The organism is Methyloceanibacter caenitepidi (assembly GCF_000828475.1).
In the GTDB taxonomy this organism is placed as follows: Bacteria; Pseudomonadota; Alphaproteobacteria; order Rhizobiales; family Methyloligellaceae; genus Methyloceanibacter; species Methyloceanibacter caenitepidi.
In genome coordinates, this window is the sequence record NZ_AP014648.1 from 2,553,350 (window position 1) to 2,666,277 (window position 112,928).

Sequence of the window (112,928 nt, forward strand, 5' to 3'; positions counted from 1 at the left end):
TTCGGTCTCATAGCGGTATCCCTTCGAAACGGAGCCGGTTCATGTGGCGCTGCAGGTCACGGAACGAGGATCGAGTTTTGATGGACGCCGGATCCGGCTCGGACGCGGCACGGAGCGCCTTGAACGCGAGCGCCTCGCGCAGCGCCTTGGCCAGGAGCGGATAGCGGTCGCCCCTCGTCTTGAGCCAGTGCTCTACGCCTGCCTGACGGTCGGCCTTGGAGACGCGGCCCTTCAACTGTCCGCCTTCCAGACGGAGACGGCGCTCGTCGCCCTGGGCCAAGGCGTCGAGCAGTCCGGCGATGCGTCTGGCGTTGGCGGTTATCATCCCAAGATCTCCAGCACTGCTTTCATCATGTCCTCGGGGACTTCCTGCTCGTGCTCCGGCACGGGCTCAGGCTCCGGCGTTGGCGGAGGAGGCGCGGGGAACTTGCGCTTGAAGTCCACGGGTGACTTCCACCGGGGAATGTCCTGGTCTCGCGGCCACTCAAAGATGCTCGTCAGCGGCATCTGCGCATTCTCACGGCGCATCTTGTTCATCAGTGTAAGGAGTTCATCGTCCGGTAGCTCGTGCAGCTTCCCGGCGTCGTACGTGGGCTGTGGCTCCGGCGCGGCCGCTGCGGGCTCCGCAGGCGCTGCCTTGTCCTGAATGAGATTGAGATCGTTGAAGAGGCGACGCTGATGTCCTGCGATGCGCGCATACTCTTCGGCGTTGATGTCCTCGCCCCGTGCTGCCTGTAGCTCCAGCTTTTCGAGTTGGATCGTGATGGTTGCAAGGCGGCGGACGAGCGACCGTTGCACCTCGCTCAGGGACGCCCAGCCACCAAGCTCAGTGCCGAACGCCTCCACCAGATCCTTGAAGCGCCTGCTGGCCTTGTTATCGCCGACCTGCTCAGCGTGGAGCGCCGTGCCGTTGGTCAGCTTGGAGCGCACGGTCGCAGGACGCTTGCCGTACTTGTTCGGTTTCAGTTGTGGTCGTGCCAAGTCTCGTCACCTCGCTCCCCCTCCCTGTTTCGCGGATAACGGCAAATGGGCCAGCCCGACCAGCCCCTGATTTGCGGAACGTGATGCGGCCCGGAGCACAGCGGAAAGGGGCGCTCCGTGGCCCGGAGGTTGCCCCCGCAAGGGGTGGAGGACCCGCAACCCGTTGTAAATGCTGCGGAGGAGCACTGTTATGAACGCAGTGTCCCTCGCTCTGGGGCCGGATCCATGGTGCGCAGCGGCCACGGCAGGAAAGCGCGGGTTCCGGGAAGGGGCTTTCGAGAGGCGGCTGGCTGGGGATATGGCCCCTTTGCGCCTGACGCGTATAAACGCCCGTACAGCGCGTTTTGCCCTTTTGGGCTGTCCTGCAGCGCTGGAGGACGTTCCGGCCGGTTCTGAGCCATCTGTGCGCGTCACTCCAGCTGAGCGACGCGTCCGGATCCCGGCGGTGCGGCAGCACTGTGGCGCTGGGGACCAGGGGGAGCGTTGTAGGGGGTGGAGACCCTTTTCGCGTTTATCGCGTAACCGCGTGACGCGTACACAAAGGGAGCTTATCTCCTCGAAAGGGGTTTGTTCTCGTTTTACCCCTTCTTTTTTACCCCTATACGCTATACGCGATCACGCGAAATACGCGATAAGGTCTGTGACCTCCTGGACACACTTACCGGGGTTGCCGAGGTCCGCATCTCCCGTCACAACGAAGGCTCCCACGATCGCTGGCTGCCTTCCTGGGTACAAGAAACCCCCGGTACGTCCTCCCTGGCCGTGTCGGGGGTTTCCATGAGGAACGAGGGTCCTACTCCCCGGGCCGCACGTGCCGCCACAGCTCAGCCGTCCTCCCCTGGGTCTCAGCCTCGCTGCTCCGCGCAAGGCCGTGGGCCACGAGCTGCTTCAACGCCTCGGCCACTTCTTCCTTGCGCTTGTTCCGTCCGAAGAGATTGGAGATCTGGGATCTGGTCAGGCCGTCCGGGTGTCTCCTCAGCGCCGTCAAGATGTCGTCGGCCACCGGATCCCCGAGCCTGTCCCCGAACAGGTAGCGCGTGCTCTGCTCGCAGTAATCCCACAGAGCCAGTGCCGCCTTCAGGTGCTCCTCGCCAATCGTCGTGACGCCGTCTGCCACCGCGTATATGAGCGCCAGCCGGATGACGTGCGCCTCAGACCTCGCGACCAGGAAGCCCAGCAGGCCCGGGCGTCCCTCGCTGAGTTCTTCATACATGCCGCACCACATCTTCTCGGCCTCGGGCGAGAGCCCGACGCGTACGGGCGTGTCGGCATCGCGTCCCGACTGCGTGACCTTTTCAATGACATCGAGGAGTTGGCGTCCCAGATACTCGACGTCGCGTTCTTCGAGACTGCCGCCGAGTGGGAGGAGCTTGCTCCTCCTTGCGAGGACGAGCATCACGCGATTGGCGAAGCCGTTCGCGGTCTCGGTCTTGTTCAACCGGCTGCGCAGCTCGTCCACGGTGATGTGTGCGATCATGGAGACGTGCGGCTCCTCGACCCTATACGGGCTGTTCTTGTTCATGTTGCGCAAGGGTTGGCTGTCCCAGGCCTTGCGCATGTTCTGACTGACGATGGAGCCTTGGCGTTCCATGACGGACAGGATGCTGGCGAACTCGGCCTCCATGACCAGGAGGCGCTTGTCCTCGACGCCTGGGTCGGTCGTGACCTCCTCTCCGTCCTTGTTGGTGCCCTTGACCGCGTCCCTGATCGCGTGGATCAGTCCCTCCCCGGACGACAGCCCGGACAGCTCGCAATTCCTTGTCCACTGGTCGTCCACGTACGACAGGACGGCCTTCACGCGATTGTACGACAGGCCCTTTCGAGCCTTGGCCGTATTACCGACGATGGCGATGAACTCGTTCGCGTGATGCCGGTCTGCCTCGACCAGGTAGTAGACCTTGCGTCCGATGATGCTCCCTACGCCGATCATCAGCTGGAAAAGGAGCGCCGCAGGGTCGGCCTCGGAATGAGGTTCGACCGTCCTGACGATGCTGCCGATCAATCCGTAATAGGCGGCATCGTCGAGGGTCGGCCATTCAGGCGTCGGCGTGTCGCTGGCCTCGTTCTTCTCACGCTGCCGTTGCCAGATGCTGTCCACGACGCCGTTGACCTCGGAAGCAGACAGCGGTGGGGAGCACACGCGTTCGTTCCACGCGCCGACGATGCGCTTGGCCTCTTCGGATCCGAGGCCGTGGCCGAGGAGGTGCCCGGTGAGTGACGTGGCCGTGTTGTTCCTGCCGCCCTCGTTCAAAGGGGCGTCCCACAACGCGGCCCAGTCGTTGCCGCTGGTCGACTGGTCCTTGTTCGAGGCAGCGCCAGGCCAGCCGTTGCGGAGGAACTCGGGGCAAGGGGCGATCTCGATGTCGTCCGGGCTGTGTCCCTTCACCCATTCGTAGCGCCGCCCGCTGACGTGCCGGGATCCGGGCACCAGGATGTAGCGCGTCCCGGATATGATCTGCATGTCCCGGTGTGTCTCCACGAAGTCCAGGCGCTTGCTTGGCTGGCGGTAGAGGATATGTCCTCCTCTGCCGCTCACGGTCATCCACGTAGGGGCGAGCGTCCCGTACCGCTCCTCGAGTTCGCGGATGACCTCGTCGGCCTGCGGTCCGTCCTTGTCGAACGCGAAGATCTCCTCGCACATCACGCCCCAGTTACACGGGCCCAGCTCCTTCCACCATGCCCTGATGGTGTCGGCGTCAAACGACGCCTTCTTCTCCCAGCCTTTCAGTATGGGATGCTTGCCCGGCTTGTGCTTGTCCGCGTCGTTCGGTAGCCCGCACGAGCACGTTCCGTCCTCCCTGATCGTATGGACCGGCACCACCCGATAGCGCATCGAGGCAAGCCTCAATGCCCATCTCAGGGCCTCGTCGTCCTGCGAGGCCTCGTTGTCATTCTTCTTCACTTGTTCTTGTCTCCGTCCCCCGGGGGTTGCTCGATAGTCATCGTCTCCATCGCGTGCGCGAGCTTCTCCCGCCAGTCGGGGCACTTGTCATAATAGACGTGATCATGCTTCTTCCCGACGAGGTTCGTGAAACGCGTGTAGCTGTTCAGGCACCCGAAGCTCGGGACGAGGATCTCGGTGTCGATGCCGACGAGCGTCACGTAGTAGACCGGCTCCGCGTAATTGATCTTCCGCATACGCACGATCTCGGGCACGGATCCGGGACCAGCGAACCTACCAAACTCGATGCGCTCGCCTGGGAGCGCGCCTTCTACCTTTATCTGTTTCATCGCTATTCCCCGATCATGTGTCTGGTATTCTCGTACAGGAACCGGAGCGCGGACACGCTCCCCCTGACCTCGTCGTCGCCACAGAACCGGATGGAGATATTCTCAACGTCGCACTTCTCTTCGCCGTTGATAGTTGCCCGGATGATCGTGCCGCCCTTGTTCTCGAAGCCGATCTCCAGGAAGCCGCCGTGTTTCTCGGGGGTTGTGTCGTTCTTGCCGAGACAGGATGTTTCATACCGGACGCCAAGATGGCAGTGGCACGCCCACTCCCCGGCGCCAGCGTACTTGTGGCAGTCCCCGGGTATGAACGGCTCCGGGCCGCGCTGATCCTCATAATAAAAACTGTCCAAGCGAAGACTGGCGTCGGCATCATCGATGCTTACGATGAACTTCGCGATGAGCGGATGGAGTGACCACGGCGATGCGAGGAAGGTCGTCCCGTCGTCGGACTGCTTCCATGCGATCACGTAGTCATCGTACGACCATGGGAGCGCAGAGACGTAGGGGCCAATGTCTGTGTCCCCGTCCCAGCCGCGATGGAGCAGGGCCTTGCGGGCGGCACCAAGTCTGAGATGGAGGGTGTCGATTTTTTCGTCGGTCAATCTGCCATCGGCCAGACTGTCTTTCATCCACTCGTTCAGCGGCTTCCACGCCGACCAGTCGTCTATCGGGGAGCACTCGTAGATATACAGGTTCGACATCACGCAGCCCTCCGCGACTTGCGGGACGCATTGCCCTTCCGGACCATCTTCGTCGCCTGGGACGTGCGGCGTGCGATTTCCTTCTTCTCGGCGGGGCTGTCCCGCTCCTCGATCTTGGACCGGAGCCACGCGTCGATCTCGTCCTCGACGAATGCGACGCGCTGCTCGCCCAGCCGGATGGGCCGGGGGAACTCGTTCTTGCGGATCAGGCGGTAGATGTGGGTTCGCGAAAAGCGGATGCCCTTCTGACCCAATTCTTCTATGGAAAGGACCCTCATGGGGTTGCTCCTCTTGCAGGGAGCACCAGGCGCAAAAAAAGGGTCACCTGGTGCATGGTTTGCACTGGCAACCCCTTCGCCGTACACGGACGCTCTAGGCACTAAGGCCCCGGGTCAGACGTCCGACCGCTTCTCGTGGGAGTGTCTCCACGGATCGCTGGCTGAGGAGGACACTAGCGGAATAGCGGGACCAGCGCAATCGCCGGTGGTAGTGCGGCCCATGAGGTGGCCGCGCGTTACCCGGCGTTACGCCCTGTGAGGCTCAACACGTTGTCCGGGGGCGGCTCCACGATGTCCCGCAGCCGTCCCGCCCATGCCTCCAGCGCCTCGCGCATCTCATCGAGATATTCGTGCTGGTCGTACGTCTGCTCAAGACCGCGCTTGCCGTGCCCCAGCACCAGCTCAGCGATGTTCCCCGGCACCCGCAGGGAGGCCAGCCGCGTGCGCAGCGTCCGGCGCAGGTCATGCGTGACCCAGTGGGGGATGTCGGGGAGCGCCTTGCGCATGATCCCGTCCAGTCGCGCCTTGGCCTCCGCGATCTTCGAAACGGGCCTCGCGCCCAGCGTCGTCGAGAAGACGTACACACCGGCGTCGGTGCGCGGGACGCCTTCAAGCAGCGACAGCGCGTGCCTGCTCAAGGGGATGAGGTGCGTGCGGTCTGACTTGAAGCGCTCCGGTGGGATGACGAGGAGCGCCTTGCCCGTATCAATCTCGCTCCAGCGCGCCTGCAGGATTTCATTCTTGCGTGCGCCGGTCAGCAGGAGCAGGCGGAACATCGTGCCGTACGGGTATCCCATCTCTTCGGTCGCTGCCCAGAACGCCTTGAGCTCGTCGTCGTTCAGGACGCGGTCGCGCTTCCGGCGCTTCCCGATGAGGCGCTCCAGGTTGACGCGGTCGCACGGGGACGCGTCCAGCTCGTAGACCTCGATTGCCCAGTTGAACAGAGCCCGCGCGACGCCGAATACCGCGCGGGCCTGGGCCGGTGCACGGGGAGCGATGTCGCTGACGATGCCGACGACGTCGGCGCGCGTGATGTCGGCCAGCATCATGTCGCCCCACTCCGGCAACAGCACGCCCTCCACGATGCGGCGCACGTCCTTGGCCCTGCGCTGGTTCGACGTGCGCTCTAGGAAGCGCTCTGCAACGAGGGAGAAGCGGCTGGCCTGCTCGCGACGGGCGGCGTCCTTGACCCTGCGCTGCTCGTCCTTCGGATCCACGCCCTTGCGTATGAGCTCGTGCCAGCGGCGCGCGGTGTCCCGCGCCTCGTCGAGCCCGACCTTGCCGTACTCCCCGATGAGCCTGCGGCCGCCCTGGTTGTTCGGGGGCAGGCGTGCGCTCAGGTAGAACGCCTTGTGGCCCCTGTCCGTCACGCGGACCACGAGCCCGGGGACCAGGGCGTCGTGCACGGTGACGCGCTTGCCCGTTGGTGCGGGCTTCAGCGCGTTGATCGCGCGATCAGTAAGGACCTTCTTGTCTGCCATCTTCCTCCTCCGGGTCCACCCGGGGTCCACGGACGCGTGTGCTCCGTTGTTGCCCCAGGTTACTGGACGTTACCGGATGAACAGGATTAAGGAAACCGCCTCAATGGCTTATGGTTACGGGGGGACACTGGTGCATACCTGGTGAAACGGGTCGAGGTACTACTTCAAGTCCAGTACCGCCCACCATTCGACTACTGAAATCGAGCCATAAGTTCCGCAAATGCTGGCGTGGACGCTTGGCAGCCTCCGGCATGTCGTCCCCATATCGGCACGCTGCGGGAACCCGTCCGAGAGCAGCTCTGCCAGGAAGACAGGGAGGCCGGGCTCGCGTCATCCGGCGCTTTCACAGTCCGAGGCGTCAGATACCGGCGTACCACTCGTAGCCGCGGTCTTCCCAATAGCCGCCCTTGCCACGGCCGATGTCTGCAAAGCTGCTCACCGCCTCGATGGCGCGAAGGTATTTAGGCTGCTTGTAGCCGAGTTGCCGCTCGATCCTGACGCGGATCGGCGCCCCGTTGGACACGGGCAGCACCTGATCGTTCAAGCCATAGGCGAGGATGGTCTGAGGATGCCAGGCGTCTGCGAGATCGCAGCTCTCATAATAATGGGCCGGTCCGCCCCGTCCGCTTCCCATCGTGTCGTAGCAATGGAATACGAGGTAGCGCGCGGCAGGCTTCAGCTTCACCTCGTCCAACACGACCGACAGAGGCGTGCCCGTCCACTTGGCAATGCAACTCCAGCCCTCCACGCAGTCGTGCCGCGTAATCTGCGTGCGCGAAGGCATATTCCGGAGTTCCGACAGCGAATAGGATTTCGGCGTTTCCACGAGGCCGGAGACGGACAGCCGGTAACCGGAGAAATCGGCGGCCTTGAGCGCCAAGTACTCCGGCGTCTGCGGATTGGTCGATCCGTTTGGCCTCTGAGGCTGGCGAATTTCGCTTTCCGGATATTCGCGCGCCAGCGCATCGCCAATCAAGAAACGCTGGACGTAATAGGTTAGGTCGTTGGCCTTTTCGACAAAGTTGCGAACGTTGCTGTTCCGAATTCCAAGAAGGTCGAACTGCTCGCACCCACCCAGGGCCAAGGACGAGGCGCCGAGCGCTCCGAAGCGGATCAGTTGCCGACGCGTGAGTATAGATTTCGTCATTGTGTGGGGTCGTCCTTCGACTCTGGGTCCGTGCGATACCAGCCCGTCACCATGGATCGCAGTTCGTTGATCGGGCCCGCGGCAATAACCATCGCGATGTGAACGAGGAAGAACAGGACGAGCAGCGTCATCGCAATGAAGTGGATGGTGCGCGCGGTTTGACGCCCGCCAAAGATATCGAGCAGCCAGGGCCAGGCCGCGTCCATGCCGGGGCTCATCGTAAGGCCCGTGAGAACGATGACGGGGAACAGCACGAAGAAAACGATGCCGTAGCTTAGTTTCTGCAGCACGTTGTACTGCCCGGTGTGATGAAAGCGAAAGCGCGCGTGGTCGGCGATGTCTTGCGGAAGACGGGCGAGATCGCCTCCTGTCGGCGTGATGTCGCGGCGTAGATGGCCGTTCACAAGGCTGGCGACGAACCAGACGAAGAGTGTCGCGACCAGAAGCCACGCGAAGAAGAAGTGGATGACGCGGCCCGTGGCCAGATCGCGGTAGGATGGTATCGTCAGCGCGGCAGGGAAGCCGCGGATCTGTGGCTTCTCGGCCGTGCCGCTCACGCCGAATACGCCCGTGGTGTCGAACTCACGGCCAAAAATCGTGGTGACGCCGCGCGGCCCGTCGGGTGTCCTGACTGCACTCATGGACAGGATGGAATTATCGAAGGCGAACCCGCTCTGCTGACCGATATAAAGGTCGGGCCGGGCGTTGAAGATCTGCAGGCCGGAGAACAACAGAAAAAACAGACAGATGACCCAGGTCCAATGGGTCGCCCGGGTCCACAGCGACTGGCGGTAGACCAGTTCGCCCTCGGACTTGGACCGGTGGCGCCCTTCGGACGGCGCTATTTCGTCCCCTTGATGCATCCCAAGACTGTAGCAGCAAACCTTTTCGGCATTGAATAACGATCGCGCGACCCGGTCGTGTTCAGGCTTGCTGTTTCCATGCCGACCTTGTGCCAACCCTCGCGCAGAGAGAGCGCAGCCTCATCCCTGTGACACAGGCGGCGAAGGCGCTCCAAAGCGGCAGGCCGCGCAGCGCTCTCGCCATATAGGGGATCCACCCTATCGAGCCGGACTGCGCCACGAACTACCTTCCTCTCATCGACGAACACATGACAGCGACCCCGATCACTGACCCTTTCGATGAGGAGATTCCCGATGACCGTTTTCACCAAGACCGCCGCGTTCGCCGCCCTCGCCGTGCCGCTTCTGTTCACAGGCGCCGCCAATGCCGGAGACTGCGGAGAAGACCCCGTCTGCTCCGAGTACGCGCCGCCTTCACTTGAGCAAGTCCTCGTGCACGAAGCCCGCCGTGGCTTGAAGAAGCTGGACCTCTACCTGGAGCAGCGCTACGGCGACGATACCCCGATCGGCCCATTGCTGCGTGGCAAGCGCCATTAGGCGAAGAACTCTCTCCCTCTCCCCCGATGGCGTCCGCCCCCTCCCCGACGCCGCTCTCCAAGCCCGGTTTGCACCCCCGCTGCAAGCCGGGCTCTTTTTTGCCGTACACCTATTTGTTAAGCCTCGGGCCGCTACCGCCTGGCAGCTGCCGCATTTGTCTGCGAGGTTGCTCCTCAAGTCCGAGGTTCAAGTCAAAGGAGTACACCGTGACAAAATTCATGATGGCCTGCGGCATGGCTTGCGGGTTGGTGATGGGCGTCGTGTCGTTTGCCCCGACCCAAGCCAACGCGGGTGTTTATGTCAGAGCGCCCGGCGTCAGGGTCGGCGTCGGAATCGGCCCCCGCTACTATCGGCCCTATCGCTATGTCCGGCGCCCCTATTACCGTCCCCGCTATTATGGCCCGCGCCCGTATAAGCGCCGCTGGCGCCGCCGCGCGCGCCGCGCCTATTACTGGTAGGCGACGCCGGCGCATGTCTGCGCCGGACAGCTTTCAAGCAGCTGGATTACCAAGGTGAAGGCGCGCTTCGGCGCGCCTTTGCTTTGCCGTGCGCCTTCCGCGGCGCCGCGGCCTGTGTCGCAGCTCGTCGTACTTCTCCAATTATGAACGTCACCTGCACGTCCGGTTCAGGACGGGTTCAAGCCGCCGCGCGCAGTCTGCGTGAGGTCAGGCCCTGAACTGGCGAGCGTAAGCCTCTCCTTGGCAATCGGGCGCGGAGCGTCAGGGCGCTCCACGCTCACCCCCTTCGAAGGCGGGCCAAGGCAGCAGCACGAGGTGGCGACATGAGTTCCTTCAAACTACTTGCGACCAGCGTCGTTCTGGTCGCCGCATGGGCCGGCGCGGTGGGTTTGGCCACCGTGTTTTTCGCGACCATCTGAACCTTGTGCCCCACACGCTGGCACAACGACTCGATAAAGTGACCGACACGGCCGCGTGAACGCGCGCGAGGTTCTGCGCACTTCGTTCTGACTGAGCGTGATTGGTAACGCGTCGAGCCCGTATCTACCTTTTGACCATGACGAGCCCGGCAGCAATTCCGCAGCGGGTCACCCACGAAGGAGATACATCATGAAGGCGATCATGCTCGCACTTACGCTTCTCGCAGCCACCAGCGCGCCTGTTCTGGCGGAAGGCTTCCCGAACCCCTACCAGACGAATTTCCAGCGCTAAGCGATCCGCTCGCGCGCAGAGCCCCCGGTCTTCCCTCCCTGGCCAGGGGCTCTGATTTTTTTTCGAGCGACGAGTGATCCGAGGGCTTCGAGCCCACGTAAACTCGGCAACCGACTGGGTTTCGTCTCGCCCCCCTGACGCATCCCCAATTCGGTGCCTCCATTTGCCCCGGTGCCCCCGCGCCGGGGCTCTCTTTTTTTTTGCCGCTCCGCGATGGCCTCCGAACCAATCCGCGGCGCTTCCAGCAAGCCCCCCGTTCCGCTCACGGATTAGTGCGTTGCCAAACTTCCATTCGGCGCTTGGATGGTCGAACGGCGGCGACGAGACCGCTGCGAGAAGCAGTTGCGCTGGGAGGTGCGTCATGAAGTGGACGAGGATAGCGGCGATCGCTTTGTCGGTTGGTGTAGCGTCGGCGGCGAGTGCCGGAGCGATCGGAGCTGAAAGCGGCCGTTCGGACGACGCGACAGAACCAAACGCGTTTTCCATCGAAGAGACCTGGGCCCACGTGGCGCCTGAAATGGGAAAACACCTTCCCATGTCCGTGGACGACGAGACGATGTGGCTTACCGTGTCGAATGAGGGCCGCGTGCTTGTCTCGACCTTTCGAAAGAACTTGCCGAAAGAGGAGATCGTGGCGTCGAAGGACGAGATGGAGCGCTCCGCCATCGAGAACACTTGCCGCGGCACCGAACGCGGCAAGGAATTGCTGGATGCAGGCGGTATCGTGCGGCAAGTGTTCTACGATCGGAACGATCAACTTGCCGTCACGATCGATGTCGACGGAGAATCGTGCCGGCGAAACTAGGAGGAGGACCCAAGGCCCCCCTTCATGACGCTGTGCAGCGGGCGCTTAATTCTGGGATAGCACGTCCATGACAACTGAATGGGGTCTCTTGGCGGTCGCTGCACTGGTGTTTGCCTACGCGCTCTGCGGCAAGCGTTTGGCCGACAGCATCCTCACCGGCCCCATGTTGTTTCTGTTCGCCGGCTGGGGTTTCCACACTCTCGGCCTGATCGAGCTCGGCCACGGAGCGGAAGGTCTCTACGTTCTCGCCGAGATCAGCCTCATCGTGCTGCTGTTTGCAGACGCTGCCGCGATCGATCCGCGGCTCCTGTGGAAAGGCGCATCCATCCCGGCGCGCATGCTCATCCTCGGACTACCGTTCGCAATTCTCTTCGGCTTCGGCTTTGCTGCCGGACTGCTGCCGGCGTGGCCACTGTGGGAACTGGCGCTGGTCGCGGCGATCCTGGCTCCGACCGACGCGGCGCTCAGCCAGCCGATCATCACGGACCCGCGCGTACCTGAGCGGATCGGCCGATCGCTCTCGGCTGAAAGCGGGTTGAACGACGGCTTCGCCCTGCCCTTCATCCTGTTCTTCGGGTGTTTTGCCGTGGGCGGCGTCCACGATCAGGTTCAGGTGCCTTGGTGGGTCTTCGTCGGCGAGCAGGTCGGACTTGGCGCGCTTATTGGCGGCGCCATCGGCTATGGCGGCGGATGGCTCTTGCGCATCGCCCAGGACCGGGGGCTGACGTCGGACGGCTTTGGCGGGATCGCCGTCCTGGCACTCGCGGGACTGGCTTATCTCGCAGCCCAGGCCGGTCACGGAAACGGATTCCTTGCTGCTTTCGCGGCGGGCCTGGCTTTTGGCGAGGTACTGCGCGGCCGAAGCCGTTTCGTCTTCGAGTTTATCGAGACCGAGGGGCAGATCTTGACCGTGCTGTCCTTCTTCGTGATCGGCGCCGTGCTGCTGCCGGAAGGGCTGCCACACGCGACATGGCCCATGGTGGCTCTTGTGTTGGCAAGCCTGTTCGTATTGCGCCCGGCCGCGATCTGGCTCTCGCTTGTCGGCGCCGGCATCGGCACGAAGGAGAAGCTGTTCTACGGCTGGTTCGGCCCGAGGGGCCTGGCGACAGCGCTCTTTGCGCTGTTGGTGCTCGATGCCTTCGACCTCCTGAAGATGCGCGACGAGATCCTGGCCATCGCCGCAATTGCTGTGCTGCTCAGCTGCGTTCTGCATGGGCTGACCGCCGCACCCGCTGCGCGATTGTTCGAGAAAGACGCTGCTGACGAGGAAGGCGAATCCGGGGACACCCTCACAGACACGTGATCGCCCGGCGGTGATCTAAACTGCTTCACCTCTGCGTAGTCGCTCCCATCGGTAACCCGTTCCCCCCATATGGAGGTACACATGAAAGTACTGCGCGTTTTCTCAACCTTGGTTCTGATGCTCTTCACCGTCTCAGCCGCGAATGCGATGTCCAAGGACATCGTTGATACGGCCGCAGGCGCCGGTCAGTTCAAGACCCTCGTCGCAGCGGTCGAGGCCGCGGGTCTGGTCGATACGCTGAAGGGCGATGGCCCATTCACAGTGTTCGCCCCGACGGACGAGGCCTTCGCCAAGCTCCCTGACGGCACGGTGGAGGACCTGCTGAAGCCTGAGAACAAGGACAAGCTTGTTGCGATCCTCACCTATCACGTCGTTCCCGGAAAGATCATGTCCGGCGACATCTCGGGTAAGTCCTCCGAGGTGAAGACGGTGCAGGGTGACACGCTCAATGTCGACGCGACGGATGGTGTGAAGGTCGACGAAGCGAAAGTCGTGAAGGCTGATATCGACGCCTCGAACGGCGTGATCCACGTGATCGATACCGTGGTGATGCCGAACTAGATTCGTTTCATCGCTACTTGTCAAAGCGGGTCCCGGCTCACTGCCGGGGCCCGTTCCCTTTGATCACGAGCGCGCCAAAGCCAACGCAGGGTTGGTAGGGTGAGCACGGAGCAAAGGCGGAAACGATCAATCTGCGCAACCCCTAGCGGGGCACTTGCGCGGCCCGCGCCTTTTTCCGGGGATGCGTTTTGGACGGGAGGAGAATGCGTGCCGGGGACTTGACGATGGTCGTCACGTTGAGCCGTCCGGCCAAGAGATCATCCGGCAATTTCGTCGTGATCCAGAACGCGTTGTCGAACTGCTCCGCACCGGATCCGGGCGAGACCCTTTTGGCCGCGTTGGTTCCGAGCAGACCAGTCACCGTGACAGCCAGGACGGCCATCGTGATATGCCGACATACGCTCATCGCCGCCGAGTGTGATTCGGCGGCGATGAACGGCGAGTTTAGATATCTGCTTAATAATTGGTTTACGCTACGGTCAGACCGTCAGGATTTCTTCCTCAACATCTCATCGACACTCCAAGGTCCGCCGCCCGCGAAGGCGATGTACAGGAAGATGAAGCAGAACAGGATGGCAGCATCGCCGCCGTTCAACAGCGGATAGACGCTCTTCGGCGCATGGGCCAGCCAATAGGCAAACGCCATCAAGCCGGACAGCACGAAAGCTGTCGGCCGCGTGAACAGCCCCACCACGAGCAGCGCGCCGCCGACAATCTCGAGAATGCCGGCGACCCAAGGCAAGCTAAAAGCCTCGGGCGAGAAACCGCCACTCGGAAATCCGAGCAGCTTGGATGTTCCGTGCTCCATGAAGATCAGCGCGGCGACGATGCGCACGATACTCAAAATGCGCGGCGCCCAGTCGGTCTGCAATCGATCGGCCATTTCAGCGTTCCCTCCCAGTTCAGTCGTGAATCGGGGAGGAGCTTAGCCCGGCGAACGAAAACTGTCTTGTTACGAGACCGAAAGGAAATGGCAGATCGGCCACGAAAAAGGGGAGCCTCGAAGGGCTCCCCTTTGCAGTTTCTGATGCACACTGCCCGCGTTGTTTGCGGGACGAACGTCCTTACGCGGCTGCGCTCGCGGCCGTCGGAACGGAAGCGACCGTCTTCAAGATCTGAGAGGCGATCTGGTAGGGGTCGCCTTGCGAGTTCGGGCGACGGTCTTCCAGGTAGCCCTTGTAGCCGTTCTTGATGAAGCTGTGCGGCACGCGTACCGAGGCGCCACGGTCGGCAACGCCATAGGAGAACTTGTTCCACGGCGCCGTCTCGTGCTTGCCGGTCAGACGCATATGGTTGTCCGGGCCGTAAACCGCGATGTGATCCTCGAGGTTCTCTTCGAACGCCTTCATCAGCGCCTCGAAGTAGTCCTGCCCGCCGACGGTGCGCAGGTACTCAGTCGAGAAGTTGGCGTGCATGCCGGAGCCGTTCCAGTCGGTGTCGCCGAGCGGCTTGCAGTGATACTCGATGTCGACGCCGTATTTCTCGGTCAGGCGCTCCAGGAGATAACGGGCCATCCACATTTCGTCGGCCGCCTTCTTGGAGCCCTTGCCGAAGATCTGGAACTCCCACTGGCCCTTGGCCACTTCGGCGTTGATGCCTTCGTGGTTGATCCCGCACTCGAGACACAGGTCGAGATGCTCTTCGACGATCTGGCGCGCGATCGAACCAACCTGCTTGAAGCCAACGCCGGTGTAGTACTTGCCTTGCGGCTCCGGATAGCCGTGCTCCGGGAAGCCCAGCGGGCGGCCGTCCTTGTAGAAGAAATATTCCTGCTCGAAACCGAACCACGTGCCGTCGTCGTCCAGGATCGTCGCGCGCTTGTTCGATGCGTGCGGCGTGCCGTCTGGGTTCATCACTTCGCAGAGAACCAGGGCGCCGTTCTTGCGGGCCGGGTCAACGAAAACACGGATCGGCTTCAGAACGCAGTCGGAGTTGCTGCCGTCGGCCTGCTGCGTCGAGCTTCCATCGAAGCCCCAGTCAGGAAGATCTTCGAGCGTCGGAAAGCTATCGTACTCTTTGATGAGGGTCTTGCCACGCAGGTTCGGCACGGGCGTGTAACCGTCGAGCCAAATGTACTCGAGCTTAAACTTGGTCATTGTGAGTCCTTCTGGGTTTAAACGACTGTACGGATGAATCCCACCAAGGCCGCGAGAGGCTGGCGGCCAATACCTCCTGAAAGCAGTTTTTGTGCCAGTGCGAAGAAATCGGGCGGGCCGGACGCAGATGCAAAGCCAACCCCTCATACCCCGTGGCCGGTATGTACATTTTTCGGTAACAATTTTAGCGGCTTAGGAAAAAAGACGACGGCGCGCCGTTTATGCGATCAATCTGGGCGCGGTTGGTCAATCCGAAGGCAGTCCGATCTTGCCAAGCAATGCAGCAGAAGTATCGCTGCTCAAATGTACGCCATTCAGCGATTTTTTTGTGCAAGCGGCTGCTGCGTTTCTATATAGGTGACTCCAGGTGCGTTGCCGCGATTCTGCTGTAACGCACACATGACAATGGAGGACTACATGACGGCAAACGCACATGAGGAGACGGCGAAAGTCATTCCGTTTCCGAAAGGCGGCCGCTCGGGACTGAGTGGCGGCCAATACGGCTCGCACGCGGCCGATGATCTCCTGACGTCAATGGGCGTAGCCTACGTCGACTACGGGAGCGGCTCGTACCACGATGCCGCCATTCGCGATGCGCGGCGTTCCCGTGAGCATTGACGGCCAAGAGACTACTCAAGGCACCTAGAGGGCCCGCTTACACAAAGAGCGCGGCCCTCTTTTCATAGGCGCCACGTTTCCGTACACCACCTGCAAAAACTAGAGGCTGACAGAGCGCGGATCGTCCAGCGCTTGAAGCTCCGTATCGGCGAACATCGACAGCATGGGCTCGTCGGTCAGCGTGATTTCTTCGAAGTCGCCGAAACCGTTGAACCGGTTCCCCAGGACGCGGCCGTAAGCGCCGACCTGGCCGATTTCCAGATAGTCGCCCTCCCCGATCGCGTCGGGCAAGATAAACGGACCTGGCAGATAGTCGGCGCTGTCGCACGTGGGGCCATAGAGTACATACGCGGTCTCGCCGCCGCCCAGGTCCTCGCGGCCGGGCGTCACGCAGCGTGCCGGGAAGCGAAAACCGGAAAACGCCGCATCGAACAGCGAACCGAAGGCGCCGTCATTGACGTAGAGAGCATTGCCGCGCCGCGCATCGACGCGCACGATCACTGACTCCGACTCCGCAACCAGCGCCCGGCCCGGCTCGCATAGAAGTTCGCAATTGTGTTTGACCGCCAGCGCATCGGCCGCCCGGACGATTTCTTCCATGTAGAGGTCGAGCCCTGGCGGATCCGAATGCGGGTAGCGTGCCGGGAACCCGCCACCGATGTCGATCGCATCCACCAGCACGCCAGATGACACGATCAGCTGCCCAACCTGGGTCAACGCCTCGCCGAAAGCTGCCGGGACCACCGCCTGCGATCCCACATGGAATGTGATCCCGAGGCGCGTCGCGTGCTGCCGGGCCCGCAAGAGCAGTGCCGGCGCCTCTTCGACGCTTGCGCCATACTTCCCTTCAAGGGGAATAAGGCTGTGCGTGTTGGGGCACGCGATCCGCAGGAACAGCGTCAAATCGTCGGCGTCGTCCGTCTCAGCCAGAACCTTGCCCAGCTCGTCATGGGAGTCGAAGGCGAAGCACCGCACGCCAAAGTCGCGATAGGCCCGCGCAATGGCGCCGCGCGACTTGATCGGATTCATGAAAAAGAGTTCGGCCCCGTCGATGGCCCTGACCCGCTCGATCTCGGCCAGAGAGGCGACGTCGAAGCTGCGAACGCCGGCCCCTGCCAGCATGTCGAGAACGGGCCGCATATCGTTGGCCTTGGTCGCGTAGAGAACGCGGCCCGGGAAGTTCGCCACGAACCATTGCGCCGCACGCGCCACGGCGTGGGGCCGCAGGGCCAGGATAGGCCGCTCCGGCCGATGATGGCGGAGATACTCCGCCGCGTTGGGAAAAACGTTCATCCGAAAACTCTCATCCCATGCGACGCCGGCACGAGACTACCGGCCGGACCCGGCGATCCTCACCGACACGCGCGGAATCGGCTTTGTCGGCCGCCGCGCGAAGCAGCCCTCCGTATGGGGTTCGGCGTGTCTTGTAAAGCTGATTCAGCAGCGTCTTGCGTTGCTCGAGCCTAGCCCTGCTGCGCGTCCTTGGACGAGGCCTTCGGCGCCTTCAACACGGCGGTACCGGCACCCGACAATCGGGGGCTCTGAAGCAAGCCAAAAGTCTTGCGCGCGCCGAGGCGAACCATCGCCGCCGTGTAGGCATAGAGCTCGGCGCTATCCACGTTCCCGTCCCCGTTGCCGACCGGTGCAAGGTCCGCGTCGCCAGCCAGGCCTTCGATCAGATAGCGCGTGAAAAGCCCCACATCGTATTCGGGATCCATCAGTGAGCGCTGGCCCCGGTCGGCGGCCACGAGAACCGTCAGCGGCGCTTTTGCCTTCTCAGGCAGCGCGCTCCGCTTCGTCTCGGGAATGTTGGGCGGCAGGATATAGTTGCCGTGATCGCGGCCGAAGGAGCTCTCGAGCATGACCACGACCTGATCCGCGCCCATCCCTGCAAGGTTGGCGTACAGGGTCGACAGCGGATAGCCGCGCCGCTCCTCCCGATAGGGCTCCGCGTCAACCGGCAGCAGATACGTCTCGTCCTGAGCCGCGTTGACCGCGCCGTGACCTGAGAAATAGACGAAGACCTTGGCGTCGGGCCGCGCTTGGACCAGGCGTTTCAACTCCCCGTCGGACTCCGGCACGGGACCGAAGACCCGCTCCAGGTCCGCCCGCGAGGCGTTGCGCAGATCGATCACCTGGTCCTGCCGAACGCCCATATGCTCGGTCAGGAAAAAGTACATGGCGCCCGCATCGTTCCGGGCCGTCCGGGCCTCTGGCAAATTCTCGTAGGCCGTGTTGCCGATGATCACCGCGATCGCGTTTTCGTCCTCAGGGACCGTCGGTGACGCCCGATACAGCTCGCGGATGCGGCTGAACGACTTCACGACATTCCCGTTCGTGCTGCCGGGCCGTGGCATCTGGCGCGGCGGCGTACTGCAAAGCTCGAGATTGCCCGCGTTCTCGATGCTCCGGACATCCTTGAGCGAAAGATGGCCTTCGATCTGCGTGCAGGACCGGCACCACACCACGCCGTAGCGGCCATAGAGGTCGTCCAACTGCGTCTGATCGAGCCCCGAAGGGGCCGGCAAGCAGCCGGGCGCGCACTCCTTCGCCGTTACGCTGGGTCCGTGCGCGGCGCGCAGTTTTTCGAGCAAGTCCTTCGGCAAGCAGTCGAGATCAAGGCGGCGGCGCTTGGCGGGCGCGGTCTCCGCGGTCTCGGCCTCGGACGGTGCGGCGATGTCCTCGTCCGTTGCCGATGAAGGAGCCGTGGCCTCGCCCGGCGCGCCTTCAGCGGCCGGAACCTTGGGGGACTGGGTTTCGTCGGCCACCTCCGCGACGGTCGTAGCCGCTAAGACGATCGCCGCCTGGCGCATGTTTGGCGTCGCCTGCGCGCCCCCAGGCAGCGAGGCCCCGCCCGCTGCGGCGAAGGCAAACCCCAAAATCAGCCGCAAGCGGCTTTGAAAACTCCCCGCCATTGCAATCCTCAAGACCATCGCGCGTGCTCCACGCTAGAGCGCGGGACCGAAGTCTTCAAGGCGTGTTCAAGGAGACGCCGCCGAATCCGGCCTCGGCGGCAGGGTTTTGAGGAAAGCGGCGATGGCCTCCCGATCGCTCGCAGGCAGCCGCGCCATATTTTCCTGAACGGGCACCATGGACTCGCCGACGACGTCGAAATCCGGCGTCGATCCCGTCTCCAGGAAATAGGCGATGTCTTCCTGGCTCCAGTCGCCGATGCCGTCCGGGCTCGGCGTGATGTTCGGTGCATCGCCGCCGCCTTCCGGGCTCTCGGCCCCCGCGAAAGCCTCACGCGCGACAATGCCGCCAAGCGCATTCCTCGGACTGTGGCACTCGGTACAGTGCCCCGGGCCCATGACCAGATAACCCCCGCGATTCACGGCATCGCTCGCGTGCGGATCCGGTGCGAATGTTTTCCCGTCTACGTACAGGCGCTGGAACAGGCCCACACCCCGGCGGATGTTATAGGGAAAGCGCAACTCGTTCGCCGGGACTGTGCTGCGCACCGGCGGCAGCGTATCGAGATAGGCCTTGAGATCGATGAGATCCTCGAAACGCATGCGTTGATACGAGGTGTAGGGAAACGCCGGATACAGATGCACGCCGCCGGGTGCGACGCCGCGCTTCATCGCGTTGACGAAATCGAGCGTCGACCAGCCCCCGATACCGGTCTCCGGATCGGGGGAGATGTTGGGCACGTAAAAGGTCCCCACATCCGTCTTGAGGCAGCGGCCGCCGGCAAGACGCGTCTCGTCCTCGATATCCAGATTGGCGCAACGCTTGACCGGAACGGCGTGGCATTCGGCGCAGCCGCCGGCGATGAACATCGTCCTGCCGTTTGCGATGTCCGGCGCATGATCGGGCAGGTCGTCCGCCGAGAACGTCACAGGCATCGTCAAAAGATAGAACGCGAGGCCGGCCGCCGCGACCAACGCGAGACCGACTAGAAAGACCGTACGCATAGCCCCTCGCCTCCCGCGCGCGCTCCGTTACGGCAGCGGCAACTTGCGCCCCGCGCCGACAACATCCCATCCGCGCTGCACGGCCGGACGCGCCGCGATGGCATGGTACCAGTGCTTGATGTTGGGATGGTCGTCGACATCCACAGGCTGAATGGGGTAACGCGCGATCCACGGCCAGATCGCGATGTCCGCGATAGAATAGTCGCCGGCCACATACTCGACCTCGCCGAGGCGGGTATCGAGGACCTTCCAGAGACGGCGCGCCTCTTTCGTGTAGCGCTCCTCGGCGTAGGCGCTCTTGCCGGGATGGTAGGAGACGAAGTGATGGACCTGCCCGAGAAAGGGGCCCGCCCCGCCCATCTGCCACATCAGCCATTCAATGGTTCGCCATTTCGCCTCGAAGTCCTGAGGCAACAGCATGCCCGTCTTGTCTGCGAGATAAAGAAGGATGGCGCCCGACTCCATCAGGCTCAGCCCCGTATCGTGATCGACAATCGCAGGGATCTTGTTGTTGGGGGAGATTTTGAGGAACGCGGGATCGAACTGCGCATCGTTCTCGATGTCGATGCGGTGCACCCGGTAGGGCAGCCCCGTCTCCTCGAGCATGATCGAGGCCTTCTGTCCGTTCGGAGTCATCCATGTGTAGAGGTCGATCACGCGTCGGGTTCCTTCAAGTCGCTGACACTGTCCGAAAATGGAGACGAGATTCACCAAGTCTTCATGGCTTCGCCGCCCTATCGCCCGAAACCGGTCGCGTCAAGGTCACAGCGCAACGGTAGACAAGGACTTGCAACTCAATGAGGGGGAAACCGGCTTGAGGGAGACGGCAATGCTACATTCGGCACGACACGCGGAACACGGGGAAACGAACTTCGGACCGGTCCCGGCCGCGCCGACACATTTTTCGATTTGCTACACGCCGCGCCCCGGCAGTGCGCTCGCGCAGTTCGGCCGGTCGTGGTTTGGCCGTGCGAACGACGGCACAACGCTGCAGACATTCTCAGCGTCCGGTCTCCGCGGCGGCGGGCCGGGCGGCATCACACCGACACCGGGCCGCTACTTCGGACTGCACGCATCGTTCGTCGCCCCCACGCCCCTGCGGGCAGACGCCCGCCTGGATGAAGTCCGCACGCACCTCGCGCAGTTTGCCGCGAACCGCAAGCCGATCGAGACCGGCCCTCTGAAGCTTACGCGCCTATGCCGGTCGCTCGTGCTTCAGCCGGCAGAACAGCGCCCCGAACTCGATTGGCTCGCGCTGCAGTGCTTCAACGCGTTCGACTCGTATGCCGAGAGGACCGACACGGCCGAAAACGAGTATCCGCATCTGAGCCGCTATCAGCGCCTGCTCCTCAAGAGCTTCGGCCAGCCGAACGTGATGAGTGAGTATCGTTTCGCCCTCAGGCTGACCGGACCGCTCGATCAGCGGCAGCTTGAGCTCGTCTCCGTCGCCCTGCGGCCCCTCATTGCGGATCTGTGCGCCGGCGGCATTTGCGTGGATGGTCTTTCTCTGATCGGAAGCACCCCGGAGGAGGCGAACGGCCATATTTCCGGGCAGACTCAAGGGACGCCAGTCCGGCTCCTCGGCCGCTACAGCCTCGCGGGATGACCTCCCGCGAGCCCCCGCGCCCCGGCCCCAGCCTCAGTTTTGACACAGGCGTCCTCCAATTTCAGAAAATTGGGGGCACAGGGGATTCCAATGCCGAATTACGCAGAAATACTGGCTTTTCTTGCCGAAAACCCTCCGCAGCTCGAAGGTGAGTGCGAACTTCATGCCTCGCTCTTGGAACTGCTGGCCCGGTGCCTGCGGAACGAGCAGGTCGCAACCGACGACGATTTCGCGGACTTTGGGGATATCACCGGTATCTCAATAAACTAGCCCGGACGACCGCGCGCTTCCGCCGCTGGTTTTCTACGGGATTTGAGCCGCATCAACGCCGGCAGGCCGCATTCGCCGGAGTTTCCGGAGCGGCATTCAGGGGCCTTGCGAGCATCGACCAACGCCGACCCGAGGGTCACGAAGGAAATTAGCTCATTTGCACGCATGGGCTTTAGGGTGCTAACTGAGCAGCTGGATGGGATCGCCTGGGCGCTGGAAAAACCAGCATTTTATGTCCCAATCTTTAGGAGTTGACCGACACCATGAGGGAAAGCGCAGCCTTGCAGCAGGCGGATGTCGCCGCGAAGAGTTCGGCAGACGACATCATTCGCACCTTCACCGAAAGCGTGGCGAACGGGGATCATGGCGATACTCCGTATCCGCACTGGGTGCTGAAGAAGTGTTTCCCCGACGATACGATCGAGGACATCCTCGGCCTTCCCTTCCCGGCCCCGTCACTGGACGGCGTGTCCGGCAAGCGCGAGCTCCACAACGCCACGCGTAAGTATTTCGACGTTGAGAACCGGGACAAATTCGCTTCCGTGAACGCCGTGTCTACGGCGTTCCAGGACAAGCGCGTCACCGACATGATCGAGAAAACCTTCGGCACCGACCTCAGCGGCACGTACCTGCGTATCGAATTCGCTCAGGACACGGACGGTTTCTGGCTCGAGCCGCACACCGATCTCGGCGTGAAGTCGTTCACCATGCTGCTCTACCTCTCCGACGAGGAAGGACACGAAAATCTCGGGACCGATGTGTACGACGCGGACAAGAGCCATGTGACGCGCTCGCCCTTCGAGCCGAACCTCGCTTTCGTCTTCGTGCCCGGCGACAACACCTATCACGGCTTCGAAAGGCGCCCGATCAAGGGCGTCCGCAAGTCGCTGATCATCAATTACGTCACTGACGAGTGGCGGGCGCGCGAACAGCTCGCGTTTCCGGAGACGCCGATCGACTGACGGATCCGACGCGCGGGGCCGTCGGCCGCGAAGTTTGAAGAATAAGAGAATGGCCGGGTTCGTCCCGGCCATTTCCTTTATGGTGTCCGCGATACTGACGAAGGCAAAAAAGACGGGGGCTTCATGAGCAAAGTCGCGTGGATCGGTCTTGGCGTGATGGGATACCCGATGGCCGGCCATCTCAAGTCCAGCGGACACGATGTGACCGTGTTCAACCGCACGCGCGAAAAGACTGAGAAATGGGTCGCCGAGCACGGCGGATCGTTCGGGACCACACCGGCGGAAGCGGCGGAGGGTGCCGATATCGTCTTCACCTGTGTCGGCAATGACGACGATCTGCGCGCGGTGACGCTGGGCCCCGACGGCTTCTATCAATGCCTGAAACCCGGCGCGGTCCACGTGGATCACACCACCGCGTCCGCGGAGATCGCACGTGCACTCTATGAGGCTGCGAAGAGCCGCGGCGCCGGCGCGCTCGATGCGCCCGTCTCCGGCGGACAGGCCGGCGCCGAGAACGGCAAACTCACCGTGATGGTGGGCGGCGACGAGAGCGACTTCGCCAAGGCGCAAACCGCGATCGCTTCCTTCGCCCACGCCGTCACGCTCATCGGCCCGTCTGGCGCCGGGCAGCTCACCAAGATGGTCAATCAGATCTGCATTGCCGGGCTCATCCAAGGCCTCGCCGAAGCGCTGAACTTCGGCATGCGCGCTGGGCTCGACATGGAGAAGGTCATTGCCACCATCTCCAAGGGCGCCGCGCAGTCCTGGCAGATGGAAAATCGCTGGAAGACCATGATCGCAGGCGAGTTCGAATTCGGGTTTGCCGTCGATTGGGTCCGCAAGGATTTCGGCATCTGTTTCGACGAAGCCCGCCGCAACGGCGCGAGCCTACCTGTCACCGCGCTCGTCGATCAGTTCTATGCCGATGTCCAGGAGATGGGCGGGCGGCGCTGGGACACATCCAGCCTGATCGCACGGCTCAACCGCGACGAGTCGAAGTCGTCCTAGAGCCGCTTAGGTGCGCTTTTCTTCCGCGGCATAGCCGAGCGGCAAGGACGTCGTGAACTTGATCTGCTCCATGGCGAAGGCCGAGCTCACATCGGAAAGTTCGATCTTGGCGATCAGCCGCTTGTAGAACGCGTCGTAGCGTTCGATGTCAGGAACCACGACGCGCAAGAGATAGTCGATCTGACCGCTCATGCGGTAGAACTCGACAACCTCCGGAAAATCCGCAAGCGCCGCATGGAAACGCTCGAGCCATTCCTTGGTGTGGTTGCTCGTCGTGATGGATACGAACACCGTCACGCCCGCATTGACCTTCTTTGGGTCCAGCAGCGCCACACGCCGCTCGATCACACCTTGCTCTTCCAGCTTTTGGATGCGCCGCCAGCACGGGGTCGTGGACAGCCCGATCCGCTTGCCAATCTCGGCGACCGGCAAGGTGCAATCCTCCTGCAAGATTTCCAGGATCTTGCGGTCCATCCGGTCCAGCATCGAATCCGTCCGAGAAAATAAGCGGGATAATCGAGCCAATTAGAAACTCAGTTCTAATTTCCACCCGATTGGGCCTATAGCGTAGATTAATATTCCACAATCCGCAAGCTGGCTCACACGACCTTGCGGACCGCGCGGCGCAGAACCGGAAGCAGCTCCTCCTCGAACCACGGGTTTTTCTTCAGCCAGGCATTGTTCCGCCAGGACGGATGCGGCAGCGGGAAAACGCGCGGGCTTCGAGGCGCCTTGAGATGGGCCCGCCAATTCACCATCGTTTCCTGCAAGGTCTTTCCCCGCGCCGACCCCAAATGAAACGCTTGTGCGTAAGACCCGACCGCCAGGATCAGCTCGACATTCGGCAGCGCCGCAAAGAGATCGCGATGCCAGCGAGCCGCGCACTCCCGCCGCGGCGGCAGGTCCCCGCCCTTGGCATCGAGTCCCGGAAAGCAGAAGCCCATGGGGACGATCGCGACACGCGTCTCGTCATAGAATGTCTCGGGCGCCATGTTCAGCCAGGACCGCAACCGGTCGCCGGAGGGGTCGGTAAACGGCTTGCCGGACTGGTGCACGCGTGTCCCGGGCGCTTGACCGCAAATGGCCAGGCGCGCCGTCGTGCTGGCCCGCAGGACGGGGCGCGGTTCATGCGGCAGTGGCTTGCCCCGCGGCGCCTCCACACAGATACGGCAGCGCCGGATATCACTCAGTATCGCGTTGAAGTCCGACATCGGGCACCAAGAGGCGTTGTGGGCCGACACACGCACGGCCAAGCGAACTCAGTCGCCGAGCGCTGCAGTCATCAAAGATCGATCACCATGCCGTCTTCGGCAAGCTCGTAGCGCGACCGGTCCACCTCGGCGCGTGCATCCAGCATCTCTTGGCCCATATGGGTCAACAACACTCGCTTGGCCGACAGGCGTTCGTAGTTGGCATCGATGGTCTTGTAGTCGAGATGCATCGCCATTTCGAGGTCGTACTGGAAGCACTCCGAAATGAAGAGGTCGGCGCCCCGGGAGACCTCGGGCAAGACGTCGACCCAGCCCGTGTCGCCAGTGAAGGAGACGACCTTGCCATCGATTTCGAACCGCATCGCGTAAGGCGGTGCGCCGGAGGGGTGATGCACCTCGAACGGCGTAACGGAGACGCCGTTCATTTCGAGAGGGACTTGCTCTCGATGCTCGACGAAAACGAGATCGAAGTTGACGCCGCTGGCCAGCGTGCCGGGATACACAGCCTCGGTCAGGGCGATGAAACGCTCTTCAGTCGTCTTGGGGCCGACGATCACCAGGGGACGGGTCCGCAAGCCGATATACTTGGCATGGATCAGGAGCCACGGGAGTCCGCCGATGTGATCGCCGTGCAGATGTGACACATAAACTGTGTCGATATCGTTCGGCGACAAACCCAGCCTGTTCAAGCCGATAAGAGTCGTCGCGCCACAGTCGATCAGAAAGGTCGCTGTTTCCGAGCGGACGAAATAACAGGTTTGCAGCCGGTTTCCGGCGCCAAACGCATCGCCGCACCCGACCACGGTCAGTTGCATCGTGTTCCCATTTTTCCCCCCTCCCCCAGCGCGGGGTATCGGTTTCATGTGGTCTCTCGATTCTCCACTTCAAGACTGGTGCCAGCCCGGTGCGCGGGTAAACGCCTCATTAGGATTTTCGATAGATACTTCTTGTTAAGCCTAATGTCGGGGGACGGGCTGGATGCAGCCGCGCATCCGCGGGGACCCCGTGTGTGTTCTTGTTTGCGGTCGGGGTGCGGGTTCCTGAAGAAATGTTGAGTGGTGCGTCAGCCGAGGCCCCCGTGGCCGGTCCTAGCTCGTTGAGCGGCCAGAAGCGGCGCGCATTCCGCAGCGTCCAAGAGGCCCGCGAAAAGCTCTCCTACAAATCCGCCGGCAAGCCCGAGTTCGACTACGAACTCCTCATGATGTTCGTCAGGAACGAACTGTCGGCCGCCATCACCACGCCCCTGCTCGCCGTCGTCGTCGCCGTGGGCGCGATGTTCTGGTCTTCTCCGCGCCAGTTGCTGCTATGGCTGTGCTGCATCTTCGTCACCAAAGGCATCCTCGTAGGGATCTGCCGGCAATTCTCCAAGGAACCGCGCGAGGGAGTGAACGTCGCTTCGTGGCGCGCAAAGATCACCGCCGCGGAGTTCTTGTATGGAGTCACTTGGGCGTCGGTCGTCTTCGTCAATCCACTGACGGAAGACGTTGCCGGCTACACCTTCATCTTCGCGGCGGTGCTGGTCGTGATTTCGATGCGCATGCTGTTCGCCTCGACCGTGATGCCCATCGTCTACGCGGGCACCTTGCCTATGACGGCAGCGATCGTCATCCGCTTCGCGCTGCTCAACGATCCGTTCTACTGGGCCATGGCCATGATGGCCGTCGCGGTCCATCTCTACTTCATCTGGCTGATGAACGGCTTCAACGCCACCGTGGTCTCCATGCTCGAGTTCCGCGCCGAAAAAGATGCGTTGATCGGCGAGCTCGAGCAATCGAAGTCGATCTCCGACGAGGCACGCTTGCGGGCGGAAGAAGCCAACCTCGCCAAGTCGCGCTTCCTTGCCACCATGAGCCATGAACTGAGAACGCCCCTTAATGCCATTCTCGGCTTCTCCGAGATCATGCGCGACGAGGCTTTCGGCCCGCATACCAATCCAACGTACAAAGAGTATGCGAACGACATCCACGAGAGCGGCCAGCATCTTCTGACTCTGATCGACGAGATCCTCGACATCAGCCGGATCGAAGCGGGGCGCTACGAACTCCACGAAGCGCCCATCTCGCTCACCGACATTGCCGAAGAATGCCACCGCTTGATGCGCGTCCGCGCCGACAACAAGGGACTGACGATTAAGCAGACCTTCGAAGAAGATTTGCCGAACGTCTGGGCGGACGAACGCGCAATGCGGCAGATCTGCCTCAACCTCCTCTCCAATGCGATCAAATTCACGCCCTCGAAGGGGGCGGTCACGCTGAAAGTGGCGCGGACCAGCGCCGGCGGCGTGGCTCTCACGGTCAAGGACACAGGCCCCGGCATCCCCGACGACGAGATACCCCGCGTCCTGCGCAGTTTCGGGCAAGGCTCCCTGGCGCATCAGACCGCGGAAGGCGGAACCGGTCTCGGTCTTCCCATCACGAAGGGGCTGATCGAACTCCACGGCGGCACTTTCGAGATCAAGAGCAAGCTGCGTTATGGGACCGAAGTCACCGTGTCGCTGCCCCCTAGCCGCGTCATGGAAGCATTGCCGAGGCTCGCCGAGCCGGGCGAAGAGGAGCCGGAACAGACGTCCAAGACCCAGGCCCTTTGGGAGAAACGGGCGAGCTAGCGCTCCGAGGTGCGGCGACCTGCGCCGATTGCCCTCCCACACCCCAGCGACTACATAGAAAGCTCGTGCTTCAAAACAGCGAGGGTCGCTTGGAAACGCCTTGCGTCAATATCTGCATGCTCGAGCCGGAATCGGGCCTTTGTATCGGGTGCGGCCGCAGCGGCGACGAGATTGCCGGCTGGGTCGACATGAGCCCCGACGAGCGGCGCGCCATCATGGCGGCGCTGCCCGAGCGACTGCGGAATCTTGAAGAGGAAACCGCGGCCGGCGAGGCTGCGTCGTGACCACCTGGGTCGCCCTGTTCGTGCTCGCGCTGGGCGGCATGCTGCTCGTGGGCAACGACTCGGGGATGATCGCAGGGGTCGATGAGACGACGTTCGGCTACGGCGTCTTCCTATTAGCGCTGCTGATCTATTTGGGCGGCGGGCTGCTCGGCCGCTATGGCGGCGGTGCGGCCACGGTGGCCCGCGACGCGGTCACCTGGCTTGCCCTCGGCCTCGGTCTCGTGACGCTCTATGCATACAAGGATGACTTAACGCCGATCGCTGCGCGCGTTGTGGGCGAACTTCTGCCCGGAACCGCGATGACCGTCGAGACCAGTACGGGCGGTCTGACCGAGGTCAAACTCAGAAAGCGGTTGAACGGGCATTTCACCGCGAATGTGGAGATCAATGGCGAGCCTGTTTCCATGATCGTGGATACCGGCGCCTCTTCGATCGTCCTGACGCCCGAAGATGCGCGCGCCGCAGGCATCGACGTCGAGGAGATGACCTTCCGGGTGCCCGTGTTGACCGCCAATGGCCGCACCATGGCCGCGCGGGTCTGGCTCGACGATGTCTCGGTCGGCCCGCTGGACCGCACCAGAGTCGAGGCGCTCATCGCCCAGCCGGGGGCGCTTTCGCAGAGCCTGCTCGGTATGAGTTTCTTAAGCCGCCTGCGCTCCTATGAATTCTCCGGGGACTATCTGACCTTGCGCGGCTGACAAGGCCATCTGAAGCAGCCCATAAGCGAGCGCCCCGGACAAGAGATCCGAGACGGCGAGGCGCATTGTGCGGTCGGCCAACAAAAACCTGCTACAAGAGGCGGCGCAATGGCTTCTAGCCGGCGCGGCGCTCTTTCTTGGCATCTACTTCTTCGATGACATCAAGACCCTGGTCGTCACGTCCGACGACGAGATGCCCAGTATGTTCGCCTCGCGATCCGACCCCGGCGAGACGGCCGATCGAGGCTTTTCGGGCGTAGTCCGGCTGAAAGCGGACCGGCGCGGGCACTTTGTTTTCCCGGGCAAGGTGGACGGACGCACCGTGACGTTCATGGCCGATACGGGCGCCTCGATCGTCGCCCTGACCTATGAGGATGCGCGGCGGGCCGGTCTCTCGCCAGCGAACCTCGACTTCAGCGCGCGCGTTTCGACGGCCAACGGCGTCGCCAGGGTGGCGCCGGTTACCCTGTCGCGGGTCCGCGTCGGGAGCATCACGCTCCGCAACGTCCCTGCCGCCGTCGCGGAGAAAGGCGCGCTCGACGTCAACCTGCTCGGCATGAGCTTTCTCGGGCGGCTGGAGAGCTTCAACCTGAGCGGCGACGAGCTGGTTCTGAATCAATAACCCTGCTCCCATAGCGTTGCCCCCCACCGCGCACCAGCCCGTCGGGACTGGTGGATGCAGGGGAAACTCTGCTATTGCGTTTCCGACCGGCCCGGTCCTCGAACCGCGGCCCCTACCCACCATTTGCGAGGAGACAGAATGTTCCCGAAGCCACGCCAGGATCTCGTCCCTAATACCGCCGCGTTCGAACGACTCCCCCTCGTCAAGGCCACGGGATTTCGGGAATACGACGCACGCTGGCTCTTTCCGGATGAGATCAATCTCCTCGGCATGGAAGCGGTTGGACTCGGTCTCACGACGCTGATGCGCAAACGCGGCGTGCCCATGCGCATCGTTGTCGGCCACGACTTCAGGTCCTACTCCTCGGCCATCAAGGCGGCGCTGACGACAGGGCTTCTGGCGGGCGGCGCGGAAGTCCACGATATCGGGCTCGCTCTGTCGCCGATGGCCTATTTCGCCCAGTTCGAGCTCGACGTTGAGGGAGTTGCCATGGTCACCGCCAGCCACAACGACAACGGCTGGACAGGCATCAAGATGGGCATCGACCGCCCTCTGACTTTCTCTCCGGACGACATGACCCGGCTCAAAGAAATCGTGATGAATGCCGACTTCGGCTCCTACGAGGGTGGCGGGCGTTACATCTATGTTCCAGATCTGCCGGAACGCTACATGGCCGATCTGCTGAAGCACCCCAAATACACGCGCAAAATGAAGGTGGTCGTCTCGTGCGGTAACGGCACGGCCGCGGCCTTTGCGCCTCAGGTACTCTCCGAGCTCGGCTGCGAAGTGATCCCGCTCAATTGCGAGCTCGATCACAGCTTCCCGGCGCACAATCCCAATCCCGAAGACCTCGCGATGCTGAACGCCACGCGCGACTCGGTCCTGGAGCACAAGGCCGATCTGGCGCTCATCTTCGACGGCGACGGCGACCGCTGCGGCGTGGTCGACAATACGGGCGAGGCGATCTTCGCCGACAAGGTTGGGGTAATGCTCGCGCGGGATATTTCAGCGCTGCACAAGAACGCTCATTTCGTCGTCGACGTGAAGTCAACCGGGCTGTTCAAGACGGACCCGGTGCTCATCGAGAACGGGGCGCACACGGCCTATTGGAAAACCGGGCATTCCTATATCAAGCGCTATAGCCATGAGAACGGAGCCCTGGTCGGCTTCGAAAAATCGGGGCACTTCTTCTTCAACAAGCCGATCGGACGCGGCTACGACGACGGTCTGGTTTCAGCCATCGCGGTGCTCGACATGCTCGAGCGCAACCCCGGCAAGAGCCTTGCCGAATTGAAGGACGCCCTGCCCCGCACGTGGCAGTCTCCCACCATGTCGCCACACTGCGCCGACGAAACCAAATACGGCGTGGTCGACCAGATCGTGAAGCACTTCGAGGATGTGGCGAAGCACGGCGAAACGCTGGCGGGCCAGAAAATCCGTGAGCTGATTACAGTGAACGGAATCCGCATCGTCCTGGAAGACGGCACCTGGGGACTTGTGCGCGCCTCATCGAACAAGCCGGAGCTCGTGGTCGTGGTCGAAAGCCCCACATCGGAGGCCAACATGCGGGCCATCTTCGCCGAGATCGACAAGGAACTCGCCAATCACCCGGAAGTAGGCGAATATAACCAGAAGATCTAGAAAACGACCGCACGACAACGCAACAAAACCGTTAGCTGACTGTCGCAAATCTGCAATCCGAGTCTGGTCTGGTCCGCGCTTGTCATGATCGATTTCAGTTACACACACGCCGTCTTCGTTGTGGGCCTCATCGTCGGCATCACGCTGAATTTCTTGATGCTGCGGACGCTCTTCTTTCCGCCCTTCCGGATTTGGCCGACGCCGGGTCCGGGGACTTGGCAGAGTGTAACCTTCTGGACGTTGTTCCGCGCCGGCATGGTGCTGACCTTCGTCATGGGTATTCTGGATTGGAATAGCGCTGGCCTGGTCGATCTCAGTCGCCTCATCATTGGCCTTCCGCTGTTCCTTGTTGGCTTCGGCATCACGGTTTTCGGCTATTTCAATCTCGGCCTCGGCAACACGTATTGTGGCGAGGACGGATTGATCAGCCATGGGCTCTACCGTTTCAGCCGCAACCCGCAATATGCTTCATCGATCCTCGGCCTGATCGGGACGGTCATCATGGCCGACTCGTGGCTCACCGTTCCACTCGCGTTCTCGGCAAGCTGCGTGTATGTGCTGATGGCGCTGACCGAGGAGCAATGGCTCGAGGATCGCTACGGCGCGACCTATCTCGAATACAAGAACCGCACGGCGCGCTTCTTCGACCTGCCGGGCTTCATTCAGTACCTCGTCGAGAAGACGCAGCCGTCCCGCCGCACCAGCTAAGACAGCTAGGCAGAGAAGACGGCCGTCCGCTTCCGCGAGCGGCCGCCCTCTCATCTCCCTAGACTTGGTCATGATTCCCCGGGAACGAGAACGCCATCCAGGGCGTGGATCATGCCGTTCGACGCAGGGATGTTCTTTCGCACGATGTACGCTTCTCCCACCAGAAACAGGTTCCCGGTCAGACCATCGACCTCCGCATCGTGTCGCGTCTCCTTAACGGATTGACGTTCACTAATTGCCGTTCCAATCGGCTGGAAATTACATGGGAAGACACCGTCGCCGCGGCCAATTGGAAGCAAGCTGCAGGCTCATCGGAGTTCGCAATGGTGCGCCGTCGCGACCGACATAGGTTCTTCCCAATGGTCGGCGGGTGTCCTTGATAGGAATTTGCGACTAAATCGATAGGAATTTCCTATGATTATTGCATAGGAACCGCGGTACCCTACATGACCGTATGGAAGGGGAAGCCGCCATGCCCACACTGAGACAATTGGAATATTTGGTCGCCGTGGCCGACAACCGCCACTTTGGACGGGCCGCCGAGCGCGTCAATGTCACACAACCGACACTTAGTGAGCAGCTGCGCACTCTAGAGCAGCGACTGGGCGTCGAGCTCGTCGAAAGGTCGCGCTCGAATGTGGTCGTCACCCCCCTCGGTTTCGAAGTCGTCGAGATTGCGCGCCGCATGCTTCAGGACGCCCAGCGCATTGTCGACATCACGGGGAATGTGGGCTCAGGCTTCGCCGGCGTCGTACGCCTAGGGCTGCCGCCCACGATCGGTCCCTATCTTCTCCCGCGCGTCGACCCCACCCTTCACGCGACCTACCCCAAGCTCAAGCTCTACGCCCGCGAGGAGCTGCCTCACGCCCTTCCCCGGGAATTGGCCGAGGGCATTCACGACGTGATCATCGCCCCCCTCCCTGTCAACCAAAGCGGCCTGAGGGAGGCTGTCCTTTTTGAGGAGCCGCTGTATCTCACCGTCCCGATCGACCACGAGCTGGCGAGCCGGTCCAGCATCAAGCCGACCGACCTGGAAGGGGCCGACCTCCTGGCCCTTGGGCCGGGACACCAGCTCCGCGAACTGGTGGTGAACCTGGCGGCGGAGTGCGGCGCCAATCTCCGCTACGACTACGAGGGCACGAGCCTGGATACGCTGCGCGAAATGATGGCCACCGGCCTCGGCGTGAGCCTCATGCCGGGACTCTATGTCCGCAGCGTCGTCAGCAAGGACCCCCGTTTCAAGACCTTCGACATCGGCAGTCGCGGGCTGAGCCGTACCATCGGTATGCTCTGGCGCAAATCAAAGAACCCACAACATAATTTCGACAATCTCGCCGTATTGATCCGGAACATCGTAAGAGATGAATTCGGCCCCAACCGTGTTAAGACACGGGCGGAGTCAGTCGCCTAGCGGCGCAATCGCCACGATTTTCCGGAGTTTTTTTTAATGGAGTTCATCGACACCCTGGTCATGGGCAAGCCCGCTTGGATGTGGGCAATCTTCATGACCATCGTGGTCATTCTGCTTGCGGTCGACCTTGGATTGTTTCACCGCAAGGCCCGGGAAATCGGCGTCCGCGAAAGCCTGCTTCTCAGCGCTTTCTACATCACGATCGGCCTCGCCTTTGGCGTATGGGTCTGGATCAACATAGGTCCCACCAGCGGCAAGGAATATCTCACCGGATTCCTCGTGGAGAAGACGTTGTCCATGGACAACATCTTCGTGATGTCGCTGATTTTCACGTACTTCGGAATTCCCCGGATCTATCAGCACCGAGTGCTGTTCTACGGCATTCTCGGCGTGATCCTGCTGCGCGGCATCGTCATTGCGCTAGGCGCCTGGCTCGTCGCGAGCTTCCACTGGGTCCTATACATCTTCGCGCTTCTGCTGATCTTCACCGGCATCAAGATGCTGCTTCCAGGAGACGATGAGCCGGACATCGAAGACAACTTCGCACTGAGAATCATGCGGCGGTTCTTGCGCATCACGCCCAAGCTGCATGGACAGCGCTTCTTCATCCGCCAGCCGGACGACAAGACCGGCAAGATTCTCACATGGGTCACGCCTCTCTTCGTCGCGATGATCCTCATCGAGATCGTCGATGTGATCTTCGCACTCGACAGCATTCCCGCCATCTTCGCGATTACCACGGACACGTTCGTGGTCTACACGTCCAATATCTTCGCGATCCTCGGCTTGCGCGCACTCTATTTCGCGCTCGCAGCCGTCATAGATCGCTTTGCCTACTTGAAGCCCGCCCTGGCCATGATCTTGGTGTTCATCGGCTCGAAGATCTTCGTCGCCGACCTCGCAGGCTGGGAGAAGTTCCCCTCATCGGTATCGCTCAGCGTGACGGTCGCGCTGATTGCCGGCGGCATTCTCTATTCGCTCTGGCGCACACAACGCGATGACGAGCCGCCGAGCACGAACGACAAGGTCCATAACGCAAAACCAGGGGATGTCTAGGAGCGCCGGTTCTCGGCGCGACGAGCAGCTGACGGACGCCTAGGCGGCGGATCTGTTCTCCGCCGTCCGCGTTTCCGGCGCGGCGCCGCTGACGATATCGCGGGCCTGCTCAAGCACCTCTATGCCCGCGCCAGGCAAATGCGCATTCTCGGCGATATGACGCCGGAAGGCGCGCGCCCGCGGCTGCCCATGAAACAGACCGAGGACATGCCGTGTCATCGCGTTCAACCGCACACCGCGGTCGAGCTCACCCCCGACATAGTCGATAAAGCGGTCGAGCACTTCGAGGCGCGTCAGGGGCGCCTCCGCCTCGCCGTAAAGCGTCTGGTCCACGGCGGCCAGGAGATACGGGTCCGCGTAGGCCGCGCGCCCCAGCATCACACCGTCCACGTGAACGAGATGCGGCGCCGCATGCGGCAACGAGCCAAGGCCGCCATTGATGACGATGGCAAGATCGCTGCGCCGGGTTTTCAGGCGATGCACCCGGTCGTAGTCCAAAGGCGGAACGTCACGGTTCTCCTTCGGGCTCAGTCCGTCGAGCCAGGCCTTGCGGGCATGAACGATGAACATCATGCAGCCGGCATCCGCCACCGTATCGACAAACCGGTCGAGGCTTTCTTCCGTGTCTTGATCGTCGATACCGATACGGCATTTGACCGTCACCGGAACCTCGACCGCATCCGCCATCGCTTTGACGCAGTCCGCGACCAGTTTCGGCTCCGCCATGAGACAGGCGCCAAACCGGCCGGACTGCACCCGGTCGGACGGACACCCGATATTGAGATTGATTTCGTCGTAGCCCCATTCGGCGCCGATCCGCGCGGCCTCTGCGAGACGCGCCGGATCGCTGCCGCCGAGCTGCAGCCCGACGGGATGTTCGGCGGCATTGAAACCCAACACGCGAACGCGATCGCCATGGAGCACCGCATCGGCGGTCACCATCTCCGTGTATAGAAAGGCGCGCGCCGAAATCAGCCGCAAAAAGGTGCGGCAGTGGCGATCGGTCCATTCCATCATGGGCGCGACGCAGAAACGGTGAGAATCTGGCTTCAAAGACATTTGCTCAACTTTGGGATTGGACCCTAGTAAGTGGTGGCATAGTACGGCAATCGCAAGGCGGCAATGAGCCACCGCACCGGCATATGTGCAAGCCCCTGCAAAGAACGCGTTAAATACTGCGCTGATTGACCCGTTTTGACAGCTCTTCCGCGCTCTCGACGCGTTCCGAATAGCGATCGACGAGAGGCGCCGCACGGCTGCGCACCATATAGGTGAACTTCACGAGTTCCTCGATCACATCCACGACCCGGTTGTAATAGGCCGATGGCTTCATGCGATCATTGTCATCGAACTCGAGAAAAGCCTTCGCCACGGACGACTGGTTCGGGATCGTCACCATCCGCATCCAGCGCCCGAGCACGCGCATCTGGTTGACCGTATTGAAGCTCTGCGAACCGCCGCAGACTTGCATCACGGCGAGCGTCTTGCCTTGCGTTGGACGCACGGCGCCGAGCGCCAGCGGAATCCAATCGATCTGCGCTTTCATGATGCCGGTCATCGCGCCGTGCCGCTCCGGCGAGACCCAGACCATTCCTTCGGACCACGCCGCAAGCTCCCGCAACTCCTGAACCTTGGGATGATCGATCTCCTCCGCGTCCGGCAAGGGCAATCCACGCGGGTCGAAGATGCGGGTTTCGCACCCGTGCCATTTCAACAGGCGCTCCGCCTCCAGCGCCAAAAGCCTCGAGAAGGAACGCGCCCGCAACGAACCGTAGAGGATGAGAATGCGCGGCTTGTGGCCCGGATCGTCGGGACCGGCATAGTAGGCCGCATCGACAGGCTGCATGCACGCGAAGTCGATGTTTGGCAGGTCAGCGCCATTTCGGTGTTCCGCCAAGGCTTACGCCCTCCCCGTGTCGATCTGCTCGCCGTCTTCCTTCGTGAAGACGCCGAAATGCGGATTCTCGAGGAGATCAAGAACAAGCTCGCTTGGGCGGCACAGGCGGATACCCTTGGGCGTCACGACGATCGGCCGATTGACCAGGATCGGATGCTCGAGCATCGCATCGAGGATCGCGTCGTCGGAAACGGACGGGTCCGTCAGTCCCAGCTCTTCGGCGGGCGATTTGCTGACCCGCAACGCCGTGCGCGGCGTGAGCGATGCACCAGCAAACAGTGCAATCAGCTGCGGCCGCGTCCATCCCGTTTCGAGATACTCGATGACACGAACATCCTCACCGGACGCTTCGATCATCTTGAGGGTGTTGCGGGACGTTCCGCAGTTCGGATTGTGGTGGATAACGGCAGTCACGATACTCTCCCTCCGCACTCGCAGGCGATCTCGTCCAGAACGGTCTTGCACAGCTCGGCATTGCCGCCGCAGCAGTCCTCCATCAGGAACCCGAGCAGACCCCGTATGCCGTCGATATTCGCGTAATACCGGATGGTCCGGCCCTCGCGGACATTGCGGATCAAGCCTGCGCGCACGAGCACACTCAGATTGGCCGACATCGTGTTCTGCCGGACATCCAAGGCGTCGCTGATTTCTCCGGCTTGCATGCCGCGCTCGCCGGCCCGGATCAGAAGCCGAAAGACTTCCAGCCGCGTCTCCTGGCCAAGCGCCGAGAGCGCGATGAGGCTCTGATTAAAATCCATATATCAAGAATAATGGAACTAATCGCGCGTGCAAGGCTCTGACCTGGTGCGCAAGCCGCGACATCCCGCCGCTTTCCTAATACCAGACATGAACAGCCGAGCCGCGCAACGCCTACAGACGCGAAGGCTAGGGCGCACGGGGCGGCGGGGGCGGGGCAGTGAGATCGGGAACGAGTTCCTGCCCTGACACTTCCGCCTCGGCCTCCGGCGGTGCTGGAATGGGGAGTTCTTCGATGATCATCGGCGCGACGGGCTGCCGCGCCGGCGCGACCGGCCGCGGGTGCACGATCATGTAGGCCGCCACGTCCCAGGCGTCCTGGACGCTCAGGACCGGGTTTTCATGGTCCACCCCGATGGGCATGTTCGCGCGAATATACGAGGCGGCGTAGGCGATCTGGCCCATGCCTGCCCCGCCATTGAAGCTGTCCTCGCCCCAAAGCGGCGGGACGTAATAGCCCACCTCGGGTGGCAGCCGCGGCGCGCCCTGCCCATCCTGGCCGTGACAACTCAAACAGTGCTGCGCGTAGACGGTCTCGCCGCGACGGGCGCTCGGCACATCGCGAGGGACGGCGATCGGCATCAAGCCGGATCCCGGCAGGCGCACGCCCTCCGGCGTGTCCTTGCCCACAAATTCCAGATACGCGATCAAAGCCTGCATCTCGCGGCTGTCTTCCGGCAGCGGCTTGCCGTTCAGCCCGAGCGTCATGCACGAATTGATGCGATCGGGCAGGGTAATGACCTTGTTGTCCACAAGCATCGGGAATGTCGCTGCGGTCGATACGAAAGGCGCGGCGAAGGGCTTGAGCCCGCCGTTCAAATGGCAGTTCTGACAGGACAGGTTATTGCCGCCATAGGCCATTCCAGGGTTTTGCGCGCCTTTGCCGATGAAACGCGGCGTGTCTTCGACAAGCTCCTGGCCATATCGGATCAGATCGGTCTTGGGGCCCGGGTCGAGCGCGGCGATCTTCTCGGGCACGCCCGACGGATAAGGAACCGTGGTGCCGCTTTCCGTAAGCAGATACCCTGCGCCGACCCCTGCTACCGCCGCCAGGGCGATGCACAACTCCCATGCAACTGTTTTCAAGCCGAACGGTCCCTTCTCACCCCGAATGACCAGCGTGTCGCATACTCTCTTCGGCGTAGCAGATGCGACGCAGCGCGTGAATGAGTATATGAGCCTAACGCGATCACGATCCTGAAAGCATGACAGACCAAAAGCCCCAGCCTTCCGAAACCGCCGTAGACCCTGTTTGCGGCATGACCGTCGACCTTCAGGCCGGAAAGCCGACCACGGAGCACGACGGCGAACACTATCACTTCTGCTCGAAGGGCTGCCTCAAGAAGTTCACCGCCGATCCCGAGCGCTATCTCGGCGGGGCACCCGAACCGGAGCCCGCACCGCCCGGCACGCTCTACACGTGCCCCATGCACCCAGAGATTGTTCAAGAGGGCCCGGGTGCGTGCCCGATCTGCGGCATGGCATTGGAGCCCATGGGGGTCCCGGCTGAGGACGCGCCCAACGAGGAGCTCATCGATTTCACGCGGCGCCTCTGGGTCGCGGCCCCGCTCGCGTTCATCGTCGCGGCCATCGAGATGAGCGCTCATGCGTTCGGGCTCGACCTACTGCCGTTCTTGGAGCCGCACGCCAAACAATGGCTCCTGTTCGCGCTGGCAACGCCCGTCGTTCTGTGGTGTGGCTGGCCGTTCTTCGTGCGGGGCGTTCAGTCCCTGCGCACCGGCCATCTGAACATGTTCACCCTGATCGGCCTCGGCACGGGCGCGGCCTATCTCTACAGCGTCGTCGGGACGTTCGCGCCGCACTTATTCCCGGAATCCATGCGCGGCGCGCACGGACTGGTCCCGGTCTATTTCGAGGCGGCGGCTGTCATCGTCGCGCTGGTGCTGCTGGGACAAGTCCTCGAACTGCGTGCCCGTGAAAAAACCGGCGGCGCCATCCGCGCCCTGCTCGACCTCGCGCCCAAGACGGCGTTGCGCGTCCTCAAGAGTGGCGACACCGAAACCATCCCGCTTGCCGAGGTACAGGTCGGCGATATCCTGCGCGTTCGTCCGGGCGACCAGGTTCCCATCGACGGCACCGTCATCGATGGGCGCAGCCAAGTCGATGAGTCCATGCTCACCGGCGAACCCGTGCCCGTTGCCAAAGGGCAGAACGACACGGTCACGGGCGGCACGCTCAACGGCACCGGCTCGTTCGACATGCGCGTGGACCGGACGGGCGCTGAGACGACACTGTCCCAGGTCGTGCACATGGTCGCCGAGGCGCAGCGCTCCCGCGCGCCGATCCAGGGGCTTGCCGATGCCGTCGCGGGCTACTTCGTTCCGGGCGTCATTGCCATCGCCGTCATCGCTTTCATCGTTTGGCTGCTCGTCGGCCCGCCACCTCAGCTCGCCTACGCCCTCGTGGCCGCGGTCAGCGTTCTGATCATCGCTTGCCCCTGCGCGCTGGGTCTTGCAACGCCGATCTCGATCATGGTCGCGACTGGCCGCGGCGCACAGGCCGGCGTCCTCATTCGCAATGCAGCCGGGCTGGAGCGCCTGGCCAAGGTCGATACGCTCGTGGTGGACAAGACGGGCACGCTCACCGAGGGCAAACCCGCCCTCACCGACATTGCGGCCGTGAACGGCTACACCGAGTCCAAAGTCCTCAGCATCGCCGCTGCGCTCGAGAGTGGCAGCGAACACCCGCTCGCCGTCGCCATCCTGAAAGGCGCGTCCGACAAAGGCGTGAAGGTCGAGAAGGCACGGGACTTCGAGGCGGTAACCGGACAAGGCGTTATCGGCCGAGTCGGCGGGAACATCGGCGGGCACGCGGCGCGGCTGGGCAACAGCCAGTTGATGGACGAGCATCGGATCAACATTCTCGACGTCAAGGATAGCGTGACGCGGCTCCGCAAGGAGGGCAAGACCGTCGTCTATCTTGCCGTCGACAACCGGCTCGCAGGCATTGTCGCCGTCGCCGATCCCATCCGGGAAAGTGCCAAAGACTCCATCGCCACCCTCCACGGCTTGGGCTTGCGCATCGTGATGGCGACGGGAGACAACATCACGACCGCCCGATCGGTCGCCGAGCAGCTTGGAGTCGACGAGGTTCACGCCGGACTGACGCCGGGCGAAAAGCTGGAACTCGTGGAAGAGTTGCAGAAACAGGGCGCGGTCGTGGCTATGGCCGGCGACGGCATCAACGATGCGCCCGCGCTGGCCAAAGCCGATGTAGGTATCGCCATGGGTACGGGCGCGGACGTCGCCGTCGAGAGCGCGGACATGACTTTGCTCAAGAGCGATCTGCGCGGCGTCGCGCGCGGCGTGAAACTGGCGCGCGCCACAATGCGCAACATCAAGCAGAACCTGTTCTTCGCGTTCTGCTACAACGTGATTGGCGTCCCTATCGCGGCCGGGGTGCTCTACCCTGTGGCCGGGATCGTGCTGTCGCCCATGATTGCGGCCGCGGCCATGAGCCTGTCGTCCGTTTCCGTCGTCGGGAACGCGCTACGCCTGCGCCGTGTTGACTTGTAATCGGAGGCCAAAAAAATGAACGACCAGAGCCGCACCACGAAGTTCCTCAAGGACTATGCGCCGCCGGAATATCTGATCAAGGATGTCGCGCTCGATGTAAGCCTGGCGCCGAAGGGCGCACGCGTCTCCTCGCGGCTCACCATCGAACCCAGCGCGGGAACCGTCGCCGGAACGCCGTTAGTGCTCGACGGCGAGGCGCTGACGCTCGAAAGTATCGCGCTCAACGGCCAAGAACTCGAGGCCGGACGCTACACGCTGTCGCCCGGTAAGCTCACGATCGCCAACCCGCCCGTCGGATCCTTCACCCTCGACATCGTCACGCGGTGCGACCCGGAAGCAAACTTGGAACTGTCGGGGCTATACCTATCCAACGGCACCTATTGCACGCAGTGCGAACCGGAAGGCTTCCGCCGCATCACCTATTTCATCGACCGGCCCGATGTGCTCGCGACGTATACCGTGCGTATCGAGGCCGACCGCAAGACCGTTCCCGTGCTGCTGTCGAACGGCAACCCCGTGGACGCAGGGGAGATCGAAGGCACGGGGCGGCACTACGCCATTTGGCATGATCCCCATCCCAAGCCGTCCTATCTCTTCGCGCTTGTCGGCGGGAACCTCGCCTCGATCCACGACACGTTCACCACCGCCTCGGGCCGCGAGGTCGCGCTCGGCATCTATGTCGAGCCCGGCAAGGAGGATCGCTGCGAATGGGCGATGGAGTCGTTGAAGCGCGCCATGCGCTGGGACGAGGAACGGTTCGGTCTCGAATACGATCTCGACGTGTTCAACATCGTCGCCGTATCCGACTTCAACATGGGCGCGATGGAAAACAAGGGTCTCAACATCTTCAACGACAAGCTCGTTCTCGCCCGGCCCGATACGGCGAGCGACGCGGACTACACCTCGATCGAGAGCGTCATCGCCCACGAATATTTCCACAACTGGACGGGTAACCGGGTCACCTGCCGGGACTGGTTCCAGCTCTGTCTGAAGGAGGGCCTGACGGTCTTCCGCGATCAGGAGTTCACGGACGATGTCCGTATGGGACCGGTGATGCGAATTCTCACCGCGCGTCTGCTCAAGGCTCGTCAGTTCCCGGAGGATGCCGGCCCCCTCGCCCATCCGGTGCGCCCCGCCTCCTATATTGAGATCAATAATTTCTACACGGCGACAGTCTACGAGAAGGGCGCGGAACTCTGCCGCATGCTGCAGACACTCATCGGCAAAGACGCCTTCCGCCAGGGTATCGCGCTGTACTTCGAACGCAACGATGGCACTGCCGCCACCGTGGAGGATTTTGTCTCGGCCATGGCCGATGCCTCCGGCCGCGATCTCACGCAATTCATGCGCTGGTACACCCAGAGTGGAACGCCGGAGATCGCGTGCAGCCTCGACTACGATCCGCACGCCAAGAAGGCGCGGCTGAAAGTGAGCCAGGTCGTCCCGCCGACGCCGGGTCAAACCAGCAAGGAGCCGATGCATATCCCGCTCAAGGTGGGTCTGATCGGCGCCAATGGCGACGAGTTGCCGCTCAAGCTCAACGGTGAAGCGGTCCCCGGCGGCCTGCTGGAAGTCACCGAACGCGAGCAGGTGTTCGAGTTCGAGAACATCCCCGCCCCTCCCACACCCTCGATCTTGCGGGATTTCTCCGCGCCCGTACGTGTGACCTCGAGCCTCAAGCCGGAGCAGATCGAATTCCTGATGATCCACGATGCCGATCCGTTCAACCGCTGGCAGGCCGCCCAGACTTACGCCACGGATCTGATTGCGTCGGCGGCTCGTGACGGGCTCGACCTCGGCCCCGTCAGCGGCCATCAGGCCGGACGGCTTGCGCAGGCGCTGGAACCGACCCTGCGCGACGAGACACTGGCGCCGACGTATCGCGCAGAAACGCTGAAACTTCCGAGCGAGTCGGACATCGCCCGCGAGCTGGGGCGCAATGTCGACACGGACGCGATCCTCGCGGCCCGCGAAACGCTGCGAAAGACACTCAGCGAAGCCATGGCGGCAACGTTGTCTGAAATCTACGAGGCCACCGCGACGGACGAAGACTTCTCACCCGACCCGGACAGCGCCGGACGGCGCGCGCTCCGCAATGCCGCGCTCGATCTGATGACGGCAACGGGCACACAAGAGGCCATAGACCGCGCCATGCGGCACTATCGCAATGCGACCAACATGACCGACTCCATCATGGCGCTGTCGGTCCTGTCGCATATCCCTTCGGACGAGTGCGACGAAGCCCTCGACGACTTCTACACGCGCTGGCAGGACGATCCGCTCGTGCTCGACAAATGGTTTGCGGTACAGGCGCGTGCAGGCAGGCCGGACTCGGTGGCCACCGTGAACCGCCTCCTCGGCCATTCGAAGTTCTCGCTCAAGAATCCGAACCGCGTTCGAGCGCTGATCGGCTCCTTCGCGATGGGCAATCCGTCCGGTTTCAATCGGGCCGATGGCGCCGGCTACAAATTTCTCGCCGAGCAAGCCCTAAAAATCGATGGGTTCAACCCGCATGTCGCCGCGCGTCTACTCGGCGCATTCGAAAGCTGGAAAACGCTCGAGCCCAGGCGTCAAGCCCATGCCAAGAAGGCCCTCGAGGGTCTTGCGAGCGCAGAGCTTTCTACCGACGCCTACGAGATCGTCACCAAGACGTTGGGCGGCGCGTAGAATCGGTCTTCTCCTGTCAACGACTTGTTAACGTAATTTCCACAGGTTTTTACTAGACAGAAGCTTCAGTCAACGATTCCATGGACTGAAGCGATTCGGAGATGCGGCAACTTCTCCGGGACGGTGACAGGAGAAGAAGGGGGACCGAATGGCGCGGGCTCGTCCTGCGCGAGGTGCGGGGATCTATTCCATCGCGGGGCCACGATGGCAGGACATCCGCTCGCTCGTTGACCAATACCTCCCATCGCCGGAGAGGTTGAGGCAGCTTGTCCCGATTTTCCTCGTCGGTTTCGTGATCGTCGCCGCCCTCGGCTTCTACTATCAGATCAGCGCTGGAAAAGAGTCGGACCTGACCTCGGCCCGGCGGCAACTGGCCCTGAACGCCGACGTCGCATCGCTGAAGCTCAGCGCCGACGTGCTGGCCTCCAGCGCGGACTGGCAAGGTGAGCTTGCACGCAGCCTGCCCCTCAGCGCCACGCGCGAGGGTCGCGTCGTGCTGCTGTCCGATGCCGAAGGCGGCATACAGGCCCGCGTGCCCATCGGCAGCGACTACCAAGGAAATCTCCTGACGGTTCTCGGCCCCGGCCAGCCCCTGACCATTATGGGCGCCGACGCCGGCGTCATGCGCGTCACTCTGAACGACGGCACCGATGCATTGGTGACCGTGCGAAACGTGCCGCGGACTGACGCCCAGCTGACACTCATTCAACCTGTCGCCAGCGCGCTCGCCGGCTGGCGCAGCAGCGCCGCGATCGAAGTGGTGCTCCTAATCTGTGGCGGACTGGTCCTCGCGCTGTTCGCGGGCGCGTTCTGGTATCTGACCCCGTTTGGGAAAACGCGGGACAACGACACGCTCACACGCGAGCTGACCCAAGCTCTCCCCGGCTGCGGCGTCTGGCGCTGGAATCTCGCGCGCGGCCACGTGGAATGGTCTCCGCCGATGTACGCGCTCCTGGGGCTGGAGCCCTCTTCCGAGATCGTGTCCTACGGGATGCTCGCCAATCGGCTGCATCGGGAGGACGACCTGCGCGCCGAGCTTGACCGGCACATGCGCGAGGGAATTAACCTGTTCGACCAGTGCTTCCGGCTCCGTCACGCGGACGGTCACTGGGCGACGATCCGCCTGCGCGGCCACATCACCCGCGACACGGTCAACGGCGAGCCGTACCTCACGGGCATGGCCGTGCTGGCCGATCCGAACGCCGTCCCGGGTGCCGCCGATGCGAACGCGCGCCTGCGCGACGCCGTCGAGACTATCTCCGAAGCCTTCGTGCTCTGGGACAACCACAACAAACTGGTCATGTGCAATACGAAGTACCAGCAGTTCCATGGCCTCGCCGACGACATGGTGCAGCCGGGCAGTGCCTACGACGAAGTCATCGCCGCGGCGTCCGAGCCCATCGTCTCCAAACGCTATGCCGTGGCAGGCAGAAACGACCGCCAGTCGCGCACCTACGAAGCTCAGCTCGAAGACGGCCGTTGGCTACGCATCAATGAGCGCCGCACCCGCGATGGGGGCTACGTCTCCGTCGGTACGGACATCACCGACCTCAAGCAAAGCCAGACCAAGAATGCGGAGAGCGAGCAGCAGCTCCGCGCCTCCGTCGCCGAACTGCGCCTGTCGCGGCGTGAACTCGAGCATCAGAAGCAGCAGCTTGTGGACCTGGCCGAGAAATACGCGCTGGAGAAGAACCGCGCCGAAGCCGCGAACCGGGCGAAGTCCGAGTTCCTCGCCAATATCAGCCACGAATTGCGCACGCCGCTGAACGCGATCATCGGCTTCTCGGAGGTCATGCAGCAATCGCTGTTCGGTCCGCTCGGACACGAGAAGTATCAGGAATACGCGCGGGATATCTATTCGAGCGGCGCCTACCTGCTGGAGGTCATCAACGACATCCTCGACATGTCGAAGATCGAGGCAGGCCGGATGACCCTCGACCTCGGCGAGGTGGACGTCGCCGAGATCGTCGACGACAGCATGAAGGTCGTGAGTCAGGCCGCAGCCGAGCGCAACATCGCGCTCGAACGTCACGGGCCGGAGCATTTCCCCCTCCAAGCCGACCGGCGCTACCTGAAACAAGTCTTCCTCAATCTATTATCAAACGCCGTGAAGTTTTCGCGCGACGGCGGCCGCGTCGACGTCAAGCTGGCGCGCAGCAATGGTCAGCTGAGGATCGCCATCAAGGATACGGGGATCGGCATCGCCGAGGCCCACATCACGAAACTCGGGACGCCCTTCGAGCAGGTCGAGAACCAGTTCTCCAAGAGCCATCAGGGCAGCGGCCTTGGCCTTGCCATCTCCCGCGCGTTGGTGGAACTGCACGGCGGTACGCTCGAAATCAAGAGTCGCGAAGGCTACGGCACGACGGTGACATGCTCATTGCCCATTCGCACACCCCGTTCGGCCGATGTTGAGGAACCGCTGGCGCAGAGCGCCTGAGCTGACCTCACGACACGAGCCGATTGAAAGCGCCGTGCACGTGCGCCAGCGTTTCTTTCAACGTCGCTTCCAACGTCGAGAAATCCGGCATATCGGCGGACCGCGCCAACAAATCCCGCAAAGCCTGTGGCGCGTCGCGGGCAACAAAGCCCTCATCAAGACACAGCCGCAGAACCTGCGTGAGCGATTGATACAGACGCGCCGCCGGAATGAGCAGGTCCGCGTCCGCAGGCTGAAGAACCCCAGCGGCCGCGAGCTTGGACAAAGCCCCTTCCGTGTTCTTGTCCAACACGCCGGGATGTTCGGCCGCGTTCACGAGCTGCAGAAACTGCGTGGTGAATTCCAGATCGACGATCCCGCCCCGGACCTGCTTCAGATCCCAGATATCCGTCGTCCCCTTTTCGGCAGCGATTTTCCGGCGCATCTCGTGCACTTCGCCGGCAACGGCGGCGCGGTCGCGCGGTCTCGTCAGCACATCGCGGATCGTTGTGTCGATCGTCTCGCGCATTGTCTCGGGGCCCGACACGACGCGTTCGCGGGTGAGAGCCAAATGCTCCCAAACCCAAGCGGACCGCTCTTGATAGTCGATGAAGCCGGATAGCTTGGTGGCGACCGGCCCCTGACTGCCGGAGGGCCGCAAGCGCATATCGACTTCGTAGAGGGCTCCCTCCGCCGTCTGCGCCGAGAGCGCGGCGATCAGCCGTTGCGTGAACCGCGTATAGTACTGTGGACCGGGAAGGCCACGCGCGCCGTCGGACTTCGCATCCTCGCCCGCATAATCGTAGACGATGATGAGATCGAGGTCCGACGCGGCGGTCATCTCCTTGCCCCCCAGCTTCCCCATTGCCAGTACGGCAACCATGCCACCAGGCAGACGGCCGTGCTGCGCCACGAGTTCCTCACCGACTCGATCCGACAGCGCTTCGATCAGTGTATCGGCAAGAGCGGCATAGGCCTCGCCTGCCTGCTCCGCGGAAATCGTGCCGGAAATCACGCGTACGCCGATGAGAAAGCTCTGTTCCCGGCCCACGATCCGCGCGCGGTCTAGCGCGTCCTCATAGTCGGTCGCGAGCGCCAATGTGCTGCTCACCACATCCTTCAGCTGCGCTGCGGTGGGCACGTCACCGAAGAAGCCGGGATCCAGCACGGCATCCAGGAGCCGGGGGCGCCGTCCCAGAATCTTCGCAAGCCGCGGCGCCGTTCCCATGATATCGGCGACGAGACGCAACAGGCTGGGATTGGCGGCGAGAAGCGAGAACAGCTGCAAGCCCGCCGGCATATTGGCCATCACCTTGTCGAAGGTCGACAAGGCGAGATCGGGCTGAGCCGTACGGCTGAAGGCTTCCAAAAGGTTGGGAAGGAATTCGGTCAACCGCTCGCGCGCCTTGGCGCTGCGCGTGGCCGGATAGCGGCCGGCCTGCCAAGCCTTGATCGCTTCGACGGCAGCGCCGGGATTCTCGAAGCCAAGTTCCTGAAGCGCGGAGACGGATTCCGGCTCGGCCTCGTCTCCAACGAGAAGTCCGGACACCGACGATGGCGGCTCGGGAAGCTTTTCGAACAACGCGCCGTAGTGACCCTCCACGCACTCGAACCGCGCGGTCAGGGCATCGCCGAAGGCATCCGTGTCGGCGAAGCCGCACAGCCGTGCGAGCCGGTCGAGTTCCTGCGGGTCGGCGGGAATGATATGCGTCTGCTGATCGCCTATCATCTGAATACGGTTTTCCACCCGGCGCAGGAACAGATAGGCCTCGGAGAGTTCCCGCGCCGCCTCAGGTTCGATCCATGCGCCCTCGGCGAGCCTGGCAAGCGTCTGCAGCGTCCCCCGGGTCCGCAATTCCGGATGGCGTCCGCCAGCGATCAACTGCTGCGTCTGTGTGAAAAACTCTATGTCCCTGATGCCCCCCCGCCCCAGCTTGATGTCGTGACCGCGTACGGCGATGGCGCCGTGCCCTTTGAAGGCATGCACGCGGCGCTTCATGGCGTGGATGTCGGCCACGGCGGCGAAATCCAGGTACTTCCGCCAAATGAAGGGGGACAGCTGCTCGAGAAAATCCCGGCCGAGCGCTTCATCGCCGGCGGCGACGCGCGCCTTGATCAGGGCCGCCCGTTCCCAGTTCTGGCCGAAGCTCTCGTAGTAGGTTAGCCCTGCGTCGATTGAGAGCGCGATCTGTGTCGCGCCGGGATCGGGCCGGAGCCGCAGATCCGTCCGGTACACGTAGCCATCCTTGGTCTGGTCCTGCAGAAGTCGCACCAGATCGCGCGTCAGCTTCACAAAAAAAGCCGACGGCTCCTCCGTCTCGGACAGCCGAGCCCGCTCGGGATCGTAGAACACGATAAAGTCGACGTCGGACGAGTAGTTCAGCTCCATGGCCCCGAGCTTCCCCATGGCGATGACAAAATATCCGTCCGGCTCGGGCGACGTCAGCTTTCCGGCCTCCTGGGCTTTTCTGAATAAATAGCTGACAGCGGTCTGAACCGAGATGTCGGCGGCATCACTCAAGCCGGTCAGCGTTTCGGCGGTGGTCCAAACGCCGCCGAGATCGGCGAGCGCCGTCAGCAATGCGCTCCGCTTCTTGAAGTCCCGCAGCAGGGCCAACGTATCCGCCTCGGATGCGGCGTCCGCCAGACCGGCTTTGAGCGCCGCACCCGCCCGGGACAGATGGCCATCAGGGTCTTCCGTCAGACATGCCGCAAGGAGACCGGGGTTGCGTTCCGACAGCGCGGCAAGAAAGGGCGAGCCCGAGAATACGGCTTTAAGAAACGCGGCGATGCGTGGCGTGTCCAGAAGCTCAACCGCATGCGCAGCGCTTAGGTCTTCGTCCGAGGCGTTCTCGTTCAAGGCGTTCCGCACGGACGCTAGAACATCGGCACCGCGCTCGGCATCGAAGACTTCAGGGCTTTCGCAAATCCGCTCGGCGAACGCCGTCACGTCGGCCTCAGCTCTCCTCCTGGCGACGGTCTATCGGCCGTCTTCGCTCCCTGCGCGCCGCTTTCCAGCGGAAGGCTGAGAATGACGCGGAGGCCGGGTTCGTTGTCCTCGAGCCTCAAGGTCCCACCATGCAGCCTCGCCACCGCCGCGACAAGGCTCAATCCGAGACCGCTGCCGGGCTCCGAACGGCTGGCCTCGAGGCGCACGAAGCGGCTCAACACGCGCTCCCTTTCGGATTCCGGAACGCCCGGCCCGCGGTCGCACACGGCGATCTCCGCAAAGCCATCATGGCTCGACGTGCGGACGACGACTTCCGAAGCATGGCCGTTGGCTTGGGCGGCGGGCACCCCGCCGTATTTCAACGCGTTGTCGATGAGATTGGCGATGGCTTGTCCCAGAAGCTGCCGGTTTCCGCGCACGGGGACGTGGCGCGCCAGATCCACCTTGAGGGCGATACCCCGCTCCTCCGCGACGGGCTCGTAGAGCTCGGCCGCGTCGCTTACCACCGCGGATAGATCGAGGCTGTCGCGATCGTCGCCCCCGGCGCCGGCTTCGAGCCGCGCAATGGAGAGCAGCGCATTGAACGTCTTCATCAGGCCGTCAGCTTCTTCGATCGTGCGTTCCAACGCGGCGCGATAAGCGGTTTCGTCGGGCGGCTCGCGCAGCGCCTCTTCCACGCGATTGCGCAATCGGTTGAGCGGCGTCTTCAAATCGTGCGCGATGTTGTCGGAAACTTCGCGCATCCCGGCCATGAGCTGCTCGATACGTCCGAGCATCAAGTTGAGACTTTGCGCCAAGCGGTCCAGCTCGTCGCCCGATCCGCTCACGGGCAGCCGCCTGGACAGATCGCCCGCCATGATCGTGCGCGTGGTAGCGGAGAGATTGTCGACACGCGCAAGCAATCGACGGCTCACCCAATAGCCGCCGCCGAGGCCCACCAGCGCCATGACGCCGAGCCCCCACAACATCGTGGAGCGGATCAGCCGTGACAGTTCCCGGCGGTCTTCGATGTCACGGCCCACGATCAGGCGATCACCCCCGGGGAGCCGAAAGACATTCGCAAAGGCGAGCCGCTGTTCCATGCCGCCTGGCGCGGGCCTGCTGTAGAAGAACTCGACAGGCCCGACGCTGTCCCAAAGCTGTGGCGAGACGGCGCTTAAGTTTCCCGCGAGCTGCTTCTCGTTACGGTCGGCGACGAGATAGAGGCTATTGCCCGGTGTCCGGCTGCGCTGTGCGACGATCCTGACGAGCTGATCGCGCCCGCCTGCCCGATACTGCTCGGCAAGGCCCTTGAGTTCCGCGTCGATCGTCTGGTTAAGCTGACGCGACAGCAGGACCGTCGTGTTCCAATACAGATAGACGATGGCGATGATGGCGGCCGCGCTGAACAGCGCGAAGTAGGTCAGCGACAGCCGGAATGTCGTCGTGCGGAAGAGTTTAGTGAGCGCTGTCACGGATCGTGTAACCGGCGCCGCGAACCGTATGGAGAAGCGGCTGTTCGAAGTTCTTATCGATCTTCGACCGGAGCCTCGAAATGTGGACGTCAATGACATTGGTCTGTGGGTCGAAATGATAGTCCCACACGTTCTCAAGCAGCATGGTGCGCGTGACGACCTGCCCTGCGTGCTTCATCAAATATTCCAACAGGCGAAACTCCCGCGGCTGAAGCAGGATTGCCTCGCCCGCGCGGGTCACCTTGTGAGACAAACGGTCGAGCACCAGATCGCCGACCGAAAGCCGCGTCGACCCTTCTTCCGGCGACGTGCGCCGAGCTAGCACTTCGATACGCGCCAGCAACTCGCTGAACGCATAGGGTTTGGTGAGATAGTCGTCGCCGCCGGCCCGCAATCCCTTGACCCGGTCGTCGACCTCTCCCAGCGCCGACAGGATCAGAGCCGGTGTATGGATCTCGTCCGTACGCAGCGCCTTGATGACATCGAGGCCATCCAGTTTCGGCAACATGCGGTCGACGATGAGCACGTCGTAGGCATTGGCTCTGGCGAACTCGAGGCCGGCCTCGCCATCGGCGGCGTGCTCGGCCATATGTCCCGACTCTTTGAGAGCGCGCTTGAGAAACGCTGCCGTTTCTTGGTCGTCCTCAATTACCAGGACCCGCATATCGCCTCAGCTCGTTGTTCGCCGCGGAAAGTCTAGAAAGAGACTACTCAAAAAAAGGCGGGCGGCGCAGTTTGGGGGGGAAAACCGCACCGCCCTCCGACAGAAGAAGGAGAGTTTATCCCTTCTTCTGGGTAAGCGCGACAAAGCGGGACTGATCGCCGGTCTTGACCTGCATCAGGACCTTGACCTTGTCCTTGTCTCCCTTAGCGGACTCGGTCGCCTTGGCGAGACCCTTCGCGACATCGCTCGGCGTCGAGACGTCAACGCCCGCCACCTGAAGAATGATATCGCCCGGCTTCAAGCCCTTGTCCGCGGCGTCGCTGTCGGAGTCGACGTCAACGATGACGACACCCTCCTCACCGGCGCCCGGAATTTTCGCGGCCGGTGCCAGCGACAGGCCGAGCTTCTCCATCTGCTCGCTCTGATCTGCAGGCTCTTCCTTCTGGAGCGACGCCAGCTTCTTGGCGCTCGGGAACGAGCCCAGGGTCATGTCGACTTCACGCTTGTCGCCGTAACGGACGATCGCGAGCTTCACGCTGGTGTCGGGCTCGAGTTCGGCGATCTTGCGGGCAAGGTCGCGCGAGTCCTCGACCTCGTCGCCATTCACTTCGACAATGACGTCGCCGGCCTTGATGTCCTCCTTGGAGGCAGGACCGTCCTCGGTCACCTTGGTAATCATCGCGCCCTTGGGCTCAGACAACCCGACCGAGTCGGCGATATCGTCGTTCACGTTCTGGATAACGACACCGAGCCAGCCGCGATCGACGCTGCCATCGTCCTTCAGATCCTGGACCACCTGCTTCACGAGGGCGGCCGGAACGGCAAACGCAATACCGACATTGCCGCCGGACGGCGAGAAGATCGCCGTGTTCACGCCGATCACATTGCCGTCGAGGTCGAAGCTCGGGCCTCCGGAATTGCCGCGGTTCACGGCGGCATCGATCTGGAGGTAGTCATACGGCCCCGAACCGATGTCGCGGTTGTGCGCCGAGATAATGCCGGCCGTCACGGTGCCGCCGAGGCCAAACGGATTACCGACCGCGAGCACCCAATCGCCAACGCGCGGATCCTTTTCCGACAGATTGACGTACGGGAACTTCTTGTCCGTATCCTCCGTCACCTTGACGAGGGCCAGGTCCGTGCGTGGATCGGTGCCGATCAGCTTCGCATCGAACTTCGCGCCGTCTTCCATGGTGACGGTGATGTCGTCCGCGTCTTCGACAACGTGATTGTTGGTGACGATATAGCCATCGTCGGAGATGAAGAAGCCGGACCCTTGAGCAAGGCTCGGGTTATGCTTCGACGGCGGCTTCGGCATGCCCTTGCGGAACTGATTGAAGAAGTCGTGCAACGGATTGTCTTCCGGCACGTCCGGAAGGCCGGGGATGGGAGACTCGTCGTTCTCCGCGGTGTTGAGCTCGCCCTTCACGTTGATGCTGACAACGGCGGGCTTTACCTTCTGCACGAGATCGGCAAAGGAGAGCGGCGCGCGGCCATAGGGCGTCTCGACCGTCTGCTGCGTCTGAGCGGTTTCTGCGACCGCCAGCGGCACACTCGGGTTGAACGAAAGGCCGATCGCCCCTGCGGCGACCAGCGCGGTTGCGGCGAGGAGCACAGGCCTCCGAGCGAGTTTCCGCGGCCGCTTGCTCTCGTTCGCTGCTGGGTTCGTATCAGGTGTCATTCGTTTCCCCTCTCTTGGGACGGCAAAAATATTCGGGCGATGCTCGGACGAGCCGGAGCAATCATGTGAGAGTCGCAATATAGGGAGCCGCCAATTACGCCGCGGTTTCGACGGCATTAATTTTCCGTAAGGTACGGGCCTGCCGGCAGGCGTTGAAAACCAACGCGGTTACGGCTTGTCGGCGGCTTTCGGTGCGTCCGCATCCAGGAGCCGGTCCAGTTGCTGCTGCTCGCTCTTGGTGAGGGCCGGCGGCGCGACCGACGTGGTCGCCCGGCGGATGTAACCGTAGAGGATACCGAGGATCGCGAGGAGCAACACCAACGGCGTTGCCAGCCACAACAGCCAGGTGTGCGGCGTGAACCGGGGTTTCAGCAGCACGAACTCGCCATAGCGCGAAACCACGAAAGACATGATCTCCTCGTCGCTGTCTCCCGCCTTGAGCCGTTCACGCACAAGCACGCGCAGATCCTTGGCCAGGGGCGCATCGGAATCGTCGATGGACTGATTCTGACAGACTAGGCAGCGCAAGCCCGCGGACAGCGCCCGCGCCCGCGCTTCCAGCGCCGGATCGTCCAGCACTTCGTCCGGCTGCACCGCATGGACGCTCGGCATACCCAGCGCAAAAACGGCGAAAAACGCGGCGAGCAAAGTGGTCGGGAAGCGCATCGTCACTTGCCCGCCGCCACGGCCGGTTCCGTCTTGGGTTTGGCGCGCTTGGGCGCCCCGACCCTCAATCGCCGGTCCGACAGCGAAACGCCGCCGCCGAAGAACATCAGCAAGGCGCCGAGCCAGATCAGCCGGACCATCGGGTTGAAATAGACGCGCACACTGAAGCCGCCATCCTTCAGCTGATCGCCAAGCACCAGGTAGAGGTCCCCGCGCCAGCTATTGTGGATTCCGGCCTCCGTCGTCGCGCTCTTCTCGACCGCATAGGCCCGCTTGGAAGGGATCAGCGTAGTAACGGGCTCGCCGTCCCGCGTCACCTGAAACACGCCGACGAGCTCCGAATAGTTCGGCCCCTGCCGTTCCTTCACGCCCTCGAAAGTGAGCGAATAGCCCGCGATCTCGATCGTGTCGCCGGGCGCCAGCGCCTCGATCCGTTCGCTGCGCCACGCCGTCGTCGCGACAAGCCCAAGCACCATCACGCCAACGCCGGCATGGGCGAGTGCCGTACCGTAGGCGGCGCGCGGCAGATTGCGCATGCGCCGCCAGCTTTCAGACGAGCCCGCCTCGAACAGCTTTGAACGTGTGGCGATCTCGGTCGCGGCGCCAACGATCAGCCAGAGGCCGAGGCCGATCCCGAGCGGCGCGAGCCACGGCCCGCTTTGGTTCATGGCAAGCACGATGATGATCGCTGCCAGGCTGACGATCGCCGCGACCATGAGCCGTTGCGCGGCGGCCAGCAGGTCCCCGCGTTTCCAGGCAAGCAGCGGCCCGAAGGGTACGGCGATGAGCAGCGGCACGATCAGCGGCACGAAGGTCAGGTTGAAGAACGGCGCGCCCACCGAAATCTTCTCGCCTGTGACCGACTCAAGCGCGAGCGGATAGAGGGTGCCGACAAACACCGCCGCGCAAGCCACGGTCAGTAGAAGATTGTTGAGGACCAGGGCCCCCTCGCGGCTGATCGGCGCGAACAATCCGCCTTGCGACAGAAGCGGCGCGCGCCAGGCGAACAGCGCGAAAGAGCCGCCGATGAAGATCGCCATGATGCCAAGGATGAAGACGCCCCGCGCGGGGTCCACCGCGAAGGCATGAACAGACGTCAGCACGCCCGAGCGCACCAGGAACGTCCCCATGAGGCTCAAAGAGAAGGTGATGATGGCCAGCAGGACCGTCCAGACTTTCAGCGCGTCCCGCTTTTCCATCACCAGCGCGGAGTGCAGCAGCGCGGTGCCGGCTAGCCACGGCATGAAGGATGCGTTCTCGACCGGGTCCCAAAACCAGAACCCGCCCCAGCCCAGTTCGTAATAGGCCCACCACGAGCCCATCGCGATCCCGAGCGTCAGGCACATCCAAGCCGCCAGCGTCCACGGACGTACCCAGCGCGCCCAGGCCGCATCGATGCGCCCGTCGATGAGCGCGGCGACGGCAAAGGAGAATGCCATCGAGAAGCCAACATAGCCCGCGTAGAGGAACGGCGGATGGAAGGCCAGCGCGGGATCCTGCAGGACGGGGTTGAGCCCCTGCCCGTCGAACGGCGGGGAATCAACCCGCAAGAACGGGTTCGACGTCGTGACGATGAAAAGCAGGAAGGCGACGGCGATCGAGCCCTGGACCGCGAGCACGTTTGCCTGCAACCGGCGGGGCAGGTTCGAACCGAAGGTGGCGACCGCGGCGCCGAACAGGGCCAGGATCAGGACCCACAGAACCATCGACCCTTCGTGGTTCCCCCATACGCCCGAGATCTTGTAGAGCATCGGCTTGGCCGAATGCGAGTTCTGCCACACGTTGAGGACCGAGAAGTCGGACGTGACATATGCGGCCGTCAACGCCGCGAAGGCGATGCAAACGAGAAGGAACTGGATCTGGGCCGCAGGCACGGACACGGCCGCGAGGCGGGGATCGTTGAAGCGCGTGCCGACGATCGGCAACACCATCTGAACGATGGCGACGCCGAGCGCGAGGATAAGGGCGTAATGTCCGGTCTCCGCGATCATTGTGTCGTGACCTTTCCGCCGGCGGTGCCGGCATCGCCCTCCCGCCAGACACCTTGTTCTTTCAGCTTCGCGGCGACCTCGGGCGGCATGTAGTTTTCGTCATGCTTGGCGAGCACGTTGTCGGCCTTGAAGGTTCCATCCGGCTGAACCGCGCCTTCGGTCACGACACCCTGGCCTTCGCGAAACAGGTCCGGCAGCACGCCCGTATAGGTCACGGGCATGACCTTGGCGCCGTCCGTCACGGAGAAATGGACCGTCGTGCCCTGGTCCCGTTTCACGCTCCCCGTTTCCACGAGACCGCCGAGCCGGATACGCTGGCCCGGTGCGATCTCCATCTTTGCGATGTCGCTCGGGCTGTAGAAGAACACGATCGAGTCCCGCATGGCGTACAGCACGAGCCCCACGGCGACGCCGAGGACCACAAGGCACGTTCCGATCAAAACACCTCTGCGCTGTTTCCGCGTCATGACGTCAATCCTAGATCCGATGCGAGCGCGTCGAGTTTCTCGATCGCTTGCTCATTACCCGCGAATTGTTTCTTGGCCCGGGCCAAGGCTTCCTTCGCGTCATCGCTTCGCCCGAGGACCGTATACGCCCGAACCAGACGGAGCCAGCCGGGCAAATCGTCTCCGTTCTCCTCGAGACGCGCCGCCAGCCGCGTGACCATTTGATCGACCATGGCTTGGCGCTCTTCGGGGCTCATGCTCTGCGCGGCGGCGATATCGGCCGCCGACGGTCCCGCCTGCGGCACAGGCGCGGCCTCGGCGACAGGCGCCTCACCGGACAGTTTGGCTTGGGCGCTCGCGATCCGGTCCTCGATCATGGAGGTCCAGCGCGTGTCGTCTTTTCTGGCCTCGAGAAGCCCCTGCCAGTCGGCAAGCGCGCCTTCGAAATTGCCGTCCTGCTCCTTCGCGATCGCCAGGAGAATGCGCGGCTCCACCAGCGTTCCATCTCGCTTCAGCGCGCCCTCGAGGGCCATGCGCGCCGGCTCGGTGACGAGCCCCCGCTGCTCGAGGACAAGCGCCTGCCCAAGACCCGAAAGACGTTTCGCGGACGGCCCCAGGAGCCGAATGGCCTGACGATAGGCCTCCGCCGCATCCGCGTAGCGCTGGCCGCCCAGATAGATCGGCGCGATCGCGTCCCACCCTGCGCCCTCCTCGGGATGAGCGCGCAGCCGCGCTTCGACGCGGGCGACGAGAACGCCGACATCCTTTTCCTTGGCGGGATCGGTGAGCCGCGCGGCCAAAGGCTGGTCGGGCAGGCGCGGTGATCCATAGAAGAGATAGGCGCCCAGCACGGCCAGAGGGAGGCAGGCAGCGACCACGATAAGCGCGGCGCGCGGCAACGCATTGCGCGACTGCGACCCGGACGCGTCCGCAGCTTTCTCGTCGGCGGCAATCAAGCGCCGAGCAACTTCGAGCCGGGCGGCCTCCGCCTCCGCCTCGCCGATCAACCCGCGCGCGCGATCCGCCTCGATCTCGTCGAGCTGATCCCGGTAGACCGCGGCGTCGAACGCGTCGCGCTCGTCCACGGCCTCGCCGCCGCCAACGAGCGGATACAGCAGGAAGGACAAGACGACGGCGGTGAGAGTCGCCAGGATGACCCAGAGCAGCACGAACAGGTCCCTAACCTTCAGAATTCAAACGGTGGCTAGGCATAGGACAAGGGTGCTTGCCAGAGCAAGGCGAAGGCGCGGCGGAAAGATGAAATCGCGGCAATGTTTGGCCGGCGGGGTCTAGCCCACCTGGTTCCAGCGCCCGTCGGGCTGGCGGCAGGCCGTTCCGTTGGTCGTCTGAGGCGCGCCGTTGATGAACATGGTGTGGGTGAACGGCCGGCAGAAGGACGAGCCCTTCTTGTAGGGCGTACCGGGCACGATCTGCCCGTTGTGCTGGTTTGCAGGATTGCTCCACGACGTCGCTTGGCCGGCCTGTCCGAATTCCAAGGCCTTTTGCTGCGCTTCCGCGGCAAGCTGCTGGTCCTGCTGATCGAGCGCCGGACCGGTATTACCCGTCATCGAGCCCCAAAGGGCATCGGTGCCAAGGTTTCCTCCCGTTCCGCAGGCTGCAAGCCCAAGCGGCAACAAGGCAATTGCAAGAATGGATCTCATCGGTCCTTTCCCAGCTCAGAAGGACCCCACCGTCCCCCTGCGAGAGGCTGATACATAAGTGTAACCTCTCATCGGAGTGTTAAGAATAGAAAATCGGGCCAAATTAGGTTGCCCGTCCGTCCGGCGAAAAACTCAAGCCGCCGGGAGAGTTAGCCTCGCGCTGAGCCCGCCGTCACGCGCATCCTCCAGCACGAAGTGGCCTTTGTAGAGATGGGCCAAGTCCGCGACGATGGACAGGCCAAGGCCCGACCCCGGCTTGCTCTCGTCGAGGCGCTGACCCCGTTTTACGGCCTTCTCGCGCTCGGCGCGCGTCAGACCCGGCCCGTCGTCATCGACCATGACGGAGAGCGTGTCGTCGCCCAGGCGCCTGGCTGTGACCGTCACGGAAGTCTTGGCCCATTTGCAGGCATTGTCGATCAGATTGCCGGCCATTTCCTCGAAATCCTGCTTCTCGCCCTGAAATTTGAGGCCAGGATCGATCGAGACGGTCAGGGATATCCCCTTTTCGCCGTAAATCCGGTCCAGCGCCCGTTTCAAGGCCATCAGCGTCGGCTCGACCTCCGTCACGCCGCCGATGACCCCGGAGCGCGCCGCCACCCGCGCGCGGTCGAGATGGTGCGTGATCTGGGTCCGCATGAGCTCAGCCTGCTCGATCACCTTGCCGGAGAGCGGCCCATCGTGGGAGCGGGCTTCGTTGCTGATGACGCTGAGCGGCGTCTTCAACGCGTGCGCCAGATTGCCCACATGGGTTCTGGCCCGCTCCACCACGTCGCGATTGGATTGAATGAGGGCGTTGAGCTCGGTCTGCAGCGGCTTGATCTCGTCGGGGAGTTCCCCCTCCAGCTTCTCCGCATCGCCCGAGCGGATGGCCGCCAGGTCGTGGCGGATGGCGCGCAGCGGCAGAAGCCCGAACCGGACCTGGAAGAATGTCGCGACGGTGAGGCCAACGCCGAGAATGACCAGCGCCAATACAAGCATCGTCGTGAACTGCGCGAGATCGTCGTCGATCTCCGCCGCATTGCCGCCGACGGCGTAGGAATAGACCGTGTCACCCTCATGACCCGGCCTGATCTCGCGTTCCTCAATGCGCAGGTTCTCGTCGTCCGGACCGGTCACGTAGCTGCGTCGGGTCAGCGTCTCGTCGGCCGGGACATCGTCCTTGCTCGGGAGATCCAGTTGTTGATCGAGCAGGGAGCCGGAGACGAAGAGTGGACGTTCCTCGCCGCCGTCCAAGGCCTTGATCTGCCAGTACCAGCCCGAGAACGGGATATCGAAAATCGGGGCCCCCAGACTGTCGGGCGATTCCGGCGTATCTCCGCCTGCGGCCGTGCTCGCGGCGATCAGGCTCGTCATGTACACGTTGAGCCGCGCATCGAAATTGCGCTCGATACTCTGGCGGTAAAGCGACGTCAGCAAAATCGCGGCGATCGGAATCACCACGAGCACCCACGCGGCGGCGGAGACGAAAAGTCGAAAGGCAAGTGATTTCGGCCCCATCGGGCTAGGCCCCGTCGGGATTATCCGTGAGACGATAGCCGAGGCCGCGCACGGTCTTGATCAGATCCACGGGCAGCTTCTTGCGCAAGCGCCCGATGAAGACTTCGACGGTGTTCGAGTCCCGGTCGAAGTCCTGCTCATACAGGTGCTCGACCAATTCGGTTCGGGACACGACCCGGTCGCGGTGCATCATCAGATAATGCAGCACGCGATATTCGTGCGACGTGAGCTTGATTGCTTGCCCATCGACCGTAACCCGCGCCGCTTTCGTATCGAGAACGAGCGGTCCGCAAATGAGGTCGTTGCTCGCATGTCCCGCCGAGCGGCGCAGGAGAGCCCTCAAGCGCGCGAGCACCTCCTCCATGTGGAAGGGTTTGGCGACGTAGTCGTCGGCGCCGGCATCCATGCCCGCCACCTTGTCGCTCCAGCGCTCGCGGGCGGTCAGGATCAGCACAGGCATCTTGCGGTCGTCGCGCCGCCATTCTTCGAGCACGGACAACCCGTCCTTCTTCGGCAGGCCAATGTCCAGGACGACGGCGTCGTAAGGCTCCGTGTCACCCAGGAAGTGGCCTTCCTCACCATCGAACGCGGTGTCGACCGCGTAGCCCGCTTCGCCGAGCGCGGTCGCGAGCTGCCGGTTTAGATCTGGATCGTCCTCGACGACGAGAAGCCTCAAAGAACTGCCCTCCCTTGGCATCTTCGTTGCAGCAATGTCAGTAACGTGTGCAACCGAGTCGTGGCGATTCTTGGAACGGCTGCATCCCTGCCCTCTGGACGAAGGGCCTACTGCCCCGTCTTGGCATTCACCGAGACGTTCTTGACGTCACCCTTGTTGCTGAGGACGGTGGCCTGATAGACGAAACTGTTGCCGTTCTGGCAAAGCACAATCTTGATCACCTTGCCCCCGCCCTTGGACTGAGCCTTGTTGACCGCGGCTTTGCCTGGAATGAGCCCGTTCTTCGAAATCAGCCCGCCGGCCGAGCCCAACGGCATGCATCCCGCGTGCGCCGGCGCCACCGCCGCCAAGCTGGCGAACGCGGCAATCGCAACGGCCGCGAACATTTTGAACCCACGACAGCTCATGTCAGCCCCACAGTTCTCATCATGGACGCCACCCTACGGCAGCGCCCATGAACGGCGCCTGAACGCTGCCTAGGCCGGCCCGCGCGTTTCGCGATCGTCCGGGTGCGGCGCGCTCTTCGCGGTAGCATCGTCCACCTTGGCACCGAGCGCCGCAAGCCCCAAGCCGCCCAGAATCACCGGAATCTCGCTGAGAAGCTGAGCCAACGTCAAATCTCCGACGGCCCAGAGCCCCACGGCCGAGAGGGCAGCCGTGATCCCCAGAATCTGCGTGCGGTAGCCTTTGGCGAATCCGCCCGTAAGCAGCCAAGCGAAAGTGGTCATGCATAATCTCCTTTGGTCAGGGTTAAGCGTTTGGGTCTGGTGAGATGAGAGGCGCGGGTACAGGGCCCGCGCTCAGAAGGGCCGCGACGGGGCAGAACGCAGAGCCTCCTTGGTGGGACGCTGCTCCAGCTTGGCTTCGATGCGCTGAAGGATACGGCGCACCTCGCGCATCTCGGCCTCGAGGCTGATGACCCGGTCGCCGGCGTCGATGGCCCTGACGGCTTTCGTCTCCAATTCGGAGACGCGGCTGGTCAGCGCGCCGACCCACATGAAGAGCCCCGCGGACTGGAGCACGATGGACAGAATGAGGGCCACCGGGACGCGCCGGTCCAAGGTCCAATGAGCGCTGCTGTCTCCTGCGGCCATGTCCGTCACCGTACCTTTTCGATTTCGGCGCATGACAGGAAGGATGCGTCGACGTCGGATCCTCTCAGGCCAATTGCGGCTGCGAGCGCAGCTATCGGCTGGTCTCGTTCGACAACCGCCATCGTCGCCCAAGTAGAGACCACCACGACCCGCTCGGCTTCTGTTCAATTGGATTTGGCATTACCCGGCCCATGCCTTAGAACCTGCCGCGGCCACTTGAACCCGAAAGGATCGAGCAATGCGGTTGAGCGACCGCTTCAAGTTCGTATTTATCTCCAACCCGCGCTGCGGCAGCACGTCTGCCCGGCAGATGCTCGACCCTTTTGCCGATGTGAGATCGACTACGAATCCGCCACCCGTGCCGTGGCAACACCACCACGCGGACGCTGCGCTGATTGAAGAAGGCATGAGAGAGTCCGGGCGCAACCCCGACGACTACGTGTTTTTCACAACGATCCGTAACCCCTGGGCGCGTGTCTTTTCGGCCTACAAGTTTGGGCTCAAGAGACCTCATTCGACATGGCATGCTCCAGCCGTCTCATCGGGGTCCGTAAATGGCTTCATCCAGCACCCGCATGTCATAGACAAAATGAGCCGACACACGCTCGAATGCAAAACCACAAGTAGAGTCCAAACTTTTCGCATAGAGGACCAAACGGGTGACCTTCTAAGACTGGCATCCTCAATTGTCGGAGAACCCCTTACGCTCCCCCACGTCAACACAACCGAGAGCGCCAGTTACATCGAGGCATTCAGTGACCAGAACGCCATTGACCTTGTGGCCGATATCTTCTCGTCCGACATAGCCGCAATGGGCTATCGCTTTGGTGGCTAGATCGCCTCGGCCAACCTTCCGCGCGGGCAAACATAGCCGACGACATACATTCCGAAAGCATCCACTGACACGTCCGCGTCGGCGGTTATCTGCCCGGTCGTGTTGGTCGTAACCCATATTCTGGCATTGCCCGCCGCAGAGTCCGAGCCCGAGGAAGCGCTTCTGTCACCCAGTGTTCCGTGCCCGGCCACATTGCTGGCGATGCCCGCCGTCGCAGGCGCATCTGGCGGAGTTGATCCTGTCGCATATACCGTGATCGCAAATGCTTGCCCGGAATTTCCGCTCGCAAAATCACCTTCGACCCTGCAGCGAAACCCCTCAGGTACGGGCAGCTTGAAGTTCGTGCCGGAAGTCCCTAGCGGACCTGCATCAAAAGCCTCAACTGCCGGATTGTATTCGAAGCGATCCTGCGTCTGAACAAACGGACGAATGTTCGACGAGGCGTCTAAGGGCGTTGAGCCGATATATTGCTTGTACAGATATCCGCTTGGCAGCGTTGGGCTCAGTCCTGAGGTATCGTGGTCGCTGCATCCAACGTCAACCGTTGCACCCGTCGAAATCAGCCACCAGTGAACGGTTCCATTCGCCGTGAGTGCACCGCTGTCGAGACTCGCGCCGCTCCCATTTCCCGGCGCCCATGCCGTATCTGCTCGCTTGGTTAGTGCCGATGTGAGTCTCATGAGTGCCGGAGTTGTGTCATCCGATGCCGCCTCGCCGACTGCAACGTCTATATCGTGACCAGCGTCCGTCGCGTTGTTGGAAAGGATGAGACCATAGAGATGGCCCCGTGGCGGCACCTCCATTCGGGAAAAGGTAATCGCGGTCGATCCAAGCGTCCCGCCCTGGATTGACGTGCAAAGCCAGCGCGTGTCTGCGTTGACCGCCCCCTCCTGCACCGTCACAAGCGCGCCCGGGTGCTGATCGTAGGCCGACAACCCGAATACCCGCGTGGGCGATGGGCCCACGATATAAATGCCGTTCTGAGCGGGCGCCGCCTGGTCCTTGACCAGGACAAGCTCTCCTGCGACGAGCGTGACGCCATCGATGACGTCGCCGCCGTTGAGCCCGCTCGCGATGGCGATGTCGGCGGTCGTCGCCGTGCGCACGGTGAACGCGGGCCCCGCAGTCTGCGGCAGCCAGGTAATCCCGGCCGACCAATCGGCGCTTCCTGCCGAGAGCTTGAAATAGAGCGTCGGCTGCCCGGCGTTGCCGCTGTCCGAAACGACGAGGACGGAGAAAGCCGTCACCTCGTCGTCATAGGCGGCACGGCCGGCGATGGCATCCACCGCCGCATCCGGCTGATACGCCGGCCCTTGGGGCCCCTGCGGTCCCTCGATCCCCGCGAGCGTCCAATCGGACCCGTCGAAACGATACATCGCGTCTTCGTCGTGGACCCACGCGATCCAGCCCGACCCGGCGCCTTCCCCTGGCAGGTATGAGCGCCACTCGCCGTCGATATAGCGGGCGACGCGCTTTTCCCATCCGATCCAGGCGCCGGTGGCCGGACCGCCGCCTCCCGCCACGATATAGCAATCTCCTTCGGCAGGACTTGCCGGCGGTTCCAACAGGTCCTTGTCGAGTACGCTGAGCTGGACCAACGTGTCGAGCAGCGTCATCGCCTCGTTATGCGTGACATGCTTCTGCGCTTGCGCAGCCGCGATATAGGGAATGCGCAGCTTCGCGCTTTCTTCGGTCATGTTTTCTTTCCGGATTTGACGAGAACCAAGACCACACAGCGCGCTCAAGCAGGCCGCTAGGCCGGTAGCGCAAAGATCAGTGCTGATAGTCCCAGATCAGTTGCTCTGACGCGGGTCCGGGCCCATAGACGGGCGAGACCTGCGCGACGCGCACATGCACGTTCCATTGCGGCGCACCGAAATCGTCCGCCTGCATCGCCGCCGTGTACGAAATGGATGGCGTGTCGCTCTCCACGCTTCGCAAGACGGAGCCGTCCGGCCCGTCGAGAATGTCGAGCCGGTACAGCTCGACGTCCTCGCCGAGCGGCACTTCAAGGCCTTCCCAGCTGTCGCCGCCAAAGCGCGTGCGCCGGATCCACGCGATAGACCAATCGCCGTTTGCCGGATCGCGCTTGCCTTGGACGTGCACAGGCGCATAGGGCCGTAAGCCCAACCCTTGCACGGCGTAAGACGCACTGCCGTAGGTATCGGACTCGAGGCCCTCGCTCACGGGCCCGTATTTGTAGTTCAGCGCGAGGCCGACATCGTCGGGGCGCAGATTGAGCGCGGTCACCGCGCTGTTGATCAGCACGAAGAGTGCGCCCGCCGGCACGGGGTTGCGCATGGCGCCTTCGGTTCCGTTCAGCCCGCGCAACAACATGGACAGATCGTAGGTGCCAGTCTCAATCAGCGTCGCGAGCTGAAACTGGATCAACTCGAACGTGCCGTCCGCGTTCTGGATGGCGGCGAAGTTGGCGCCGTTCAGCAACGCCTCCTCGGTGACGGACTCGAGTTCGCCGTAGTCGAGAGCGACGCGCAGGATATTGCTCTTGTCGTAGCGGTGCAGCGGGCCGGAATAGGTATCGAACACGGTGCGGCCCATGGTGGCGCGCGCCGGCACGATGGCGTTCAACTCATAGCCGCTGGTAGACGGAGAACGGTACACGGCGACACCCCCCGGCCAGGGATCGGCGTTGGCGGCAACATAGCCCGCATACGGCGCTTCATCGCCGCGCAGCAGCGGCAAATCCATGAACACGGCATCGGTCGGTCCGTACACGGTGACGGGATCGAACTCGCGCTCCTTTTCCGGCGCCACGACGGAATCGAGATTGAACGGCTCGACCGACCGCGCGTCGATATCCTTGAACGTCGCATCGCGCGTCTCCGTCAGACGCCAGAGCGTGTCGCGGGCGCCCGAGGACAGTGTGACCACATCGCCGGGCTCGAGCGCGAGCCGGCTCGGCGGCAGCGCGAATGCGCCCCGCTCGCGCGCGGCCCAGGCATCGCGCAGCCATCCTTCGGCGATGGCGAGCGCCTTGCCCTGCCCCATCACGATCGGCAGTTCCGCGGCCGCCGCCCGATCGCTGCGGCTGCCGAGCCGCCGCGCGTCGACCGCGCCTTGGGCATAATCGTGATTGCCGTCGATATAGGTGATCTTCGCCGAGAGCGGCAGCTCCGTCTCCTGGCCGCGCGTCAGCGTATAGAGCGGCGCGTCCGGATCGGTCTCCACAAGCGCATCTGGAGTGACGCTTGCGACCGACCCGAGAAACCCGCGATGGGCGAACTGAATGAGCCCGCCGGATTCCGAGGCATCGAACAGGAACCCGAGACCCAGCGGCTGCAGCGCCTCGCGCACCGACATGATGCGGTCGATGACGAACCCGTCGAGGAAGCCATAGAGCTTCGTCACGTCGTAGCGGAAGAAGCCGTAGTCCTCGAGGATCGCCCGCACGACAGCCGCCAGCGCGCCGCCGCCCACGCGCCCGGTCAGCCAGTGCCCCAGTTCCCAATTGCCGCCATCGGCCCAGACCGACGACGCATAGGGAAAAGCGGGAAACGGCCGCGCGTCCCAGGTGTAGACGAAGATGCGCGAGGCATCGACCATGCGCCCGCCATAGACGCCCGAGACCGGGTTCTGCCCGGACACATAGTCTTCGTGGCTCGGATCGAAAAAGCTCTGGATCGCCTGGATGTAGCGGCGCTGCACGAGATCGTCGCGCACGCCGCGCGAGAAATACGGCGCGAAGGATTCCGAGCTTTTCGGATCGATGAACACGTTCGGCTGGTTCGGCCCCTTGTCCACGGCCGGACACCCGACCTCGGTGAACCAGATGGGTTTGCCTTGCGGCACCCAGCCCGTATGCGCGCCGCTCTCGACGCCGCCCGGCCGGTCGTAGTGGAGGTTCTGCCACCACTCTTTGATGGCTTTGGTCTTGTAGATCCACGGCTTGCCGTAGGCGCCGTCGGTGATGGGCAGCCGCGTTTGGGTAAGACGTTCCGCGCTCGCCTCGTTGCCGGTCGCCCCCGCCGCCGGGTAGTACCAGTCGAAGCCCTCGCCGCCGCGGATATTGCTGCGCAGGTAATCCAGATCGTAGATCGACTCCCAGCCCGCCTGACGGTCGAGATGGGCGTCGCCGTCGCGCCAGTCCGACAGCGGCCAATAGACGTCGATGCCGACCGCATCGATATGGGGCGAGCTCCATAGCGGATCGAGATGGAAATAGACGTCGCCCGTGCCGTCGTCCGGCTGGTGACCGCGATACTCGGTCCAGTCCGCGCCATAGGTGATCGCGGTAGCCCCGCCGAGCACGCCGCTGACATCGGCGGCGAGATCGACTAATGCGTCCACGAAGGGAAAGCTGCCTGCACTCTCCCTTAAAGATGTCGCCCCGCGCATCTCCGAACCGATCAGAAACGCGTCCACGCCGCCCGCCGCTTTGCACAGATGCGCATAGTGCAGAATGAAGCGGCGGAAGGACCATTCGTCCGGCCCCGCATACGTCACGCTCTCGCCGTCAATGGCGAAGTCGGCGGCCTCCGCCGCACCCACGAAGGCCGCGACTTGGCTCCCGCATGCGGCCGTCTTGTCCACCGTACCGCCGAGGCCCGGCGCCGGGTCGCAGGTGATGCGTCCGCGCCAAGGATACGCCGGCTGGCTGGCAGCGTCCGAATACGGGTCCGCCAACGCATTGTCGGTCGGCACATCCATCGAGATGAACGGATAGAACGTCACCTTCAGCCCGCGCGCCTTGAGATCCTTGATGGCCGCGACCACCGCCGCGTCCGCCGGCGTACCGCCATAGGCCGGACGTCCGTCTTCTTCGGAGACCACATGCGCTTGCGTCCGCGATGCTCCGCCGACGGACCACTCATACGGCCAGGACTCCTTGGCCGCGACCTCGACGCCGGGCTTCACCTCGCACACACCGATACGTAAGTCCGTGCCGAACCAGCTCACCACGATCGACACGTCGGCGACGTTTGGCAGCTGTGCCTCGAGCTGATCCAGAGCCACGTCCCAATCCGTGCCGCCAAGGGCCGTATGCAGATTTTCGGCGACGGAGGCGCCGTTCTCGATCCGCATCACGCGGTCGGTGTCGTAGACGAACTCGCCGGCGCTCGGGATCAGATTGACCGCCCGCACCTCCTTCTCGAATGTGTCCACCGCGCGAAACACTTCGAAATTGAGCTGCGGCAGCCGGTTGCCGAAGCGCTCCAGGGGCATGTTCTCGAACACGACGTAAGCAGTGCCGCGATAGGCGGGCACGCGGGTAGCGCCCCCCTGCTTCGAGGCGATCAGCCCGTCACGGCCTTGGCCCTCACCGCCGAGATGGACGCGGATGGTGAAGTCCGACTGGCGCAGCTCCTTGCCGTCGGCCCAGATGCGCCCGATCCGCGTGATCGGCCCTTCGCACACCGCATAGGCCGCGTTGGCGTAATAGCTGTACTCGACCGTCTTCACGGTCTGCTGCGCGCTGGCCTGGCTCCCCTGCCCCGAGCCGCCGCCGCCGAACACGTTCTTGCCGCCGCCCGTCTGCTGCCCGCCGCCCGTCGTCTGGGTGGTGACGGTCACCTGCTCCTTGAAGCGCGTGGCCCAGATGAGATGGCCGGGCAGACGCGCGCGCCCATAGACGCGCGGCAGCGGCGTGCCCTCGCTGGACGCGCCCACGGCCACGTCCGACAGGCGCGGGCCCTCGAGCACTTGCGTCTCGCCGGAGCTCGCGGCGAGCGGCGCCATCAGCGACCGGTCGAGCAGCGCCCCGCCGACAGAGCCCACCGCGCCGCCGATGGTGGCGCCGGTCAAGGCCGTGCCGAGCACGCTGCCGGGAAAGATCGCGCCGCCAATAGCCGATCCCACGGCACCGAGAACCAGTGTCGCCACGTTGCTGCTCCGAATGGATGAGAAGTTTAAGTCAAACTCGACGCGCTCAAGTAGGCCGCTAGGCGATAGGGCGAATGAAAATGCGCTCAAGCAGGCCGCTAGGCCGGTAGCGCAAGAAAGAGAGCCCGATAGCGCAAAAAAGAAGCCGCGCGATCCAGTCTGTGGCTGTCATGCCCGCGAAAGCGGGCATCCAGTAATGAACGCCCTATCGCATCACGAAGACCGGTGGCTACTGGATGCCCCGATCAAGTCGGGGCATGACACCATCACTTGTCGTCCGGAAATCTAAAGGCGGCCACGGCGCGCCGCCGCCACCAAACGCCTAAGGGCACCTCGACGACGCCGAGACCTTCCTGAGCGTGGATCATGTGATCGCCGTCGGCGAGAATCCCCGCATGCTTGGCAACGCCCTTGTCGCGCATGCGGAACACGAGCACGTCGCCCGCCAGCGCGTCGGACACGCTGCCGAGCGGCACCAAATGCCGGCAGGCGGCGGCGATCAGCGTCTCCGAGCCGGTCGCATTGCCCCAGTCGCGGCTATACGGCGGCATGGCCTCGGGCTCCGGCCCGTACAGCGCACGCCACACCCCGCGGATGAGGCCGAGGCAGTCGCAGCCGGCCCCGCGCACGCTCCCCTGATGGTGATAGGGCGTGCCGAGCCAGCCGCGCGCGCACTGAACGATGGCATCGGGTTGGGGCATATGCTTTCTCGAATCCGTGCGCACTCGGCGCTCATCATGCCGCCATCGGCGCGGCTTCATTTCGGCGCAATCCGGGCGGCATGCTCATGATGGACCCCGGCGATCCCCGCCGGGGTTGTCCTTGAGACAGACAGTCATGAACGCGGAAGACCCGAAGAGCAGACTTCCTTACGTCTACACTTGGCTTGGGACGGCGGCCGTCATCGCCGCACTCATCTACCTGTTTCACTTCATATAGAGCCCGCAACGATGACCGAGGCCTCGTGACCTGCGGCGACGCACTCAGGCAGGACCGCGTCCTGCATCGGAACGGCGCCGGAAACCTGTCGGCGGGGCCCCTCACCGCACCCGGCCCCCGTCGTTCTTGTCTGAGCGGCTGACGACGCGGAGCATGAAGTCGTTGCCGGGCACGTGGGGGAAGCCGCGGAAGTTAGCCGTGTTCGAAAACTTGGCGCGGCAGGTGCCGAATTGCTTGTCGCAGCCGGCCTGCACCTTGAAGCCGTCCCCGGCCGCAATCGCTTCCGACGGCCGCTGCCACAGCTCGATCGTGACGCCGCTTGAGGCCTTGGCATGTAGCTTCACTTCGCTCGTGCGCCCGTCGTTGGCGCCCGATTCCCACGTCAGCAGACCGCGCGTGAACCAGTTCGACGCGTGAGCCTCCAAACCGCTCGCCGTGAAACGCCGGGGCGAGGCATCGAGGCTCGCCACCGTGCCGTCCGCCGAAAATGCCGCCTGGTCCAGATCGATCTTGCAGCGCGCATCGCCGAGATCCGCATCACAGCCATATTGGATGATACGGCCCTTCGGCTGCTGCAGCGCGTGGGCGAGCCCGCGCACCTCGCAGCGGAAATGATGCGCCCCGCGCGACACCTCGCCGAGATTGCCGGTGCGCATGAGCACACGATGGTCCGGGTCCGCCCAGTTCACGCGGTAGATCTCGATGGCCGCGTTGTCGAACAGGCCCGCGGCGAGATCCGCCTCGTTCAACCGGTCCGATTTGAGGGCGCCGTCCACGTCGAGCGTGTCCACGTTGAGCCCCACGGCGCTGGCGATCTCCGAGCCGGTGAAGCCGCTCGCGGCTTCATAGAGGGTGCCGCCGAATTCGAGATCGCGGTCGTGGTCCGTGAAGCCGAACGAGACCGCATCGTTGCGCGTGATGCGCCAGCACCAGCACAGCGTCGTGGCGCCGCTGTCGAGATGATCCTGCAGCGCGGACGAGATCGCTCTCATAGGCGCACCTCCATAATGGGAATTTGCGGGATCGAGCCTGCGTCGAAATCGCTGAGATCGATCTCGAGGCGGTCCGTGTCGAAGCGCACGGCCACGTCGAATTCGAAGCCCGCCGTGACGGGCGCGTCTAGGGGCGGCACCGCGCCGGGCAGGAACGTCACGAGCCCGGTATTGGTGCCGAGCGCGTAAGTCTCCGGGTCCTGCACCACGCCATCGACCGCGACGGAGACCGTGCCCGGCACGGGAAGCAGAACCGTGCGCGACCAGGGGGCGTATCCGCTGCCATAGGTCTTGACGAGCTGGAACGCCGCCGTCGCGCCGTCGCCTATGCCGATCGCCTGATCTGTGGCGGCGGGCGTCTCGGACGGCGCGCAGGATTTGTAGTCGCTCCAATCCTTCCAACGGAAAGCATGCAGCCGCCCGCGCCGCTCTTCGAAAAAGGCGAGCACGGCGTGCAGATCGTCGAGGCTCTTGATGCCGTAGCCAGCATCGTAACGCCGCTTGGAGTCGGCCCAGCGGCTGTTGCGTTCCTCGTAGCCGGAGCCGAGCACCACGATCTCGGTGCGCCGTTCCGGCCCGCCCCGGCTGCCGCGTGTCACAGCGGTCGGAAAGCGCACATCGTGAAAGGCCATTGGTCCGTGCTCCGCCTAATGATTGCGCTGCTAAAGGTTTCGTTGCCCGCGCCCGACAGTGCGGGAAAGCATGGCCGCGAGTTGCCCTTCGGACCGGCGGAAGCTCTCCGCGTCCGGCGTAGTCACGTTGAAGGTGACGTTGACCGCGCGCCCTGCTCCGTCCGCCTGCACGCCGAGCCGGCCGTCTTTTGCGCGCGCGAGCGGCAGCACCGCCTCCGGCCCCGCCTCACCCGCGAGCCCGCGCGGAGCCCCCTGCCCGAGCGGAAACGTCATGGGCGAGGAGATCACCCCGCCCTTGGCAAACGGCACGGGCAGCGCGCTGCCGAGGCCCGCACCGGTGACGAGCCCGGACAGCGCATCGCCGAAGGTCTTGCTGATGGGCGCGAGCGCGGCCTCCAGCGTATTCTGCGACAGGTTCAGCGCGAGCTGGCGGACAACGTCCGACAGTTCGCGGCCCTTGAGCGTTGCGTCCGTGAAGGCGTTCGTCAGATTGCCGGCGAAGCTCGCACTCAGCCGGCTCGCGTCCGCGAGCGCGGCGCGCAACGGCGCGATATCGCCGCCAATGACGACGTAAAGCCCGTCGCGATCATCCGGCATGCGTCTCTCCATCGGGGTAGCGTTGCATCAGCGCCGCCAGGTCGTCGCGCGAGGGCGGCGCTTGGGCTATTCGAGAACCGAACGCGCCGCGCAGGGCCGCGTCCAGCTCGCGCGGAGTCATGGCCCAGAAGTCGCGGGGACAGAGGCGAAGGCTCCCGAGCCCTGCTTCCATGGCGGCCGCCCAAGGAAACGGCTCGCGGCTTGTTACGCCGCGTCTATGTCCAAAGGGACGTTCGCCTCGCTGTGCTCGGGCAGGCTGCCGTCCCGCGCGGCGGTGAACGTCGCCGCCAGCAGCCGCGCGACGATATCGACAAAGCCCGCCGCGCCGCCGGGCGCACGCATGGCGCCGACGGCATCGTCAGCAATCTCGTAGCCCGCGCCGCGCAAACCGGCGCCAATCATCTTGATGGCGTCGCCCGCCGCGATACGCCCGGCCTCGAAGCGCTCGGCGACGGCCAGCATGTCGTCCTCGCCGAAGGCGTGCTCAAGCTCCGCCAACGCGCCCAGCGTCAGACACAGCCGGTAGGTCTTGCCGTCCAGAACCGCTTCGATCTCGCCGCGATGCGTGTTGACCATGCCTGCCCCCTACGCGGCGGTGAAGGCGAGAGCGCCGGCGGATTCGAGGCCGAGTTCGAAGCTCAGCTCGCCGTCGTGGCGTCCGCCGTATTCCAGCGTCACGATCTGGAACGGCCCCTCGACCGTGCCGAAATCGGGCACGATCACCTGCCAGTCGCGCACGGTGCCGTCGAAGAAATATTGCCGCAGCGTCTCGTCCGAGGTGGCGTCCTTGAAGATGCCGCTGCCGGAAAGCCGCGCGGTCTTGAGGCCGGCGCCGGCCAGAAGCTCGCGCCAGCGCCCGGCGCTCTCCTGATCGGTCGCGTCCACCGTGGCGGCATTGAAGGCGAGCGATCGCGCCCGCAAGCCGCCCACGGTCACGAATGTGCCGCCGCCGTCCGAGTCCACTTTCAAGAGGAGGTCCTTGCCCTTTTGCGCCGTCATGCTTCTTCCTCGCGTTGAGACAAACAAAAAGAGCGGCCCCGAAGGACCGCTCTCGAAAATCTTCGTGCCGGTGCTAGCGATCTGCGCTAGTTCGCCAAACGCGCCTCGACCATCTTGCGTAGGATCACCCGGTCGCGGGTGGAGACGCCGATGAGTTCGGCCACGCGCCAGACGAGGTTGGATTCGAACTCGTCCACGACGCCGTCGGCCATGACCACTTCCCACAGCATTTCGACAATGCGCTTGCGCCCGTCCTGATCGAGCTCGCGGCACAGCACTTTGGTGAACCGGTAGAGATCGACCGCGTCGCGCTCCTCGGCGCTCGCATCCTGAAACAGGCGCTTCAGCTCATCGGATGAAAGGTCGAACCGGCGCTGCAGCAGCGCCTTCACCTTATGCTTTTCGTTTGGGTCGAAATTGCCGTCGATGCTGCCGGCGTTGATCAGCAGCGCGGCCGAGGCGATGCGCAGTTCCTCCTCGTGGAGGTCCTTGAGTTGCGTCTCCTCGTCGACGCCCTCGACGAAATTCACCAGCTTGGTCCAAAGCGACATACAGATCCCTTCCGGCCAGTTGTCATCCGGCCCCCGTCGGGGCGCAATTCAGTCGGGCACACCCCTATAAAACAACGAAAGCCGGGACAAGCCCGGCGATCTCGGAATTCATGTATTTGACTGGCTTACGCGGCGGCCTGCTGCTGCGGCTCCGTCACCGCGCGATAGCGCACGATGCCGTGCATGGTCTCGCCGTCCGGATCGATCCGCGCCTCGGCGAATTCGTGGCGCAGATTGACCAGATAATGATCGTCGAGGGTGAGCGGCTGGTCGTGGAGCAGCGTCTTCACCGCCTCCATGATCTCGTGAACTTCTTCGGCGCTGTCCGCACGCGTCCACACATGGAGCGTCAAATCGTGCTCGGTGCCGAGCTCGGTGCCGGTGCTCCAGTCGAGCGTTACGGTCTGACCGAGCGTGATGTAGGGCAGCGGTTGACCTTGCGGGGCCTTGCTGTAGATCCGGTCTCCGCCGAGCCGGTCCGTCAGTGCAGGCGCGCTGGAAAGGGTCTGATAAATGCTGCGTTGGAGATCCCAACTCGCGGCGGCCATGCTGTCCTCCACCAATGTCGTTACCAGGCATTTAGGAACGCCGGCGCCGAATGCAATGGAATGCCTCAGTGCTTGGCCCAACGCGCCCGTAAAGTATTTGTGAGTTCTTGCTTAACGCGAGGTAAACGCGCGCGGAAAACCGGCCAAAGAAAAGGCCTTGCGCGCATTTTCCGTGTCCCGAACTCGAGGAACCGCGCAGCCCTGTGCCGCGTCCCGACGGCGAAGACCGGCCTGTCGCGCACGCTTACGTCAATTGTTTCAATCGTTTCGCCAACTTGCCCAGGCGCGCCCAGCGCCGCCTCGGCCCTGATCGCCTCCGCCTGACCGGCCAGGGTCTCGCGAACGTCGCGCTCGAGGCCCCGCGCCGCCAGGCGCCGCTGCAGCGCTTCGAGGCCTTTGACGCTAGCGGTGATCACAGGTCCCGCTCCTCGCACAGACAGCGCAGCCAGCGGCGGCGCTCGCCCACATCCGCGGCGGTCAGGATTTCGAAGACGCGGGTCCCGAACACAAAGCGCATGGCCGGACGCACGCCGTCGCGGTAGCGAAGCACGACCTCATAGGCAAGCTTGCCCGCGAGCCGTCCGGCCTCGACCCCTTCGGACCCACCAGCCGGCGTCAGCTGCGCCCACACCTCGGCCACATCGGTCCAGCTCGTGGTCGCCCCGCCTGCCCCGTCGCTGACGCGCTGCACTTCCTGCAACGTCAGCCGATGGCGAAGTTCGCTTAGGCGCGTCACAGGCGCACCCGGCGAAAAGGCTGCAGCAGCCCCGCCGCGATGGCCGGCACGCCTTGGGGACCCGGACCCAGCTCCACCGGCTCGCGCCGCTCGAACCAATGGGCAACGAGCAAGAGAAGCGCCTGGCGGATCGGCTGCGGCACATCCGTAGGCGCATCGCCGAAACCGGCGACGAACGCCACTTCGAAACCGTTGAACGGCCGCAGGCCCACGGACGGGACCAGTGCGGTCAGCACCAGGCGGGCCGGATCTGACAACACGTCGATGTCGTACCCGCCCGCATCGACGGCGGACGTACCCCCGTCGCCGTCATGCAGCCTCACCGCGCTCACCGACTGCACGGGGCCGAGCGGCAGGGCCACGCACCCTCGCTGCGGCACCGCATCGAGAAAGTGCGACCAGCTCTGCGTGATCAGCGCGAGCCCCCGCGAGCGCTCGATAAGCATCCGCGCGGCCACGATGAGCGATGAGATCAGCGTGTCCTCGTCGTCCGTATCGACGCGCAAATGCGCCTTGGCCTCGGCCAAGCTGATGGGCTCGGCGGCGGGCGCCGCCGTCAACACATGCACCATGACACACCTCTCTAAATTTTGTTGACAGGAAGATTTATAGTTTTATATATTTTATGAAATTTAATTATCTATAGAAGGTACATGGAAGATGGCTAAGAAAAGTAATGGTTTAGGGGATCGCATTCGTAGGATCAGGGAGGCACGCGCTTTTAGCCAGTCTGACCTGGCGAAAATGGCCAACGTTACTCCTACGGCCGTGTGGAATTGGGAGACAAACGGTGTCGTGCCCAGAGCTGAAACGCTTCTGGTTGTTGCCCAACGGCTTGGTGTGACTAAAGAATATCTCCTGACGGGACAATCGGGCGTTCAGGATCCGGCGACAAGCGCTTCGACTGAAGAGCTGTCTCTCGAAGATCTCATCCGAGCGATTGCTGCGAAGGGATTCGAAGTTTCGATACGGCCAAAATCTCCCTCGTAAAATTAGTGGCGGCCGCTCACGCGAGGGAGGGGGTGGGCGCGCGAAGCGGCCGCCGGCCTGGCCAGGCACAACTGGGATCAACGACGACGGCAGGCACGCCGCACGGCGTTCGTTAACGCGGGCCTTCAAAACCACAACATGTCGTAGGGAACAGCGCGCGAAGATTTACGAACCCCTGATTCGTCGCCGCTCTGTTCACGGTGTGGGCTTGCGCGAAGCGCCTAAGGCGCGGCCTCCAACACAAGATGTGGGAGGCCGCGCCAATCGCTGGCGGTGCCTAGGACGTTCCGAACTTCAGAAGCTTGATGGCATCGAAGTCCTGCACGCCGCCGCCCACGCGCTTGGTCGTGTAGAACAGCACGTAGGGCTTGGCCGAGAACGGATCGCGCAGCACGCGGATGCCCGCCCGGTCGACCACGAGATAGCCCCGGCCGAAGTCGCCAAAGGCGATCGCGAACGTGTCGGTGTCGATGTCCGGCATGTCCTCGCTCTCGACGATCGGATAGGTCATCAGCGTAGGCGACAGGTCCGCGCGCTCCGGCGGCTGCCAGAGGTAGTTGCCGTCCGCATCCTTGAACTTGCGGATCGTTGCCTGCGTCGCCCGGTTCATGACCCAGTGCGCGTTGGCGCGATAGTCGGACTTCAGCGTGTAGATGAAGTCGATGAGATCGTCGCTCGGGTGCGATGAATCGAACGCACCGTCATTGCCGGTCGCCACATAGCCGATCTTGTCCCAGGCCCAGGAGCCGTTCTCGACCTTGGTATAGTCGAGAAAGCCGCGCGGCTTGTTGTTGCCGTCGCCGGAAATGAAGGCCGCGCCTTCCTGTTGCGCGAAAGCGACCTGGATTTCCTCCGCCAGCCACTCGTCGATATTGACGGCGGAGTCGTCCAGCAGGCTCTGCGTGGCCGACGGCATGGCGTAGATCTCCATGGTCGGGAAGGTCAGCTCGGCCAGCGTCGGCGAGTTGGTCTCGTCCCGCGTCGTGGTCTCGGCGACCCAACCGGTCGCGGGGCCCGTGACGGAGAAAGGCTTCTTGTAGACGGACGCGCTCACCGTGCGGTTGCCGGCGATGGCGCGGATGGGCGAGATCTCCTTCACGCCGCGCAGCACTGCCGCCTCGACCTCCGGCGGCACCAGATAGCCGCCGTCCGCGCCGTCATTGGTGCTGATCGCCAGCGCCTTCTGCTCCAGCGACAAAAGCCCGGACGTCTCGCCCCGGCGTATATAGCCGTCGAACGCGGCTTTGTGCTGCAGGTGCGCGCCGGAGGCAAAGCGCGCCGAAGAAGACAGGCGCGGCCGCGCGCCCTTGAGGGTCAGGCGGTCCAGATACGCCTTCTGCTCGTCCAGCGCCTGGTTGATGCGGTCGATCTTGTCCGTGGTCACCACGTCGGCGGGCATGCCCCGCTGGAGCGCCCGGATCTTGTCGTCGTTCTCCTGCTTGAAGAGCTCGAAGTTCTGCAGGAATTGCTCGAAGGCGAGCGCCACGTCGTCGCCGGTCCCGCCGGGCGTCGTGGTCACCACGGTGGTGGCCGGCACGCCGGGGTCCATCACATCCATTTTGCCGTAGCGGGCCTTTGTCTCGAGGTCGTCGAGAGCAGTCGTATCGTGCTGTTCGTCCATCGTCAGTCCTCTGTTTTAGGGGCGGGAATGCGCCCCATGCGGCAACGCCGCGGCGCGCGATGCGCACCACGGGCAAAACCGTCAGGGGCTGGTGGAAAAATTCAATCGCGCTTAAGTGGCGCGAAGCGCGAAGGCGCCAGAAAAAAGCCCGGCTCAAGAGCCGGGCACAACTAGGTTGAACTCTTGTCGGCCCCCAACGCTAGGCAGGCTCTTAGGGCGATCAATCCTGCCGAAAGTGCTGCCCGCTGGCGTAGTGCCAGCTTGCAGGATGACTGCACGCCAAAGTTGCGCACGGCACCTTTCACCGCCAGGATGTCATCTAATCAGAATCGGTCCTGCATGAAAGGTGTGACATGGTCCGGATGGAAGTCTTCAAGGAATGGTTTGCCGTCAGGATGAACCACAGCGACGATGAAACCTGGCCCGGCCGACTCTCGTATGATCCGAATGATGGAATCTATCTCAATGCAATCAACTTCGCGGAGTGGGAACTTGGAGGAGAGGGCAATCCCTATTTTGAGGGAGAGACCATTACTGGTTATCTCGACTACCAAACTCCGACGACACTCGTCCGACCGTTCATACAGAACTTCAATCCAGGCAGCATAGGAAGAGATTTCGCGCTCACTCGTGCACGGTACCGAGTCGTTGCCAACGGCATCCTGAAGAAACTGCACCTAGAGACTCTAGGCGATCGATGTTTTGAGGGCTTCAATTGCGAGCTGCCCTCTTTTCATGCCTGGATCGCTCCGCAGCTGGTACAAAGCAGCTATTCTGCCGTTGGAAGCCTACCGTTGCCCAACATCGTGATTGGGGAACCTTCGAAGATTGAACTTTCGCTCTCTTCAGCTACAGCCGAGGTGGTCAAATACACATCTGCAGGCGAAGACGCTCCAATTAGGCAGCACACAGTGCTTTCGCTGGTTCTGAGCGAACCCGCCGACTACGAAGCAGTGATGCGATTGGTGTCGGCAATCGAAATCATGTTCAGCTTTTTGATTGGTGCACGCCTAGAGACGTCGGTCCTCAATCTCCCCACTACGCGCTACAACGAGGACGCTTACAAGATCACAGCGGAATGTTGGATTGTTCCGGCATGGAAACGCGCCGCTGCCGCGCCTCATCCGCAACATCGCCTCTTCACAGAAGGCGTCTCTCCCGTGGATACACAAGCTCTCTTAGATCGATGTCTATCCAATCCGGTCGAGCTGATTTCAATAATGAACGTAGTGCTCTGCGTAGAATCGAATGATGGTCGGATTGATGACAGCTTCGGGGAACTGCTAGGAGCACTAGAAGCCTTTGACAAAAAGCAGTTCGGAAGCGGCGCCGATCCAAACATCAATCACATTCGCAAGCAGTTAAAGGAGCTGGTCGAGAAGCACGGAACTGAAGAGCAGAAGGCAGTCTGCGTTCAAATTGGAGATTCATTTCGTAACGAGTACTCACTGCGAAAGCGACTAAAGCGTCTCTATGACATGTGGAAGGCTGATGGCTTCAAAGGAGACCCCGATCTCGGGAGGATTGTGGACATCCGAAATCTCAAACCTCATGGCAGAGGCCATCGCTTATCGCCTGATGTTGTAGGTGAGATCATAGTGTTCATGCCGTTCCTGTGCGCTCTGGCTCGTTATCATATTCTCAAAGTACTGGGATTTAGTGCGTACGACATTGGTCAGGGCTTCAGACGCATGTCTCGCTATCAGGACTTCGTCTAAGTGAACCCTCCGAGTGGCCCAACAATTCCATTGTGTCTGACTCATATCTTCAGGCCCATGTCCCCCAAGACCTGGCGAACCGCCATCCAAAGTCACAACCGAGCCACGAACATCGCGAGCGGGCAGGTCTCGAAACGGGGATTGCCCCGGCGGTTGGGCATGGCATGCCACGCGTAGACCTCCCCGAGTTGCAAACCATTGGCGTCTTGTGCGGGTCCGTGTTTGACCCGATTGGCCCGTTGCGTTAGCGAAGGCGGCAGCGCCGCCCCCAACCCGTTCAGCCGACATGCCCAAGATGAAGTTCGTAGCCAAGCTCGCGCTCGCGAGCATCGCCGTTGGGCTCCTCGTCCTCGGGCTGAAATGGGCCGCCTACCTTGTGACCGGCAGCGTCGCGCTTTATTCCGACGCGCTGGAAAGCGTGATCAATGTCGCCACGGCGATCGCGGCGTTCCTGGCCGTCCGCCTCAGCGCCGTGCCGCCGGATGCCAACCATCCTTACGGCCACCAAAAGGTCGAGTACCTGTCCGCCGTCGTCGAGGGCGTCCTGATCGTCGTCGCGGCGCTGGCCATCCTGCGGAAGGCCTATTTCGGCCTGATGGACCCGCATCCGTTCACCGCGCCGGTGCCGGGCCTTGCGCTGAACATCGTCGCGAGCCTGATCAACGCCGCCTGGTGCTTCGTGCTCCTGCGCTATGGCCGCCGGCATCGCTCGCCCGCGCTCGTGGCCGACGCCAAGCACCTGCTCTCCGACGTGATCACCTCGGTCGGCGTCGTCGCCGGCGTCGTTCTCGTCGTCCTGACCGGCTGGACCCCGCTCGATTCCATCGTCGCGGCCCTCGTCGCCCTCAACATCCTATGGTGGGGCTGGTCGCTCATGCGCGAGTCCGTCGGCGGCTTGATGGACGAAGCCGTGTCGAACGAGATCCTGTCCGACATTCGCCTCGTGATCTCGCGCGAAGCCGAAGGCGCGATTGAAGCCCACGACCTCCGCACGCGAACCGCGGGCCCCACGGTGTTCATCGACTTCCACCTTGTCGTCCCCGGCGCGATGAGCGTGGAGGAGGCTCACGACATCTGCGACCGCATCGAGGCCGCGCTTAAAGAAGAGATGAGCCACGCAGTCATCACGATCCACGTCGAGCCCGAAGACAAGGCCAAGATGGGCGCGGGCGTGCCGGTCCTTTAGGAATGGCGTTCCGAAGCGCGACCGCCACGCCTGTCTTTGAAATCGGACATTCCGTGCCCGCCCTCCTCAGGTCGGCTTGAAGATGCCTTCTTCCAAGGTCCAAAGCGTCATTCCGGCGTGACCGGCATACGGCTGTAACTTAGAAGCCTCAATGGCCTGAAGCACCCGGAGTGCTTGGTCGGGAGCAAGAGCTAGCGTGTTCTTGGCAGCATTCATTCGAACCCACTGGCTATCGTGGTTATAGAGCGTCGTAAGTACTCGTCGTGCGTCTTGAGGCCGACTCCGGAGTTCCCCCACAACGGCCTGCTCCTTCCGGAACAGTTGGTTGTAGTAGTCCGACGAGTCGCCATAGAGCACCGCATCCTCTTCAGCCAAACTAAGTGCCACGAATCGCTCAACAAGCTCTTCCAGCGTTAGCTTCTTTAGATCGATACGTGTCATGGCTTGAGAACCCCAAATTGAATCAGCACCTTAATCCCAACTCGGTAGCGGGTTTCCCAATCCTCGCTTCGAAGCACGTCCCTCGGCTTCTGGTTCCCAAATTCAAGCTGTTCGTTTTTGAAGTAGTCCGAGATTCGCTGATGCTTGAACTTGGGAATTCGCACAAGATTCTCAGGAGAGTTGATCCGAGCCTTCTCCTCTTCCGTCGCCGAGTTTTGCTCAACAATATGATGGATTTCGTAGCCTGGGGATCTGCCCTCTTGTGCGGCGTCCTGAAGCTCTTCCAATGACTTTGGCGGATCATGATAGCTTACCATTGACGGCAGATGCTCTTCGGAAATCCAGCGAGCTATATTGCTTACGAGGAGCGCGCGACGGACATTGCGGACGACTAGTTCGCGGTGCGCGCGGCGAGCAGCGCCTCGGAGAGCGGCACGCACTGCGGCAATCTCAATCATACGGTAAGTCACGAACTTTATGAGAGCATTCTTCGTTCTCGAGCGGGTTGGCTTCTCAGCTGGAACATCCGACAGCTCCTGAACCCGCTTTGGCAGATAGTACGGCCGTGGCGAGACATCCGTAAGCGTATTCGGGTCGTCGTTCTGCGCGACGCGAACGAGGCGCTCATCGCTTGACCGGCCGCTGGCACTGCCGCCGCCGTCCGTCCACTGCCCGCCGTGCGGGTTGCCGGCCGGGACGCGCGGCTGGTTGGGGTCGTAGCCATACTTCCGTTCGACCGAGTCGCGCAGGTCCAGAAGCGCCTTCTCCACGCGATACGCGCAATAGAACCAATAGGCGCGGCGAAGCGCGTGCAAGGCCTCGCGGCCCGCGACAGATGCAGTCATGCCACGCCCTCAAGAAAACTGTTCGATTGTCGTGCTAGTCGTCTGTGTCCGGACTAAGCGCCGCGCATGATCTGCGCGCCGCGCCGCAAGGCCCGGGCGAAGCCGGGCAGATTGTCGGGCGCCCGCAAACGCGGACGCGCATCACGCGGCGGCGGCGCTTGCCGCTTCACCGCGCTCACCCGCGCGTCGGGCAGCATGGGAAATGTCACCACGGAGATTTCCCAAAGGTCGATTTTGTCGAGACGGCGCACACCGCTCGCCGGGTCCGTGCGCCCTTGTACGGTGCGGAAGCCGATGGAAAGCCCGTCGAGCGCGCCGGCACGCATCAACGACAGCACCTCGCGGGCGCGGGTCACCTCGGGCATCAAGCGCCCTTTTGCGAAGAGCCCGCGCGCGTCCTCGGCCAGCTCCAGCCACACGCCGATGGGCTCGTTGGGATCATGCTGAAACAGCAGCTTCACGCCGCGGGCCCCGCGCGCGGCGAGGCTCTCCCGAAAAGCCCCGGGCATGACGAGGTCCTGGCCGAGGTCCACCTGGCCGAAGACGCTCGCGTAGCCGGAGAACGTGCCGTCCGCTTCGACGGTCTGCAGATTGACGGGCGCGAACTTGACCTCGCGCTCCGGCGCGAGCTCGCCAAAGCGTTGCAGCATCGTGATGGTCTTTCCCGTTGGGCGCGCCCGCCCAAGGAAGTCACTCCAATGGGGTCACGCTATGTGAAGCGTCAAACGCCCTTCATCGCGACGCCCGCGGTCAGCAGGCCCCAACCGAGCACCGCAGCCCAGAAGGCGAAATGCGAAACGGACGCGAAGCCGCCGTCGATCACACCGAGCACGCCGAGCAGATAGAGCACGACCGCGACGACGATGCAGACGATGGATAGATAGAAGACGTTCTTGGTCGGTGGTGTCAGACGGATTGCCATAGCCCCTCTCCTTGCCGATTCTCTTCATGTGAGTCCCGGCGAAAGGCTAGCATGCGCCCTGGCGTCCGCCCAGCTTAGGGCGGCGGCGCGCCGGACAACGTATCGCCACCGTCGATGGCGCCGTAGCCGACGGCCGCCCGCTTCTCGTTGACGGTCAAAAAGTCAGAGGCTTGCACACGCGCCCACAGGGCCTCGCGCTCGGTGGAGAGCGCTTCCACCGCGTCGAGGTCGGGCTTCAGCTCCAGCGCCGGCGTGTCCGGTCCGTTCCCGAGGTCGAAGCCCGGCGCAAGCCAGGCGGACAGCGCCTTGGCGGTGCGGGCCACGAGCGGCAACACGGTCTGCCGCCAGAAGGAGCGGTTCGCCTCCGCGTAGTTCGCATAGGTATTGTCGCCGGGAATGCCGAGCAGCATGGGCGGGACGCCCAGCGCCAGGGCCACTTCTCTTGCTGCCACGTGCTTCGCCGAGATGAAATCCATATCGCGGGGGCTGAGCCCCATGGCCTTCCAGTCGAGTCCGCCTTCCAGCAGCAGCGGGCGCCCCGCATTCGCCGCGCCGGCGAAGCCGTCCTCGAGTTCGGTCTTCAAGCGCTCGTATTGTTCGGCCGAGAGCTGCCCGTCCTTCGCGGTGTAGACCAGCGCGCCGGAAGGACAGGCGGAGTTGTCGAGCAGCGCCTTGTTCCAGATGCCGGCCGCATTGTGCAGATCCAGCCCCACGGCGGCGGGCTCCAGCGGGCTCAGGCCGTAATGGTCGTTGAGCGGATGGAACAGCGCCATGTGCAGGATGGGCCGCACGCGGGGGCCCTCTTGATCGAACCGCATGGTCTGCCCCGAGACGGCATATTCATACGCCTCCGGCCAGCCGTCCGGTCCCGGCACCACTTTCATGCGGTCGGGACGCAGCGCGTGGAGCTCGCGCACCGTACCGTCCACCGCCACGGCCTCCAGGTAGGCATTCCCCGCCACAATCAGATGGCCGAAGAAGGACTCCAGCAGGTCCGGCCCGCACTCCATCGGATTCGGCCGCTTGAGAAGTGCGAGCAGCGGATGCTCGTCGATCTCCTTGGCGCCGTCGAACAGGTAGAGCGGCACGGAGGCCGCGGCTTCGGCGATCATGCGCACAGAGCGATAGACGATCGGGTTCTTGGTGAAACCTTCGCGCGCCAGGCTGGCGTAGTCGCGCGGGGTCCAAACGGGATGCCCGCCCGTGGCCCAAGCGATCAGCTTCGCCGTCTGGCTCGCCTTGGCTTCGAGGCCGAGCAATCGCCTCAACTGAGTCCGTAAACCCGTTGTCATGAATCACCTTTTACGAGTCGCAGAAGAGCCAAAGAATTCGCGCTCAAGTAGCGCGGAGCGCGGTAGCGCCATAACGAGTTCACACCCGCCACGCCACTCTTGTCATCGCCCGGCTCGACCGGGCGATCCAGTACAGGCCGGACGTCATGATCGCGAGGACCGGTGGTTACTGGATGCCCCGATCAAGTCGGGGCATGACAAAGGAGCGCATTCAAACAAACCGCACTCTCGGCTCCGCACCACCGCGCAAACACAGATCCGTCAGGGCCCAGACCAACGCATCTACGCGGTCGGGGCTGCCCCCGCCGGAGAGGCCATCGAGGCCGAAGTCGCACATCTCGTCTTCGAGTGCCGGTAGCGCGCCCACGTGAGACACGCATGCGCGTTCGTAAAGGGCCGCCACGGGCTCGGCCCGCAGCACCTTGCCCCGCATGGCGCGCACGCTCCGCACCGGCACGGACCCGTCCACCTGCCGCAACACGGTCTCGACCAGCTCGCCGCCTTGGTTCACCTCGGCGACGATGCGGTCCGCCTCGAAGCGGCGGCACGCGGCGATGGCGGCGCGCGCCCAATCGAGAGGCCGCACGCCCTGCACGGTCGCATCCGCCAGCACATAGGCGCGCCCGTCGTCTCCGAGACCGGCGACGACAATCCCGCAGGCATCGGCGCGGGGGCCGGAACTTGCCGGCGGATCCACCGCGACGACGACGCGGACCAGCGGCGGCGGCGCGTCGACTCGGTGCCGCTCGATGATCTCGCGCGGCCACAGCGCGTCCGGCCGGTCTTCCAGCAGTTCCGCCTCGAGCTCTTGCCGCCCGAGCCGCGTGCCGCGATAGCGCCCGACCACCGCCTCCAAAAACGATGGCGCCAGGTTCGCCGCGTTGGCGGCGGTTGCAACACGCGTGACGACGGTGCGCGCATCCACGAGCAGCGCCTTGATCAGCGGGATCGGCCGCGGCGTGGTGGTCACCACCTGCCGGGGCGCTTCTCCGAGCCGCAAACCGAACTGCAGCATGTCCCAGGTCTCCTGCGGCCGCCGCCACTTGGCGAGTTCGTCGCACCAGGCGGCGGTGAATTGCGGCCCGCGCAAACTTTCCGGATCCTCCGCCGAGAACAGTTGCGCCACGGCGCCACTCTCCCAGCGCAATTGCCGCTTCGACGGCTCGAACAAAGGCCGCGCTCCCGGCGGGTGCACCGCCAGCAAACCGGACACGCCTTCGACCATCACGGCACGCACGTCCGACAGCGTTTCGCCGACCAGCGCGATGCGCGCATCGGATGAGTGACGGGCCTCAGCGCGCACCCATTCGGCACCCGCGCGGGTCTTGCCGGCCCCGCGCCCGCCCAGCATCAGCCAGGTGGTCCAGGCCGGCGCCTCGCCGGTTGCTCCGTCGGTAGACGATAGGGGCGGGAGTTGGTCGTCCCGCGCCCAGACCTCGAAATCGTAGTGCAGCGCCGTGAGCTCATCCGGCGAAAGCCTTGAAACGAATCGCTCAATCGTCTCCGGGCTGGAGGCGCGCAAGGCGGCCCGCAAGGTCGCGGCGGAGTCTGTCCGCATCGGCACCGTCCTGTGTCTTCTTCCGGTCTTTGCCGCCGCGCGCGGCCTTGTCGTGGGCTGCTTTGGCCTCGTCCATCTCGACGAGCTTGGCGTAGAGCCGCGCCAGGGAATTGAGGTTGCGGGCATCGCGCTCGGCTTCGGCGGCGCTTTGCGGTCGGCCCTCATTCTCGGCCATGCGCGTCTCGATCTCGCTCATCTTGGCATCCAGCAAGTTGTAGAGGCGTTTTACGATCCGCCTGCGCCGCCTCTCGGTGGGTGTGGGCGGCCGGCCCTCGCTGGGTGGCGGCGGCCGCCGTGTCGGCAGACGCACGAGCGGGGCCACCCGCTCCCAGCCGCCGGCATGCTTGCGCCGCCGTATCGTCTCCTCGGAGGTACCGTGCTTCCAGGCGATGCGCGCCTCCGACATCCCGCTATGGAGATAGTCGTAGTGTACCGCCTCCCAGTCGATCGTAGCGTTCACGCGGTCATCGCGGACCGAGGGCGCGCGCGCCTCTCCCCGTTCAGCGCGCGCGGTCTCGCCGCGCCCGTCCGTGTCGGGTTGCGTCATGGGTACCTTGTTGTTGTCTGGATTTGGAGACCAACAGTCTCCGACTGCGTCATGCCGGGAACCCGCGCTCAAGCAGGCCGCTAGGCCGGTAGCGCATTGAGAAAACTCCCCCTGAAACCAACAACGCCGCCCCATTTCTGGAAGCGGCGTTCTTAACGCGATCAGCGACGCAGGAACTAGGAGGGTACGCCCCCTCAAGGGGCCGTGCCCCTCGCCCAACTGTCGCGTTGTAGGGAAAATCTAGCCCATGAGCGTCACGCTGTCAAGGACTTTTTTCCTAAATTTTCGTCTTTGAGGCTCGACCGTCCTACTCCGTGCAGGTCGGGTGCCCTACTCCGGCTTGGACTTGCAGGGAATGCCGTCGGCGAAGCACTTCGAGTACAGCCCCTGCACGGCGCAGCTGAGATTGGAGTCCTTGGCGAGATCGAAATCCAGTTCCGTGTCGGGAAAGACCTTAGCGGCCTTTTCCATCCAATTCTCGATCGCCACGGTCTCGGCCTCGTCGCGATCGGCCGTGAAGCCCGGACCGCTGCCGGTGATCATCTCGGTGCCGCATTCCAGATCCGCGGCCATATCGGCGTCGGCTCCGGCGTCCGGTTTCGGCACGGACAGATCGAACGCATCGTCTTGAGCGAACGCGAGGCTGCCCAGCGTCAGCAGCCCTATCGCGGCGATCGCCCCAATCGTCTTCACGGCAAAGCTCTGCATGGCCGGCACACTCCCTCCCGGTAACCCATTGTTCTGTTGGATGTCTCTTCTGCGCAGGACTGGCTCGTTTTAGATGGTTCGTTGTCCCTCGAATGAAAGAGGCTTGCGTCGGATTGAAGAGACCCGCAGTCGGCGTCGCCATTCTTTCCGTCCTTTCGGGGAGATTCAAGATCGCGGGACCCATCGCGCACCTCACGCACCTGTGATGGGCGAAGCGGGCAACTGCCCGAACCTGAGGCATTCGGACGCGCATATGTTCTTGATAACGCCTTTCTTTGCCGCGACTGTTGGCGGATAGGGGCCGTTCGGGGGGACTCGCCTCACACCAGATTGCTATGGGCTCAAGCCAAAGGGCGGCTTTCCAGCCGTGCCGGCATTAAGGTTGCGGGCCTTGAGAGACTTGCCGCCCACGGGGTCGTTCGGGCACCTTGGCAAACGAATTTGTAGTTGCGTTAGGCGTGCGGCGTGTGCCGTGCGGAACGCCGAAGAGGGAACGTAGGATCGTGACGAGGCTATGCGGGGCATTGTTGGTCACTGCCGTCGTGGCGCTGGCGCTCGGCGCCTGCAGCCGCAAGGGCCCGGCCCCGGACGTGTCCTTCCTGCCGACCGCCGCGGTCGAGGACGCGGACAAGAAGGCGGCCTTCGAGGCCGCCAAGGCCGTCTGCCTCGAACAGGCGCAGCGCAAGGGGATATCCTCGGTCACCCGCATTCTTCTGTTCAAGGGCAAGGTCTCCGAATCCGACTACGTGGATTGCATGGAGGCAAAGGGCTTCGCGGAGCTCGAATAGACCCGGACACGCCTTGAGGGCCTGACGCCGGGCCTCGCGCAAGCCGCGCGGGATTTTCTGCCGTACATCCCGCCAAACCTCTATAAATGGCCGTATTCGGTGTATACTTAAGAATTCGGGTCGTCTCCCTTGGGACGGCCGGCTTTTGTGTGGGCGGATCGCACTCTCTCAAGAGGTCCAAAGTCGTTGCGGGATATTCAGGGCAATAATCGCGGCAAGCTGATCGATTGGCTAAAGATCGATTCGTGGATCGATTCGGGCCTTTATTCCGCGCTGACCGGCTTCCGCGATTGGTGGGGCGCTTACTCGTCCTTCTTCGGCCGCTTCGAGATCAAAGGATTCTGGCGGGTTTGCAACGAGCTGGTCTGCGATGGCCTCACGCTGAGCGTGGGCGGCCTGCTCGTGGTTCTCGCCTTCGCGCTGCCCTCGTTCGAGATCGCCCAGGGCAAGATCAACCTGTCGGACGAGTTCAGCGTCACCTTCCTCGACCGCTACGGCAACGAGATCGGCAAGCGCGGTCTCCTGCGTGACGACTCCGTGCCGCTCGAGGAAATCCCCGATCACATGATCAAGGCGACCCTCGCCACCGAGGATCGGCGCTTCTTCGATCATTTCGGCATCGACATCATGGGTACGACGCGCGCGCTGGTGCAGAACGCCCGCGCGGACACGGTCGTCCAAGGCGGTAGCTCGCTGACGCAGCAGCTCGCCAAAAACATGTTCCTGTCGCCCGAGCGCGCCATCACGAGAAAGATCAAAGAGGCGTTCATCGCCATCTATCTCGAAAACCACTACACCAAACCGGAACTTCTCAAGCTCTACTTCGACCGGGCTTATCTCGGCGGCGGCTCCTATGGCGTCGAGGCTGCGGCGCAGTACTACTTCAACAAGTCGATCCGCGACGTCACGTTGGCGGAGTCGGCCATGCTGGCGGGCATGTTCAAGGCGCCCACCCGCTATGCACCTCACGTCAATCTCGCCGCTTCGCGCGCGCGCGCCAACGAAGTGCTGAGCAACATGGTCGAAGCCGGCTATCTCAGCGAGGGCCAGGTCTACGGCGCCCGGCTCAACCCGGCGCGCATCGTCGAGCGCGGCGACTCGAACACGCCGGACTACTTCCTCGACTGGGCCTTCGAAGAGGTCCAGCGCATTATGGCCGGACGGCCCAACCGTATCGTCGTGGCCCGTACGACGGTCGACCTGGGGCTGCAGAAAACGGCCGAGACAGCTGTCGAAGATACGATCTCGCAATTCGGCCGCTCCCGGAACTTCAACGCCGGCGCCCTCGTCTCAATAGAGACTAACGGTGCCGTGCGCGCCATGGTCGGCGGCAAGGACTATGGCGTCAGCCAATTCAACCGCGCGGCCCATGCCTATCGGCAGCCGGGCTCGTCGTTCAAACCCTATGTGTATTTGAGCGCGATCGAGCATCTCGGCTACACGCCCGACAGGCGGGTGGTGGACGGTTATGTGAGCTGCGGCCGCTGGTCCCCGAAGAACTATTCGGGCGGTTACCGCGGCGCCATGACCTTGCGAACGGCGCTTGCGAAGTCGATCAACACGGTCGCCGTGAAGCTCTCGCTGGAAGTGGACCGCCAGACAGTGCTGGACGACCTGGAAAAGATGGGCGTCAAGCATTTGAAGAAGACCTGCTCGATGGCGCTCGGCGATAACGGCATGACGCCGCTCGAGCATGTGGGCGCCTGGGGCGTCTTCGCATCCGGCGGCCTGTCCATCCGCCCCTACGGAATCGAGGAAATCAGCACGATCGCCGGTCAGCTGCTTTACAACCATGACCGTGACGAGCCGAAGCCGAAGCAGATCTTCAAGCGTGAGGCAGTCGAAACGCTCAACAACATGCTGCAAACCGTCGTCGACGCGGGAACCGGGCGCCGCGCGCAGCTCGACTACACCAATGCCGCCGGCAAGACAGGGACGAGCTCCAACTATCGCGATGCGTGGTTCATGGGTTTCACCGGCAAATACGTCACCGGCGTTTGGTACGGCAACGACAACTTCTCGCCCATGGGCCGCGTGACGGGCGGCAGCTTCCCGGCACAGACCTGGAAAACCTTCATGGACGCCGCCTATGACGGCGACAACATTCCAACCGCGCCGGGCGTCACGCCGCATCCGCGGCAGATTGCCGAACGGCAGCGGCTCGCAGCGGTCATGTCGCAGAACACCTCCGCCGACTTGCCGGTGCCGCCGCCCGTCGACACATCCAAAGACATGTCCAAGGCGACCCGCCAGGTTCTCGGCAATATCGCGACGCTGTTGCAGAAAGCGCCCGCCGTAACGCCGAACAGCGCCGATCGCCAGAGCCGGGCGACCCCGCCGGCCGGCAACAAGCCCAAATCGAATGTGGCGTCGGCCGAGGGTACAGTCATCCCGCAAGCGGTCTCGAATCGTAATGCGGAGCGGGCGGCGCGCACAGCCAGCACCGACCGTCAGTAAGTCGCCCGCGTTGCGCCTAGATCGAAAGACGATGCTCGCGTGACAGCACTTCCCGACATGCCGCTCTCCGGCGCGCAGACCCATAACAGCCTTTGGCGTGACGAAGGCGGCACGTCCATGCGTGCGCTCGGCTACTTCATTGGCGCTTTTGCCGTCGCGCTGCTCCTGGGGATTGGATCGGCGTGGTACATGATCGAGCGTGGCTCCATGCTCACCACCACCCGCGTCGGACCGTGGACGAGTTGGCTCAGCGAGGGAAATCCCAACGCGGATCCTTATACGCGGGCCCATCTTGCCAGGAGCGGCCGCTTGCCGCTGACGTCGACGGCGGCCCGGTATTTCATGGCCACCACAGACTCCGCTGGCAGCCACTTGAGTCCCCAATGCGAGTACCTCATCGCGGGCGGTCCCTTGAACGCTCGCTGGTGGTCTCTTGCTCTGTACGACTCGCAAGGGTCCATCATTCCTAATCCCTCCAACCGTTACAGCTTCAACAGTGAGGAAGCGATCCGCCGGTCGGACGGGAGCTACGAAATCCATCTTTCGAAGAGCGCGCGGCCCGGCAACTGGCTGCCGAGCGGAACCGATCCATACAGGGACCTCAGACTCTTGCTGCGCGTCTACGGCCCCCGCGAAACTGATGCCGCCGGCATCGGCCAGATCCCCGACGAGAGCCTTCCAACAATCGAGCGTGTGCGATGCGAGTAAGATTGCCGGGACTATACATTGCCCTGGCCGTCGTGCTCGCCGGGCTCATTCACGTGGTCGCCGTGCTGACCTTGCCGGTGCTCGCGCCGCGCGATGCCCACGCCCGGCTTGCTGCCCTCGGTCCCACCAACACGATCATTCAGCTTCCGCCCCTGAAGCCCGGACAACAGGTCATGCCGAACATGGCGCCGGACGTGCGCTACGCCATGTGCCTGTTCGATCTCTCCGAAGGCCCGGTGCATCTGCGTGCGAATATTCCCGATGAACTCTGGCTCATCGCGTTCTACACCCCGATCGGCGAGAATTTTTACACGGTGGTCGGCGCGGACATGAAGCGCGGCAATGTGGACCTTGTCGTCACGACCGGCGATCAGTCCGTGGCGGATGCGACGGGCGATTCTCCCGAAGCCCTCGAGAACCTGCTGGTGGTCAATTCGCCCGCGAACAAGGGCATAGCCTTGATCCGGGCTCCCCTGGCCGGTCCGAGCCGCAGCTTCGAAGCCCAGCGCGCCCTTGAAGCCGCCTATTGCGGACAGCAGCGGGCCACGGTGGCGCCCCCCGCAGCGGCAACGCCCCTACCCGCACCGGCGCCTTCAGGCTTGTGACTTCGTCAGGGCCTCCGCCCTGTGCTCTACATCGGCGCTAGACGATGTCCGTTCCTGAGGGCCATGGCGCTCGATACGCACGCCCGGAAAGATGATGATCTCACCGAGCGCCCCCTCAGACGGCGCTTCCTTTCGGGCGCCGTCGTGCTCCGTCATGCGGAATTCCAATATGGTCGCCATCTCAGGTCTCCACGGATTGCCTCACGCGATGCGCAAACAGATCACCCACACAACGCGTCTTTCCCGAATTAGGACCCCGTTAAGGTTAACGAACCCCTAACGGATCCGCGCAGCTTAGGCTGCGATCAACGCATCGCCGAGAAAGTGCCGCCCCTCTTTGTCCTCGACCGCGATCACCCAGAGGTCGGGGTCGAACTCCTCCTGCCGCGCGAGATATTCGGCCACGGCCTGTGCGTTTGCGGCTTCACCGCCGAAGCAAGCCACCCAGAAGCGTTCGGCCTCGGTCGCGGACAGTCCGGCTGGTGCGGGCGCGTAAAGATTGAGCGTGCCATCCAGCCTGTCGACTTCGATGAAGATCGCGCCCGCGTCCTCGTGGCCGCGCTTGACTACGACCGCGGGAACATTCTCGACGGCGCATCGGCGCAAGTAGGCGCTGACCCAGATCCCGCTCTTCAGACGCATGAGACGGCCTTCTTCATCGGGTCGAGGATACGGTAATCGGCCTAGCGGTTGCTAGCCGCGGTCCTGGTGAGGTCGCGTCCTGTCACGCGCTGCAGCTCGGCAAGAAGTTCCGGCGTGATCGTGCCGGTGACAGCCATGTTGCGGTCTTGCTGAAACGCGCGGACGGCGTCGGCTGTGTTCTCGCCCCATTGACCGTCAATGACCCCGGGGGCGTAACCGAGTTCTGCGAGCACCTGCTGCACGCGCAGGACCGTACCGTCGCCGGCCGCCTGCGCGGCAATGCTGTCGGCCGGCGGAACCGAGCCGGTCGCGTCCGAGTTGGCGATTGTATCGCCGAGCAGAATCTGGCGCAGCACGTCGTCGCTCGGAAGTCCGGTGATGGCGAGCCCTTCGCGCATTTGAAACGCGGAGATGGCTTTGCGCGTCTTGTCCGACAATTGGCCGTCGACGGTTCCCACGTCGTAGCCGCGCAACGAAAGCTCCCGCTGGATAGCCCGGACAACCAGCAGCGATTCCCCATTTCCAGGGGCTTGCGCAGGCAGATCCGTCACGGCCGGCGCCACGGCCCCACCGGACTCCGGCGCCTTTTCATAGGTGCTGGCCGTGCTGCCGTTACGCGCGCCTGCGCGCGGCGGCTCGACACCGATCACACGAGTGGTGCCGTTGCCCGCGGACATTGCATCCGCCATGCCGTGCGGCGCGTGCTCCTGCAGGTAGAGAGCGTTGTAAATGATCGTCGCGGTCATGCCCAAAAAGGCCAAAAACAAAAGCCGCGCTGTGACTACGCCCATTAGTCCCACAAATCGGTTGTTGAGGTCTCGCCCACCCGAATCGAGAGGGACGCCATGCCCCTCCCCCTAACGCATCTTGGCGGCGGAAGCTAAAGAGTTGCTAAACGCCTGTCCGCGCCTAGGCAGCTACTACCGAAGCCGCGTGCTCTTCCTTCGCCGGGGATTCTGCCTCAACTTCAAGCGGCAGAACGATACGCACGGTCGTGCCCTTGCCCAGCGTGCTTTCGAGGCCCAGCGATCCTCCATGAAGCTGCGCGAGCCCCCGTACGACGGACAGGCCGAGGCCCGCGCCCTCGTAGCTGCGGTCATAAGAACTCGCCGCCTGGACGAACGGGTCGCCAAGGCGCGGTAGGTCCTTCTCGGCAATGCCGATGCCGTTGTCGGTCACGGCGAACACCATGTTTTCGCCCTCGACCGAGGCGGCAACTCTCACCCAGCCGCCTTTCTCGGTGAACTTGATGGCGTTCGAGATCACATTAAGCAGCATTTGCTTGCAAGCGCGCTTGTCCGCCGCAAGTTCCGGCAAGCTATCCGCAACCCGGGTCGTAAGAGTCAGCCCCTTCGTCTCGGCCGTATGGCGCAGAACATCGCAGCACGACTTCACCAAGTCGCCCACGCAGAAGGGCTCCCGCACGATGGAGAACTTGCCCGCTTCGATCTTCGACATGTCGAGGATGCCGTTCACGACGCCCAGCAGATGCTCGCCGCTCTCATGGATCAGCCGCGCGTAATCGCGATAGCGCTCCTCGCCAAGCTTGCCGAACAGTTCCCGCTCCAGGATCTCGGAGAAACCGATGATGGCGTTGAGCGGCGTCCGCAGCTCATGGCTCATGCTGGCGAGGAATTGGCTCTTGGCACGGCTGGCGCCTTCGGCCTCGCCGCGGGCGCGCAGGAGATTCGCCTCGTATTCCTTGTGCTGCGAGATGTCGCGCGTGACGGCAACGACGGCGGACTGGTCGAGGCCGTCGGTCTGCGGCATCGGCCGGCAGCGCATTTCGACCCAGGCGTAATAGGCATTGTCGCTGGAACCGCCCCGGCGCAGGCGAAATTCCACCGATATCGGTTCGTTGTTCGCACGGCACCGGTTAAGCGCCGAGAGATAAGCCGGGCGATCGCCGACATGGACATGTTCGAAGAGGCCGTCGCCAAGCACTGCGGGCGCCGTGGCGCCCAGAAGCTGCCGCGCGGCTTGCGAGGCGAACATCACACGTCCGCGGTGATCGTGCAGCGTGATCATGTCGTTCACGTTCTCGGCGAGCAGACGATAACGTTCCTCGCTGGCTTCGATGGCGTATTCGGATTGCCGGTGAACGAGTTGAAGAGTCACCACCAGACCGGCCGCATAGGCGATGGCGCTCAAGGCCACGATAAAGGCAAAGGCTGCGGGCGGGATCGGCAGGGTGAACGGCGTCGGGTCGATGCCTCCGGCGCCCAGCAGGGCGAGCACGACAAGTCCCGTTCCCGCGGCGCCGACGGCCCACGCAACGCTGCGCCGGTCGGTACTCAGGCCCGCCTCGAGCGGCACGGCGACGAGCCACGGCAGCAGCGCCGAGGCAAGCCCGCCGGTCAACCAGGCGCAATAGGTGACGAGGCCGGCAAAGTTCATCGCGGAGATCCGATGCGCGACGGCAAAACGGCCGGTTCGCGACAGATAGATCGCAATCGCGATCGGCGACATCAGCCACAGGAAAGCGAAGGCGCTCAACAAAGATGGCTTGCCCCCGACAACCAAATAGATGGGGAACACGCACAGCGCCAAGGCGCCGCCAAGGAGCCGCGAGGCAATAAAGGTCTGGTGCCGCGCCAAGGTCAGTGCGTCGCCACGCGCCGACTCATGGACAAGCGACCGGAAATAGGCTGACAGGCCGCGGATACTTTCTTGACTCAACACTCGCAACTCGGAGCGGCACGGGACCGCTTCGTCCTAGGAACCTCAGTTAGCGGTCCATTATTCCCGAGCCTCACTTAAAGAAAGCATAAGGCCGCGCGACTTGCCGCCGCCCCGGTGGCGTCCCGCTCCGCTTGGCGAGCCAAACTCCTTGCCGATTTGATTAAAATTTTAGGCAAGTTTATTTCAAATGCATTTACGGACTTAAACATTGCGTTTACTCGGCACCATGGGAAAAACTGATAGAGGAAGTTGAGAGTTCGAGTAAAAATTTACGGGGTTTCGGGAAGGGACGTTATTTTCTTGCGCGTATAGTTCCCTCATCTGCAAAAAAGCAGAGCAAAGAGCGGCGAAAAAAACGGGGCCGCCATCGACAGAGAGGGCAGACAAATGATGTTCCTGATCAGATCGGCCTTTTGGCTGGTAGTGCTCATCCTCCTGATTCCAACGGACGGCGAGCAACAAAAGAAGATTTACGGTATGGCGCAGACGGCTGTGGCCGACATTCGCAGTTTCTGCGTGCGCAACCCCGAAACCTGTGATTCGGGCCAGTTCGCGATCAATGTGCTGGTGCAGAAGGCGCAGTATGGCGCCCACATGGTTCAGAGTCTGGTCAATGATCAGACGGGTACCTTCGCGCCGGCCCGTTATCCTCGTGACAGCCAACAGGCCGCTGCAAATCGGCCGTCGGCCCACCAAGGACCCGTCGATAACTCTGTGATGCCGGTACCGTCGGCGGTGCCCATCGAGCCGACACCCTGGATAAACAGCGGGTCGCAGAACACGCTGAGCCCGGAAGACCTCGAGACGGAGTGGAGCGGCCCGAACGTCTAGCCGTCCGGCCGCTTGCCACGACAAAGAGCACCAAGAACATCCTGAAGCACGGAAGTTTCCCCGGCAGCCCCCCGCCTGCCACCAGACGCGCAAGCGGCCGGTCCCTCCCCTCGGGACCGTCCCTTGCGCGTTCCTTTGCCGCTTCTTGCCCCCAAGCGCTCGCAGTGAGCGGCGAGCAGGCCTATATTCAAGCCATGGACACCGCAACGACCATTGACCGCCCCTCTTTCGAGGAAATCCTCGCCGACTTCGAGCTGCTCGACGATTGGGAGGACCGCTACCGCTACGTCATCGAGCTCGGCAAGAAACTGGAACCGCTGCCGGACGAGCTCCGCAACGCCGACACCAAGGTCCAGGGCTGCGTCAGCCAGGTCTGGCTTTCCACAACGGTCCATCGGAACGGCGTACCGCGCCTCGCATTCATCGGCGACAGCGATGCGCACATCGTCCGTGGGCTCGTCGCGATCCTGTTTGCCATCTACTCCGGCAAAACCGCGGACGAGATTCTCGACATCGACGCCGTCAAGACCTTGGGCGAACTCCACCTCAACGAGCACCTCACCCCGCAGCGCTCCAACGGGCTGATGGCCATGGTGACGCGCATCCGCACCGACGCGGAGAAGGCGCGCACCGGCGCGGCTTAGGGGACGACTCCAACATCAGGACTGGTCGGTCCCGTCCGCGATTCCGTCGATGCGCGGCCGGTAGCCGGGTTGCCCCCATTTCCGGAATTTGCGTTTGCGATCGTCGTCATTGGCGATGAGCCCATAGTGTTTCGCCAGCCGTGTGAGGGCGATCTGGAGCACCACCTTGCCGGCGCGCTGCGGCCAGCCGTTCTCCTTCTCGGCCTCCTCGAGCCCTTTCAGTTCACAACAAATATCGACGAGAACGCCCGAGATCTCGGGCCCCACCGCAGCCAGCGCGCGCATGACTCGGTCCTTTGCCGCCAGGACCTCATCGCGAAGCGCCGCCGGGTCGGTCGGTGCCTCGCGCCGCGACCGGCTCGCCGGCTCGGCCACGGACCAGTTGGCCGTCACGCGCGGGTTCATCTGGGCGAACCAATAATCCGCGCGCAAGCGCTCCCCAGCCTCGAACTGTTCCTGCCCAATGAGCGGCCGTCCCGACCGGTCCTTCCGACTACGAAGCCAGCCAAGCGGACTCTCGCCGTCGTTAAGGAGCACTGACTGCCGGGTGCCGTCGACCTCGCGCATGTCCCGAGACCGGCGCTGATGCTGTGCGCGGAACGGTTCGAAACCTTCGGCGCCGTTTCGGCGAACCCGTGCGTGACCCTCGTCGCTCAGAACCATGCCACGATTGGTACGTTCCAGGAGGTCGGCCGCTATGCACGCCTTCACCAAATCCCGGTCCACGGATTTGACGACGATGCGGCCTGCATCCGAAAGACGGAAGCCGCCCTTGTCGTCTTCGACGAGCACCGCGCCGCCCGCGAGCCGATGCAGGAGCCGCCGATGTGGCGTCGCGGGCGTTGTGTCCAACCGGCGCGCGTGCCGCGCGCTCACTTGCACCTCCCGCGCCAGGAAAGCGCCCCAATCACCGCCGCGACCGCGCATTCCAGCCGTTCCACGCGGCTGTCCAGATCGGGGTCGTCGCGCCGGTCTTCGACTACCTCGCAGGCATGGGCGACAGTGGTCCGGTCGCGCGCAAACAGAGCGCCTACTTCGGTCATGCTCAACCCACAGACAACATGGGTGAGATACATGGCGACCTGGCGGGCGAAGGCAGCCCGGGGAGAGCGTCGCGTGGCCGCGCCGAGCTCCGATGGGTCGACCTCGAACACCAGCGCCACCGCAGGATCGATGATCTGGCGTAGCGTGCCGCGCACGCCATTGCGCGGTTCGATCCCCTCCCGCATGTCCCGATGTCGCTCACTCCCCAACGCACTCATGAACTCGCTCCTCTCAACTCATTATAGGAATAACTTCCTATATACTCTACGAGCGAACGCAATGGGCGGGGATAGAGAAGCGACTCGGGAATCTTCGTAATGCGCGTCTCTTCCCGCGCAAATCTCGGCGTTGGCTAGCGTGCTGCGCTAAAGCACAGTGGCCTATGCGCGGAGGACCTCGGGTCCTCGCTGCCCGGCGCAATACGCCGTGAATTCGGAGATTTGCTCGACATCGGTCTCGGAAGCGCCGGTGTCGTGGCAGAGGATGCGATCGACCCGGATGCCATCGTCCGACAGCGGCAGGCGCAGCCAGTAGAGCACCACATGCTCCCGCCCCTCGGCAGGCCCGTGCGCGATGCCCTGGGCGCACACGGCATCAGTCGCGATCCGCGAGTGAATAGTGTGCCACGGCGTGGCGCGGCGGCCCGAGAACACCTCCGTCAGGGTCAGCCCCGTGATCTCGCGTCCGTAAATCTCCCGCAATCGCGTTCCCGCTAGGCGAAAATGACTGCGTTCGAATCCATCGCGCAGGTCGATGACCGCAAAGTGCGGCAGGAGGTCCGGAAACTTGAGGGGATCGAAATCCGCGCGGGCCGGCATCGCACGCCCGCGAGCGATGCCGCACCAATAGTCGAAAAGCACACGCTGTTCCGGCAGCACCAACTGTGCCCTGAAGGCGCAATCGGACAGCATTTTACCCCCTCGCAAAATCGAATCGGCCCGCACCCCGACTATGGGGGTTTCAAGCCGTCACATTCAAGAGAGGTGCGAAATTTTGCCTGATATCACAATAGGTTGTGTCGATGCGGCAAGGGCACACCGGATATTGCGCTTCAAGCCGAGCAGGGCGGTGTCACCGCCTGATGCCCGCGCTAAGGATGGTGGTGAACATGACGAACAGGCGGCCGACAGGTGATGGCCGTGACCAGGCGCTTGCCAGAGCGCGCTCGCGTTAGCGGCGGCGCTGTCCGAGACCCATCCGCTTCGCGAGATCCGACCGGGCCGCAGCGTAATTCGGCGCAACCATCGGGTAATCGTGCGGCAAGCCCCATTTCTCCCGGTACTCTTCCGGCGACAAATCGTAGTGGGTCCGCAGGTGGCGCTTGAGCGACTTGAACTTTTTGCCGTCTTCCAAGCAGATGATGTATTCCGACGTCACGGACTTCTTGATAGGGACCGCAGGCCGAAGCTCTTCCTTGGCCGGCTGTGCACCCGTACTGGAGGCCTTCTTTAGCGCGTCGAATACGTTGTTGATCAGGGCTGGCAGATCCGTGGCCACAACAGTGTTGTTGCTGACATAGGCCGAAACGATCTCGGCCGTCAGTTCAACAAGCTCGTCCTTTTCCACCACTGCGTCCATGATTTGGCTCCTTTAACCGCGAGCGTTCCTATTCGAACGCTGGAAACGGCGATTCTGCGACTCAATTCGCATTCCACATAATCAAGCGCCCTTGAAAGTCATCAAATTGCGCCGTTTTTGTGGCTTGAAACTATCGAACTTATGAAACTAACAGCCTTTGAGCACGTTTAGTTCCATCTAATTGCTTCGTATAGCATCCTCCGGTGGAATCGCAACGAACTTTAGCTCGCGAAGACTGTGGAAAAAGCCCGCTGGCGCCACGGGCTCTCGTTTTTCTCTACGTTCAGCCCTCGCTGATTTTGTTTGCATTGGCGGAAGTCTCTTGTTTACCGGGGAAGAGCGAGATCACGGGTAATCGTTGCTGGATCAAGCTTGTGTGACACCGCCTAGGGACCTGCGCGGGCCACCCTATATTCTGTACCGGACACCAGGACGACCGATAAGAAGGCAAGTCATGAGCACCACGCATAAGAAGACAGGCGCCCCGATCCCCACCACGAAGGACGATTGGCGCGAGCAGCTCACACCGGAGCAGTTCCATGTGATGCATGAGCATGGGACCGAGCGGGCTTTCAGCCATCCCTACCACCAGGAAAAGCGCGCCGGTATGTATCGCTGTGCCGGTTGCGGCGCGGCCCTGTTCAGTTCGGACACGAAGTTCGATTCCGGCACGGGCTGGCCGAGCTTCACCGATGTTGCCGCCGCCGATACGGTGACGAAACACGAGGACAACAGCTACGGCATGCGGCGCGTCGAGGTCCGCTGTGCCAATTGCGAGGCCCATCTCGGGCATGTTTTTCCGGACGGACCCGGGGACACCGGCCTGCGCTATTGCATCAACGGTTGCGCTCTCGACCTTGACACCGGCGGCGCGGACGGCAACACGTCGGGCTAGCTTCGGAGCGTGGTGTGCGCCTTCTCAGCGAGAACGCACACCATACTCAACCATGGCCCTTTTACGTCTCGATTAGACCTATCCAATGAACAAGCCCGATCTTCCGCCGCGCGGCCCCGTAGCCCCGCGCCGCCCCTCCCAGTCGCACCATCACGGCATCGATCGCGAAGACGACTATGCGTGGCTGCGCGCCGACAATTGGCAGGCCGTCATGCGCGACCCCGCCGTTCTCCCCCCGGATATCCGCGCGCATTTGGAGGCGGAAAACGCCTACACGGCGGCTGCGATGGGGGATACGGAGGCGCTGCAGGAGACGCTGTTCGCCGAAATGAAGGGCCGGATCAAGGAAGACGATTCATCGGTGCCCGCGCCGGACGGTCCCTTCGACTACTACACGCGCTACATCACGGGCGGGCAGCAGCCGCTGTTCTGCCGGCGCCCCCGTGGCGGGGGCGAGGAGACGATCCTGATCGACGGCAACGCGCTGGCCGAAGGCCACGCCTATTTCCGCATTTCGCAGGTCGCTCACAGCCCCGACCACAAGCGCATCGCCTACGCGGTCGACACCAAGGGCTCGGAATATTTCACGGCCAAGGTGATCGATGCCGAGACCGGCGCGGTCGTCGAAGAGGCGGTCACGGATGCTTGCGGCGGCCTCGAATGGGCCATGGACAGCCAAACGCTGCTTTATGTCTGGCTCGATGAGGAGCACCGGCCGCGCAAACTCTTCGCGCACAAGATCGGCGACAAGGCTGAACACCGCTTGATCCACAACCAAACCGACCCCGGCCTCTTCCTCGACATCAGCCTGACCCAGGACGGCAAGTATCTCTTGCTCGGCACCCACGATCACGAGACGACCGAAGTCAGCCTGATCGATGCCGCCGATCCATACGCCAAGCCCCGTCTCGTTGCGCCAAGACAAGCCGAGCACGAATACTCGGTGTGCCACCACGAGGGCCGACTGATCATCCTCACCAACTCGGATAGCGCCGAAGATTTCCGCATCGTCGAAGCGCCCGCCGACGACCCCTCGCCCGCCAACTGGACTGAAATCGAACCGCACCGGCCCGGGCGGCTGATTCTCGACATCATCGCGTTCAAGGATTTTCTCGTGCGGCTCGAACGCGAGAACGGTTTGCCCCGCATCGTCATCCGCCGTTTCGCCGACGGCGAAGAGCACGAAATCGCCTTCGACGAAGAGGCCTACGCGCTCGGCATGAGTGCGGGTTACGAATACGACACCACGACCTTGCGTTTCACCTATTCGTCGATGACGACGCCGTCGCAAGTCTACGACTACGACATGGCGACGCGGGAGCGGACCTTGCGCAAGACGCAAGAGATCCCAAGCGGCCACGACCCGAGCCAATACGTCACGCGCCGCGTCTTCGCCCCGGCGAAGGACGGCGAGACCGTGCCCGTGACCCTGCTCTACCGCAAGGACACGAAGCTCGACGGCACCGCGCCGCTCCTGCTCTACGGTTACGGCTCCTACGGCATCACCATTCCGGCCAGCTTCTCGACGAACGCATTGAGCCTCGTCGACCGCGGCTTCGTCTACGCCATCGCCCATGTGCGCGGCGGCAAGGACAAGGGCTTCGCCTGGTACAAGAACGGCAAGCGCGCCAAGAAGACGAACACCTTCACCGATTTCATCGCCGCGGGCGAATATCTCGCGAAGGAGAAATTCACGTCGCGCGGGCGCATAGTGGCCCAAGGCGGCAGCGCGGGCGGCATGCTCATGGGGGCTATCGCCAACATGGCCCCGGATCTGTTTCTCGGCATCATCGCCGAAGTGCCCTTCGTCGACGTGCTGACGACGATGCTCGATGCGAGCCTGCCCCTCACCCCGCCCGAATGGCCCGAATGGGGCAACCCGATCGAGAGCGCCGAGGACTACAAGACCATCGCGGCCTACTCGCCCTACGACAATGTGAGGGCGCAAGGCTATCCCAACATCCTGGCGCTCGCGGGCCTCACCGATCCGCGCGTGACCTATTGGGAACCCGCGAAATGGATCGCCAGGCTGCGCGAGACCGGCACGGGGAACAATCTCATTCTCCTGAAGACGAACATGGAGGCGGGTCACGCCGGAGCTTCGGGGCGCTTTGACCGGCTGAAGGAAGTCGCGCTGTCGTATGCCTTCGCGCTGAAGCTGGCGGATCGCGCCTGAGCTTACCTATCTGAATCCTTGGATCGTCATGCCCGGACTTGATCCGGGCATCCACGAGGTACCATCTGGATCGGCCCGATGCCTTGACAACAAGGCTTGCGGCCCTCCGCCTCGTGATCCCAAGATGGACGAACTTCAGTCGACGGATCGGCGCTGAACAATGAGCCTTCTCGACATCTTGGCCTTCGCCTGGTTTTGCCTGTGTTACTTCGGCTATGCCTGGGCCGTGCGCTATGGCCCGCTGAAATCGCGCCGCGGGCTCGTTGCCGCCGTCAACGACCGCCGTGTGCAGTGGATGGAAACGGCCCTGAGGCGCGACATCCGCATCATGGACGCCCAACTCCTCACCTCGCTGTCGAGTGGGAACGCCTTCTTTGCGTCCACGTCCGTGCTCGTGCTCGGCGGACTGACCGCGATGCTCGGAGCTGCGGACAATGTGAAGAACCGCCTCGAGCAACTACCCTTCATCGCGGACGCACCAATCGTCATGTGGGAGTTCAAGATCCTGTTCCTCATGTTGCTGATGATCGTGGCCTTCTTCGCCTTCGCCTGGGCGTTCCGGCTGACACACTATGTGGGCACCATGTTCGGAGCCTTGCCGCTGCAATCCGAGGCGAACACGGCCGAGGCGCGCGCCCACGCGCGCAAGACCGCCCAGCTCGTTGGGCTGTCGGGGCGTCATCTCAACGCGGGTCTCAGGACCATCTATTTCGCGATCGCCGGGCTCGCCTGGTTTGTGAGCCCCATCCTCTTTGTGCTTGCCTGCGCCCTGGTGACGTTCATCGTGTACCGCCGCGAATACGCCTCGGAAGCCTTCACCGTCATCGACCGTTAGGCCGCCTGGAACGGGCAAATAGCCGGAGACGGCCCTAGTCGAAGCCGCGCCACCTATGCCAGAGTGCCGCTCATGCTGCTCTCACGCGAAAAATCCCAAGTCCTCATCGTCGACGTCCAGGACAAGCTCCTGAATGCCATCAAAGGCGCGGATCGTGTCATCGACCGCTGCGTGCGCCTCGTCATCGCCGCCCGCAAGCTCGGCATCCCCATCACCATGTCGGAGCAATATCCACAAGGGCTGGGGCCGACCCACGATTCCGTGCGCGACGCCTTCGCCAACGACGGCTTCGTCGCCGACAAGACCGAGTTTTCCTGCATGCGCAACGAGATGTTGCGGGACCGGCTCCACAACCTACGCCGCGAAGGCCGCTCACAGGTCGTGATCGGCGGCATCGAGGCCCATGTCTGCGTGGCGCAGACCGCCATGGACCTCGAAACGCAAGGCTTCGAGGCCTTTGTGGTCGCCGACGCCGTCGGCTCGCGCTCGAAGAGCAGCCTCAAGCTGGCCCTGTCGCGCCTGCAGAAATCCAGCGTCGACATCGTGGACAGCGAGATGGTTCTGTTCGAATGGATGGAACGCGCCGGAACCCCGGAATTCAAGGCGCTGCAGGCCCTCATCAAGTAGGTTCTTGGGGCTTGCCCGACCGTGTCATACCCGCGAACGCGGGTATCCAGTAAACACCGCCCGTCGTGATCCGGAACGGCACTGGTTACTGGATCACCCGGACCATCAAGCTTGTGCTCGGGCCGGCGCAGCCGGACCCGGGTGCCGGGTGATGACAAGGGGGAGACAAATCGCCCTTGCGATGGTCTCCAACCACCCCTCCACATCGCCAAGCGCAGCCACTAAGGCTCCGAATACGTGAACCGACCCTGCAGGATCGGTTCATGTTGGGTTCAGGTGGAAAATCGCACTCTCCAAAGCGTCAGATCCCTGTACTGATTGTAGCGAACCTTCCTCGGCACCGGGCGTGGAGTTCAGGGGCTCCACGCCCACCCCGATTTCTCCGGAACAATTGAGACGCTTGGGGTATTGTCTTCGATACCCCGCATGGCAACCTGGCCCCTTTGACGCGGCCCCGGTTGCTTCGGCATGGCCGACGCTTTAGCTTCGCGCCGTCCGGTATTCTTTTCACTCTAAGTTCGCGGAGACCCAAAGTGGCATTCGAACTCGTACCCCTCCCCTACGCATACGATTCCCTGCAGCCCTATATGTCGGCCGAAACGCTGGAGTATCACCACGACAAGCACCACAAGGCTTACGTGGACAAGCTGAACGACCTGATCAAAGGCACCGACTACGAGGGCAAGGAACTCGAGACCATCATCAAGGAAAGCTTCGGCAAGGACGCCGGCGTGTTCAACAACGCCGCGCAGAACTTCAATCATATTCATTTCTGGCCCTGGATGACCAAGGACGGCGGCGGCAAGAAAGTGCCGGGCGCGGTCCTGGCGCTGATCGACCGGGACCTTGGCGGCTTCGACAAGTTCCGCGAGGACTTCCTGGCCGCCGGTGCGGGCCAGTTCGGATCGGGCTGGGCCTGGCTGACGCTGAAAGACGGCAAGCTGGAAGTAACTAAGACGCCGAACGGCGAGAACCCGCTCGTCCATGGCGGCTGGCCGCTGCTCGGCTGCGATGTGTGGGAGCATTCCTATTACATCGACTACCGCAACGCGCGGCCGAAATACCTGGAAGCGTGGTTCGACAATCTCATCAACTGGGAGCATGTCGAGGAAATGTACGCTCAGGCGCCGTCTTCCTAAGGCGCTTCGCGCCGTACAGCGATAGGCACAGAGTTTTAGAAACGGGCGTCCTTCGGGGCGCCCGTTTTGCTTTGGAGCGTCGGCCTTAGGCGTCGACTTCCGCCATGGCCGTCTCGACCGCTTCGCTCGCTTCCAGCCAGCGGGCTTCGGCTTCCTCGATCTCGCGGGTGAGCTGTCCACGCTGCTTCATGAGCTCGCTCGCTTGCGCCGGCGACGCATCGATCAGCTTGGCATCCACCACCTCGCGCTTCTTGGTCAGCGTCTTCATATCGGCTTCGGCATCGGCAATGGCTTTGCGCAAGGGTTTGGTGCGCTCGCGCGCGTCGGCGGCTGCTTTGCGCTTCTCCTTGCGCTCGGCCTTCGACAACGTGTCCTTCGGCGCTTCGGTTTGGGACATTCCATTGCCGGACTTGCCTTTGCCCGCGCGCGCTGCGCTCAGCACGCTGTCGCGGTAATCCTCGAGCGTGCCGTCGAACTCCTGCGCCCGGCCGCCATCCACCAGCAACAGCCGGTCGGCGATGAGGCCCAAAAGATGCCGATCGTGGCTGACCACGATGACGGCGCCGCCGAAACCGGCGAGCGCCTGCACCAAAGCCTCGCGCGCATCCACGTCGAGATGGTTCGTCGGCTCGTCGAGGATGAGGATGTGGGGGGCATCGCGCGTCACCAGCGCAAGCGACAGCCGCGCCCGCTCCCCGCCGGACAGCGCGCTGACCTTCACGCCGACCTTGTCGCCGGAGAAACCGAACCGGGCGAGATGGGCCCGCACCTCGCCGGGCTTCGCCTCCGGCATCATGCGCTCCATGTGCTGCAGCGGCGTGTCCTCCGACACAAGCTCTTCGATCTGGTGCTGGGCGAAATAGCCGACGGAAAGTTTGCCGCTCGCCTTGATCTGGCCATCCATGGGCGACAGTTGGCCTGCGAGCGCCCGCGCCAAGGTGGTCTTGCCGTTGCCGTTGCGGCCCACGAGGGCAATGCGATCGTCCGGGTCGATGCGCAAGTCGATATGCGACAGCACCGGCTTACCCGGCACATAGCCGACGGCGACATCCTCCAGCATCATCAGCGGCGGCTTCACCTCTTTGGGCGAAGGGAAGTCGAAAACGAGCGAAGCGTCGTCGAAGACTTCAGCCTCAGGCGCCATGCGTTGCAGCGCCTTCAGGCGGCTCTGCGCCTGACGGGCCGTATGCGCCTTGTAGCGCCAGCGGTCCACATAGGCCTGCAGCTTCTGGCGCTTTGCCTCTAGCTTGGCGCGCATCGCCGCGTCCTGCGCCTGGCGCTCATGCCGCTGCCGCTCGAACTGATCGTAATTGCCCACGTAGAGCGTGGTCTTGCCGTGGTCCACATGCACGATGTGGCTGACGACGTTGTTCAGCATGTCGCGCTCGTGGCTCACCACGATCAGGCTGGCGGGATAGGCGCGCAGGAAGGACTCGAGCCACAGCGCCGCCTCGAGATCGAGATGGTTCGAGGGCTCGTCGAGCAGCAGCAGATCGGGCTCGGAGAAGAGCAGCGCTGCGAGCGCCACGCGCATGCGCCAGCCGCCCGAGAACTCCGTCAGCGGGCGGTGCTGGTCGTCCTCGGAGAAGCCGAGCCCCGCGAGGATACGTGCAGCCCGCGACGGCGCCCCATGGGCGTCGATCGCGTTCAGGCGCTCGTGAATTTCAGCGATGCGATGCGCGTCCGTCGCGGTGTCGGCCTCATCCAGAAGCGCGGCCCGCTCCTCGGCCGCCGCGAGCACGGTTTCGAACGGCGTCGCAAGCCCGCCGGGCGCATCCTGCTTGAGATAGCCGATCCTGGTCCCGCTGGGCGCTTCGATGCGCCCCTCGTCGGCCTCGTAGATGCCGGCGATCATCTTGAGCAGCGAGGACTTGCCCGCGCCATTGCGGCCCACGAGCCCCACACGGGCTTTCGGCGGCATGGCGACGGAGGCGCGGTCCAGAATGACGTGACCGCCGAGGCGCAAGGTTATGGAGTCGAGCGTGAACATGGCGCCCGTGTAGCACAGGGTACGCGAATGCCACTAGCGGCCGCGCACGCGTCCCAATGCCACGAGCGCTAACGCCGGCGCTGGCCTCCGAGCGCGTTCCGCCTAATCGCGTCTTCCAGCACGCGCGTCGCCATGGGCACCACCGCGCGCACCACGGACTTGCCGAGCGCCGTCCAGAAGCCGTCGCCGCGCGATCCGCCGGACGATTTCGTGGTGGTCTTGGACTTCTCCTCCGCAGCTTCCGCCTCGGCCGCGGCCTTGGCCCGCTCCTCTGTCCGCTTCTGAAGGATTTCGTGAGCGGATTCCCGGTCGATCGACTCATCGTATTTGCCGGCGACCGGGTCCTTCTCCATGAGCGCTTTACGCTCGTCCTTCGTGATCGGCCCCACTTGCGAGGACGGCGGCTTGACGTAGGTGTGCTGGACGATGCTCGGCTGGCCCTTCTCGTCGAGCGTCGAGACCAGCGCCTCGCCGATGCCCATGGACATGATCATCTGCTCGGTATCGAGATCTGGGTTCGGACGGAAAGTCTCGGCCGCGGACTTCACCGCTTTTTGCTCGGCGGGCGTAAAGGCGCGCAAGGCATGCTGCACGCGATTGCCGAGCTGGCGCGAGACCGTGTCGGGCACGTCGCGCGGGTTCTGCGTCACGAAATAAACGCCGACGCCCTTCGAGCGGATCAGGCGCACCACCTGCTCGACCTTCTCGAGCAGCGCCTTCGGCGCGTCGCGGAACAGCAGATGAGCCTCGTCGAAGAAGAAGACGAGCTTCGGTTTCTCGGGGTCGCCGATTTCGGGGAGTTCCTCGAACAGTTCCGACAGCAGGAACAGCAGGAAGGTCGCGTAGAGCCGCGGGCTCTGCATCAGCTTGTCGGCAGCCAGCACACCGATATAGCCGCGCCCCTCGTCGTCGGTCCGCATCAGATCCTTGCCCACGTCGAGCGCGGGCTCGCCGAAGAAGTGATTGCCGCCCTGCTGTTCCAGCACGAGCAGCTGCCGCTGAATGGCGCCGATCGAGCGCTTGCCCACATTGCCATAGCGCGTGGTGAGCTCGTTCGCCCGCGCCGCGAGGTCCTCCAGGAGCGATTGCAGATCCTTGAGGTCGAGCAGCGGCAGCTTTTCCTCGTCGGCGATGCGGAAGGCGATGTTCAAAACGCCTTCCTGCGCATCGCTGAGATCCATCAGCCGCGACAGCATCAGCGGGCCGAGTTCCGACACGGTCGTGCGCACCGGATGCCCCTGTTCGCCGAACAGATCCCAGAAGATCACGGGATGGGCGGTGAACTTCACGTCGTAGCCGATCATGGCCGCGCGTTCCTTGATCCAGCCCTTCTCCTTGCCCATGGCCGCGACGCCGGACAGATCGCCCTTCACGTCGGCGCAGAACACCGGCACGCCCGCGTCGGAGAAGCTCTCCGCGAGCCCCTGCAGGGTGACGGTCTTACCTGTGCCGGTGGCGCCAGTGATGAGGCCGTGCCGGTTGGCGAGTTTCAGGAGAATGTATTCGGGCTTGGTGCTCTTGCCGATGAACACCCAATCGTCGGGGATCTCGATCGGCTCCACGACGGCAGTCTCGGTCTCCGCCGCCTCTGCCGTCTTGCCGTCCTCGGTCGCTGCGTCCTTCACGGAAGCTTTCGTCCGCCTCGCCATCCCCCGAACTCCTTCAATCGCCCAAATCTGCCGTTGCGGCACTCTAGCCGCCGCGCGCGCCCGACGCCAACAGGAGCGCGCGCCGCCGGACCAAGTTCGCCACCCCCACTGGTTGCTCGTCCGTGGGTTTCTTGCCGCGCTGGCTTCTGCTAGGAGAAAATCCAGAACCAATCTAGGCTTACACGCATGTCAGACCTGTCACTCGTATCCGCCTTTCCGAAGGCCGAAGATTCCGCATGGAAAGAGCTCGTTGAGAAAGCGCTGAAGGGCGCTCCGTTTTCCATTCTGGAATCAAAGACCTACGATGGCTCCGTTATCGAGCCGCTCTATCCGCCTGCCGAAGACGGGGCGGTCGTTCCGGGCCGCGATCCGGGCACGCCCTGGGAAATCACCCAGCGCATCGACATCACGGATCCCGGCACCGCGAACGGCCAGATTCTCGAGGATCTTAACAACGGAGCTTCGGGCATCGCGCTCGTGTTTCAGGGTGCCGTCGGCGAATGCGGCTATGCGCTGCCGGCGGAGGCTGACGCGATCGGCGCCGCGCTCGAAGGCGTGCACCTGGAATGGGGCGTCCCGCTCGAACTTCAGCTCGGCACCAATGCGGCGGCGGTGGCCAACATGGTCGCCGATCTGGTCGACTCCCGCGGCCTGCCCGCGAACCACACCAATATTCGCTTCGGCTTCGATCCCATCGGCGTACTCGCCGCCAAGGGCGCGACGGACGCCACCCCTGAGGATGTCGCCGCTCTCGCCAAAGATTTGTCCGCGCGCGGTTTCAAAGGCCGCTTCGCCGCCGCCGACGGCCGTCCCGTCCATGAGGCCGGCGGCACCGAGGCGCAGGAGCTGGCCTTCGCGCTGGCGTCTGCGATTTGCTACCTGCGCGCCTTCGAGGCGGCGGGCATTCCGTTGGATGAGGCGCGGCGGATGATCTTCTTCCGCCTGGCTGCCGACCAGAACCAGTTCCTGACCACCGCCAAGTTCCGCGCCTTGCGCAAGCTGTGGTCGCGCGTCGAGGAAGCCTGCGGGCTGACGCCCGAGCCCGCTTTCGTCACCGGCGAAACCGCGTGGCGCATGATGACCAAGCGCCACGCGCAAGGAAACATCGTGCGCGGGACCATCGCCACGCTGGCCGCCGCCGTGGGCGGGGCCAACGCCGTGACCGTGCTGCCCTACACCGCAGCCCTCGGCCTGCCGGAGGCCTTCGGCCGCCGCGTGGCCCGCAATACGCAGAGTGTGCTGCTGGAAGAGTCGAACCTCTATCGCGTGGCCGATCCTGCCGCCGGTTCCGGCGCGCTGGAAGCGCTGACGAGCGAGCTGTGTGCCAAGGCCTGGCGCCTGTTCCAGAAGTTCGACGAAGCCGGCGGCGTGCTCGCGGTCCTCGAAAGCGGTCTCTTCCAAGAGGCCGTCGCCGAGACCCGCGACGCCCGCGAGAAGGCCATGGCGCAACGCAAAGACTCGCTGATCGGCACGTCTGAGTTCCCCGATCTCGGCGAGGACGATCTGGCCGTCATGGATGTCGCACCGGCCCCGGCCGAGACCGGCGCGCAAGAAGTGACGCCGCTCAAGCCCATGCGTCTCGGCGAGCCGTTCGAAGCCTTGCGTGACCGCAGCGACGCCGTGCTGGCGAAGACCGGCGCGCGCCCGAAGATCTTCCTGGCCTGTCTTGGGCGTCCGGCCGATTTCAACACGCGCGCGTCCTTCGCCAAGAGCCTGTTCGAAGCAGGCGGCATCGAGGCCATCGCCGCGTCGTCCGAGAAGACGCTTCCCGAGACGATCGAAGGCTTCCGGGAATCGGGCGCCTCGCTCGCCTGCCTGTGCTCCTCGGACAAGGTCTATGCGGAGCACGGCGCCGAAGCCGCGAAGGCGCTGAAAGACGCCGGCGCCGCCCATGTCTATCTCGCCGGGAAGCCCGGCGATATCGAAGCCGCGCTGCGGGACGCAGGCGTCGAAAGCTTCGTCGCGGCAGGCGGCAACGCGCTGGAAACACTGACTGGCGCCTACGAACATTTGGGGGCTTAAGTGACAGGCATTCCGAAGTTTTCCGACATCGAGTATCGCGAGCCGCAAGAGCCCGCGCTTGGCCCTGCCGCCGAGCCTTGGGAAACGCCCGAAGGCATCGCCGTGAAGCCGGTCTACGGCAAGGAAGACCGCGAGGGTCTCGACTTCATCGACGGGCTGCCGGGCCTGCCGCCTTACCTGCGCGGCCCCTACCCCACCATGTACGTGCAGCGCCCCTGGACCGTGCGCCAGTATTCCGGCTTCTCCACGGCCGAGGATTCCAACGCCTTCTACCGGCGCAATCTCGCCGCCGGTCAGCAAGGCGTCTCCATCGCTTTCGATCTCGCCACGCACCGCGGCTACGACTCCGACCACGAGCGCGTGACGGGCGACGTGGGCATGGCGGGCGTCGCCATCGACTCCATCTACGACATGCGCGTGCTGTTCGACGGCATTCCGCTGGATCAGGTCTCCGTGTCCATGACCATGAACGGCGCGGTGCTGCCCGTGCTCGCGCTCTTCATCGTCGCGGGCGAGGAGCAAGGCGTCGGCCACGACCAGCTGTCCGGCACGATCCAGAACGACATCCTCAAAGAGTTCATGGTGCGGAACACCTACATCTATCCGCCCGAACCTTCGATGCGCATCGTCTCCGACATCATCGGCTACACGTCGCGGGAGATGCCGCGCTTCAACTCGATTTCGATCTCCGGCTACCACATGCAGGAAGCCGGCGCGACGGCGGACCTGGAGCTCGGCTACACGCTTGCCGACGGCGTCGAATACGTGCGCGCGGCGATCGCTTCCGGCCTCGATGTGGACTCGTTCGCCCCGCGCCTGTCCTTCTTCTGGGCCATCGGCATGAACTACTACATGGAGATCGCCAAGATGCGCGCGGGCCGCATCCTCTGGGCGAAGCTGATGCAAGAAGAGTTCGCGCCGAAGAACGCCAAGTCGCTGGCCTTGCGCACCCACTGCCAGACCAGCGGCTGGAGCCTGTCGGCGCAGGACGTCTACAACAACGTGATCCGCACCTGCGTCGAGGCCATGGCCGCCACCCAAGGCCATACCCAGTCGCTGCACACGAACGGTCTCGACGAAGCGCTTGCGCTGCCCACGGACTTTTCCGCACGCATCGCGCGCAACACGCAGCTGATGCTGCAGAAGGAAAGCGGCACGACGCGCATCATCGATCCGTGGAGCGGCAGCTACTACGTGGAGCGCCTCACCCACGACCTCGCCGCCAAAGCGATGGAACATATCAAGGAGATCAGTGACTTCGGCGGCATGGCCAAGGCCATCGAGGCGGGCATTCCCAAACGCATGATCGAGCAGGCGGCCACGGCCACGCAGGGGCGCATCGATTCCGGCCGTCAAACGATCGTCGGCGTGAACAAATATCGCTCCGAGACCGATGCGGACATTCGTCTCCTCAAGGTCGACAATCGCTCGGTGCGCGAACAGCAGCTCGCCAAGCTCGAACGCCTCAGAGGCGAGCGCGACGAAGCCGCGGTCACCGAAGCGCTCGCCGCGCTCACGCAGTACGCCGAGAGCGGCAAGGGCAACCTGCTCGAAGGCGCCGTGAACGCCGCGCGCGCGATGGCCACCGTGGGCGAGATTTCCTACGCGCTCGAGAAAGTGTACGGTCGGCACCAAGCCAGCATCACGGCGATCACCGGCGTGTACAAATCCGAGATGAAGAAGGACGGGAACATGGACCGCGTGGCCGACATGATCGACGCCTTCGAGGCCGAGCACGGCCGACGGCCGCGTATCCTCGTGGCCAAGATGGGCCAGGACGGCCACGACCGCGGCCAGAAGGTTATCTCGTCCGCATTTGCCGATCTCGGCTTCGACGTGGATATCGGTCCCCTCTTCCAAACGCCGGAAGAAGCCGCGCGCCAGGCCATCGAAAACGACGTGCACATCCTGGGCGTCTCCTCGCTGACCGCCGGCCACCTGACGCTGGTTCCGGCCTTGCGTCAGGCGCTGGAGGATCAGGGGCGTGGCGACATCATGATCGTCGTGGGCGGCGTGATTCCGCCGCAGGACTATCCCGAGCTCTTCGAGGCGGGCGCGAAGGCCATTTTCGGACCCGGCACGCCCATCGCCAACGCCGCCATCGACATTCTCGGCAAGCTCGGCGTGGCGCCCAAAGCCGCCGCAGAGTAGATGACGGCCAAAGCTTCAAGCAGCCCGGGCGCCGTGACCGCCAAACCCCAGCAAAGCGTTGACGAGATCGCAGATGCTGTCCGCAAAGGCGACAGGGTGGCGCTGGGCCGCGCCATTACGCTGATCGAGAGCACGCGGCCCGAGGATCAGGTCCGCGCGCGGGAACTGCTGAAGACCCTGATGGCCGACACTGGCAGAGCAATCCGTATCGGCATCAGCGGGCCACCCGGCGCAGGAAAGTCCACGCTCATCGATCAGTTCGGCCTCAACCTGATTGCAGCAGGTCATAAGGTGGCCGTGCTCGCGGTCGATCCCACCTCGTCGCGCACAGGCGGCTCCATTCTTGGCGACAAGACCCGCATGGGACGGCTCGCCTCGGAGACGAATGCCTTCATTCGCCCCTCCCCGGCCGGCACCAGCCTCGGCGGCGTGACAAAGACGACCCGCGAGACCATCGCCATCGCCGAGGCGGCCGGCTTCGACGTGGTTCTGGTCGAGACGGTCGGCGTCGGCCAGTCGGAGACCGCGGTGTCCAACATGGTCGACGTGTTCGTGGTCGTGGCCATTCCGGGCGCGGGCGACGAACTGCAAGGCATCAAGCGCGGCCTCCTGGAGCTCGCCGACATCATCGCCGTCAACAAAGCCGACAGCGACAACGTGGAGCGCGCGAACCGCGCGGCCACGGAGTATCGCGCGGCGCTGCACATCCTTGCCTCCGGCAACACCGCCTGGCAGCCGGCCGTGCTCACCATGTCCGCGCGGGACAACACCGGCCTCGATACGCTGTGGGAGAAGATCGGAGAGTGCCGCCGCTCCTTGTCGGAAGCCGGGGTCCTCGACGACCGGCGCGCCGAACAAGCCGCCACCTGGATGCGCGAGATCTTCGAACAGCGCCTCCTCGCCGCCTTCAAGGGCGGACGCCGCGCCGCGCGCGAATATCAGGACATCGAGGACCAGGTGCGCGCGGGCACGATGAGCCCGGCCGACGGGGCCGATGCGCTCGCCAAGCTTGTCGGGCTCAAGGATCCCGAGTAGCCGCAGACGGGCCTTCCGCTCGGGTCAACCACAAGTCCGATAAGCCCTTCCCTCTTTCGCAAAGCGGGGCTAAGCCAGAGCTATGGCAGACGTTTCGTCCGACCCCATGGCACACGATTCGGCCAGACCACGCGTCCTCGTCACGGGCTTTGGCCCGTTTCCCGGCGTCGCCGAAAACCCGTCCGGCTGGATCGCCGAACGGGTCGCCGCAACCGCACCCCCCACCGACTGCATGCTCTATCGCGCGGTTTTGCCGACCGAATGGACGGCCGTCGCCAGCCGCGCCGCTTATTTCCACCAGGCCATCCGGCCGCGCCTCATGATCCATTTCGGCGTCCAGACCGAGGCGACGGAAATTCAGCTGGAGTGCAAGGCCCATAACCAGACCGAGCAGCGCCCGGACGCCGCCGGCGCCCATCCCGGGCGCTCTGACGTGATTACCGGGTGCAGCGACACGCTCGAGACTTGGCTGCCCGTCGATGCGCTCGCCGCGCGGCTGCAAGCCGAGAACTTCCCGGCATCCGTCTCTCAGTCCTGCGGCCGCTATCTCTGCAACGATCTCTATTTCCGGTCGCTCCATTGGGCGGAGCAGAACGGCAGCGACGCGCTCTTCGTGCACATCCCGCAACCCCATGTCCTCAGCCTACACTCCCTGCTGCAGGCAGCGGAGATGATCCTGCAGGAGGCGCTGCAAGCGGTGCAGCTGCAGAGCAAGTTCGAGGCGGGGCCGCTGGGCACGCCACCCCCGACGGACATGCCATGACCAAGTCCGGCAAGCCCGCCGCCCCCGGCGGCGCACCTCAGATCGGACGGCGGGACGCGCTGCTGGCGGGCCTCGGCACGGGTGTTGGCGCCGGACTCGGCATGATGGGCCCGCACACGGCGCTGGCATTCGACGGCACCAGCAGCCGCGGCATCGTCCCGGCGGGCGGCGCGGTCTCGCAAACCGCGACGCTGCAACAAGCCCTCAACGAGGCGGCCGCCAACGGCGAACCGCTGTTCCTGCCCGCGGGCACCTACAAGACCGGCACGTTGACGCTGAAGGCCGGCACCCATGTGCAGGGCGTTCCGGGACGGACGATCCTGAAATCGGACGGCGTGCCGATCTTCGTCGTCGAGGACGCGGACAATGTGCGCCTGTCGGGCCTGGTGCTCGATGGCGGCGGCGCACCGCTCGCCGACGACGGCGCGCTGATGACGGCCACAGGTGCGACCGCGCTCGACGTCTCAGCCTGCCGCTTCCTCAACAGCGGTGCCGGCGGCATGACCCTGCGCAAATCCTCGGGCCGCATCTCGAACTGCACGTTCGGCAACATCACGAGCGCTGCCCTCTTCAGCGAAGACGCGGGCGGTCTCGAGATCAGCAGCAATCACATCCACGATTGCGGCGACAACGGCATCCTGGTCTGGCGCTCGGAAAAGGGCGAGGACGGCACGCTCGTCACCGACAACCGCATCGAACGCATCGCGGCCAAGAGCGGCGGCAGCGGCCAGAACGGCAACGGCGTCAACGTGTTCCGGGCCGGGTCCGTGCTCGTAACGCAGAACCGTATCTCCGATTGCGCCTATTCGGCCATCCGCAGCAATGCGGGATCGAATTGCCAGATGGTCGCCAATTCCTGCTCGCGGCTCGGCGAAGTCGCGCTTTACGCCGAATTCGGATTCGAAGGCGCGCTGATCGCCAACAACATCGTGGATACCGCCGCCACCGGCATCTCCGTGACCAATTTCAACGAGGGCGGCCGGCTCGCCGTGGTCCAAGGCAACATCGTCCGTAATCTGTTCTTCCGGAAGACGGGCGAAGCCCGCGGCAGCGGCATCGCCGTCGAAGCCGACACGACGGTCACCGCGAACGTCGTGGAAGGCGCGCCGGCCTACGGCATCATTGTCGGCTGGGGCGACTACATGCGCGACGTGACCGTGACCGGGAACGTGGTGCGCAAGAGCCATATCGGGATCGGCGTCGCGGCGAGCGCCGGCGCGGGCGCGGCCCTCATCACCGACAACCTCATCGACGGCGCCCAGGACGGCGCCATCCGGGCGATGAAAGGTCCGACGCCGATCGGGCCGGACCTCGCCTTGGAAAGCGGGGTCGCCTACCCGAACC

General features: G+C 63.5%; 114 protein-coding genes (2 of these 114 running past the window's edge). 41 read left to right on the forward strand and 73 right to left on the reverse strand.

The features are described from left to right. The 10 genes from GL4_RS12075 to GL4_RS12125 all read right to left on the reverse strand — a co-directional run. Nucleotides 1-11, reverse strand: partial view of a hypothetical protein gene (locus tag GL4_RS12075; protein ID WP_045367910.1) — the 5' end (the start) only. It extends 283 nt beyond the left edge of the window; only the first 11 of its 294 coding nucleotides appear in the window; it begins with the start codon at nt 9-11; its stop codon lies off the left edge, out of view. Further along, nucleotides 8-325 (reverse strand): hAT transposon family protein, encoded by a 318-nt coding sequence (locus GL4_RS12080; RefSeq protein WP_045367913.1) that lies wholly within the window; start codon nt 323-325, stop codon nt 8-10. Before GL4_RS12080 ends, GL4_RS12075 begins: the two co-directional genes overlap by 4 nt. Then, complete coding sequence (locus GL4_RS16830) at nt 322-981, reverse strand: hypothetical protein (protein WP_052464445.1); 660 nt, start codon at nt 979-981, stop codon at nt 322-324. Before GL4_RS16830 ends, GL4_RS12080 begins: the two co-directional genes overlap by 4 nt. Before the next feature lie 793 nt (nt 982-1,774). Beyond that, nucleotides 1,775-3,883, reverse strand: coding sequence for a bifunctional DNA primase/polymerase (locus GL4_RS16835; protein WP_052464447.1), 2,109 nt, complete (start codon nt 3,881-3,883; stop codon nt 1,775-1,777). Next, on the reverse strand, nt 3,880-4,212 hold the full coding sequence (locus GL4_RS12095; RefSeq protein WP_045367915.1) for a hypothetical protein: 333 nt from the start codon (nt 4,210-4,212) through the stop codon (nt 3,880-3,882). The genes GL4_RS16835 and GL4_RS12095 overlap by 4 nt, the downstream gene beginning before the upstream one ends. Nucleotides 4,213-4,214: 2 nt before the next feature. Next, nucleotides 4,215-4,913, reverse strand: coding sequence for a hypothetical protein (locus GL4_RS12100; RefSeq protein ID WP_052464449.1), 699 nt, complete (start codon nt 4,911-4,913; stop codon nt 4,215-4,217). After that, nucleotides 4,913-5,191, reverse strand: a complete 279-nt coding sequence (locus tag GL4_RS16840; RefSeq protein WP_052464452.1) for a helix-turn-helix transcriptional regulator — start codon at nt 5,189-5,191, stop codon at nt 4,913-4,915. The genes GL4_RS12100 and GL4_RS16840 overlap by 1 nt, the downstream gene beginning before the upstream one ends. 236 nt (nt 5,192-5,427) lie before the next feature. Beyond that, a complete protein-coding gene (locus GL4_RS12115) occupies nt 5,428-6,672 on the reverse strand; it encodes a tyrosine-type recombinase/integrase (protein WP_045367919.1) in 1,245 nt (414 codons plus the stop codon). Nucleotides 6,673-7,030: 358 nt separating this feature from the next. After that, nucleotides 7,031-7,819 carry a molybdopterin-binding protein gene (locus GL4_RS12120; protein WP_045367921.1) on the reverse strand — a complete coding sequence of 263 codons (789 nt, stop codon included), beginning with the start codon at nt 7,817-7,819 and terminating at the stop codon, nt 7,031-7,033. Next, nucleotides 7,816-8,682 (reverse strand): cytochrome b/b6 domain-containing protein, encoded by an 867-nt coding sequence (locus GL4_RS12125; RefSeq protein ID WP_045367923.1) that lies wholly within the window; start codon nt 8,680-8,682, stop codon nt 7,816-7,818. The genes GL4_RS12120 and GL4_RS12125 overlap by 4 nt, the downstream gene beginning before the upstream one ends. Nucleotides 8,683-8,976: 294 nt before the next feature. Between GL4_RS12125 and GL4_RS12130 the strand changes: the two genes are divergently transcribed. From GL4_RS12130 to GL4_RS12150, 5 genes are all read left to right on the forward strand, one after another. Continuing rightward, the gene (locus GL4_RS12130) at nt 8,977-9,219 is read left to right on the forward strand and encodes a hypothetical protein (RefSeq protein ID WP_045367926.1); all 243 of its coding nucleotides are present in this window, start codon (nt 8,977-8,979) and stop codon (nt 9,217-9,219) included. 206 nt (nt 9,220-9,425) lie between these two features. After that, nucleotides 9,426-9,677: a hypothetical protein gene (locus GL4_RS12135; RefSeq protein WP_156137572.1), complete on the forward strand. Its 252-nt coding sequence runs from the start codon at nt 9,426-9,428 to the stop codon at nt 9,675-9,677. 1,072 nt (nt 9,678-10,749) lie between these two features. After that, nucleotides 10,750-11,193 (forward strand): hypothetical protein, encoded by a 444-nt coding sequence (locus GL4_RS17550; RefSeq protein ID WP_156137574.1) that lies wholly within the window; start codon nt 10,750-10,752, stop codon nt 11,191-11,193. A 67-nt stretch (nt 11,194-11,260) separates the two neighbouring features. Further along, on the forward strand, nt 11,261-12,496 hold the full coding sequence (locus tag GL4_RS12145) for a cation:proton antiporter domain-containing protein (RefSeq protein ID WP_045367935.1): 1,236 nt from the start codon (nt 11,261-11,263) through the stop codon (nt 12,494-12,496). A 117-nt stretch (nt 12,497-12,613) separates the two neighbouring features. Next, nucleotides 12,614-13,057: a fasciclin domain-containing protein gene (locus GL4_RS12150; protein ID WP_045370055.1), complete on the forward strand. Its 444-nt coding sequence runs from the start codon at nt 12,614-12,616 to the stop codon at nt 13,055-13,057. A gap of 142 nt (nt 13,058-13,199) precedes the next feature. Here GL4_RS12150 and GL4_RS12155 read toward each other — a convergent pair whose 3' ends face one another. The 3 genes from GL4_RS12155 to GL4_RS12165 form a co-directional block, all read right to left on the reverse strand. Continuing rightward, complete coding sequence (locus GL4_RS12155) at nt 13,200-13,439, reverse strand: hypothetical protein (RefSeq protein ID WP_045367937.1); 240 nt, start codon at nt 13,437-13,439, stop codon at nt 13,200-13,202. A 105-nt stretch (nt 13,440-13,544) separates the two neighbouring features. Beyond that, a complete protein-coding gene (locus GL4_RS12160; RefSeq protein ID WP_045367940.1) occupies nt 13,545-13,940 on the reverse strand; it encodes a DoxX family protein in 396 nt (131 codons plus the stop codon). A 181-nt stretch (nt 13,941-14,121) separates the two neighbouring features. Then, complete coding sequence (locus GL4_RS12165) at nt 14,122-15,153, reverse strand: glutamine synthetase beta-grasp domain-containing protein (protein ID WP_045367942.1); 1,032 nt, start codon at nt 15,151-15,153, stop codon at nt 14,122-14,124. A gap of 417 nt (nt 15,154-15,570) precedes the next feature. Here GL4_RS12165 and GL4_RS12170 point away from each other — a divergent pair, with 417 nt between their 5' ends. Next, complete coding sequence (locus tag GL4_RS12170) at nt 15,571-15,771, forward strand: DUF2735 domain-containing protein (RefSeq protein WP_172653350.1); 201 nt, start codon at nt 15,571-15,573, stop codon at nt 15,769-15,771. Between the two features lie 99 nt (nt 15,772-15,870). On the opposite strand, the gene GL4_RS12175 is transcribed toward GL4_RS12170, so the two are convergent. From GL4_RS12175 to GL4_RS12190, 4 genes are all read right to left on the reverse strand, one after another. Next, nucleotides 15,871-17,064: a type III PLP-dependent enzyme domain-containing protein gene (locus GL4_RS12175; RefSeq protein ID WP_045367946.1), complete on the reverse strand. Its 1,194-nt coding sequence runs from the start codon at nt 17,062-17,064 to the stop codon at nt 15,871-15,873. Between the two features lie 170 nt (nt 17,065-17,234). Beyond that, on the reverse strand, nt 17,235-18,686 hold the full coding sequence (locus GL4_RS12180; RefSeq protein ID WP_045367947.1) for a caspase family protein: 1,452 nt from the start codon (nt 18,684-18,686) through the stop codon (nt 17,235-17,237). Between the two features lie 66 nt (nt 18,687-18,752). Further along, nucleotides 18,753-19,688: a c-type cytochrome gene (locus GL4_RS12185; protein WP_045367949.1), complete on the reverse strand. Its 936-nt coding sequence runs from the start codon at nt 19,686-19,688 to the stop codon at nt 18,753-18,755. A 27-nt stretch (nt 19,689-19,715) separates the two neighbouring features. Next, nucleotides 19,716-20,345, reverse strand: a complete 630-nt coding sequence (locus tag GL4_RS12190) for a glutathione S-transferase N-terminal domain-containing protein (RefSeq protein WP_045367952.1) — start codon at nt 20,343-20,345, stop codon at nt 19,716-19,718. 172 nt (nt 20,346-20,517) lie between these two features. Here GL4_RS12190 and GL4_RS12195 point away from each other — a divergent pair, with 172 nt between their 5' ends. The 4 genes from GL4_RS12195 (at nt 20,518) to GL4_RS12210 (ending at nt 23,534) form a co-directional block, all read left to right on the forward strand. Continuing rightward, entirely contained in the window at nt 20,518-21,294 is a 777-nt protein-coding gene (locus GL4_RS12195; RefSeq protein ID WP_045367954.1) for a DUF1045 domain-containing protein, read from the forward strand. Nucleotides 21,295-21,384: 90 nt separating this feature from the next. Next, a complete protein-coding gene (locus tag GL4_RS12200) occupies nt 21,385-21,564 on the forward strand; it encodes a hypothetical protein (RefSeq protein WP_045367957.1) in 180 nt (59 codons plus the stop codon). Between the two features lie 263 nt (nt 21,565-21,827). Beyond that, a complete protein-coding gene (locus GL4_RS12205; protein ID WP_052464815.1) occupies nt 21,828-22,526 on the forward strand; it encodes a 2OG-Fe(II) oxygenase family protein in 699 nt (232 codons plus the stop codon). A gap of 123 nt (nt 22,527-22,649) precedes the next feature. Beyond that, nucleotides 22,650-23,534 (forward strand): NAD(P)-dependent oxidoreductase, encoded by an 885-nt coding sequence (locus tag GL4_RS12210; RefSeq protein WP_045367959.1) that lies wholly within the window; start codon nt 22,650-22,652, stop codon nt 23,532-23,534. A gap of 6 nt (nt 23,535-23,540) precedes the next feature. Here GL4_RS12210 and GL4_RS12215 read toward each other — a convergent pair whose 3' ends face one another. From GL4_RS12215 to GL4_RS12225, 3 genes are all read right to left on the reverse strand, one after another. Continuing rightward, the gene (locus tag GL4_RS12215; RefSeq protein ID WP_483127761.1) at nt 23,541-24,017 is read right to left on the reverse strand and encodes an Lrp/AsnC family transcriptional regulator; all 477 of its coding nucleotides are present in this window, start codon (nt 24,015-24,017) and stop codon (nt 23,541-23,543) included. A 116-nt stretch (nt 24,018-24,133) separates the two neighbouring features. Beyond that, nucleotides 24,134-24,745 (reverse strand): uracil-DNA glycosylase family protein, encoded by a 612-nt coding sequence (locus GL4_RS12220; protein ID WP_045367964.1) that lies wholly within the window; start codon nt 24,743-24,745, stop codon nt 24,134-24,136. A 71-nt stretch (nt 24,746-24,816) separates the two neighbouring features. Continuing rightward, nucleotides 24,817-25,560: an MBL fold metallo-hydrolase gene (locus tag GL4_RS12225; RefSeq protein ID WP_045367965.1), complete on the reverse strand. Its 744-nt coding sequence runs from the start codon at nt 25,558-25,560 to the stop codon at nt 24,817-24,819. Nucleotides 25,561-25,823: 263 nt separating this feature from the next. On the opposite strand from GL4_RS12225, the gene GL4_RS12230 reads away from it, so the two are divergent. The 6 genes from GL4_RS12230 to GL4_RS16845 all read left to right on the forward strand — a co-directional run bounded on the left by GL4_RS12230 (nt 25,824) and on the right by GL4_RS16845 (nt 31,303). After that, nucleotides 25,824-27,350 carry a sensor histidine kinase gene (locus tag GL4_RS12230; RefSeq protein ID WP_244462613.1) on the forward strand — a complete coding sequence of 509 codons (1,527 nt, stop codon included), beginning with the start codon at nt 25,824-25,826 and terminating at the stop codon, nt 27,348-27,350. An 89-nt stretch (nt 27,351-27,439) separates the two neighbouring features. After that, on the forward strand, nt 27,440-27,634 hold the full coding sequence (locus GL4_RS12235; RefSeq protein ID WP_045370059.1) for a DUF1289 domain-containing protein: 195 nt from the start codon (nt 27,440-27,442) through the stop codon (nt 27,632-27,634). Beyond that, a complete protein-coding gene (locus tag GL4_RS12240) occupies nt 27,631-28,332 on the forward strand; it encodes a retropepsin-like aspartic protease family protein (protein ID WP_052464454.1) in 702 nt (233 codons plus the stop codon). Before GL4_RS12235 ends, GL4_RS12240 begins: the two co-directional genes overlap by 4 nt. Before the next feature lie 67 nt (nt 28,333-28,399). After that, on the forward strand, nt 28,400-28,954 hold the full coding sequence (locus GL4_RS12245) for a retropepsin-like aspartic protease family protein (RefSeq protein WP_052464456.1): 555 nt from the start codon (nt 28,400-28,402) through the stop codon (nt 28,952-28,954). A gap of 138 nt (nt 28,955-29,092) precedes the next feature. Continuing rightward, nucleotides 29,093-30,595: a phosphomannomutase/phosphoglucomutase gene (locus GL4_RS12250; RefSeq protein ID WP_045367970.1), complete on the forward strand. Its 1,503-nt coding sequence runs from the start codon at nt 29,093-29,095 to the stop codon at nt 30,593-30,595. An 84-nt stretch (nt 30,596-30,679) separates the two neighbouring features. Further along, entirely contained in the window at nt 30,680-31,303 is a 624-nt protein-coding gene (locus GL4_RS16845; protein WP_052464457.1) for a methyltransferase family protein, read from the forward strand. A 68-nt stretch (nt 31,304-31,371) separates the two neighbouring features. Here the strand turns inward: GL4_RS16845 and GL4_RS18240 are convergent, their stop codons facing one another. Then, nucleotides 31,372-31,464: a fasciclin domain-containing protein gene (locus GL4_RS18240; protein WP_425283198.1), complete on the reverse strand. Its 93-nt coding sequence runs from the start codon at nt 31,462-31,464 to the stop codon at nt 31,372-31,374. A 311-nt stretch (nt 31,465-31,775) separates the two neighbouring features. On the opposite strand from GL4_RS18240, the gene GL4_RS12260 reads away from it, so the two are divergent. Further along, nucleotides 31,776-32,714: a LysR substrate-binding domain-containing protein gene (locus tag GL4_RS12260; protein ID WP_045370065.1), complete on the forward strand. Its 939-nt coding sequence runs from the start codon at nt 31,776-31,778 to the stop codon at nt 32,712-32,714. A gap of 36 nt (nt 32,715-32,750) precedes the next feature. Continuing rightward, the gene (locus GL4_RS12265) at nt 32,751-33,770 is read left to right on the forward strand and encodes a TerC family protein (protein ID WP_045367973.1); all 1,020 of its coding nucleotides are present in this window, start codon (nt 32,751-32,753) and stop codon (nt 33,768-33,770) included. A gap of 39 nt (nt 33,771-33,809) precedes the next feature. Here the strand turns inward: GL4_RS12265 and dusA are convergent, their stop codons facing one another. The 5 genes from dusA to GL4_RS12290 form a co-directional block, all read right to left on the reverse strand. After that, nucleotides 33,810-34,829, reverse strand: coding sequence for a tRNA dihydrouridine(20/20a) synthase DusA (dusA, locus tag GL4_RS12270; protein ID WP_045367974.1), 1,020 nt, complete (start codon nt 34,827-34,829; stop codon nt 33,810-33,812). 109 nt (nt 34,830-34,938) lie between these two features. Further along, entirely contained in the window at nt 34,939-35,616 is a 678-nt protein-coding gene (arsH, locus tag GL4_RS12275) for an arsenical resistance protein ArsH (protein ID WP_045367976.1), read from the reverse strand. A gap of 54 nt (nt 35,617-35,670) precedes the next feature. Further along, nucleotides 35,671-36,081 (reverse strand): arsenate reductase (glutaredoxin), encoded by a 411-nt coding sequence (arsC, locus tag GL4_RS12280; RefSeq protein WP_045367977.1) that lies wholly within the window; start codon nt 36,079-36,081, stop codon nt 35,671-35,673. After that, complete coding sequence (locus GL4_RS12285) at nt 36,078-36,425, reverse strand: ArsR/SmtB family transcription factor (protein ID WP_045367979.1); 348 nt, start codon at nt 36,423-36,425, stop codon at nt 36,078-36,080. Before GL4_RS12285 ends, arsC begins: the two co-directional genes overlap by 4 nt. A gap of 127 nt (nt 36,426-36,552) precedes the next feature. Further along, nucleotides 36,553-37,509 carry a c-type cytochrome gene (locus GL4_RS12290; RefSeq protein WP_156137578.1) on the reverse strand — a complete coding sequence of 319 codons (957 nt, stop codon included), beginning with the start codon at nt 37,507-37,509 and terminating at the stop codon, nt 36,553-36,555. Between the two features lie 119 nt (nt 37,510-37,628). On the opposite strand from GL4_RS12290, the gene GL4_RS12295 reads away from it, so the two are divergent. The 3 genes from GL4_RS12295 to GL4_RS12305 all read left to right on the forward strand — a co-directional run bounded on the left by GL4_RS12295 (nt 37,629) and on the right by GL4_RS12305 (nt 45,066). After that, entirely contained in the window at nt 37,629-39,959 is a 2,331-nt protein-coding gene (locus GL4_RS12295) for a heavy metal translocating P-type ATPase (RefSeq protein WP_082025643.1), read from the forward strand. Between the two features lie 15 nt (nt 39,960-39,974). Then, the gene (gene pepN / locus GL4_RS12300) at nt 39,975-42,626 is read left to right on the forward strand and encodes an aminopeptidase N (RefSeq protein WP_045367980.1); all 2,652 of its coding nucleotides are present in this window, start codon (nt 39,975-39,977) and stop codon (nt 42,624-42,626) included. 256 nt (nt 42,627-42,882) lie between these two features. Then, nucleotides 42,883-45,066, forward strand: a complete 2,184-nt coding sequence (locus GL4_RS12305; RefSeq protein WP_045367982.1) for a PAS domain-containing sensor histidine kinase — start codon at nt 42,883-42,885, stop codon at nt 45,064-45,066. A 7-nt stretch (nt 45,067-45,073) separates the two neighbouring features. Here GL4_RS12305 and GL4_RS12310 read toward each other — a convergent pair whose 3' ends face one another. The 14 genes from GL4_RS12310 to GL4_RS12375 form a co-directional block, all read right to left on the reverse strand. Next, nucleotides 45,074-47,995 carry a bifunctional [glutamine synthetase] adenylyltransferase/[glutamine synthetase]-adenylyl-L-tyrosine phosphorylase gene (locus GL4_RS12310; protein ID WP_052464464.1) on the reverse strand — a complete coding sequence of 974 codons (2,922 nt, stop codon included), beginning with the start codon at nt 47,993-47,995 and terminating at the stop codon, nt 45,074-45,076. Beyond that, a complete protein-coding gene (locus tag GL4_RS12315; protein WP_045367983.1) occupies nt 47,992-49,449 on the reverse strand; it encodes a sensor histidine kinase in 1,458 nt (485 codons plus the stop codon). The genes GL4_RS12310 and GL4_RS12315 overlap by 4 nt, the downstream gene beginning before the upstream one ends. Further along, on the reverse strand, nt 49,433-50,113 hold the full coding sequence (locus tag GL4_RS12320; RefSeq protein WP_172653351.1) for a response regulator transcription factor: 681 nt from the start codon (nt 50,111-50,113) through the stop codon (nt 49,433-49,435). Before GL4_RS12320 ends, GL4_RS12315 begins: the two co-directional genes overlap by 17 nt. A 115-nt stretch (nt 50,114-50,228) precedes the next feature. Beyond that, nucleotides 50,229-51,794, reverse strand: a complete 1,566-nt coding sequence (locus tag GL4_RS12325; protein WP_045367984.1) for a Do family serine endopeptidase — start codon at nt 51,792-51,794, stop codon at nt 50,229-50,231. A gap of 168 nt (nt 51,795-51,962) precedes the next feature. Then, nucleotides 51,963-52,460 (reverse strand): cytochrome c-type biogenesis protein, encoded by a 498-nt coding sequence (locus tag GL4_RS12330; protein WP_045367986.1) that lies wholly within the window; start codon nt 52,458-52,460, stop codon nt 51,963-51,965. 2 nt (nt 52,461-52,462) lie between these two features. Next, nucleotides 52,463-54,451 carry a heme lyase CcmF/NrfE family subunit gene (locus tag GL4_RS12335; RefSeq protein ID WP_045367987.1) on the reverse strand — a complete coding sequence of 663 codons (1,989 nt, stop codon included), beginning with the start codon at nt 54,449-54,451 and terminating at the stop codon, nt 52,463-52,465. Next, a complete protein-coding gene (gene ccmE / locus GL4_RS12340; RefSeq protein WP_045367988.1) occupies nt 54,448-54,918 on the reverse strand; it encodes a cytochrome c maturation protein CcmE in 471 nt (156 codons plus the stop codon). The genes GL4_RS12335 and ccmE overlap by 4 nt, the downstream gene beginning before the upstream one ends. Further along, complete coding sequence (gene ccmI / locus GL4_RS12345; RefSeq protein ID WP_045367990.1) at nt 54,915-56,066, reverse strand: c-type cytochrome biogenesis protein CcmI; 1,152 nt, start codon at nt 56,064-56,066, stop codon at nt 54,915-54,917. The genes ccmE and ccmI overlap by 4 nt, the downstream gene beginning before the upstream one ends. A gap of 120 nt (nt 56,067-56,186) precedes the next feature. Beyond that, the gene (locus tag GL4_RS12350) at nt 56,187-56,558 is read right to left on the reverse strand and encodes a hypothetical protein (protein WP_156137581.1); all 372 of its coding nucleotides are present in this window, start codon (nt 56,556-56,558) and stop codon (nt 56,187-56,189) included. Between the two features lie 132 nt (nt 56,559-56,690). Then, on the reverse strand, nt 56,691-58,055 hold the full coding sequence (locus tag GL4_RS12355; RefSeq protein WP_045367992.1) for an ATP-binding protein: 1,365 nt from the start codon (nt 58,053-58,055) through the stop codon (nt 56,691-56,693). Nucleotides 58,056-58,059: 4 nt separating this feature from the next. Continuing rightward, nucleotides 58,060-58,731, reverse strand: coding sequence for a response regulator transcription factor (locus GL4_RS12360; RefSeq protein WP_045367995.1), 672 nt, complete (start codon nt 58,729-58,731; stop codon nt 58,060-58,062). A 107-nt stretch (nt 58,732-58,838) separates the two neighbouring features. Then, nucleotides 58,839-59,138 carry a PepSY domain-containing protein gene (locus tag GL4_RS12365; RefSeq protein WP_156137583.1) on the reverse strand — a complete coding sequence of 100 codons (300 nt, stop codon included), beginning with the start codon at nt 59,136-59,138 and terminating at the stop codon, nt 58,839-58,841. 69 nt (nt 59,139-59,207) lie between these two features. Continuing rightward, on the reverse strand, nt 59,208-59,459 hold the full coding sequence (locus GL4_RS12370; RefSeq protein ID WP_045368001.1) for a hypothetical protein: 252 nt from the start codon (nt 59,457-59,459) through the stop codon (nt 59,208-59,210). Nucleotides 59,460-59,531: 72 nt separating this feature from the next. Continuing rightward, the gene (locus GL4_RS12375) at nt 59,532-59,825 is read right to left on the reverse strand and encodes a hypothetical protein (RefSeq protein WP_045368003.1); all 294 of its coding nucleotides are present in this window, start codon (nt 59,823-59,825) and stop codon (nt 59,532-59,534) included. Nucleotides 59,826-60,063: 238 nt separating this feature from the next. Between GL4_RS12375 and GL4_RS12380 the strand changes: the two genes are divergently transcribed. Continuing rightward, complete coding sequence (locus tag GL4_RS12380; protein ID WP_045368005.1) at nt 60,064-60,660, forward strand: sulfotransferase family 2 domain-containing protein; 597 nt, start codon at nt 60,064-60,066, stop codon at nt 60,658-60,660. Here GL4_RS12380 and GL4_RS17240 read toward each other — a convergent pair. The 14 genes from GL4_RS17240 to GL4_RS12450 form a co-directional block, all read right to left on the reverse strand. Then, entirely contained in the window at nt 60,657-62,357 is a 1,701-nt protein-coding gene (locus GL4_RS17240) for a DUF2793 domain-containing protein (RefSeq protein ID WP_082025646.1), read from the reverse strand. The two genes, GL4_RS12380 and GL4_RS17240, sit on opposite strands and share 4 nt — an antisense overlap. A 76-nt stretch (nt 62,358-62,433) precedes the next feature. Further along, the gene (locus GL4_RS12390; RefSeq protein WP_045368008.1) at nt 62,434-66,501 is read right to left on the reverse strand and encodes a baseplate multidomain protein megatron; all 4,068 of its coding nucleotides are present in this window, start codon (nt 66,499-66,501) and stop codon (nt 62,434-62,436) included. A gap of 266 nt (nt 66,502-66,767) precedes the next feature. Next, the gene (locus tag GL4_RS12395; protein ID WP_045368011.1) at nt 66,768-67,202 is read right to left on the reverse strand and encodes an NlpC/P60 family protein; all 435 of its coding nucleotides are present in this window, start codon (nt 67,200-67,202) and stop codon (nt 66,768-66,770) included. A gap of 339 nt (nt 67,203-67,541) precedes the next feature. Next, nucleotides 67,542-68,432 carry a DUF2163 domain-containing protein gene (locus tag GL4_RS12400; protein WP_045368013.1) on the reverse strand — a complete coding sequence of 297 codons (891 nt, stop codon included), beginning with the start codon at nt 68,430-68,432 and terminating at the stop codon, nt 67,542-67,544. Beyond that, on the reverse strand, nt 68,429-69,064 hold the full coding sequence (locus GL4_RS12405; RefSeq protein WP_045368015.1) for a DUF2460 domain-containing protein: 636 nt from the start codon (nt 69,062-69,064) through the stop codon (nt 68,429-68,431). The genes GL4_RS12400 and GL4_RS12405 overlap by 4 nt, the downstream gene beginning before the upstream one ends. A 30-nt stretch (nt 69,065-69,094) precedes the next feature. Further along, entirely contained in the window at nt 69,095-69,661 is a 567-nt protein-coding gene (locus GL4_RS12410; protein WP_045368018.1) for a phage tail tape measure protein, read from the reverse strand. Next, the gene (locus tag GL4_RS12415; protein WP_045368020.1) at nt 69,651-69,833 is read right to left on the reverse strand and encodes a phage tail assembly chaperone; all 183 of its coding nucleotides are present in this window, start codon (nt 69,831-69,833) and stop codon (nt 69,651-69,653) included. The genes GL4_RS12410 and GL4_RS12415 overlap by 11 nt, the downstream gene beginning before the upstream one ends. Nucleotides 69,834-69,865: 32 nt before the next feature. After that, the gene (locus GL4_RS12420; RefSeq protein ID WP_045368021.1) at nt 69,866-70,237 is read right to left on the reverse strand and encodes a gene transfer agent family protein; all 372 of its coding nucleotides are present in this window, start codon (nt 70,235-70,237) and stop codon (nt 69,866-69,868) included. A gap of 9 nt (nt 70,238-70,246) precedes the next feature. Then, a complete protein-coding gene (locus GL4_RS12425; RefSeq protein WP_045368022.1) occupies nt 70,247-70,660 on the reverse strand; it encodes a phage major tail protein, TP901-1 family in 414 nt (137 codons plus the stop codon). Between the two features lie 86 nt (nt 70,661-70,746). Continuing rightward, complete coding sequence (locus GL4_RS12430; protein WP_052464468.1) at nt 70,747-71,211, reverse strand: tellurite resistance TerB family protein; 465 nt, start codon at nt 71,209-71,211, stop codon at nt 70,747-70,749. Between the two features lie 125 nt (nt 71,212-71,336). After that, nucleotides 71,337-71,759, reverse strand: a complete 423-nt coding sequence (locus tag GL4_RS12435) for a DUF3168 domain-containing protein (protein WP_045370077.1) — start codon at nt 71,757-71,759, stop codon at nt 71,337-71,339. 65 nt (nt 71,760-71,824) lie between these two features. Then, entirely contained in the window at nt 71,825-72,193 is a 369-nt protein-coding gene (locus GL4_RS18245) for an HK97-gp10 family putative phage morphogenesis protein (protein ID WP_425283174.1), read from the reverse strand. Next, nucleotides 72,172-72,495, reverse strand: a complete 324-nt coding sequence (locus GL4_RS12445) for a phage head closure protein (protein WP_045368024.1) — start codon at nt 72,493-72,495, stop codon at nt 72,172-72,174. Before GL4_RS12445 ends, GL4_RS18245 begins: the two co-directional genes overlap by 22 nt. Continuing rightward, nucleotides 72,492-73,067 carry a head-tail connector protein gene (locus GL4_RS12450; protein WP_045368025.1) on the reverse strand — a complete coding sequence of 192 codons (576 nt, stop codon included), beginning with the start codon at nt 73,065-73,067 and terminating at the stop codon, nt 72,492-72,494. Before GL4_RS12450 ends, GL4_RS12445 begins: the two co-directional genes overlap by 4 nt. Nucleotides 73,068-73,155: 88 nt before the next feature. On the opposite strand from GL4_RS12450, the gene GL4_RS18250 reads away from it, so the two are divergent. Continuing rightward, nucleotides 73,156-73,485 carry a helix-turn-helix domain-containing protein gene (locus tag GL4_RS18250; RefSeq protein ID WP_082025648.1) on the forward strand — a complete coding sequence of 110 codons (330 nt, stop codon included), beginning with the start codon at nt 73,156-73,158 and terminating at the stop codon, nt 73,483-73,485. Nucleotides 73,486-73,762: 277 nt separating this feature from the next. Here GL4_RS18250 and GL4_RS12455 read toward each other — a convergent pair whose 3' ends face one another. Beyond that, complete coding sequence (locus GL4_RS12455) at nt 73,763-75,034, reverse strand: phage major capsid protein (RefSeq protein WP_052464819.1); 1,272 nt, start codon at nt 75,032-75,034, stop codon at nt 73,763-73,765. 434 nt (nt 75,035-75,468) lie between these two features. On the opposite strand from GL4_RS12455, the gene GL4_RS12460 reads away from it, so the two are divergent. Next, a complete protein-coding gene (locus GL4_RS12460; RefSeq protein WP_172653353.1) occupies nt 75,469-76,824 on the forward strand; it encodes an ApeA N-terminal domain 1-containing protein in 1,356 nt (451 codons plus the stop codon). 295 nt (nt 76,825-77,119) lie between these two features. Next, entirely contained in the window at nt 77,120-78,010 is an 891-nt protein-coding gene (locus GL4_RS12465) for a cation diffusion facilitator family transporter (RefSeq protein ID WP_045370080.1), read from the forward strand. A gap of 66 nt (nt 78,011-78,076) precedes the next feature. On the opposite strand, the gene GL4_RS12470 is transcribed toward GL4_RS12465, so the two are convergent. The 8 genes from GL4_RS12470 to GL4_RS12505 all read right to left on the reverse strand — a co-directional run bounded on the left by GL4_RS12470 (nt 78,077) and on the right by GL4_RS12505 (nt 84,323). Next, entirely contained in the window at nt 78,077-78,451 is a 375-nt protein-coding gene (locus GL4_RS12470) for a DUF2019 domain-containing protein (RefSeq protein ID WP_045368030.1), read from the reverse strand. Then, a complete protein-coding gene (locus GL4_RS12475) occupies nt 78,448-79,296 on the reverse strand; it encodes a hypothetical protein (protein WP_045368032.1) in 849 nt (282 codons plus the stop codon). Before GL4_RS12475 ends, GL4_RS12470 begins: the two co-directional genes overlap by 4 nt. A 53-nt stretch (nt 79,297-79,349) precedes the next feature. After that, nucleotides 79,350-79,946 (reverse strand): HK97 family phage prohead protease, encoded by a 597-nt coding sequence (locus GL4_RS12480; protein ID WP_045368033.1) that lies wholly within the window; start codon nt 79,944-79,946, stop codon nt 79,350-79,352. A 71-nt stretch (nt 79,947-80,017) separates the two neighbouring features. Then, on the reverse strand, nt 80,018-80,218 hold the full coding sequence (locus tag GL4_RS12485; RefSeq protein WP_045368035.1) for a hypothetical protein: 201 nt from the start codon (nt 80,216-80,218) through the stop codon (nt 80,018-80,020). Between the two features lie 74 nt (nt 80,219-80,292). Next, on the reverse strand, nt 80,293-81,510 hold the full coding sequence (locus GL4_RS12490) for a phage portal protein (RefSeq protein ID WP_045368037.1): 1,218 nt from the start codon (nt 81,508-81,510) through the stop codon (nt 80,293-80,295). Between the two features lie 211 nt (nt 81,511-81,721). Continuing rightward, nucleotides 81,722-83,068, reverse strand: coding sequence for a DNA-packaging protein (locus GL4_RS12495; RefSeq protein ID WP_082025649.1), 1,347 nt, complete (start codon nt 83,066-83,068; stop codon nt 81,722-81,724). Then, on the reverse strand, nt 83,004-83,615 hold the full coding sequence (locus GL4_RS12500) for a hypothetical protein (protein WP_045368039.1): 612 nt from the start codon (nt 83,613-83,615) through the stop codon (nt 83,004-83,006). The genes GL4_RS12495 and GL4_RS12500 overlap by 65 nt, the downstream gene beginning before the upstream one ends. Nucleotides 83,616-83,945: 330 nt before the next feature. Then, on the reverse strand, nt 83,946-84,323 hold the full coding sequence (locus tag GL4_RS12505) for a hypothetical protein (protein ID WP_045368040.1): 378 nt from the start codon (nt 84,321-84,323) through the stop codon (nt 83,946-83,948). A 503-nt stretch (nt 84,324-84,826) separates the two neighbouring features. Here GL4_RS12505 and GL4_RS12510 point away from each other — a divergent pair. The 4 genes from GL4_RS12510 (at nt 84,827) to GL4_RS12525 (ending at nt 88,881) form a co-directional block, all read left to right on the forward strand. Next, nucleotides 84,827-85,111, forward strand: coding sequence for a hypothetical protein (locus GL4_RS12510; RefSeq protein WP_156137585.1), 285 nt, complete (start codon nt 84,827-84,829; stop codon nt 85,109-85,111). Nucleotides 85,112-85,297: 186 nt separating this feature from the next. Next, nucleotides 85,298-87,568: a transglycosylase domain-containing protein gene (locus GL4_RS12515; RefSeq protein WP_082025650.1), complete on the forward strand. Its 2,271-nt coding sequence runs from the start codon at nt 85,298-85,300 to the stop codon at nt 87,566-87,568. Between the two features lie 39 nt (nt 87,569-87,607). After that, nucleotides 87,608-88,276 (forward strand): DUF1214 domain-containing protein, encoded by a 669-nt coding sequence (locus GL4_RS12520; protein WP_156137587.1) that lies wholly within the window; start codon nt 87,608-87,610, stop codon nt 88,274-88,276. 2 nt (nt 88,277-88,278) lie between these two features. Continuing rightward, entirely contained in the window at nt 88,279-88,881 is a 603-nt protein-coding gene (locus GL4_RS12525) for a DUF1254 domain-containing protein (RefSeq protein ID WP_045368044.1), read from the forward strand. Here GL4_RS12525 and GL4_RS12530 read toward each other — a convergent pair. The 4 genes from GL4_RS12530 to GL4_RS12545 all read right to left on the reverse strand — a co-directional run bounded on the left by GL4_RS12530 (nt 88,870) and on the right by GL4_RS12545 (nt 92,205). Next, entirely contained in the window at nt 88,870-89,061 is a 192-nt protein-coding gene (locus GL4_RS12530; RefSeq protein WP_045368046.1) for a hypothetical protein, read from the reverse strand. The genes GL4_RS12525 and GL4_RS12530 overlap by 12 nt on opposite strands. 114 nt (nt 89,062-89,175) lie before the next feature. Then, nucleotides 89,176-89,523 (reverse strand): DUF1491 family protein, encoded by a 348-nt coding sequence (locus GL4_RS12535; RefSeq protein WP_045368048.1) that lies wholly within the window; start codon nt 89,521-89,523, stop codon nt 89,176-89,178. Between the two features lie 41 nt (nt 89,524-89,564). Beyond that, nucleotides 89,565-90,269, reverse strand: a complete 705-nt coding sequence (locus tag GL4_RS16850; protein ID WP_172653354.1) for a peptidoglycan-binding domain-containing protein — start codon at nt 90,267-90,269, stop codon at nt 89,565-89,567. Between the two features lie 163 nt (nt 90,270-90,432). Then, on the reverse strand, nt 90,433-92,205 hold the full coding sequence (locus GL4_RS12545) for a PAS domain-containing sensor histidine kinase (RefSeq protein WP_082025652.1): 1,773 nt from the start codon (nt 92,203-92,205) through the stop codon (nt 90,433-90,435). A gap of 387 nt (nt 92,206-92,592) precedes the next feature. Here GL4_RS12545 and GL4_RS12550 point away from each other — a divergent pair, with 387 nt between their 5' ends. Together GL4_RS12550 and GL4_RS12555 are read left to right on the forward strand one after the other, a co-directional pair. Further along, nucleotides 92,593-93,036 (forward strand): DUF5330 domain-containing protein, encoded by a 444-nt coding sequence (locus GL4_RS12550; RefSeq protein WP_045368050.1) that lies wholly within the window; start codon nt 92,593-92,595, stop codon nt 93,034-93,036. A 194-nt stretch (nt 93,037-93,230) separates the two neighbouring features. After that, nucleotides 93,231-93,680 carry a SufE family protein gene (locus GL4_RS12555; RefSeq protein WP_045370091.1) on the forward strand — a complete coding sequence of 150 codons (450 nt, stop codon included), beginning with the start codon at nt 93,231-93,233 and terminating at the stop codon, nt 93,678-93,680. 15 nt (nt 93,681-93,695) lie between these two features. Here the strand turns inward: GL4_RS12555 and GL4_RS16855 are convergent, their stop codons facing one another. The 4 genes from GL4_RS16855 to GL4_RS12575 all read right to left on the reverse strand — a co-directional run bounded on the left by GL4_RS16855 (nt 93,696) and on the right by GL4_RS12575 (nt 96,302). Continuing rightward, nucleotides 93,696-94,556: a DUF6456 domain-containing protein gene (locus GL4_RS16855; RefSeq protein WP_052464475.1), complete on the reverse strand. Its 861-nt coding sequence runs from the start codon at nt 94,554-94,556 to the stop codon at nt 93,696-93,698. After that, nucleotides 94,553-94,942 (reverse strand): helix-turn-helix domain-containing protein, encoded by a 390-nt coding sequence (locus GL4_RS12565; protein WP_244462614.1) that lies wholly within the window; start codon nt 94,940-94,942, stop codon nt 94,553-94,555. Before GL4_RS12565 ends, GL4_RS16855 begins: the two co-directional genes overlap by 4 nt. 162 nt (nt 94,943-95,104) lie before the next feature. Continuing rightward, a complete protein-coding gene (locus GL4_RS12570) occupies nt 95,105-95,635 on the reverse strand; it encodes a PAS domain-containing protein (protein ID WP_052464477.1) in 531 nt (176 codons plus the stop codon). A 259-nt stretch (nt 95,636-95,894) separates the two neighbouring features. Next, the gene (locus GL4_RS12575; RefSeq protein WP_045368054.1) at nt 95,895-96,302 is read right to left on the reverse strand and encodes a Ros/MucR family transcriptional regulator; all 408 of its coding nucleotides are present in this window, start codon (nt 96,300-96,302) and stop codon (nt 95,895-95,897) included. A 454-nt stretch (nt 96,303-96,756) separates the two neighbouring features. Here GL4_RS12575 and msrB point away from each other — a divergent pair, with 454 nt between their 5' ends. From msrB to GL4_RS12600, 5 genes are all read left to right on the forward strand, one after another. Continuing rightward, complete coding sequence (msrB, locus tag GL4_RS12580) at nt 96,757-97,197, forward strand: peptide-methionine (R)-S-oxide reductase MsrB (protein ID WP_045368056.1); 441 nt, start codon at nt 96,757-96,759, stop codon at nt 97,195-97,197. A gap of 85 nt (nt 97,198-97,282) precedes the next feature. Continuing rightward, nucleotides 97,283-99,373: a S9 family peptidase gene (locus GL4_RS12585; RefSeq protein ID WP_045368058.1), complete on the forward strand. Its 2,091-nt coding sequence runs from the start codon at nt 97,283-97,285 to the stop codon at nt 99,371-99,373. A 160-nt stretch (nt 99,374-99,533) separates the two neighbouring features. Continuing rightward, nucleotides 99,534-100,208 (forward strand): DUF599 domain-containing protein, encoded by a 675-nt coding sequence (locus GL4_RS12590; RefSeq protein WP_045368060.1) that lies wholly within the window; start codon nt 99,534-99,536, stop codon nt 100,206-100,208. 72 nt (nt 100,209-100,280) lie between these two features. Further along, entirely contained in the window at nt 100,281-100,835 is a 555-nt protein-coding gene (locus GL4_RS12595; RefSeq protein WP_045368062.1) for an isochorismatase family protein, read from the forward strand. A 533-nt stretch (nt 100,836-101,368) separates the two neighbouring features. Beyond that, nucleotides 101,369-101,974: a superoxide dismutase gene (locus GL4_RS12600; RefSeq protein ID WP_045368064.1), complete on the forward strand. Its 606-nt coding sequence runs from the start codon at nt 101,369-101,371 to the stop codon at nt 101,972-101,974. Between the two features lie 85 nt (nt 101,975-102,059). Here GL4_RS12600 and GL4_RS12605 read toward each other — a convergent pair whose 3' ends face one another. Together GL4_RS12605 and GL4_RS12610 are read right to left on the reverse strand one after the other, a co-directional pair. Continuing rightward, nucleotides 102,060-103,964 (reverse strand): ABC-F family ATP-binding cassette domain-containing protein, encoded by a 1,905-nt coding sequence (locus GL4_RS12605; protein ID WP_045368065.1) that lies wholly within the window; start codon nt 103,962-103,964, stop codon nt 102,060-102,062. A 68-nt stretch (nt 103,965-104,032) separates the two neighbouring features. Continuing rightward, complete coding sequence (locus tag GL4_RS12610; RefSeq protein ID WP_156137589.1) at nt 104,033-105,613, reverse strand: helicase HerA-like domain-containing protein; 1,581 nt, start codon at nt 105,611-105,613, stop codon at nt 104,033-104,035. Nucleotides 105,614-105,799: 186 nt separating this feature from the next. On the opposite strand from GL4_RS12610, the gene GL4_RS12615 reads away from it, so the two are divergent. The 5 genes from GL4_RS12615 to GL4_RS12630 all read left to right on the forward strand — a co-directional run. After that, nucleotides 105,800-107,635, forward strand: coding sequence for a methylmalonyl-CoA mutase family protein (locus GL4_RS12615; protein WP_045368066.1), 1,836 nt, complete (start codon nt 105,800-105,802; stop codon nt 107,633-107,635). After that, nucleotides 107,636-109,786 (forward strand): methylmalonyl-CoA mutase, encoded by a 2,151-nt coding sequence (gene scpA / locus GL4_RS12620; RefSeq protein ID WP_045368068.1) that lies wholly within the window; start codon nt 107,636-107,638, stop codon nt 109,784-109,786. It abuts the gene before it with no gap. After that, nucleotides 109,787-110,821, forward strand: a complete 1,035-nt coding sequence (meaB, locus tag GL4_RS12625) for a methylmalonyl Co-A mutase-associated GTPase MeaB (RefSeq protein WP_045368069.1) — start codon at nt 109,787-109,789, stop codon at nt 110,819-110,821. Nucleotides 110,822-110,927: 106 nt separating this feature from the next. Then, nucleotides 110,928-111,584, forward strand: a complete 657-nt coding sequence (locus tag GL4_RS16860; protein ID WP_172653355.1) for a pyroglutamyl-peptidase I — start codon at nt 110,928-110,930, stop codon at nt 111,582-111,584. Next, nucleotides 111,581-112,928, forward strand: the 5' portion of a protein-coding gene (locus tag GL4_RS12630; RefSeq protein WP_052464482.1) for a TIGR03808 family TAT-translocated repetitive protein. The gene runs 29 nt beyond the window's last position; the window shows 1,348 of its 1,377 coding nt (coding positions 1-1,348); it begins with the start codon at nt 111,581-111,583; its stop codon lies beyond the right edge, outside the window. The genes GL4_RS16860 and GL4_RS12630 overlap by 4 nt, the downstream gene beginning before the upstream one ends.

Bases quoted from the DNA above. Each gene is read 5' to 3' on its own strand.
- GL4_RS12080 (WP_045367913.1), bottom strand. From the start codon at position 325: ATGATAACCGCCAACGCCAGACGCATCGCCGGACTGCTCGACGCCTTG.
- GL4_RS12095 (WP_045367915.1), bottom strand. From the start codon at position 4,212: ATGAAACAGATAAAGGTAGAAGGCGCGCTCCCAGGCGAGCGCATCGAG.
- GL4_RS12100 (WP_052464449.1), bottom strand. From the start codon at position 4,913: ATGTCGAACCTGTATATCTACGAGTGCTCCCCGATAGACGACTGGTCG.
- GL4_RS16840 (WP_052464452.1), bottom strand. From the start codon at position 5,191: ATGAGGGTCCTTTCCATAGAAGAATTGGGTCAGAAGGGCATCCGCTTT.
- GL4_RS12115 (WP_045367919.1), bottom strand. From the start codon at position 6,672: ATGGCAGACAAGAAGGTCCTTACTGATCGCGCGATCAACGCGCTGAAG.
- GL4_RS12120 (WP_045367921.1), bottom strand. From the start codon at position 7,819: ATGACGAAATCTATACTCACGCGTCGGCAACTGATCCGCTTCGGAGCG.
- GL4_RS12125 (WP_045367923.1), bottom strand. From the start codon at position 8,682: ATGCATCAAGGGGACGAAATAGCGCCGTCCGAAGGGCGCCACCGGTCC.
- GL4_RS12130 (WP_045367926.1), top strand. From the start codon at position 8,977: ATGACCGTTTTCACCAAGACCGCCGCGTTCGCCGCCCTCGCCGTGCCG.
- GL4_RS17550 (WP_156137574.1), top strand. From the start codon at position 10,750: ATGAAGTGGACGAGGATAGCGGCGATCGCTTTGTCGGTTGGTGTAGCG.
- GL4_RS12145 (WP_045367935.1), top strand. From the start codon at position 11,261: ATGACAACTGAATGGGGTCTCTTGGCGGTCGCTGCACTGGTGTTTGCC.
- GL4_RS12150 (WP_045370055.1), top strand. From the start codon at position 12,614: ATGCTCTTCACCGTCTCAGCCGCGAATGCGATGTCCAAGGACATCGTT.
- GL4_RS12155 (WP_045367937.1), bottom strand. From the start codon at position 13,439: ATGGCCGTCCTGGCTGTCACGGTGACTGGTCTGCTCGGAACCAACGCG.
- GL4_RS12160 (WP_045367940.1), bottom strand. From the start codon at position 13,940: ATGGCCGATCGATTGCAGACCGACTGGGCGCCGCGCATTTTGAGTATC.
- GL4_RS12165 (WP_045367942.1), bottom strand. From the start codon at position 15,153: ATGACCAAGTTTAAGCTCGAGTACATTTGGCTCGACGGTTACACGCCC.
- GL4_RS12170 (WP_172653350.1), top strand. From the start codon at position 15,571: ATGACGGCAAACGCACATGAGGAGACGGCGAAAGTCATTCCGTTTCCG.
- GL4_RS12175 (WP_045367946.1), bottom strand. From the start codon at position 17,064: ATGAACGTTTTTCCCAACGCGGCGGAGTATCTCCGCCATCATCGGCCG.
- GL4_RS12180 (WP_045367947.1), bottom strand. From the start codon at position 18,686: ATGGCGGGGAGTTTTCAAAGCCGCTTGCGGCTGATTTTGGGGTTTGCC.
- GL4_RS12185 (WP_045367949.1), bottom strand. From the start codon at position 19,688: ATGCGTACGGTCTTTCTAGTCGGTCTCGCGTTGGTCGCGGCGGCCGGC.
- GL4_RS12195 (WP_045367954.1), top strand. From the start codon at position 20,518: ATGCTACATTCGGCACGACACGCGGAACACGGGGAAACGAACTTCGGA.
- GL4_RS12200 (WP_045367957.1), top strand. From the start codon at position 21,385: ATGCCGAATTACGCAGAAATACTGGCTTTTCTTGCCGAAAACCCTCCG.
- GL4_RS12205 (WP_052464815.1), top strand. From the start codon at position 21,828: ATGAGGGAAAGCGCAGCCTTGCAGCAGGCGGATGTCGCCGCGAAGAGT.
- GL4_RS12210 (WP_045367959.1), top strand. From the start codon at position 22,650: ATGAGCAAAGTCGCGTGGATCGGTCTTGGCGTGATGGGATACCCGATG.
- GL4_RS12220 (WP_045367964.1), bottom strand. From the start codon at position 24,745: ATGTCGGACTTCAACGCGATACTGAGTGATATCCGGCGCTGCCGTATC.
- GL4_RS12225 (WP_045367965.1), bottom strand. From the start codon at position 25,560: ATGCAACTGACCGTGGTCGGGTGCGGCGATGCGTTTGGCGCCGGAAAC.
- GL4_RS12250 (WP_045367970.1), top strand. From the start codon at position 29,093: ATGTTCCCGAAGCCACGCCAGGATCTCGTCCCTAATACCGCCGCGTTC.
- GL4_RS16845 (WP_052464457.1), top strand. From the start codon at position 30,680: ATGATCGATTTCAGTTACACACACGCCGTCTTCGTTGTGGGCCTCATC.
- GL4_RS12260 (WP_045370065.1), top strand. From the start codon at position 31,776: ATGCCCACACTGAGACAATTGGAATATTTGGTCGCCGTGGCCGACAAC.
- GL4_RS12265 (WP_045367973.1), top strand. From the start codon at position 32,751: ATGGAGTTCATCGACACCCTGGTCATGGGCAAGCCCGCTTGGATGTGG.
- dusA (WP_045367974.1), bottom strand. From the start codon at position 34,829: ATGTCTTTGAAGCCAGATTCTCACCGTTTCTGCGTCGCGCCCATGATG.
- arsH (WP_045367976.1), bottom strand. From the start codon at position 35,616: ATGCAGCCTGTCGATGCGGCCTACTATGCCGGTCCCGACGATCCGGGC.
- GL4_RS12285 (WP_045367979.1), bottom strand. From the start codon at position 36,425: ATGGATTTTAATCAGAGCCTCATCGCGCTCTCGGCGCTTGGCCAGGAG.
- GL4_RS12295 (WP_082025643.1), top strand. From the start codon at position 37,629: ATGACAGACCAAAAGCCCCAGCCTTCCGAAACCGCCGTAGACCCTGTT.
- pepN (WP_045367980.1), top strand. From the start codon at position 39,975: ATGAACGACCAGAGCCGCACCACGAAGTTCCTCAAGGACTATGCGCCG.
- GL4_RS12320 (WP_172653351.1), bottom strand. From the start codon at position 50,113: ATGCGGGTCCTGGTAATTGAGGACGACCAAGAAACGGCAGCGTTTCTC.
- GL4_RS12325 (WP_045367984.1), bottom strand. From the start codon at position 51,794: ATGACACCTGATACGAACCCAGCAGCGAACGAGAGCAAGCGGCCGCGG.
- GL4_RS12330 (WP_045367986.1), bottom strand. From the start codon at position 52,460: ATGCGCTTCCCGACCACTTTGCTCGCCGCGTTTTTCGCCGTTTTTGCG.
- GL4_RS12335 (WP_045367987.1), bottom strand. From the start codon at position 54,451: ATGATCGCGGAGACCGGACATTACGCCCTTATCCTCGCGCTCGGCGTC.
- ccmE (WP_045367988.1), bottom strand. From the start codon at position 54,918: ATGACGCGGAAACAGCGCAGAGGTGTTTTGATCGGAACGTGCCTTGTG.
- GL4_RS12350 (WP_156137581.1), bottom strand. From the start codon at position 56,558: ATGAGATCCATTCTTGCAATTGCCTTGTTGCCGCTTGGGCTTGCAGCC.
- GL4_RS12355 (WP_045367992.1), bottom strand. From the start codon at position 58,055: ATGGGGCCGAAATCACTTGCCTTTCGACTTTTCGTCTCCGCCGCCGCG.
- GL4_RS12365 (WP_156137583.1), bottom strand. From the start codon at position 59,138: ATGAGCTGTCGTGGGTTCAAAATGTTCGCGGCCGTTGCGATTGCCGCG.
- GL4_RS12370 (WP_045368001.1), bottom strand. From the start codon at position 59,459: ATGACCACTTTCGCTTGGCTGCTTACGGGCGGATTCGCCAAAGGCTAC.
- GL4_RS12375 (WP_045368003.1), bottom strand. From the start codon at position 59,825: ATGGCCGCAGGAGACAGCAGCGCTCATTGGACCTTGGACCGGCGCGTC.
- GL4_RS12380 (WP_045368005.1), top strand. From the start codon at position 60,064: ATGCGGTTGAGCGACCGCTTCAAGTTCGTATTTATCTCCAACCCGCGC.
- GL4_RS17240 (WP_082025646.1), bottom strand. From the start codon at position 62,357: ATGACCGAAGAAAGCGCGAAGCTGCGCATTCCCTATATCGCGGCTGCG.
- GL4_RS12395 (WP_045368011.1), bottom strand. From the start codon at position 67,202: ATGCCCCAACCCGATGCCATCGTTCAGTGCGCGCGCGGCTGGCTCGGC.
- GL4_RS12400 (WP_045368013.1), bottom strand. From the start codon at position 68,432: ATGAGAGCGATCTCGTCCGCGCTGCAGGATCATCTCGACAGCGGCGCC.
- GL4_RS12405 (WP_045368015.1), bottom strand. From the start codon at position 69,064: ATGGCCTTTCACGATGTGCGCTTTCCGACCGCTGTGACACGCGGCAGC.
- GL4_RS12410 (WP_045368018.1), bottom strand. From the start codon at position 69,661: ATGCCGGATGATCGCGACGGGCTTTACGTCGTCATTGGCGGCGATATC.
- GL4_RS12415 (WP_045368020.1), bottom strand. From the start codon at position 69,833: ATGGAAGCAGGGCTCGGGAGCCTTCGCCTCTGTCCCCGCGACTTCTGG.
- GL4_RS12420 (WP_045368021.1), bottom strand. From the start codon at position 70,237: ATGGTCAACACGCATCGCGGCGAGATCGAAGCGGTTCTGGACGGCAAG.
- GL4_RS12425 (WP_045368022.1), bottom strand. From the start codon at position 70,660: ATGACGGCGCAAAAGGGCAAGGACCTCCTCTTGAAAGTGGACTCGGAC.
- GL4_RS12430 (WP_052464468.1), bottom strand. From the start codon at position 71,211: ATGTCGCTTTGGACCAAGCTGGTGAATTTCGTCGAGGGCGTCGACGAG.
- GL4_RS12435 (WP_045370077.1), bottom strand. From the start codon at position 71,759: ATGGCCGCCGCGAGTTGGGATCTCCAACGCAGCATTTATCAGACCCTT.
- GL4_RS12450 (WP_045368025.1), bottom strand. From the start codon at position 73,067: ATGGTGCATGTGTTGACGGCGGCGCCCGCCGCCGAGCCCATCAGCTTG.
- GL4_RS18250 (WP_082025648.1), top strand. From the start codon at position 73,156: ATGGCTAAGAAAAGTAATGGTTTAGGGGATCGCATTCGTAGGATCAGG.
- GL4_RS12455 (WP_052464819.1), bottom strand. From the start codon at position 75,034: ATGGACCCCGGCGTGCCGGCCACCACCGTGGTGACCACGACGCCCGGC.
- GL4_RS12460 (WP_172653353.1), top strand. From the start codon at position 75,469: ATGGAAGTCTTCAAGGAATGGTTTGCCGTCAGGATGAACCACAGCGAC.
- GL4_RS12465 (WP_045370080.1), top strand. From the start codon at position 77,120: ATGAAGTTCGTAGCCAAGCTCGCGCTCGCGAGCATCGCCGTTGGGCTC.
- GL4_RS12470 (WP_045368030.1), bottom strand. From the start codon at position 78,451: ATGACACGTATCGATCTAAAGAAGCTAACGCTGGAAGAGCTTGTTGAG.
- GL4_RS12475 (WP_045368032.1), bottom strand. From the start codon at position 79,296: ATGACTGCATCTGTCGCGGGCCGCGAGGCCTTGCACGCGCTTCGCCGC.
- GL4_RS12480 (WP_045368033.1), bottom strand. From the start codon at position 79,946: ATGCTGCAACGCTTTGGCGAGCTCGCGCCGGAGCGCGAGGTCAAGTTC.
- GL4_RS12485 (WP_045368035.1), bottom strand. From the start codon at position 80,218: ATGGCAATCCGTCTGACACCACCGACCAAGAACGTCTTCTATCTATCC.
- GL4_RS12490 (WP_045368037.1), bottom strand. From the start codon at position 81,510: ATGACAACGGGTTTACGGACTCAGTTGAGGCGATTGCTCGGCCTCGAA.
- GL4_RS12495 (WP_082025649.1), bottom strand. From the start codon at position 83,068: ATGCGGACAGACTCCGCCGCGACCTTGCGGGCCGCCTTGCGCGCCTCC.
- GL4_RS12500 (WP_045368039.1), bottom strand. From the start codon at position 83,615: ATGACGCAACCCGACACGGACGGGCGCGGCGAGACCGCGCGCGCTGAA.
- GL4_RS12505 (WP_045368040.1), bottom strand. From the start codon at position 84,323: ATGCAGAGCTTTGCCGTGAAGACGATTGGGGCGATCGCCGCGATAGGG.
- GL4_RS12530 (WP_045368046.1), bottom strand. From the start codon at position 89,061: ATGGCGACCATATTGGAATTCCGCATGACGGAGCACGACGGCGCCCGA.
- GL4_RS12535 (WP_045368048.1), bottom strand. From the start codon at position 89,523: ATGCGTCTGAAGAGCGGGATCTGGGTCAGCGCCTACTTGCGCCGATGC.
- GL4_RS16850 (WP_172653354.1), bottom strand. From the start codon at position 90,269: ATGACCGCGACGATCATTTACAACGCTCTCTACCTGCAGGAGCACGCG.
- GL4_RS12550 (WP_045368050.1), top strand. From the start codon at position 92,593: ATGATGTTCCTGATCAGATCGGCCTTTTGGCTGGTAGTGCTCATCCTC.
- GL4_RS12555 (WP_045370091.1), top strand. From the start codon at position 93,231: ATGGACACCGCAACGACCATTGACCGCCCCTCTTTCGAGGAAATCCTC.
- GL4_RS12565 (WP_244462614.1), bottom strand. From the start codon at position 94,942: ATGAGTGCGTTGGGGAGTGAGCGACATCGGGACATGCGGGAGGGGATC.
- GL4_RS12570 (WP_052464477.1), bottom strand. From the start codon at position 95,635: ATGCTGTCCGATTGCGCCTTCAGGGCACAGTTGGTGCTGCCGGAACAG.
- GL4_RS12575 (WP_045368054.1), bottom strand. From the start codon at position 96,302: ATGGACGCAGTGGTGGAAAAGGACGAGCTTGTTGAACTGACGGCCGAG.
- msrB (WP_045368056.1), top strand. From the start codon at position 96,757: ATGAGCACCACGCATAAGAAGACAGGCGCCCCGATCCCCACCACGAAG.
- GL4_RS12585 (WP_045368058.1), top strand. From the start codon at position 97,283: ATGAACAAGCCCGATCTTCCGCCGCGCGGCCCCGTAGCCCCGCGCCGC.
- GL4_RS12590 (WP_045368060.1), top strand. From the start codon at position 99,534: ATGAGCCTTCTCGACATCTTGGCCTTCGCCTGGTTTTGCCTGTGTTAC.
- GL4_RS12595 (WP_045368062.1), top strand. From the start codon at position 100,281: ATGCTGCTCTCACGCGAAAAATCCCAAGTCCTCATCGTCGACGTCCAG.
- GL4_RS12605 (WP_045368065.1), bottom strand. From the start codon at position 103,964: ATGTTCACGCTCGACTCCATAACCTTGCGCCTCGGCGGTCACGTCATT.
- GL4_RS12610 (WP_156137589.1), bottom strand. From the start codon at position 105,613: ATGGCGAGGCGGACGAAAGCTTCCGTGAAGGACGCAGCGACCGAGGAC.
- GL4_RS12615 (WP_045368066.1), top strand. From the start codon at position 105,800: ATGTCAGACCTGTCACTCGTATCCGCCTTTCCGAAGGCCGAAGATTCC.
- meaB (WP_045368069.1), top strand. From the start codon at position 109,787: ATGACGGCCAAAGCTTCAAGCAGCCCGGGCGCCGTGACCGCCAAACCC.
- GL4_RS16860 (WP_172653355.1), top strand. From the start codon at position 110,928: ATGGCACACGATTCGGCCAGACCACGCGTCCTCGTCACGGGCTTTGGC.